Here is a 115,343-nt window from a genome sequence, read left to right as displayed (position 1 = left end):
GTAGCTGGCTTTTTAAAAGAAGAACGGGAAGTCACTGGTTTTGGACAAAAAATTTTAAAGAAAGATGGTCAATTTGCAGATGATTTAGATGTAGTTACAAAAAATGAATTAATTGAGGTTAAGGCTTCAATCAAAGCAGTTAAAGAAGGACAACTTGAGAAAATGACAATTACGACTGATAAGCTTTATTTTAATCCAGAACAGAAGAAAGTTATACTTTATATCGATAAGCCTTTGGGCAATCTATCTCAAAGTAATATAGTAAAATTAGATAATATCAAGAAGCTAGGAGTAACTGTTGTAAATTCCTTAGAGGAATTAAGAAAGGTGGTTAAGTGATGGGAAGTTCGGCTTTTATTTTAATAGAACGAGAAAAATATACACCTGAGAAATTACTGGGAGATGCAATCGTAGCTGCCTTTCATGCAGATGCTGAATTATATTTTGACAATGATAAAAAATATAAGAACGAACAGTTTTTTTCAACAACTCTAAATATATCTTATAACCCACTGGGTGCTGAAAATAACCAGCAGTTTATATTCTATATTGACGGAATTGATAATTACGAAATTAATTATGAGCATGATGAAGATATTAGTGGATTAGATTCAAGCTTGTCCTTGTATCAAGTAGGATGTATTGAAGATGTTTATGGTGTTGAAGAGCTAATTTTTCGATTTATATATGAATATCTCAAGCTAAATCCTACTGACTATTTTTGGATTCCTGATTATGATTGGGTTTACAGTTGGGAAGATATGCAGAAGTTCAGATCTCTGTCCTATGATCCAAACTGGTGCTATAAAAATCCTAAATCAATATAATTCACAACGATTAATGAATATCTATAAGCTTGCTCCTTTAACAATAAAATGGGAGCAAGCTTTTTTCATAGTAATTTATCTGATAAAGAAGATAATTTGCATGCACCTAAGAATTAAGAGGCGGGTTTAAACAGGAGAGTCTTCAATCAGGCTACTAACTTAGCGATATGGGTAAAGTATACGGAAGGTGCGTGAATGTTATGAACTATGATACATTCTTAAAATTATGGGAAGAACAAAATAGTCTAATGAGACTATTGTTCTGTGAAAATAAAGTGTTAGACTGAAAAACAAAGCATTAGACCGTGAAAAATAAAGTTGTAGACTGGCAGCCGGCATTAGCCAATGGGAAGGATAACGCAACCATTAGATGGACTTATGGTTCTCATATGATACAATTTATCCCAGAAGTATCTTCGCGGGTTAATGAAAAGCAGCGGTGATGAACTAATAGGAGACCAACACAAAAAAGTGGTAGTTTTATGGATATGCAATAGTTTACTATAGGATCTTATTCCTCGGTTCGTCTAGCCGATTGTAACGGAGATTCATGAAGTGCCTGGAGAGATGGAAATAAAAGTGTTGCCTGACAATGGACAGAGCGGGACTGGAAGAGCGAAAGTGGAGTGGCAAAGCCCATAAGCGTAGGTCACAGCTCATAATACGAACGGAGAACTATAGCTTAACCAAGAAATTACTGGAAAGTGCGGAAGATAATTTGGATCGCAATTCGCTGAAATCGAGCGGAGATTCACTTCGTAGACAACTGGTGGCACTACGCGCCGAATGGAACTTGGTACTAAAAGGAGGGGCAGGACACATGCAAGAAGAACAGGAAATATTCGCGGGCGACGGATATAACAGGTCGTACGCAATGGCTACGGGTCTGCCGATTTTGAATCTTAGGGGTAGCATACCGCGTGAAAGTAACGGCCAACTACCGTTTCCGTGGGTGACAACGGGCATCAGGATTGATAAAGAACAGATGTTGGAAACCGTTATGAAGCAAAAGACACTCGAGTATTTGTTTAATATGCAATTCAGTAAGGAGGAAATGACCGACCGCAATTTGGTTGTAGGCTGTTATGAATACAGGAATCCAAATGACAAGGAACAAATAATGCTATATGCGCTGGTTTCGTTGAAGGAATTTCTCGCGAGATACGGCGATGAACGGGCATTGGAGATTCTGATGCGAGTTGGCTGCACATACGAGAAGATTATGGAGGAATGTGATGAAGCCATTAAAGAACACTTTGCAGTGTTGCGCCGGTCACTTCATTTAAAGAATTTGAGGGACAAATATGATGTCGTTTACGAGTGGAGTGAAGAGGAAGGGGTAAAGACGTACATAATCAGATACACCAAATCGAGTTATACGAAGATTAAAGCTAAATCATTCGAAGAGTTGACCAAACTCTATGATGAGCAACGGAAGAAGGATGCGAAGAAGACGTTCGCGACTCTGGAACCGTTAGAAGCATTTATGCAAGCCTAAGAAAACCGCCCCTTTAAAGGGCGATTATTCAACATTTCATCGAACGAAGATTCGAGGAATATCCAGCGATAGAGAGGATTCTCGACAGTCGCATCGGAAATTGCTGACCCGTACGCCAGATATGGTCGAATGGGGACTGATGGAAGACGTTGATCCAGCCGATTATTTCGGCAAAACCATAGAGGTAGAACGATTTAAGGCGATTGGAAGCCTAGCGATTCAGGGAGAAATTATCGCCTGGGCGTTTCTTACTGACGGCAGCCGATCGGCAGGACCGAAAGGGTTGTGGTTATCAACGGGGATGGCATGTTCTCGCTCCCCAGTGGCAAGCCGCTGCAGAGTATAAGTGGCAAGTCCTTCGAGGCGTGGCAGCGCGACTGCTGGATCGGTACGGCGGATGACAAGAACCTCATCTTATATCAAATAAACTTTATCAAAACAGCCAGTCTTATCGCATGAAATAATTTTGCACCACTTGTTACGCTAACAGAGAACGTTAGTTCAATAAACCAGCGGCAGTCTAGGACTTTATTTTCAGGTCCTTGACTGCCGCTAGTTTTATATTTGGGTCAGTCTAAAACTTATTATTCCAAGTCTGACGATTTAGCAATTCAGAATCAGCTTAGGACCAACAAATCCAGTCTAAATCTTTATTTTCATCGGACAACTATTAGAGAGGAGGGATTTAAGAATCAGAAATTTTTTATCATGGATTTGATAAGAGGTATTTTCGGTTATTTTCATTGTGGGCTGGGACTTGCAAAAATATTGGAGGCTTATAACAGATACAGTCTAAGAGGTTTTTTTAATTGGAGCTACATCTTTCCTTATCGGAGGTTTGGGGCTTTACTTCACAAGGCGCTATGAATCATCGGATAGGTTATTATAGATAGACAAATATTTTATTAAAGGAGTATACAATATTAACACCAAAACAAGAAGAGAGCCTCAGTAAGTTTATGAGTAAGATTCTGAGATATACACCAGAACAGTTTGGTTTGAGCTAGACCATGAGGGTTATTGTTACATTCAAGACCTGATTCAAGGGATAAGATCAGAGAATAGATGGGCCGATGTTAGTGAGTTGGGTATCAAGCAAGTAGTAAACTATTGTTCAAAGCAAAGATATGAGATTGTTAATGGGTACATAAGAGCTAATTATGGTCACAGTACAGACAGGTTAGATTATAAGGAGGCTACTCCACCAACCATTCTCTATCATGGTACAAACACAAAGGTAATCCATAATATTTTCAATGAAGGAATTAAGCCAATGGGTAGAAAGTATGTACATCTGTCGGAATCCCTTGAGTTTGCAATTTTAGCAGGCAAAAGACGTGGGGAACTAGTGATCCTCGAAGTAGACACAGAAAAGGCATTAGCCAATCAAGTAAAGTTTTATAAAGCCAATCATGGTGTTTGGCTTGCCGACCTTATATCCCCACAGTACTTAAAGAAGCTTGAATAAAGTGTAAACCTAGAACATTAACGATGATAAAGGGACTAGATGGAATGATTCGTCTAGTCTTTTTGATATAGCATGTTTTGCTATACATAAATAATCCTCCTATATTTTGAACGTATCCACGAGCGTCCACACTTACCCGCAAATGCCGCATAAAATATCCCGGGTAAACAAAGAGGAGGTGCATGTAATAACCATGATACACATGGAACCCGTACAAGTGGGTGAGCATACATTTATCGGAGTCGAGGTCAAACTGCCTAAAACAACGCTGCTGACTATCTCCAACTCCCGTGGTTACATCATGTGTGGTGCACTGGATGTTGGACTGCTCAATGAGCGGCTGGCGGATCGGAAAATTCTTGCCGCACGAGCTGTGGGGGTAAAAACGCTGAAAGAATTGTTGGAAGCGCCGATGGAATCGGTGACGACAGAAGCGGAGCAGCTGGGGATTAAGCCGGGGATGCCAGGCTACGAAGCATTATTGAAACTGGTGTAATGAAGCCTATGTGCACATGTTGTATAAAAGTAGAGGAACAAGAAACGAAAAAAACCGGACTTTTTGGCTCCGGTTTTTTTCTATAAAAAGTTTTATTCTATCGAGTAGAATCATTTGACTTATATACGAACTATATAACCTGCAAGAACAATTATTCGGCAAACAAATTGGTCAGACTCTCGCTAAAGGGTGCTTGTACAATTCCTTTTTCGGTAATGATGGCGGTAATGTACTCATGAGGTGTAACATCGAAAGCTGGGTTGTAGACTTTGATGCCCTGCGGGGCGGTCCTTTTACCAAAGCTTTCAGTAACTTCCTCCGCAGAACGCTCCTCGATCGGAATATCTGCGCCTGTTGCGGTCTGCAAATCAATGGTAGATAGTGGGGAAGCGACATAAAAAGGAATGCCATGCGCCTTCGCTAGCACAGCTAGACTGTAGGTGCCGATTTTGTTGGCCACATCGCCATTAGCAGCGACTCTATCTGTGCCGACAATAACGGCCTGTACCCATCCTTTGGACATCACCATGCCCGCCATATTGTCACAGAGCAGGGTGACATCAATGCCTGCCTGCTGAAGCTCGAAAGCGGTCAGGCGCGCACCTTGCAGCACGGGGCGGGTTTCGTCGGCAAATACTTTGAGGTGGATGCCATTCTCTTGCGCTAGGTACATCGGCGCGAGCGCTGTTCCGTATTTGGCTGTCGCCAATCCGCCTGCATTGCAGTGAGTGAGTACGCCCATCCCGTCCTCGAACAGAGGTAAAGCATGGATGCCGATCTGGCGACATACTTCTTCATCCTCTGCCTGAATGGCTATGGCTTCACGCTCCAGCCCGGCATTCCAGTCTTCGACCTGGCCTCCGGCAGCTTCAACGATGAGTTCCCCGGCCCGCTTCTTCATGCGGTCCAGAGCCCAGAAGAGGTTCACGGCTGTCGGCCGTGAAGTAGCCAAATGTTCGCACACGGCATGTACATGCTCCAGCCACCCAGCAACGTCGGTGCCGTCGTAGGCGGTAGCTCCTAGCACAACGCCGTAGGCCGCAGCCATCCCGATGGCAGGCGCACCGCGTACCTTCATGGCATGGATGCCGTCCCATACTTCCTCGGCCGTGAATAAATCCAGCATGACAATCGTTTCGGGCAGCAAACGTTGATCCAACATGGACAAGCAGTTGCCTTTCCACACCAGCGAAGATAGAGCCTGCCTGTACACTGCAGCTTTCCCGGAGGTTACGGGTGCCGGATCTTTTTTTTCACTCATATTCATTAAGCTCCTTTAGTTTGGGCAGCTGTTGCTGTCCGAACAATGTCTCCCAGTTCCCGAATCGAATGAAGCTCGCGATTGCGAAGAACCAAGGATTTACCGATAGATAACGCCAGACGTTCCGCAGCTTCCTTGATAGCAGGATCGGCAATGGTGTCGATATCTGCCACATGCGACAGGCTGATGATACGGCGAATCACTTTGCACCCTGCAAAACCAATCGTATCTTGCAGTACTTTCTGGAGATACAAGTCCTGATATCCCGCTGTACGTGCCATATGATCGGTGACATGCTCGTCCCACAGTTTACGGAACCTACCCTCAAACTGCTCCCATACCTGAATGGCAGTCTCCAGAAGCCAGTCACGTCTTTCCTTTAGAGCTTTCTCGCCAGAGGTCCATCCGGGCTGAGCTGCGTAGTTCAACAGCAGATTGGCGATCACCGCTCCGATGTCAAAGCCCATGGGGCCGTAGTAGGCAAATTCAGGATCAATGACTTTAGTCGATTCGGTCGTTACGAAAATGCTGCCAGTATGAAGGTCACCGTGCAGAAGCGCTTCGGTTCGTGTCAAAAACTTTTCTCGCAGCAAAGCCACTTCCAAGTGAAGCACTTGATCTGTACGTAGCGCCTCTGCTTCGTCTTCGATGTAGGCACCATAGTTGTTATTATCTGAGAACCGATACGGTTCATCCAGAATCAGATCTTCAGTTATTTTGCAGAGATCTGGGTTGATAAAGCGTTTAACCAGATCTTTTTTGTCCTGCTGATTCATGCCCAAATCTGAGGTGAAGAAGAGCGTGCGTGCCAGAAACTCCCCAATATGATTAGCGAAATATGGATAGGTGTTTCCTTCTATTAGTCCCTTGCGCATGATGGTGTGTGAGCTAAGATCCTCCATCACGGTCAACGCAAGCTCATCGTCATACGCCAGTACCGCAGGAACCAATTCGGGGCAAATATGGTGTTCCTGCTGAAGTGCCTCGCGTTCAATACGGGCACGATCCAGTGAAAGCGGCCAGGATTCACCCACAATTTTTACATAGGGAAGTGCCTGCTTGGCAATGATACTCTTGTTAGATTTAGAATCCGTAATGTGAAAAACCAGATTTAGGTTACCATCACCGATTTCTCGGCATTCCAGACGGGCATCCTGACTAAAAAATCCGGGGATGTTCTTCACGAATTCGATTGCTTCTTCGGTCGTTAAAGGATGATATTGGGACAACGAAGTCACCTCCATAAATTGTGCGCATGTAAATAGTTAAAAAATATCACAAGATTAAACCAAGTATTTTGATAGGATAGAGAAAGTATAACGAAAAACATTGAAGTTTTGTACATTTTTTTTATGGGGATTGAAAGAGGAAGAAAGGAGTACTCTTCTTTTTGTTTCGACTCCGTATAGTAAGGGTAAATATGAAACAGACGTCCGGCAGGTGATATTAGGATGCCCGCTGGCGTCTTACCGTCAGTAATGACGGTGATGGATACGTAAACGTTCCTGAAAATCAATTTGATGAAAAAGGAAGGGATTTATGATGGCTAAAACAACAAGTAACTCGAAAAATACGCAAACAAAGTCGGTGGAGGAACTTTTAAACCGTCAAGTCGCTAACCTCAATGTGTTATATGTAAAAATTCATAACTATCACTGGTATGTGAAAGGCTCCAGTTTTTACACACTCCATGTTAAATTTGAAGAGTTATATAATGAAGTGACATTGAAAATGGACGAGATCGCCGAGCGCCTGCTTGCGTTGAAAGGTTCTCCTTCCGCAACGTTGAAGGAATATCTGGAGCTGTCCTCGATTCACGAGGCAAATGGCAATGAAGATGCTCCGAAAATGGTGCAAACCCTGATCGAGGATTTTGCGACTATATGCGAGGAGTTTCAGGAAGGTATTGAACTGGCAGAAAGCAATTCCGACCAGCCTACTGCAGATTTGCTGATCGGTTATAAAGCGGATCTGGAGAAACATATGTGGATGCTTCGCTCTTATCTGGGCTAACTCAGCAGGATTTCGCTAATCGCCCAATGCTTAGTTCTGGGAATTTGATTCCACATCCATAGAGATCGATTTGCGTTCTGAAAATAAACCCTTTACATGTAAAACGCTACTGACGTCATGCTGTCAGTAGCGTTTTTATGGCTAAAAAGAGATCATTCACCTCATGTTTTTAGTACAAATTTATAGTAATATGGCCATTCGTAGGATATATTTTGCCATTTGTGTGCTTGGTAGGGTGAACATTTTATGAAGAAAGTTGGATAACGTGTGTCTGTTGGTTGCACCCTCCAAGATATTTATTATAAAATAACTTGAGAATCATTGAGAATCAGTTTAGAATGATTATAAATAAATTTTTAAATATTATGTTTGCTTGAAATCAGGGGGCTCCCCTGTTTAAATATACTTTCTGATTTCGACACCACACTACAATTTTTGGAGGGTATTGCGAATATGGCTACAAACTTTAAGATTGAAGGTCTCAAAGCGACCATTGAAGGCAAGGAAATTTTGAAAGGTATTAACCTCGAAATGAAGGGCGGAGAAATCCATGCCATCATGGGTCCTAACGGAACGGGTAAAAGTACATTGGCGTCTGCTTTGATGGGTCATCCTAAATATGAAGTCACAGATGGCAAAGTAACTTTGGATGGAGAAGACGTGCTGGACATGGAAGTGGATGAGCGTGCACGTGCGGGATTGTTCCTGGCCATGCAGTATCCGAGTGAAATTGCAGGGGTAACGAACTCCGACTTTTTGCGTAGTGCAATCAACGCACGTCGTGAAGAAGGACAAGAGATTTCCCTGATCAAGTTTATCCGTCAAATGGAAAGCAAAATGAAGGAGCTTGAAATGAACCCAGAGTTTGCTCACCGTTACCTGAACGAAGGCTTCTCTGGTGGTGAGAAAAAACGGAATGAAATTTTGCAAATGATGATGATTGATCCGAAAATTGTCATTCTTGATGAAATCGACTCCGGTCTGGATATCGATGCTTTGAGAATCGTGGCTAGCGGTGTCAACGCTATGCGTTCCGAGGAGCGTGGCTTCCTTATCATTACTCACTATCAACGTCTGTTAAACTACGTTAAACCAGATTATGTACATGTGATGATGCAAGGACGTATCGTTAAATCCGGTGGTCCTGAGCTTGCTGAGCGTCTGGAAGCAGACGGTTACGACTGGATCAAGGAAGAGCTTGGTATCGTTGATGAAACTGTAGGACAAGAGGCGTAAGCCGGAAGCGAGGAGGAAAACTAATGACTACACAAACAATCCTTCCGGTAGATTCCGAGCAACTGCGTGTTCTGTCCGAACGTAACGGCGAACCATCTTGGCTGGCCGAAGACAGACAAAAAGCACTTGAGCTTGCAGGCAAACTGGAGCTTCCGGTATTTGAAAAAACAAAAATCGAACGTTGGAAATTAAACGATTACGGTCAACATAAACAGAGCGAGGTCATTGCATCGATAGGGCAGGTTCCTGCAGCCATTGCTGATCTGGTCAAAGAGCAACAGGAGGGCGGTCTGATTATTCAGCGCAACTCCGGCGCGGTATATGTGAAGCTGAGCGAGGAATTGGCGGCGCAAGGCGTCATTTTCACGGATTTACAAACAGCGGTTAAAGAGCATGCTGATTTGGTTAAAGCTCATCTGAACACAGTTATTAAGGCTGAAGAAAATTCATTGTCTGCATTGCATGCAGCACTCTGGAACGGTGGAGTATTTGCTTATGTGCCTAAAAATGTAGAGTTGAACGTTCCGCTTCAAGCTGTATTCCTGACGGACGATGCGACTGCAACATTTGCACCGCATGTGCTGCTCATTGTTGAAAGCCACAGTTCCGTGACGTACGTAGACAACTATGTATCTGCGGATTTGGCGGCACCTGTTCTTCATAACGGTGCGGTAGAAGTTGTTGCAAATGCAGGAGCTAAAGTACGTTATGCGACAGTCCATCAGTTTGGAGAGCAAGTAACGGATATTTCGATTCGTCGTGCCACGTTGGGAAATGACGCAGCTATCGAATGGATTGTGGGCGAAATGAACAATGGTAATACAGCAAGCAATACCATGTCTGTGCTCAAAGGTAATGGCTCCAATTCGGATGCCAAGATCATTGCTGTAGGTTCTGGCTCACAAAAGCTGAACTATACGACACAAGCACAGCATTTTGGTAAAAATTCCGCCAGTCAGATGATTACGCGCGCAGTAATGCGTGAAGAAGCGTCTTCCATCATTAACGGAATTACAAAAATTGAAAAAGGTGCTACCAAAGCAGACGGTCAGCAAACGGAACGTGTTCTGATGCTCAGCCCGAAAGCGCGTGGTGACGCTAACCCGATCCTGCTGATTGATGAAGATGATGTAACGGCAGGTCACGCAGCATCGGTTGGTCAGGTAAACCGTGAACAAGTGTATTACTTGATGTCCCGCGGGATTAGCCGTGCAGAAGCTGAACGTCTGATTATTTATGGCTTCTTGGCACCTGTCGTATCTGAAATTCCGCTTGAAGGACTTCAACATCAGCTGCAGAGCCTTGTTGAAAGGAAGTTAGGCCAATGAATACTGCATTGATCCGTGAACAATTCCCGATTTTACATCAGGAGATTAACGGTCATCCGCTGGTTTATTTGGATAATGCGGCCACTTCGCAAAAACCGCTAGCGGTCATCGAGGCGATCAAGCACTACTACGAATATGATAATTCAAATGTTCACCGTGGTGTGCATACCTTGGGTAGCCGCGCAACGGATGCTTATGAAGGTGCGCGGGAGAAGGTAGCCCGCTTTCTGAATGCAAAGCGCAGTCAGGAAATTATTTTTACAAGAGGAACAACAACGGCGCTGAATCTGGTCGCTTCTTCCTATGGCAGGGCTAATTGCCAGGCAGGTGATGAAATTGTCATCACACAAATGGAGCATCACAGTAATCTGATTCCGTGGCAACAGGTAGCCAAAGCCACAGGCGCGACTTTGAAATATATTCCACTTCAAGAGGATGGTAGCGTTGATCTTGCTGATGTGGAGAATACCATTACAGAAAACACGAAAATTGTAGCGATTGCGCATGTCTCCAATGTGCTTGGTGTTGTGAACCCTGTCAAAGAGATTGCAGCTATTGCCCATCGCAAAGGCGCAGTCATCGTTATAGACGGTGCACAAAGCACACCACATATGAAAGTAGACGTGCAAGACATCGATGCTGACTTTTATGCCTTTTCGGGTCACAAAATGTGTGCTCCTACTGGGATCGGAGCACTGTACGGCAAGAAGGCGCTGCTGGAGGATATGGAGCCCATTGAGTTCGGCGGGGAAATGATCGACGATGTGGGATTGTATGAATCCACATGGAAGGAGCTGCCTTGGAAATTCGAAGGTGGAACTCCGATTATCGCCGGAGCTGTTGGCTTGGGAGCTGCCATTGATTTTCTGGAAAGCATCGGACTGGACGCCATTGCGCAGCATGAAAGCCGTCTGTCCAACTATGCCCTCAAACGTCTCCGTGAAGTGGAGGGGTTGACGATTTACGGACCTGCAGAACGTCATGTCGGGCTCGTAACCTTTAACCTGGATGATGTGCATCCGCATGATGTAGCTACTGTACTGGATAGCAAAGGGGTAGCTATACGTGCGGGGCATCATTGCTGCCAGCCGTTAATGCGCTGGCTGAAAGCCAGTGCAACTGCACGTGCTAGCTTTTATCTCTATAACACGGAAGAAGAAGTCGACGCTCTGGTCAGCGCCTTAATCCAAACAAAGGAGTATTTTGGCGATGCAACTTGATGACTTGTACCGACGCGTGATTATGGATCATTATAAAAATCCGCGCAATCGCGGACGTTTTGAGGACGATGCCGTTACGGTGGATTTGAATAATCCTACATGTGGTGACCGGATTTCTCTTCAACTCAAAACGAAAGACGGCGTGGTCGAAGATGCCCGTTTTACTGGCGAAGGCTGCTCGATTAGTATGTCCTCAGCTTCGATGATGACAGAAGCGGTCAAAGGAAAAACGATTGATCAGGCACTGGATATGGCGAGCCGCTTCTCTTCTTTAATGAAGGGAGAAGCCGTCGAATTCGATGATTATGAAGAATTGGAAGCTTTGTCAGGCGTAAATAAGTTCCCGGCCCGCATCAAATGTGCAACACTGGCTTGGAACGCGCTGCGCAAAGGGATTGATGAAGATAAATAATTTAAATAGAACAGAGGAGGTTTGAGAAACATGGCCAAGAAAGCACCGGAAATGGAAGAGTATAAATATGGCTTTCGTGACGAGCACAAGTCCATTTTCCAAACAGGTAAGGGTCTCACTCCGGAAATTGTAAAGGAAATCTCCAAAATTAAGGATGAGCCAGAATGGATGCTGGAGTTCCGTCTGAAAGCACTGAAACAGTTTGAAAAAATGCCAATGCCAAACTGGGGCGGAGATATGGATGAACTGGATTTCAACGATATCCAGTACTATGTAAGACCTTCCGAGAAACAAGGGAAGACATGGGAAGAAGTTCCGACGGAAATTAAAGAAACCTTTGATAAATTGGGTATTCCTGAGGCGGAGCAAAAGTTTTTGGCTGGTGTATCCGCACAGTATGAATCGGAAGTTGTCTACCACAGTATGCAAAAGGAACTGGAAGATCAGGGCGTTATTTTCATGGATACCGATACGGCGTTGCGTGAGCATCCTGAGATTCTGAAAGAGTATTTTGCAACAGTTGTACCTCCTGCGGACAATAAGTTTGCAGCACTGAATAGTGCGGTATGGTCAGGCGGAAGCTTCATCTATGTACCAAAAGGTGTGAAATGTGAAGTTCCATTGCAGGCTTACTTCCGTATCAACTCGGAAAACATGGGTCAATTCGAGCGTACGCTCATTATTGCTGACGAAGACAGCTTTGTTCATTATGTAGAAGGCTGTACGGCTCCAATTTACAGCACGAACTCGCTGCATAGTGCGGTGGTGGAAATTATTTGTAAGAAGAACGCACGTGTTCGTTATACAACGATCCAGAACTGGGCACCAAACATCTATAACCTGGTAACCAAACGTGCGGTTGCTGAAGAGAATGCAACGATGGAATGGGTCGATGGTAACATCGGTTCCAAGTTGACGATGAAGTATCCAGCCGTTGTATTGAAAGGCCGTGGAGCGAAAGGTATGGTCTTGTCCATCGCTGTTGCAGGCAAAGGCCAGCATCAGGATGCAGGTGCGAAAATGATTCACTTGGCACCAGACACCACCTCCACAATTGTATCCAAGTCGATCAGTAAGCACGGCGGTAAAGTAACGTATCGCGGATTAGCTTCATTCGGTCGTCAGGCTCAAGGTGCAAAATCAAATATCAAGTGTGATACGTTGATTTTGGATAATCAATCAACTTCAGATACTATTCCTTATAATGAAATTATGAATGACGACATCACGCTTGAGCACGAAGCAACAGTTTCCAAGGTATCGGAAGATCAGCTGTTCTATCTGATGAGCCGTGGTTTGACTGAAGCAGAGGCAACGCAAATGATCGTTATGGGCTTTATTGAGCCGTTCACCAAAGAACTGCCGATGGAATATGCGGTAGAGATGAATCGTTTGATCAAGTTTGAAATGGAAGGTTCCATCGGTTAAAACGCAGTAATCCTTGGCGTGACAAGGTACTTGAGGTAATTAAAGCTGTTAGATCGGAGTCGTGCCGATTTATGCTGACTCGGATTTTCTCTAGTATAGAAGGCGAACTTTTTAAGTTCGTCTTCTTTTATTTTTTCTGTGATGCCTAAGTCCATAAGCCTTCTTTCTACTACATAAAAAAATTATGCTCAGGACTGCGGATAGTTGCCTAGCACTTATGTATGTTTGCTTAATAGGATGTTATGAGTGACATAAACATAAGGAGGCATACCATCGATGCAGAAGAATAAAACTGGAGTGGAGAAGAAAACCCTCTCTTCTAAACAGGCACAGAGGCATGTACATGAATTTGAAGGTAGTACCAAACTGGCTGAAGAAGGCGCAGACCGACATAACCACCGCTTTGCAGGTGTTACTGGGCAAGCGATTCGAGTTGGAAGAAGTCATGTCCATGAAATCGATCTTACAAAAACTGATTTCGTGAACCACTTTCATAATCTGAAAAAAATTAGAACAGGACCAGCTATTCCAGTCGGAAATGGAAAACACGTACATTTTGTTACGGGCCAAACTACATTAAATGATGGCCATGTACACCAGTTTAATTTTGCAACATTGATTCAGGCACCTCTTATTTAATGAACGGTGGTTTGACCGAAGCTGAGGTAACACAAATGATTGTTATACACATCTGCTCATAAAGAATGAGAGCATCGTCTTCGATTTTTCGGTGATGTGTAAATTACTCGAAATAAATCAAAAAGCTCTGCTAACCATAAATGGTCGGCAGGGCTTTTTAGTCTTACATTGATTCTGTACTTCTTGATTAATGACCGGCTATGATTTTATGCCTTATGATAAGCCGCCTTATTCGAATTTTAAGTATATATTTTTTGTTTCATTTTTATGGTCAGTGTCACCAATTAGCAATCTTTAATGTTGGGCAGCTCGTCTGCTACTTGTTTATTTATCTGAAGTTTTATGGTCTAAGTCATGATGTAATTCGGTTGCTGGTATTTTGGCACTATAGATTTGACCTTTGGCAACAGGGTTAGAGATGTATACATAGCTCCCGCTTCCATCCGGTGCGCTTCCTGTTGCCCATAAACCTTCACTAGATTCTTCGCCTTCAGACAAATTCCAAAACTCATAAGCTTCAGGCTGAGACTCTTGCTCTGCTTCAGGAGGAAAAGAAGCCGGGACCACAACACCGTTTTTTTCTTCTAATTCTTGGATTGCCGCCATCCATTGATACTGGTGATAGCGGTCACGTGCTAGCATTTTCCGTAGTGTAGCTCTGACGCTTTCATCTTGTGTCATATGATATAGCCTTGCTACCTGCAATCGACCCTGACTCTCTGCGTGCAAATTGGACCGCATATCCGCCAATAGGTTGCCACTTGCGACAATATAAGAGCCGTTCCATGGAACTCCATTTGAATTACTAGGTAATCCGCCAAGACCGCTGACCAGCAAGTGCTGCGGGTTAATTCCCCCCATAATGGCAGCTGTAACAGGGTCTTTTGCAGCTTGTTCTTGATCTTCTGGTTTAGCTCCATCAAGTAGTTGACTAATTAGAGCACACAGCATCTCCACATGCCCTACTTCTTCAGTTCCAATGTCCATTAGCATATCTTTATATTTTTCCTCACCGCGACAGTTAAACCCTTGAAATAAATATTGCATCATCACGGTCATTTCTCCAAATTGCCCCCCCAAAACTTCTTGTACCTGCCGGGCAAAAAGAGGATCAGGACGCTCTACTTTCACTTCAAACTGCAACTCTTTTTGATGTCTAAACATAATTACTCCTCCTATAGTAAAGCAGCTTAGTGAATTCTAACTGTATTTAACCTTTTCAAGATGTAATAAAACGAGGATCAGCATAACAACATTCTGATAGGAGTTTTTATATTTAACTATCTGTTTGTTTGGTTTGTATAAAAATTATTAAAGAGGGAAGCATATGTTTCACTTTAAAATAAAGAGTTCAAGGAGGATTTTTGCATTGTATTTTTATAAAGAAGATTTAATTAACTTAATAGTACCTGATAAGCCCGACCCGGCTGCTGCTAAAGTGATTCAAGAAGTATTAGGTGGTCGCTTCGGAGAAATGCGTACCATGATGCAGTTTTTCTTTCAAAGTAATAATTTTCGTGGTAATGCTGTGCAGTATAGGGACTTGATACGGGGAGTTTTTCTAGAGGAGCTTAGTCATGTTGAACTGGTCCAACATACTATAAATCAACTTCTGACTGGCTCAGGCGCAGACCAAGCCGGCGATGCCGGAATTGATCATGCTCCTTTAGATGAGGCGATAAAACACGCAAATCCTCATCATTTTATTATGGGAGCTCAAAGTTCCTTACCTGTTGATGCAAGTGGAAATCCTTGGCTAGGTAGTTATGTTTATTCCCACGGCAATCTGATTAGTGATTTGCTTGATAATCTCGTACTCGAATCTACAGGGGTTCTGCAAAAATCCCGAATTTACGAAATGAGCTCGAACAAAACATTCCGGGAAACGTTGGCTTTTTTGATTGTGCGGGATAATGCTCATCAAAATGCGTTTGCTAAAGCTTTAGAGACACTTGGAGTTGATTGGGGAAAATTGTTCCCGGTTCCAAACTACGATATTAACAAGTATCCAGAATGCCGGAAGTATGTTGAAATGGGCTTTCACAATGCACAGTTTAATTTTCGATTGGATTCTACCCGTATTGGAGAAATATTCAATGGGCAAACTCCAAGCAGAAACGGTGGGGATTTGAGTGTAGTGGATCCTCCAGAAGGTTTTCCTCTTCCGTATATGCCTGAATTGCCTAATGAACATAGCCCAGGTCTGCATGATCTTAACACTTAGGTTTAAACAAATAAGTAAGGATAGTAGCTAGGTTAATGTCCGTAACATAAAAAGAGGCTGTCCTTCGTAAAGAACCTACGAATCAAGGACAGTCTCTTTTTATTCGCGTAGCCTGTGCTTCGGCAAAACATTTCGTTCTACCGAAGTAACGCCGGGAGGCAGTAGTAGTGGATCAGGATTCCAAATAAATCTCATCAATGGATACATGGCGTTCTCTAGACAAATCTACATATTCATCATCATTAATTCTCACTAAGGGTCTGAAGTAATCAGCAGGATTATTTAGAATAATCGTTCCTGTCTGACCTGTAGTCAGCAGAACCTGCTTATTAATGAAATTAGGAAGCATGTGTCTGATGAACACTTGGGTAGCTTCTGGGTTTAGATGTCCAAAACTCATGCTGTGCAGCTCACGTAATACGGTGAGCAGCTCCTGCTTCGTCTGGTACACACGATTGGAAATCATCGCGCTATACACGTCGGCAATAGCTGTTATGCTGGCAAAAGGATGAATATCTTCCTTGAACAGTCCATGGGGATATCCACTTCCATCTTCACGCTCGTGATGCTGCAGGGCGACAATTGCAGAAATCTCATCGCTGGTTGAATTGCGAATAATATCATAGCCATATAGCGAATGTTTTTTCATCTCATGGAATTCTTCGGGTGTCAGTTTATCCGGTTTGTTCAAAATTTCATCCGGTATCATGGACTTGCCTATATCATGTAAGTATCCAGCTTTACCGGCGGCATATGCTACTTCTTCCGTATATCCAAGCCATGTGGCAATGTAATATGACAGTACGCCTACTTGGAGAGAATGATTATAGGTATAGTGATCTCCCCGTTCCATAATTAATAGCAGAGATACGACATCTTTTTGACGAGCCAGCTCTGAAACGAGAGGGCCGAACAGCTCATCCACTCGATATTCATCAAATTTTCCAGTTGAGGAGGCTTCGAGAAACATGCTTTCAAAGCCACTGATCGTCTGCTCCATGAGAGGAACCGCACGTTTGAGGGACTCGGGGGAAGCTGGGACATCGGGGGCAAAGTCAACCGGAATGCTCGCTGAACCGGCATCAATATCGATATAATCGACACCGTGCATAATGAGTTTGGAAATATCGTCATGCTGTAGCTCGGTGCCCTGAATCATGACAGGTACACCGTGCCCATTGTATGTATCGGATTTGAGGCGATCTCCCGGCTTGGCATCGGTAACGTGTACTCTCATGCGCTAACCTCCTTATTGTCGTAAATTTGTCGAAAATACGAAACAAACTTAATATATCAAGAATTAAATGGGATGACAACGACTAATTTACTATTATTCCAAGCTGTAAAATAGGTCCCAGGAACCCGTTTCCTATCAGATACCTACAGTAGATAACGTCAATACTTTTCACTATGTTTAGGATATGAGATTGCCCAGAGACTACAGCGAAGCTTAAGGACTATGTCCACTCATATGTACCATATTGCTAAATAACATGGTATGCTTAAACATTAGAAGCTCCAAAGTCGATATATATAAAGTATAGAGGAGGGCGGTTATGGAGATGACGATTCGGCAAACGTTGACCATTTTGCATACCAATGATATCCATAGTCATTTTGGCAGTATGCCTTCGATAGCCGCGATGATCGATGAACGAAGAGCCGCATCACGGGATGCGCTGCTTGTGCTCGACATAGGAGACCACATGGACCGGATGGCCCCCGAAACGGAAGGAACGCTCGGTGGGGCAAATGTGGATGTGATTAATCTAACAGGATACGATGCAATTACGATCGGTAACAATGAGGGACTGACTTTTACCCCGGATATGATTGAACAGGCATATGCGGGCATTCATTGTCCGGTCGTATGCGGCAATATGACAGAGCGTGCCACGGGGATGAGCCCTTCGTGGATGAAGGAATCCCTTATCGTAGATAAAGCAGGAATCAAGGTCGGTTTACTTGGTGTGACGGCTCCTTTTGTAGAGTTTTATCAATTGCTGGGTTGGGATGTGCTCAATCCGTTTGAGGTGCTGGGGAAGCAGATCGCGGCACTGAGAGAGCAGGTTGATGTTTTGGTCTTGATGTCGCACCTGGGTCTACCTTCCGATAAAAAATTAGCGTCACAGTTTCCTGAAATTGACGTTATCCTTGGAGGTCACACCCATCATGTGCTGGAGGAACCGCTTTGGATCGGAAAAACAGCTTTATGTGGGGCGGGTAAGTTCGGAACGCTGCTGGGTGAAGTGACACTAAGTCGTAACAATAGCCTCGAACCGTTTCGAGTCACGTCAGGCGGCGTAGTTCCTGTGGATCAGACACTACTGGACGAAAAAGTAGCATCGGCCATTGTGGTGCATCGCAGACAAGCAGAGCGCGCCATGGAGAGCACAGTTGCGGTGGCGGATCGGAAACTGGAGATCGCATATGATCAGGAATCCCCTTTCGGGAATATGCTGGCACAAGCGGTGTCCCATTTTACAGGAACAGAAATTGCCCTCGTCAATGCGGGACAACTGCTCGGCCCATTACCTCAAGGGGATATCAGCAAAGGAATACTACATTCCTTATGCCCTTCGCCGATTAATGCCTGTGTTATGAAGTTGCGGGGAAGAGATATTCGGTTGGCGCTGGAGCAGTCCTTGCTGCCTGAATTTACAGACAAGCCCATGACGGGGTTTGGCTTCAGAGGCAAAGTGCTTGGCACGATGTGTGTGGAAGGCTTGGCCATTCAGTATGACCCTGGCCGTGCTCCTTATGAAAAAGTGACGGACATTCGTGTAGCGGGTCAACCTTTGGAAGAGCATGAGGAATACACAGTGGGCACGTTGGATATGTTCACTTTCAAAGCAGGTTATGAGGTGCTTGCGAACGGAACAGATCTCCGATTTATGCTTCCAGAATTTTTACGGGATATGATTGAAATGGAGTTGAAGCGTCCGGGCGCGATGGAAGAATGTTTTGCAGCTAGGTGGCTTCAGGTATCAAAACAATCGGGAGAGGATTAAGCTGCGACTGGTACCTGTTACGTTATTGAGAGCCGGCATGAAGCTTGGCAAAAAAATTTACAATGAAAACGGAATGGTGCTGCTCTCGGAAGGTGTTGAGCTTACTTCGCGATTGATTGAACGTCTAGGCCAAGTCGGTATTGGATATGTATACATTGAGGATGCTGTGACAGAAGATATCGTCATTCCTGAGATGATCCATGAACAGACAAGGGCCGCGGCGCTACAGGAAATCAAAAAGCAGTTTCAAGGTTTATCATCCTACTCCGTAGATCATAAGCACAAATATTTTGGCAAGTCATTTTATAAGGTGATGGAATCCATTCTGGACGATATTGGAGGCCGTCAGGACGCCGTCATTATGTTGATGGATATTGGGGCCGCGGATCAGGATTTGTATCATCATTCTTTGAACGTATGTTTGTATTCACTAGTACTTGGAATTTCCAATGGCTACGATAATAACCAGCTCATGGAGCTGGGGATAGGTTCACTACTGCACGATATCGGTAAAATGAAAATTTCACCTCAAGTACTCTATAAGCCAGGTAAATTGACGGATGAGGAATATGAGCATATGAAAACACACACGGTGATCGGCTACAAGCTGCTCAAAGACGAACCTGGTATTCCCTTATTGTCGGCTCATTGTGCATTACAGCACCATGAGCGTATCGACGGCAGTGGATACCCACACGGTTGGAAAAAGGACCAGATCCACGAATATGCGAAATGGATCGGTCTGGCCGACTCGTACGACGCAATGACAGCAAGTCGGATATACAAACAGGCTTTGTTGCCCTATGAAGCGATGGAAGTGCTGTACGCGGGGGCAGGAACGTTATATGAGCAGCGAATGCTGGAAGCCTTTCGTGACTGTGTAGCTATTTACCCCCTGGGACTCTCTGTGATGCTCAACACGGGGGAAGAGGGGGTCGTAGTGCGTATACATCCCAAAATCCCGCAAAGACCCGTCATTCGCATTGTAAGGGACCGGGATGGGCAGGAAGTGAAGGCACCTTATGATGTGGATTTGTCCGTATCCCTCTCGGTTATGATTACAAACACATTGGGTGCTACTGTCGCCCCTTTCGGAGGAGTACACGTAGATTAGCAGATGATGTGGAAGAAAGTATGCAGACACTTTACACATCATGATATGATAATTATACGTCTTTTGAGGTTAATAACAGAAATAAGGTGAAAACATAATGACAGTTCTACAAAATAACACGCTACCCCAAATATCGCCAACCTATGATCCGTGGGACCCGATTGTCTCACTGCGTACACATGGTCGTCATTTGCTTACGAGTGTGGAGATGACCGTAACGCATCTATGTAATATGCGCTGTGAGCATTGCGCTGTTGGCGATATGCTGGTTATGAAGGAGGCCCCTTTCCTTCCGCTAGACCTAATGCTGAAGCGTTTGGATGAAGTCGAGCATCTGGAGACGATCAGTATTACAGGCGGGGAACCTGCCTTACTCGATAAAACAGTGGATGAAGTGATCGTTCCACTGTTGAAATATGCCAAGGAGCGCGGTATTCGCTCGCAAATCAACTCCAATCTGACGTTAGATATTCGCAGATATGAGAAGATGCTTCCTTATCTGGATGTGATGCATATTTCATTTAACTATTTGAATGCGGACGATTTTTATGAAGTGGGTTTTGCAAATACCGGCCGACCGACTCCACGTGCGGGTGCTGTTCGCCTGTATGAAAAAATGATGGAAAATGCCCGCAGATTGAGTGAAATGGGGATGTTCATTTCAGCTGAATCCATGATTAACTATCGGACACACACGAAGCTGGAGGGCATTCATCAATTAATCAACGAAATGGGATGCCGACGGCATGAGGTTCATCCAATGTACGCGTCGAATTTTGCCTCTGCTTTGCCTGTGCTTTCACTCGACGACATGCGGAACTCTATCCATAAGCTGCTGGATGTACGTAATCAGGACATGTGGATGTTGTTTGGCACATTACCGTTCTTTGCTTGTTCGGATCGGGAAGAAGACCGCAAACTGCTTCGACGCTTGCGTCAGGAACCGAATATTACGGTGCGTAATGATCCGGACGGAAGAAACCGTGTGAATGTGAATATGTTCACGGGTAGCGTGTATGTGACAGATTTTGCAGACATACCGGCTTTCGGAAATATTCAGGAAGATAGTCTGGACGATATTTTTGGTGAATGGCTGAATGAGCATCCGCTGAATCAGACTGTAAACTGTCATTGTGATGCCGCTGCCTGTTGTGGACCAAATCTGCTCGTGGCGGATATGTATTACAAAGGAATAGACTTTAAATCAAGAAAAGCATTACAACTATAGAAATGGGGAGTTCGTATTGGATGGTCATACCGAGTTTCATTGGGGATTGCTAGCTGTGAATCTCCTCTTGGTACTGCTGCTTGTCTTTCTAAATGGTGTATTTGTGGCCGCAGAATTTTCGCTGGTCAAAATGCGCCAATCCCGATTGACGCAGCTCCAAAGCGAGGGTCATCGCCTGGCAGGCTATGCGCTGAAGGTGAACCAAAAGTTGGATGCTTATCTGTCCGCCACCCAATTGGGCATTACGCTGGCTTCATTGGGCTTGGGTTGGATTGGAGAGCCAGCAATATCCGGCTACCTGATAGAGCCACTCATGCACAAACTCGGTGTAACTGACGGTACACTGATTACAACGGTATCTGTTATCGTCGGATTTTGTGTAATTACCTTTTTGCATATCGTATTAGGGGAACTGGCGCCAAAGTCCTTAGCGATTCAGAAGACCGAAGGTGTGGCGTTGTTTTTATCGGCGCCATTGCTGCTTTTTTATAAGGTCTTTCTGCCTGTGATCTGGGTATTGAATGCTGCGGCAAACTTACTGTTGCGTGCATTCGGCATTCAGCCGGCGAGTGAAGCCGAGGCGGCTCATTCGGAGGAAGAGATTCGTATATTGATGAATCAGAGCGCCAAAAGCGGTGTGATTGATAAGGACGAAATTAAGCTGATGGATAATATTTTTGATTTTTCCGACTTGCTTGCCCGAGAAATCATGCTGCCGCGTACAGATATGGATTGTTTGTATACGAATTTGTCGTTTAAGGAAAATCTCAAGATCATCAGCGAGACCAAGCATTCCCGTTACCCGGTAGCGGTTGAGGATAAAGACCAGATTATCGGTTTTGTCCATATTACGGATCTTCTGCTAGCTGAGCAGGGAGAGCAACTGGATCTGGCTTCGGTGGTACGTCCTATTTTGAATGTGCCGGAGTCCATGGAAGTGAGTCACGTGCTACGCCTTATGCAGAAAAAACATTCCCAAATGACTCTCGTGGTAGATGAGTACGGCGGAACGGCCGGGCTGCTGACAGCGGAGGAAATTTTGGAGGAAATCGTCGGGGATCTCTATGATGAATTTGAGGATGAACGCCCGAGTGTTGAAATGAAGGAGAACTTCATCTCTGTGGACGGTCGTATGCTCATTGAGGATGTCAATGATTTGACTGGAGTGAACATTGAAGACGACGAGGTGGATTCCATCGGGGGATGGCTGTTCAAGGAATTGGAGGGCATTCCGGTGAAAGGGAAGAAAATTGAGTTTTATAACCTTACCTTTGAGGTGGAGGAAGCAACAAGGCTTCGCATAATGAGAGTGAAGATTCACCGCAAGCCTGAGCCTGTGAGTTGAAGATGAGCTTTCTACCGATTGATTCCTAATCCACAGATATAGGTAAGATCAGTTCAGGTATGTAAGTTATTATAGAGTGCTGAAGAAAGAGCTTTTAGATCCACATACCGTGGTTTTAAAGGCTCTTTTTTGATTAGAAATAGTTCTATGGTTATTTTCTTGAACAATTATTTTTATCTGTGATTTTTTGTTCGAGACTTGGGCGATGCGGCATATGTTGAATAGTAAAACAGATGGATCAATCAAAGGAGGTCCCGGCCCGTGAAATTTCCACAGCAAGGTGAGTATGTCCCGTTTGTCGGCCCGTTCGATCCGTGTCCGCCCGTTCTGTGTAAGACTTATGTGCTTCCGCCAAACTTGTTTATACAATTTCAGCCCCCTGGTCTACCACAATTCAGTCCAGATGAGGCGCTGACGAAGGGAACGCTATGGCCTTTGCTTTACAGCCCTTATGAGCCTAGGAGAAACCAGGGGGGAGGCGAATAGAATGGAGAATCCAAATCAGGGTCAGTCCCCATTCCAATTCCAGCAGCAAAATCAGCATGAGAGCGGGCAGCAACAGCCGAATCCATATCAAAGCCCTTATTCAAATCCGTATCCATACCAGAACCAGTATCAGAACCAAACTCAGGGCTATAGTCAAGCCGGAAACCCGGCCCAAGGCTGCACGCCCCAAACCAAGCCAGTTGATGCCCAGTTTTATGCATTGCTGGAGAAGCTCCAAGCGGTGGATTTTGTGTTGGTGGAGCTGAATTTGTATCTGGATACGCACCCAGATGATTTACAGGCTATCGAACAGTTCAATAAGCTGACGCAGGAAAGAACGGCGATTGCTAATGAGTATCAGATGCTATATGGGCCTTTACAAAATTTTGGCCGTGCCTATTCCAAGTATCCTTGGGAGTGGAGTCAATCCCCTTGGCCGTGGCAGGTCTAGGTAGGTATAACCTTTTATAAAGGAGGAACATGAATGTGGGTATATGAGAAAAAACTGCAATATCCCGTACGTGTCAGCAAATGTGATCCTCATATGGCCAAACTGCTTATGGAGCAGTATGGTGGAGCGGATGGCGAACTGGCAGCGGCATTGCGCTATCTGAATCAGCGCTATACGATTCCCGATAAGGTAATTGGCGTACTGAACGACATAGGCACGGAGGAATTTGCGCACCTTGAAATGATTGCGACTATGATTTATAAGCTGACCAAGGATGCGAGCGTGGAGCAAATGAAGGCAGCTGGGCTAGGGGAATATTACGCGGCGCACGATCATGCGCTATATTATCAAAACGCCGGCGGTGTTCCTTTTACAGCGGCCTATATTCAAGCCAAAGGCGACCCGATTGCCGATCTATATGAGGACATAGCGGCAGAGGAAAAGGCTCGAGCTACATATCAGTGGCTGATTGATCTGACAGACGATGTGGATTTGCAGGATAGTCTGAAGTTTTTGCGTGAACGTGAAGTGATTCATTCGCTGCGTTTCCGTGAGTCAGTGGAAATTTTGAAGGGGGAAAGAGACCGGAAGAAAGTCTTCTAAGAAAGTTTTATACCATCAACGGTTTAAATTGTTAGCTTGTTCTATATATTATTACAAATAGGAAAGGCCATCTGCAAGCCTCAAGTGCAGGTGGCCCTTCTTTATTTTTTTACATTCACCTATCCCCTAATATGAATTGCTTGGAACGATGGATTTTTTGGCCGTCTGGACTAGAAACTGTGTTTTAATACAAAGCAGAGGATAGCCTTCCTCAATATTTAAATAGGCAGCCACATCAAAGGAGAAAATTCCATAACCACCGACAGAAAACTTATTTTTGTTCTAGCTGTGCAAAATATTGCTCGTTATATAAAACACTTGGATGAGTAGGATGGTGCAACTGAGCTATGCGATGATGCGATTTTGCCTTTTCAATGTCGCCGATTCGGTCGTAACACAGGCATAATTGCAAGTGTGGAAACCAGGTATAGTACGACGAATTGGTTAAGGCCATCACATCTTGTGGGGGCTCGATCAGCGTCGCCTGACGAAACCAGTAAATGGCTTGAGTATACTGCTCATCTTCAATGAACAAATTGCCAAAGGCACAGCAGAACTGGGCGCGTGGTACATCAAGGTTGAGTGTGCGAAGCAGTGCCATACGCTGCTCCTGTTTTTGACCCTGGTGAGCGTAGCAATCTGCTAGCTTAAAGCAAGCAGCAATCCGATCCTCAATCCATCCTTGATCGAGCCCCAGATAGTGTTCGTACTGCTGGATGGCTTCTAGTATGCGTCCGTTATCATATAGTTCATTAGCGAAGTAGTAGTGATCTCGCTCAGAAAATGCAGTGCCTTTCTCCCGGTGCTGGAGATAAATATGTAAATTACGGTCAGTGTAGGTACGTGTCTTTTTATGAGTCACTGCCATATTGCTGTGAAAGGTGCTGCCAGTCACATTCAGGAATTCGTGCACAAAGCCGATCCATCTGAATCTACGATCACGCCGCACAATTCGGTTTCTTTTGAGCTTATGCAGCGGCTGCCCCTGTTCATCTACAGATAGTACATAATCCATCGTAATGCTGTCATACGAGACGGTGGCTTGTTTTTTCCAGTCGAGAAATGCCAGTCGATCTTGCTCCTCTAGGATGTCATCAGCATCCAGCCAAAATTGATATTCCTGTGTTGCCTGATCAAACGCATAATTGCGGGCTGCGGAGAAATCATCGCACCATTCAAAATTGTATACCCGAGCATTGAATGATGCAGCGACCTCTTGGGTTCTGTCGGTAGAACCAGTATCAACGATAATGATTTCATCTACTAGGTCATGGACTGATTTCAGACAGGTATGAAGGGCTTCTTCTTCGTTTTTGACAATCATACATAAGCTGACAGTTACCATGCTCTTTGTCCCCCCCAAAAAACTTGGTATAATCTCCATTTTATTAGGATAGCTTGCTCATTATGTAGTAATTCCTATGGATCGTTTAGAGGATGTGTGATGATCATAAATTCAATCTTGCTCTAATAAATTAGAAAATCAAAGTCTGATATGAAGAGGAGGAGATTGTGCAAAATTCGATATTATCAAGTGCGACCGGGAAATAAATTTGATGGCTAAATGTAGTTAGAAAACCGGTAACAGAAAAAAAGGCAGTTAACTGGAGGGTAAGATTGTATTTTTGTATTGATGTCGTTTTCATTGATATTTCCAGGTGTAAGTCCATTCATACTACGTTCACTCCCATATCGCTTGGTCGCAATTATGGTATGTCTTAGGACATGGAGGGAGAACGGTTTATGAGGCTTCTACCTGATGGAGGCGTTGAATCATGCGTATACTAATCGGTAGCCCGGTGCACCAGAAGCCGGAAATATTGTCTTTATTTCTTCAAGCTTTGGAGCGACTGGAGGCACCTGACGTGCTGCCGGATTATTTATTTGTCGATGATAATGACAATCCGACTTCAAGCCAATGGCTTGCCGATTTTTCCAATCGGCTGCCGGGCAGGGTTTTACCCTTGTTGACAGGCTCACAGCAAGTAGAGAATCGAAGTGATGAGCACACTCATTATTGGCCGCCTGCCCTCGTCTGGAAAGTGGCTGGCTTTAAAAATCGTCTTATTGATTATGCACTTCAACATAATTATGACGCGCTGTTTTTGGTCGATTCTGACCTAATTCTTCATTCCCGTACCTTATGTAAGCTGGTGGAGGCGGAGAAGGATATTGTATCTGAGATTTTCTGGACACGCTGGCAGCCGGAGGGGCCTCTATTGCCTCAGGTGTGGGTTAGTGATGAATATAATTTGTTCCATCGTGAAGAAGGCGAAGTGTTGTCGGCAGAGGAGAGAGCACAACGCGAGTTGCATTTCATACACCAATTGCATGTTCCTGGTTTGTACGAGGTGGGTGGTCTAGGCGCTTGCACCCTAATCCGTAGACGTGCACTGGAAGCAGGGATTCACTTTGGTAAAATCAAAAACGTTTCCTATTGGGGAGAAGATCGACATTTTTGTATTCGAGCAGCTGCATATGGATTTCAACTTTTTGTGGATACACACTACCCGGCGATGCATCTGTACCGGGAAGCGGACCGAATGAAAGCAGAGCAGCTACTATTCGCCCTAAAGTATTTTACAACGAGTGCTGTTCATACGGACCATTCAGAACATTTAGCATATCTGGATCACTCCGATACTCCTACTAACTCTCCTGCCTTCAATCGTTCTGCATCATCAAGTCCCTCTAAGTTCCCTGAACCTCCTGTTATACCGTATGATCTCCGTGAGTCAGCTGTCTTTGCCAAGTACACTGCAGATTCTTTTGCTGTACCACAAACATTCTCTGGTCCACGACAAAGTGAACTTCATACGCCGCCTGTCTCCAAACCCAAATTGACGCTGACTATGACGGTATACAATGAGGCAGATCGCAAGCTCATTGACGTGCTGCGGAGTCATCGGGAATATATTGATGAAGCAGTCATTATTGATGATGGCAGTCAGGATGATAGCGGAGAGTTGTGCCGTGAGATCCTAAAGGGAATCCCACTGCGTTTAATACGCAATGAAACAGCTTCTTTTACCAATGAATTAGAGCTGCGTAAGCAGCAGTGGAGAGAGACGTTGGCTTCCTCTCCCGAATGGATATTAAACATGGACGCTGACGAAATGTTCGAATCCCGTTTTGCTCAAGGGGTACATTCGTTGTTAGCGGGAACGAAAGCGGATACGATTTGTTTCAGGTTGTTTGATATGTGGTCTTCCACGCATTACCGCGATGATGATTATTGGCAGGCTCATCAGTATTACCGTCCTTTTTTAATTCGATATAAGGAAGGGTTCCCTTATAAATGGAAGGAGCAGTCCTTGCACTGTGGGAGATTTCCCGAAAATGTGCTTGACCTACCAAGTGAAATCAGCAACTACCGCATCCAGCATTGGGGATGGTATACACATGCTATTCGCATGGCCAAATTTCAGCGGTACCAGTTGCTTGATCCAAGTGCTCGTTATGGCTGGAAAGAGCAATATGAATCTATTTTGGACCCGAACCCCCGACTCACGCTCTGGGTAGATCAGGACAACATAAATGTAGAAAAAGAAACTGCACCAGAATATGAAGCTGCTCACCAGGTGAACGACATGGATGTTGCCGAGATTTCGAGTGTCCAGGTTATTAATAATTCCGATCTGCAAATAAAAAGTGAAGCCAAGGACTTACTTTATAGTAAATGCAAACTGTGTGGCTCATCTGACACGGCAGTATTTCATAGCTATGAACGCTTTACCTTGATGGGATGCGGCTCCTGCGGATTGGTTTTTCGTAATGATGTGGATCATATACAGCCAGAAGATATGATTACAGAGATTTATAATGCCGAATGGGTTGCTATGCGGGATAGTGCAGCAGCGTCAACTTATGGAGATCATGCCCTTTTTGGACTCATGCTGCTGGATATGTTCAGTACCGGTAAAGGAAAATTGCTTGAGATTGGATCAGGTACCGGAGAATTTATCCATGCTGCCCTTCAAGCCGGATGGGATGCAGTGGGCATTGAACCTTCCATAGACTCGCGTGCTTACGCCAAATACAAATATGACGTGGATTTATTGCCGGGTTACTGGGGCGATGAAGCCGAAGAAGATACTCAAACCGAAGAAGCACATGAAATACAGGAATTGAATGAAGCACAAGAAGCAGAAGAAGATACTGATTTACCACTGGATCACAAATACGAGGCCGTAGCATGCTGGCATGTGCTGGAGCATATTGCGGACCCAGTTGCATTTTTGACAGATTTACGCGAACAGCTTCAACCTGACGGGACGATCTATATTACGGTGCCCAACAAAAATTCGTTCACCAATGAGGCTTATGGCGTTTACTCGCCTTTATTTACGGAGGAAGATCATTTGTATCATTATTCTGAGCATACGCTTGCGCTCTTACTGGCAAAGTCCGGCTTGCGCTCGGTGGCTTTGTTCACCCGCCAGCTTCCCTCTGGTTTAGATGCCTTGCTGCAAGCCCATCCTTTGTACGGTGAGCTTACCCTTACGGAGCAAATGGGATTGTTGGCCAAACTTCAAGGCGAGAAACGGGGTCATGAACTGTGCTGTGTCGCAAGGGTAATTTAGTCATCCCCAAAAGGAGGCAGTATCCATGAACATGTCTGATCCGTATCTGTCTCGCTTTTTTGTATATTCTGACCCCAACTCCTCCAACATGATTTACAGACTCCCCCAAAGCTGGTGGAGTCGCCCCTATGAGTATGAGTGGTGTCTCCAATTTATGTCTGGGCAAGATACAGTACTGGACGCAGCATGTGGAATCCCTCATCCATTCAAATTTGAGTTGGCCCGCCGTTGCGCTGAGGTCTATGCCTGCGATCTGGATATACGGATCGTTTCCGTGGATGCCATTTTGGCCGAGGTGCGGCGGGATATCGGAGAGGAGGCTGCCGAGCGCATTCAGGAGATTTTACCAGTTCGTCTCCACTCCGCACATGCCAATCTGACGGCTCTACCCTATGAAGATGCCAGTTTTGACAAAATTGTATGTATCTCGGTACTGGAGCATTTAACGCCTGATGAATCTTTGGCAGCCTTACGTGAATTTCACCGGACTTTACGGGATGACGGAATGCTTCTGCTGACGTTTGATTATCCTACAGTGGACTTATCAGCGATGGAGCAATGGATAGAGCAGGCGGGATTTTCGTATTGGAATGGTGTGGATCTCAAGCTTCCACGGGGTGCTTTACACACGGATATGTGGGGCGGTCTGCATTGTTTTAGGACTGTTTTAAAAAAATATAAGAGTTAGCGGTATGCGCAATGAGGTTTACACGGACCTCTCTTATTGCTTATCATGAGAGGGGTTAGAGTTGTAAACCTACATAGGAAAGGAATGACTGATAACTACATGAACAATGCACCTGTGTTGAAGAAACCTGAGGCTATGGTATTTGATATGGACGGTACACTTTTTCAGACGGAGACGCTATTGCTTCCTGCGTACCACAAGCTGTTTGATACGCTGCGCGCCGAAGGGCTTTATGAAGGAGAGACTCCTCCCGAGGAGCTTATTTTGAATAGTTTGGGTATGTTGCTGGATGAAATCTGGAGAAGAGTGATGCCGGAAGCCAGCGAAGCGGCCCACAGAAGAGCGGACGAGCTGCTGCTTCAGCTGGAGCTGGAGGGATTGAAGAGCGGAAGTCATGCCCTGTATCCACATGTAAAAGAAACACTCCAGTCCCTTCATGAGCAAGGTGTCCGATTGTTCGTAGCCAGCAACGGGCTGGAGGATTATGTAAAGGGGATCGCTGCTGCGTATGAAATGGTTCCCATTTTTGAAGGACTGTACAGCGCTGGGGAGTACAGCACGCTTTCCAAAGTGAATTTGCTGGAAATTCTGTTGAGCAAGCACGATATTTCGAATGTATGGATGGTAGGAGATCGCTCCTCAGATGTGGAAGCAGGCAAAAAGAACGGACAGACGGTGATCGGTTGTGCTTATGCTGGATTTGGCGTAAACGATGAGTTGAAGGGGTCTGATGCGATTATTACGGACTTTACGCAACTGCTTAAACTTTATAAAAACGCCGAGTAACTGTGAAACATAGGTTATTGGTTATAAATAGGCTTGACGTACCATATAATTAAAACATGCTAGCACTGTCGGGCAGACGAAAAAGAAAGGAAGGCAGCCACTTTACGCGGAGCCTTCCTTTGTCTTATTCTCAGTCTTACTCTCTGCTTTATCTTCTGTTTTATCTTCTGTTTTGTAGTCCGTCTGAGGCTTTGGATTAATTTGTGTGTGGTAGACCCATAAGGCATATTCCATGGGCTTGGCGATGGAACGGCGATAGGTATCTTTTTCTCCAATACGTGAAAATACCTCGCGGGCTGGTTTCGGGTTGACTTCCAGCACGTATATATGACCGTCCTTATTAATTGCCAAATCGAGCGCAAGCTCGCACAATGCCCCGTAGCTTTCTTCCAGATACGCAGCGATGTCCAGTCCGAGTTTTTCCCCCTGCTTGATGATTTTCTCTCTACGGCCCTCATCACGAATCCATTGCGTCAGCAATTGGTTCATCGGTACCGCCTTGCCTCCACCATGCAGGTTGGAAGTGACACTCCGATGTGCCCCGATTCGCCCGGCGCATCCGGTTAGCTCCCATACTCCTTGGCTATTTTTCTGCACCAGCATACGGTAATCATGGACCCTGCCATTCGGCAACTGCACAGGAATGCCTTCCTGAACAATGTAGTTATCCATGTTCCAGCTGCTCAGACGCGGCTCCAGACGGTCTAGACGTACCCGCTGCTGGGGAATAATATGGCGTTTGCGATTGCGGCCTTCAATCAGATACAGGCCCCCTTGCTTGTTAACAGGTTCAATACGTAAAATGCCGCGTCCTCCCGTACCGTTAATCGGCTTGAGGTACACTAATGAATTCTGTTTGAGCATCCGTTTTACACTATGAAATCCATTGAACAGCTCTGTTGCAGGCAAATGGGGGCGAAAGGCAGACCTTCTCGCAAGCTGCTGATGAATGACCCACTTGTTACTCAGCGGTCGGTTTAAATATACAAGGTCTGTATACTGCAATCGAAACTGCTTTAACTGACGATATCGTTCACTGCGCTGTACTCGGCAACGGTCGAAAATCATATCTGGGAACTCTCGCCACTTTCGGCTCCATTTTCCGCTATGTGGATCATAGATTTGGGCAAGGAGCAGCCTGCGATCCTTATGGACATCTGCTGGAGTAAATACATACATATCCAGTCCCAGTCTTTTCCCTTCTGCAATCATGCGCTCATATATATCACGTTCCTCCAATTGCTTCTTGTTGTTTAAATACAAGGTCATGATGCCTAGGACAGGTTTTGGCACAGCATTCCACCTTCCTCTGCCGTCTGCTTATCTTGGGATAACTCCCCGTGAAATATCAGCGTGGGTTTCCCGGTCGGTCCAGTCGTCATTTCATGCGCAACCAGTCCAGCGCGGAAACAGGTTTTGAGACTGGCCATATTGTCGGCGGCTACGCTGCACGTCAGACGGCGCAGCTGTTTGAGCTGGGCGGACAGCAGTCTAGCGCCCAGTCTGCGGCCCCGGTAAAGCGGACGAACAATTACGATGCAAGCATCCTTCCCGTAATTCAGAGCGAGGGAAAATCCCGCAATCCGCAGCCCCTTCTCCGTGCGCACATATGCGCACAGGAGGGAGGAACCAGGGGTGTTCAATTGCTCCGGCGTCAAAACAGCCAACTGCCGCAGAGCATTACGAGTAATGCGCATGCCCCCTGAGCTGCGGGCCAGAAACAGTAACTGTCGTCGTCTCAGCAGCCAGCTCCGGGCAGGCAAATGTTGAACATCGCTAATTTGCGGCATGATTCCACTTCCTTGATCATGATTTCATTCGTCCGGCCAAAAAGGAGCTGTACTGGAATATGCGTCTAAGCGACTTTTGGCGGATTTCCGGCTCGTCAAATTTCATCGGTTTGGCATTGGCTTCAAAAAACCAGAGGGTTCCGAGCGTATCCACGCCCAAATCCATGGACATTTCGCCATGGGAAAGACCGGATGCGCGTTCAATTTGACGTGCAATCTGTATGGCCGTACTTTTAACTTTGTTCAGTAGATCCGTGCTGTCCTCAGGCCCAAACAGTGAGGACAGTAGCTTGAACGGGTCCTCTACACTCCCGCCACGCGGGACATGTGTGGTAATGCTCCCTTTACCTGCCAGTCTGGCACCGACCCCGGTTATACTCCAGGAGCCGCGGATATTTTTTTGTACCAGGATACGCAGGTCGAAGGGTTTTTTCTGATAGGTTGCCAGATCGATACCCTGTTGAATGATATAAGGCGAGTTGCCCGCTTCCCGGCGGATACGTCCCCACAGCCGGGATAGCGATACAGATCTGTAGGTTACACTTTTTTTGTCATGCTGAATGGTCAGTCTGTAAGCCATTAGATGTTCTGGGCGGAATTTAAGAATCATAATCCCTTTTCCGGCCTTACCGTTTTCCGGTTTGAGATACAGGTATGGATACGCAGACAGCATTTTTCCTAAGGAAGACAGGTTGCTTAACCGTTTGGTTGCCGGAACAAGCTGACGAGTGGTTTCCGAGGTACGCAACCACTTGAACAGTTCCCATTTGTTAAAAAAGCCTGGATTGTACAGCTCAATGCCTGAAGCATGTGAAATTTCATCCAACTTTGTGCGCACAGAGGTTTTAAGTTCATAATTACGATTGGGGATGCGATTATAAATGACCTGTGGAGGTGGAAAATTCTGTTCCTCCCACGTCTGTAAGCTCTTGTTGAAAACGTAGCCCTTAACCGTTTCGTCTGCCAGTTTCAGGTCCCTGACGGTAACAATGTACACCTGATAGCCCATCCGTGTTCCCGTTTCAAGAATATCCCTGAAATTGCGCTGATTGCCCTTGAAGAATTGTTCTTCGTCGTGCACTGTCAATACAGCAACGACTGGCTTATGCTCCGCCCGGGTATTCATAGTTCCTCTTTTCTGCGGAATTTACTGAGGTAAAGACAGTGGTCCAAAATATGCTCCACGGATGCTTTACCCTCCGCACGCAACGATGGATGCTGAAAAATGGATCGGCCTGGCTTGGAGTTGGCTTCAAACATCCATACCTTTTCATCCTGATCAATACCCAGATCAAAACCGATTTCACCCAGTAGATGCTGGTGATGGTGTTCAATGGCTTCTGCGAGCGTAACTGCTACGTTTTTGGCACGTTGAAGCACTTCACCCGCCCGGTCTCCGAATACCCGGTTCAACGCCTGTTCAGGTGTCATAAGGGAGCCGCCGTTTTTGATGTGGGTCGTGACACTGCCGCGTCCGGCTTTTTTGGCTCCAATGCCGACGACGACCCACTGATTATTTCCATTTTTATGCATGTGAAACCGGAAATCAATTGGGCAATTGTCAATCTCGATCAGCTGGATACCCTGTTGAATGACGTAACCCTTTAACATCTGTCCCTGATTGGAGTGAAGCATCCTGAGCATGGAGTTAAAAGAGGTGAATTTTAGCAATACATTGCTATTTTTCTTACGGTACCTCACAAAATAGCCTTGCTTGGGAACATGGGACAGACGGTAGATTCCTTTACCGAGGCTGCCTCCACTTGGCTTGTAATAAGCAAATTGATGTCGCTCCAACATACCTCGGATACGTTCAGAGCTGGGATTCATATATGATTCAGGGACATAGCGGTTAACATCTGGATTATTTTCCAGCAGATTATAGATATCGGACTTATTGAAAAAGCTCCAGTTAAAGAAGGGAATTCGTTTGCGGGAAAAGCGTTCGCGTAGTTGATTGATCGCCGGGGAAAAATCAGATCGACGGCTCGGCAAACGGTTATAGATCACGTCCGGCAAAGGTACAAGTTTACGTGTGAATTCCCCGCTGGAAGACAGAAAATAGCCGTTAATCGTATCATTTTGCCAGTTAATATCCCGAGGGGTGAAGGCAAAAATATAAGATTTTTTGCTGCCTTCCTTTAGCAGTTGCTTAATAAAGCCTGTGCGTGATCCGAAAGGGCGAGTGGTGGAGTTGGTACCGTCAGACAGCACGCCAATCAACGGCCCTAGCTGTATATCCCCATCCAGATTTCGCAAATAGATGGCCCCGCTTTTGGGAACACGGATTGCATTACGTAAGCCCGAGGTCAAGTATAGATGGCGTCCCGCCTTCTGAATTGGTTTTACTGTAGCGGGAATCTGATCCTTACCGAGCCGCAGACGTACGGACTTGGCTCCGGATAATTTAAGGCTTTTCAACAAGGAAGTGGATATATACGCCACCTTGTCGGGCTGCTGTGAGAAATGCACATTGCAATGCGTTAAACTCATCTGTTTATCCTCCTATACCGTATGTTCAAGGGAGGCGCCCGCGCCCTTTGGCCCTGTCGCTTTGGAATGGGTCATTAAATATCGAGCATATTCGAGCGGGCGGTTGACCGACTGGAAAGCGCACTCTGGCTGACGGGTCTGAAAAAAGGAGGCCCGGCCAGGTCGGGAATTAACCTCCAATAGCCAGATGTTCCCGCTCCGGTCAATACCGTAATCAATTCCCAACTCGCCAAGGCGGCCATAACGTTCCTCCAGCGCCCTGGTAATGGTCAAGGACAGCGCCATCATCTGCCTGATGATGAGACGCGTGGTGTCCGCGCCAAATTGTTCACGAAGGTAAGGCTCAGCTGGATGGGCTTCGCCCCCACCGTGAAGATTAGAAGTCAGAGTTCCTTGTCTGCCTTCTCTTACGGCAAAGCCCGTCAGGCGCCAATAGCCGTTGCCATCCTTTTGCATGAGTGCGCGAACATCAAAGGGATGATTGCTTTGGCTTGTTAATTTCAAATAAGGCTGCACGATATAAGCGCGTTTGTGTGCAATTCCGTGGACCCATGACAATCCTGCATCCAATTCAAAAAACAAGCGCCGGAACGGGCGGTTACGGGAGTCTCTACCCTGTACAAGTAGTCCTTGGCCTCCTTCTGCCAGCCGGAGATACAGTGTGCTCTTGCCATGTGTTCCGGTCTGTGGCTTCATAAACAGCTCCGAATGGCGTCGTAGCCATTCCACAAGCTGGATCGTGTCCCGGTATGGCGCCGTAGGCGGCACAAAGGGACGCACTTTATCTACCGCATGTAAAGCGCGATACACCTGCCACTTGCCAGGTAAGTTACGCGACCAGTAGATGAGCTTGCGCGATTTTTGCTCCGCCATATCTTCCAGTGTGCGCCTGACATTCTGGCTCTCGTGAACATGGAGACAGCGGTTATACACAATGTCCGGCAACGGAAAGCGGCCGGATGTCCATAATCCGTTACGGTAAACATAACCTCGTATGGAGTGATCTTCAGGTGAAACTCCTTCGGCGGTAAACGCCATTACGCTAAGACCAGAGCGCCTGCCCAACAGACTTAGCCTGCGGCAAAAATCGGCTTCGGTAATAGGGGGAGTGGCGGCCTGATTCCGGCTAACAAGCACGCCCAGCGTGCCTGGCACAACAAGAGACACCGACAACAGCTCCTTTAGCAGCCAGACTCTGGAAGAGATGAATTCATTTGAAGCCGGCTGAATAACAGCAGTATTCAATCATTTTTTTTACGGACGGGCGAGTCTTCTGATCATTTAACGGCGTGTTGTCATTCTTCGATGGCTTCGAATTGACCTCCAGCAACCAGATGCGCCCCGTGCTGTCTATTGCCAGATCTATACCAAATTCTGCGAAATGGGCGGGAATCGCTTTTTCCACTCCGCTTGCGATATCCAGTGCTGCTGTTTTGAGAGAGGTATGCCCATTCGATTTAACGGTTGCGGGCAGCGTGGTTTTGGCAAGTGCTTCCTTGACTGTACTCAGCGTGCCGCCTCTTGCCAGATTGGACACAAAGTGGCTGCCTCCGGCGATCCGGGCGACAATGGATGTTACGGTCCAGGTTCCAGACGAATTTTTCTGTACAAGCGCACGAAAGTCGACCGGACGCTTACCGTGATCAATCAAGGTAAGTCCCTGTTGGAGTTGAAAGCGTGTTGTTTTCATTTTTCCCGCTAAGCTTTTGTACAGTTTATCGACGTTGGCATACATTTGCTTACGGGGTGTGCCCGCTGTTGTGGATAGCACCGAAAAGGTACCATCCGTTTGTTTGTTAATGCGCATTATGCCTTTACCTAGGCTTCCGCGCACTGGCTTGAGAAAAACAGCGGGATACTGGTTGCACATTTTTTTGAAAACAGCAAAGGTTTGCAGCAAGTGGGACTCGGGTAAATACTTGCGCAGGGAAGAATTTGATTTAAGCGCATCAAATACTTCATTCTTATCCAGAAACTTTTCGTTAAAAATGGTCGTGCCGTACTGCGATTTTACTTCTTTCATGAAATGCTGTACGCTAGTTCTGTTCTCGAGTTTACGGGAGGTAAGACGATTATTGACGACATCGCCGGCAGGCATGACCGTCTTTTTCCAGCCTCCGTCATACACCCATCCCTGAACTCGCCCGGGCTGACTTCCGATATGCTCCGGGGTGAAAAAATACACATATGCTCCTTGTCTGCGGCATTCCCCGACTAGTTCACGGCAGAACAGGGTGATCGACCCGAAAGGCTTGTCGGGCTGTTCGGGATAGTCCCGACTGACCAGCACGCTAATAAGTGGGCCCACTCGAAGTGTCCGGCGACCTCGGCTGTAGGTTACTCGCAGATTACAATTGGCATGAAGCCCCATTTTTCGGGCTAGCACGCTTCCCACACGTAGGCCGCTGTAGCGGGGCACCGATATGACGGTAACCTCTTGGCGGAACGAACCGAAGGCGAGCTGAACGGGGTGGCCAGCGGATATTTTCCATTTGCGAAGCAGGGACTCGCCGACCATGAGTACGTCATCCTGCAAGATGCCCGATCCGATGATTTGAATCGTTGTTTTTTTGATGGACATCGTGGATCTCCTTCCGGGCAGCAACTTGATGTCTTGAAAGTAACGGGAAACGTGAATGGGCTGTAATAGCACTGATTCATCATATGAGGACATATATCCCTTGGTGATTGACGGACAATGTGAAATGTTGACACTAAACTTGTATTGGAGGAATAAACAATCATGAACATCTATGACAAAGCCCATGATTTAGCGAAAGCATTAAAGGAAAGCAAAGAGGTAGAGGAAATTACGTCAGCGATGAAGCTGATCGAAACCGATCCAGAAGCTAAGAAAATGCTCGACGATTTCCGTGAACGCCAAATGGAAGTACAGCAACGCATGATGAGCGGCGATATGCCAGCACAGGAAGAGATGGAAAAGATGGAGAAGCTGTTTGAGGTACTTAGCTTGAACCTCAACATCCGTCGCCTGTTCGACGCTGAACGTCGCCTGAGCGTGATTATTGAGGACGTTAACAAAATTATTGCAGACAGCCTTCAACATTTGTACGGTTCATCTCTGTAAGTTTGTCTCATATTCCTTCCTGTCCTCTCATAGACTAGATACATAGAGTCACAGGGAGAGGAAGGGATACGATTGGGTTCTTTCAAAAAATGGAAACACGGTTTGTACACACTCATTGCATTGGCTATGGTTTTGGTCGCGTTACCACGCATCTCGCTAGCAGGCGGTTTGAACTGGGTCAACGGCTTTGGAATGGTATGGGTACTTTTTGCGCTGCTAGTCATCGGAGCAAACATGCATTTTTTGCTGGGTGTGGATGAGGAAAAGCGCAAAACGCTGGAGCGTGTGCGGCGGGCCAAAATGCAGCAGTGGCAGATGAAATGGGATAAAAAAGCTGACAAAGGCAGCATGTAGTGAGTTTTTTCAGCTTGTCCTGGGCTTGCCTCCCAGATGGCAAATCAATCATAGTAAGAAGCGGTCCCTTGTAAAAGAGGGGATCGCTTTTTTGCTATTTGCGAAGCGGAGAACTCAAAATGAACAAGGGTCTAAAATATAGGGATATTGTGCTATAATAGATACAGAATGATACAGATTGGACGTTGGGGGTGTAACAGAGTTGGACGGGCTAGATGAAACAGTTACGAAGCATGAGCAGCTATTGCGACATATCGAGCAGTTGAAAATAGGCTCCAAAATTTCTGTGCGCAGGTTGGCTAAAGAAATGAGTGTCAGCGAAGGAACGGCCTATCGGGCCGTGAAGGAAGCCGAGAACCTGGGAATTGTCATTACCAAGGAACGGATCGGAACAGTACGAGTGGAGAAGCGACCGCGTGGCTTGTCCGAGCAGCTGACCTTTGCAGATGTCGTAAATATTGTAGAGGGACATGTGCTGGGCGGAAGTGAGGGGTTGGAGAAGCCCTTGCACAAGTATGTGATCGGAGCGATGCGCGAGGAAGCTATGGCCCGTTATATTGACGCAGGTAGTTTGCTAATCGTAGGTAACCGTGAGGATGCGCATTCACTTGCATTGGAGCAGGGGGCAGGTGTGCTGATTACAGGGGGCTTCGGTACGAGCCGAGAGGTTAAGCAGCTCGCAGATCAGATTAGTCTGCCGATCATTTCCTCACGCCATGATACTTTTACAGTGGCATCTATGATTAATAGAGCCATATTTGACCGCTTGATCAAAAAGAAAATTATGCTGATTGAAGACATTGCGGCAGGCAAACCGAAAACGTTGACCTTGAAAATCAACAGCACGCTTACCGAGTTTGAAGAACTTTCGGTGACGACCGGACATCATCATTTTGCAATAGTGGATGAATGGAATCGTTTAATTGGTATCGTCAGCCGCAAAGATGTGGAGGGGCTTCTACCTGAGCATACGATGGATAAATGTCTGATCCGCAATCCGATAACGGTCACCTACCAGACCTCGCTGGCTTCCGCTGCGCAAATGATGGCGTGGGAAGGTGTAGATTATTTGCCGGTCGTGGACCGTAACCGCAAGCTGCTTGGGTCCGTTACACGGCGTGAGGTGCTGGAGGCGCTGCGTAACGCCCAAAAGCAGCCACAACTTGGCGAGACGTTCGACCAGTTGATCTGGAACGGGTTTGCTGAAGAGCGTAATGAGGACGGATCGTTATTTTTTCGCGGTTTTATTATTCCGCAGATGGCGACCAATTTAGGTACGATCTCGGAAGGCGTACTGGTCAACGTGATGACACAAGCGGGCTACCGGGCAGCTAGAGACATGACCGGCAAGGATTATGTGCTGGACAATTTGACGACTTATTTTATTAGACCCGTACAGATAGAGGATGCTGTCGTTCTTCGTCCGTTGCTGCTCGAGCTGAGTCGCCGCACCTGCAAGCTAGAAATTGCAATTTCACGGGAAAACCATTTGGTATGCAAAGCAGTGATGACACTTCAATCCATTGAACATGGTTAGTCTACCTATGGATCAGAGCAGGGTGTGAAGTCGAATAGACCGACTTAGTGGCTTTCAGGCAGTCTTTCTTTTGCTTCCAGCCAAATTTGCAGCACCCCTTCCATTACAAGCATCGTTTTGACCTGGATCGTATACTCCTTGTCACGAACGGTGTATTTTTTTTGGTGCAGCAACATACGTACCAGCTTGCTGTCAGAGTCAATCTCGAACATATCTCTGCCGCGCAGCACCTCCAGATCACGACTGACACGGCGAAGAAGTTCCTTCAGGTTGATAGAATCAATTTTTTCGGCCGAAGCTTCCTCCGCGATCAGCTTGATTTCTTTGACAACGGTTTGGCGCTTGCTGTATTTGCGCAATGTTTTGTTGTCTTCCTCGGCTTGCTGGAGCTGGAATTGAAGATCCTGGTTGTTCGTCCACAGCTGATTGAAGCTGGCATGCCAGATGGCATTGTAGATCATTCCTCCCGTAATCATACCGAGTACAAAGACAGAGGATAATTGCATAAAAGGGCGCAGGCGCTCAAAAGGGGGGACTCTCATAGTCGTTTCACCTCACGGTCGTCCGTTGCCGCATACCCACTTGACCAGCTCTGCACCCATATGAGCGCCTAAAAAGGCGAAAATCAAATACAATATCTGCTTAATGGCAGGTGACAAATTACCATCCAACATATTGCTTTCAATGACCCGGATCGGGTCCATCGTTCCCCCCACAGCGGCGGCAAGCGCCCATATTTTAATTCTTCCGGCAACCTCCAGCATCGTCTGGGTTGGCGGCTGAAGCGATACCACAGCTCCCATTCCGCCGAGCATGGCTCCCCCGAGCACGATGCCGAAGGCAATGAAGAAGTCGAGAATCGCTTTGGATATAAAAGTGCTCATGCTCTTTTCCTCCTTAGGTATACGAATCAGGACCGCGCTTGTCCGCCGAGGTCTGTACTTTTATTCTATGGGCGCTACTAACGCGGATATGATAAAATAGTTTGAAGAAAATCAAGCGGTGAAAGGAAGAGAAGCGCATGAGTTCATTTGTGCATTTGCATGTTCATAGCGAGTACAGCCTGCTGGACGGCGCGGCTCGTACCGCGGAGTTGGTCAAACAGGCATCAGCTTACGGAATGAAGGCGCTGGCCCTTACAGACCACGGGGTTATGTACGGTGCCATTCCTTTTTATAGAGCGTGTGTAGAGAACGGCATTAAGCCGATTATCGGGTGTGAGGCCTATATGACGGCAGGATCGCGTAAGGAGCGTGGCAGCCGGAAGGATCAGCCCATATATCATTTGATTTTGCTCGCCAAAAATAAAACAGGCTATCAAAATCTGATGAAGTTGTGCTCCATCGGCCATTTGGAGGGCTTTCACTACAAGCCGCGCATCGACATGGAGGCTTTGGCTGCCCATCATGAAGGCATCATATGCCTGAGCGCTTGTTTGGGCGGTGAAGTGCCGCAGCATTTACTGCATGGTCGGGAAGCCGAAGCACGACGAGCAGCGGAACGGTATCGTAACATTTTTGGCGATGATTTTTATCTGGAACTCCAGGACCATGGTCTTTCGGAGCAAAAACGTGTAAATCCTCTCTTGATCGCACTGGCGAAGGAACTGAATATTCCACTGGTGGCGACGAATGACGTGCATTACTTGACTGAGCCAGATGCGGACGTGCAAGACGTTCTGATCTGTATCGGGACAGGGAAGACAGTTGACGATGAGGAACGCTTGCGTATACCAACACGTCAGTTGTATCTGAAAAGTCAGGAGGATATGGCTCGTTTATTCCCGCATGTGGCAGAAGCCATCGCCAACACGGTGCGTATTGCTGAAAAATGCGAACTAGAGCTGGAATTCGGTCAATCCATTTTGCCTGAATATCGCCCGCTGCCGGAAGGAATGACCTCTTCGTCCTATTTACGCAATCTGTGCGTGCAAGGGCTGGAGCGTCGCTATGGAAGCGATCCCGGATGGGAGCAACCGGAGGAACGGGAAAGGTTGAACCAACGGCTAAACTATGAGTTGAATACCATTGACAGTATGGGTTTCAGCGATTATTTCCTGATTGTATGGGATTTTATTGCCTTTGCACATAAGCATAAGATTGCAACGGGACCGGGGCGGGGTTCCTCAGCAGGCAGTTTGGTTGCCTATGTGCTTAACATCACGAATGTCGATCCGATGAAATACAACCTGCTCTTTGAACGGTTTCTGAATCCCGAACGAATTAGTATGCCGGATATAGATATTGATTTTAGTGATGAACGGCGTGACGAGGTTATCGACTATGTAGTACAGAAGTACGGAAATGAGCATGTAGCGCAAATTATTACCTTTGGAACGCTGGCGGCAAGAGCCGCTGTCCGTGATGTCGGTCGTGCATTGAACGTGCCGTATGGCGAGGTGGACAAGGCAGCCAAGCTGATTCCGGCGCAGTTAGGCATTAATATCCGTCATGCGCTGGAAATCACCCCGGAGCTAAAAACGCTATATGAAACGAAGCCCAAGACACGTGAACTGCTGGATATGGCGATCAAGGTTGAAGGAATGCCTCGTCATGCTTCGACACATGCAGCAGGTGTTGTCATTTCGCGGACTCCATTGACCGATGCAGTTCCGCTTCAAGAGGGGAGCGAAGGGGTTCCTTTGACGCAGTACTCGATGGAAAATCTAGAGCGCATTGGTTTGCTTAAAATGGATTTCCTTGGGCTGCGTACGCTCTCCATTATTGAACGGTGCATACACTGGATTGCGGAAGAGCATGGAGAAACGCCTGATTTTAATCGTATTCCCGATAACGATCCGCATACCTATGACTTGCTGGGCAAAGGAGATACAGGAGGCGTATTCCAGCTGGAGTCGGCCGGTGTACGCCGGGTACTCAAGGATTTGAAGCCGAGTGTATTCGAGGATATCATTTCTGTCCTGGCTTTGTATCGTCCGGGCCCGATGGGCTTTATTCCTAACTTTATACAGGCCAAGCATGGTCAGATTGAGATTTCTTATCCGCATCCTGACCTGGAACCGATCTTAAAGGATACGTACGGTATTATTGTGTATCAGGAGCAAATCATGCAGATTGCTTCACGCATGGCGGGCTTTTCCCTGGGAGAAGCCGATCTGTTGCGCCGGGCTGTGTCCAAGAAAAAGCGCGAAGTGTTGGATCTGGAGCGCGGGCATTTTGTCGAAGGCAGTATCAAGCAGGGATACACGGAGGAGGAGGCCGGAAGGGTTTACGATATGATTGTCCGTTTTGCTGACTACGGCTTCCCGCGTGCCCATGCAGCTGCTTATGGTGTGCTAGCATTTCAAACGGCTTATCTAAAGGCCCATTATCCGGTACAATTCATGGCTTCAATGCTGACAGCGGTGATGGGAAGTCATCGGAAAGTGGCTGAATATGTCGTCGAATGCCGTCGTATGGATATCGCAGTGTTGCCGCCTGATGTGAATGAGAGCGGGGTGTTGTTTACTCCTTTACAGCAGGGAGGCATCCGCTTCGGCCTAGCAGCGATTAAAAATGTCGGCACACAGGCGATGGAGAGCATTCTCGCTGTTCGCAAGGAACGGCCTTTCGACAGCCTGCTCGATTTTTGTCGACGTGTCGATTTGCGGGTATGTAATAAGAGAGTGATTGAATCGCTTATTCAGGCAGGAGCCTTTGATTCTTTGACGGGTCATCGGGCACAATTGCTTGCCATGCTGGATGAAACGGTCGATGCAGCCGTCAAGTGGCGCAAGGAACGGGATGACTTGCAAATTGATATGTTTGGTTTTGTGGAAATGCCCAATTGGGATATCGAATATCCCAATGTACCCAAATTCAGTGCCAGCCAGCAGTTAGAGCTGGAACGCGAACTGCTGGGACTGTATTTATCCGGGCACCCGTTGGATGATTTTGAGTCGCTGTTGGAAAGCAGCGAGGCGGATCGTTTGATGGAGCTGGGCGATGTGCCAGATGAAACGGTTGTTGTGACCGCAGGCATGGTAGTGTCACTCAAAACGATTACGACCAAGCAGGGAAAGGCCATGGCCTTCATCGAGCTGGAGGACCAGATTGAGCGCTGTGAGGTTGTGCTGTTTCCTGAGGTGTGGAAGCGAAGCCAGCAGTGGATTGAAAAGGGAGCTTTGCTTACGCTTCGAGCCAAGATGCAGCAGCAGGACGAGCACTTCAAGCTCCTTGCGGATGAGACCGCCCCGCTGGCGGAAGACTCGCTGGCACGGCTCCTCCAGCGCCGACGTGCCAGTACGCGCTCGTCCGCCGCTGGAACATCCGTGCCAGCTGCTGGCTCTGCTGCTGGCGGCCCGGGCGGGAGAGCGTCGCGCGTGTCGCCCCCGCCTTCGGCAGCCAATGCATCTGCTTCGCCTCAACCGAAGGCGGCTCGTCCCGTGGCGGCTGCTTCACCGCGTGGAGCCGAAACGGCTCGCGGTGAGCAGGTACCGCTCCCGCGCAGCTCGGAGTCGACCGCCCGTCAGCGGGTGTTTGTCAAAATCACCCGCCAGGCCGAGGAGGACGCCAGCTTGCTGGTCAGTCTCAAGGCACTGCTACAGGAGCATCCCGGTGCTATGCCTACCGTACTTTTTTATGAGAGCAACCAGCGTCTGCTGGCCTTGAGCGATGCTTACAGCATTAAGCCCTCTCCTCAGCTTTTTGATCAAATGGAGTCGATGTTGGGTGAAGGCACGGTGAAAGTCAAATGATAGGCACACAGCAAACCGCCCTTATTGTAACGGTTTAATGAACATTTTCCTTCCTTCCCGCATACACTTGGAAAACTGGCGGAACAGGAGATTCAACACGTACCCTGCACCATAAGGTCCCGTACGGTGAAAGAATAGACTGCACGGTGAAAGCGGGAGGGAAATTATGTCCTATGAATATGCAGAAACTTTGTTAAATCGCAGAGGCATTCGTCTCGAGTCCATTGCGGACATTGTTTTTCAGCTTCAGCTAAAATATTATCCTCATTTGACGATGGAAGAATGTATAGACAGTGTCAAAGCGGTTTTGCAAAAGCGTGAGGTTCAATATACGTTGCTCACAGGTATTGCGCTCGATGAGCTGGCCGAAAAAAAACTTCTCCCCCAGCCATTGCAAGCCATTATGGAGGCTGACGAACCGCTGTACGGAGTGGACGAGACACTGGCTCTTGGAATTACGAGTGTGTACGGCATGATCGGCTTAACCAGTTTTGGTTATCTGGATAAGGAAAAGACGGGGATTATTGAACAACTGAACCAAAAAGGCAGTGGTATTCATGTGTTTTTAGACGATCTTGTCGCCGGACTAGCTGCCGCTGCTTCTTCGCGCATTGCACATCGGAGCCTCCATGCCAAGCATTATCCTGCATCATTGGACGCTTAATTGACCTGTGTAGACAGAGTTGATGATTTTCTAGGCCCTCCGACGAACTTGAATGATCAGGAGGGCTTTTGTTGCGGGAAAAAAGTAAGGTATGTTATCATGAGTCTATTATATGGGCTCAAAACTTGAGGCTTAGGGGGTAGAAACAAGGCATGTGGACGGTGATTTATATTGCACCGACGGCCAGACTGGCTGACATGATTAAGCTCAAACTGTCTGAAGAAGGTTTTATGGTGCAGGCCCGGGCCATCAGCGCGTCCAAGCAACAGTTTGAGATACTTGTGCCTTCGGGTGAAGTCGAAGAAATACAGGAAGTGCTTAATTCGATTTTGCGCCCTTGAGTCCGGAACGGCGGAAGTGATACAGCAGCATGAGTGGAACAAAGGATGCACGATCGGCGGTAAAGTTTTAGTAACAGGCGTTGACGTGTGTATGAACATAATGCTTAGAGGTGCCGCATAGACGGCAGAGGACCTTGTATCGGTTACGGCTGACAAATAAACGGCTGGAGAGGTGTAGTTGTGTTTAAAGATTTATTCCAAAAGAAGCGTAAATACGCGACCATCCCTTCGGAACGGGCGCTGAGCGGCGATCAAGCGGACATGCCGGATCGTCCCAAACGGGAAATTCCCGAAGGTCTTATGACCAAATGTGGCAAGTGTGGAAGTATTCAATACAGCAAAGAACTAGAGAAAAATTTGAAAGTGTGTCCGGTGTGCGGATACCATATGCGTTTGAATGCAATGGATCGCATTCGCATGGTGCTCGACGAAGACACGTTTACGGAATATGATGCCGATATGATTTCGGTTGACCCGCTGGACTTTCCGGGATATGCGAGCAAGCTGGAGCAACAGACCCTGAAATCTGGCTTGCGAGAGGCTGTCGTTACGGGCGACGGCCTTATTTATGGACATCCTGTTGTCGTTGCTGTGATGAGCTTTGACTTTTTTACTGGCAGTATGGGTTCGGTCGTAGGAGAGAAAATTACCCGCGCCATTGAGCAAGCAAAAGACAAGCGTTTGCCGCTAATTATTTTCTCAACTTCCGGCGGGGCACGTATGCAGGAAAGTATTTTAAGCTTGATGCAGATGGCAAAAACAAGTGCTGCTCTTGCTCGTCTGGATGAGCAGGGCTTGCTGTATATTTCTGTTATCACCGACCCGACTACAGGTGGAGTGTCCGCCAGCTTTGCTACGCTTGGAGATATTAATATCGCGGAGCCAGGAGCTGTATTCGGCTTTGCAGGGCGTATTGTAATTGAACAGACAATCAGACAGAAGTTGCCGGATGATTTTCAAACATCCGAATTTAATTTGCAGCATGGACAATTGGATATGGTTGTACACCGCAAGGAACTGCGTGATACCCTCGGGCAACTGCTTGATCTGCACAGTGTGAAAGGGGTGGAATAGATGGCTGGTGAATTGCCTTATGAAAAGCCCCTGGTCGAGATGCGACAGAAGATCGAAGAACTCAAGCAATTCGGACAGGATAAGCAAATTGATTTTACAGATGAAATCAACCGTCTCGAGGAACGTTATCTCGAGATGGAAGAAGAAATATATTCGAACATTACAGCACCACAAAAAATGCATTTGGCCCGTCATCATCAAAGACCAACGTCTCTTGATCTGATTGAGCAGGTGTTTACGGATTTTATTGAATTACACGGCGACCGCTTGTTTGGAGACGATCTGGCGGTTGTGGGCGGAATTGCCAAGCTAAATGGTATTCCGGTGACCGTCATTGGTCAACAGCGTGGTAAGGATACGAAAGATAACATTGCACGTTTCTTTGGTAGTGCTCATCCGGAAGGATTTCGTAAAGGCTTGCGTCTTATGCAGCAGGCTGATAAATTCAAACGCCCTGTTATTACATTTATTGATACGAAGGGCGCTTATCCGGGTAATACAGCAGAGGAGAGAGGTCAATCGGAAGCGATTGCCCGCAACTTGCGGGAGATGGCAAAGCTTTCGGTGCCTGTTATTTGTGTGGTCATCGGCGAGGGTGGAAGCGGCGGTGCGCTTGCGTTTGCAGTCGGTAACCGTGTGCTGATGCTGGAACATGCCATTTATTCGGCCATTTCTCCAAACGGTGCAGCTTCGATTCTATGGAAAGATGCTTCCAAGGCCGATCAGGCAGCTGAAGCCATGAAGATTACGGCTAATGACCTCCTGCGCATGGAAATTATCGAGGATATTGTGCCGGAGCCGAAAGGGGGCGCGCATCGTAACTATGAAGTGACTGCTGCCGCAATCAAGGAGCTATTGGAACGTCATTTGGCAGACCTTACGAATATGAGCTGCGATGAATTGAGGGAAGATCGGTATCAAAAATTCCGAAAAATAGGTCAATACACCTTCTTGAAGCCTTCGGAATCTGAGCCTATGTTGTAATACGTTGTAAACGGGTAACAATAAATATGACGAACTTCCTATACAAATAGGAAAAAGTGTAGTAGATTTAATTGTTGGAAAAAGATATAAAGAGTAGCACCTTTGAAAACGGAGGAAAAACCCAAATGCGCAAAACTAAGATTGTATGTACCATCGGTCCTTCCAGTGAGTCATTGGAAAATGTGAAGAAACTGATTTTGGCTGGTATGAACGTAGCCCGCCTGAATTTCTCTCACGGTGATTTCGAGGAGCATGGCAACCGGATTAAAAACATCCGTCAAGCTTGTAAGGAGCTTAACAAAAACGTTGCTATTTTGCTCGATACGAAGGGGCCGGAAATCCGGACAGGAAAGCTCGAAGTTGAACCTATTGAGCTTGTTCAGGACGAGTTCATTACGCTGACAACGGAAGAAATTCTCGGTACGCAAGATCGTATTTCCATTACGTACAAAGATCTTCCCTCGGACGTGGAGCCCGGCTCCACCATTCTGATCGACGATGGTCTGATCGGACTCACCGTTATTGAAGTATCAGGCACTGAAATCAAATGCCGCATTGTTAATGGCGGAACGATCAAAAGCAAGAAGGGCGTTAACGTTCCAGGCGTTGCTATTTCTTTGCCTGGTATTACCGAAAAAGATGCTAATGATATCATTTTCGGTATTGAGCAGGACATTGATTTCATCGCGGCTTCTTTTGTTCGTAAAGCAAGTGACGTTCTGGAAATCCGTGAATTGCTGGCGAAACACAACGCAAGTCATATCCAAATCATTTCCAAAATAGAAAATCAGCAAGGTGTTGACAACCTCGATGAAATTTTGGAAGCTTCGGATGGCCTGATGGTTGCTCGTGGTGACCTCGGTGTGGAAATTCCTGCTGAAGAAGTGCCTCTGGCGCAAAAATTGATGATTAACAAATGTAATGTAGCTGGCAAGCCTGTTATTACGGCAACACAAATGCTGGATTCCATGCAACGTAACCCGCGTCCGACTCGTGCGGAAGCAAGTGACGTGGCGAATGCTATTTTTGACGGAACAGACGCAATTATGTTGTCCGGCGAAACAGCAGCGGGTAAATATCCGGTAGAATCCGTATTGACGATGTCACGTATTGCAGAAAAAGCTGAGTCCTCTCTGAACTACCGTGATTTGTTCAAGAAACAAAGAACGGCTCAAGAAATTAGTATTACAGAAGCAATCAGTCAATCTGTTTCTATTTCTGCACTTGACCTGCATGCCAAAGCGATCCTGACGTCCACACAAAGCGGAACAACGGCGCGTATGATTTCTAAATACCGTCCTGAAGCTCCGATTGTTGCTGTGACAACACAGGAAAGAACAGTTCGCCGTTTGGCTCTGATCTGGGGCGTACATGCAGTACAAGGCAGACCAATCGTTGACACAACAGATAGTCTGTTTGACAACGCACTGGAAGGCGGTCGCAAATCTGGCCTCGTTAAAGAGGGCGATTTGGTTGTAATTACTGCGGGCGTACCTCTTGGTGATTCCGGTTCTACGAACCTGATCAAAATTAGCTGCGTTCCAGCACAAGCGTAATTAAAGTCTCCATGACATAATACCGAAGCTGTATCGTTACAACAAGCAAAAGAGCATTCAAGTCAATAAGACTTGGATGCTCTTTTTTTATGTTCTCTAGCTTTTCATTTCCAGTCCTTCTCGTCGTATGAAATCAAGAAATGCCTGTTGCATCAAGTTCATGTGTGTATCTTGTTGATACACGATGTTTATTTGATAATGGCTCCTTTGGTTATCAGCCTCGGGATAAGGAAGCCATTCCACCGAGGGAGCAGCATTTTCATTATTATCCACTCCGCTTGCAGGAAAGAAGGCAAGCGCTTCTCCGCCGCTTACGACTTGCTTTACCGCTTCCCAAGAGTTGATTTCCAGATGAGGCTTAACTAGAGAGGAATACTGATCTACAACTGATGAACCGCTATATTTTACCCATGTGTGCTTGTCCAGCACATCGGGTCCATCGACCTCCTCTAATTTGAATGCAGGTGCAAGTGCAGATGCAGAACGGATAACTCCTACTTGATCTGAAGCCACTGGCTCTGCCACCGTATACTCTGGAAGAGAATCTCTATCGTCGAGAAAAGCAAAATCAATTTCCCCCTGTTTCAGTAGCTGCTTAATTGCATCCGGGGATTGAATCTCCAACTGAATACGACAATCTGGATACCGCTCAGCAAACTTAGCCATCAAAGTGGGGAGGAGATACGTACCTGATATCGACTCTGCACTCAGATGTAATTGACCCTGTGATTCTTCTGTCAGTTCATCTACAGCTTGTCTAGCTTCTTGTTCCAGAGAGATGATCTGCTTTGCGTAAGGTAATAATTTTTTTCCAGCTTCCGTTAGTATAATCCTGCCTTGTTGAAGAGAGAATAGGGAAACACCCATTTCCTTTTCCAAGCTCTTCATATGAAAGCTGACGGTAGGTTGTTTGACTTGCAAAGCTTCGGCCACATCCGTCGCCTTATGGAATTTGTCGATCAGCATCAAAATACGCAATTTTAGAATATTCATGGAATCCAACAGCTCTCCTTATATGTCATTCATATGTGAATTTCGAACTATAGATTAATTATATACCGAAAAATAATTTATCTATCAATATTTTATATTTGTTTTACAAAACCACGTCGTTCGTCTAACATTCCAGGCCTACAATGTAAAAGTGTTGATGGTCATAAATAAAAAACCGTCACTTAACTAAGGGGAGGACAATAAAAAATGTTGAAAAAATGGCCGTTCATTCTGATGACTCTCACCATGGTATTTGCACTTGCAGCTTGCGGATCAGGTAACAATGCTGCACCACAAGGAGACGCTGCTACAGGAACAGACAATAAGGCAGCTGCTGAACTGACAGGAAACATTCTGGCTGTTGGCTCCACTGCACTTCAACCATTGGTAGAGCAAGCGGGACAAAAATTTATGGCTGTCGATAAATATAAAGGCATTGCAGTTCAAGTACAGGGCGGCGGTAGCGGTACTGGCTTGACTCAGGTTTCCGGCGGACAAGCGGATATCGGTAACTCCGACGTGTTTGCAAAAGAAAAACTGGAGAGCGGCGCAGAGGAGCTGGTCGATCACCAAGTAGCTGTTGTAGCCATGTCAGCGGTAGCGAATCCTAAAGTAGGCGTTACAGACCTGAAAAAAGATCAATTGGTACAAATCTTTACAGGTAAAATCACGAACTGGAAAGAAGTTGGCGGTGCAGATCAAAAAATCGTTATTGTAAACCGTCCAAGCAGCTCTGGTACTCGTGCAACATTTGAAAAATACGCATTGGGACAAAAAACAGAAGATCTGCCGGGCTCCATTCAAGAAGATTCCTCCGGTACTGTGAAAAAGCTGATTGCTGAAACACCGGGTGCGATTGGTTATCTGGCTCTGTCCTACATCGACAACACAGTAACTGCTCTGAAATACGATGGTGTTGAAGCTAACGTTGAAAATGTAGAACAAGGTAAATATCCAGTGTGGGCTTACGAGCATATGTACACTAAAGGTGAGCCAAAAGAGCATGTGAAAGCATTCCTGGACTACATTCTGTCAGATGAAATCCAAAAAACGGATGTCGTAGACTTGGGATACATTCCAGTAGCAGGTATGCAAGTGAAACGTGATGCTGACGGTAATATCACGAAATAAGGAGAGTCACACCTCCTGTTCGATGAACGCAGCTAACGCGAGTATATTCACGAAGAAGAGGCGGACTAGCGTCCGGCCTCTATTCTTCGGTTAAAGGAGTTACAGTATGGAACCAATTGAAGGGAAGGCATACATGGAACAGAATAAACGATCCCGAGTTATGAAAGAAAGACATTACTGGGAAGAATGGACCGGCCGCATATATACGTCGGTTTGTGTCGTTTTTTTAGTTGCAGTCATTGTCTCCATCGTATATTTTGTTGCCTCCAAAGGTGTAGCTACATTTGCGGTGAATGGAGTCAGTCTGCGAGAGTTTTTCTTTGGAACCAAATGGAGCCCGGATGGCGAACCTAAGTCCTTCGGCGCGCTTCCGTTTATTACGGGTTCTTTTGCAGTAACCATACTGGCGGCTTTAATTGCCAGTCCGCTCAGCTTATGTGCGGCTTTATTTATGACGGAAATCGTGCCGAAATCGGGTAAACGTATCCTTCAACCTGCGATTGAATTATTATCCGGTATTCCGTCTGTTGTATATGGCTTTGTCGGCTTGACCGTGATCGTCCCGCTGCTGCGGAACGTGTTTGGAGGACAAGGCATCGGCATTATGGCAGGCTGTCTAGTGTTGTCAGTCATGATTTTGCCGACGATTACGAGTATTATGGCGGATGCGTTGTCTTCCTTGCCGGGGGGGCTGCGTGAATCTTCTTATGCTTTGGGTGCTACCCGCTGGCAGACAATTGCCCGTGTTATTATTCCGACGCTGTTGCCTGCTCTTTTAACAGGAATTATTCTCGGTATGGCTCGTGCCTTCGGAGAAGCGTTGGCTGTACAGATGGTAATCGGGAATGCTCCGCATATACCGCATTCCTTGCTGGAATCCGCTTCGACCTTGACCAGCGTCATTACACTAAGCATGGGCAATACAGCGATGGGCTCCGTTCATAACAATGCTCTCTGGAGCATGGCGCTTGTTCTTCTGCTCATGACATTCATTTTCGTGCTGCTGGTAAGGCTGCTTGAAAGGAGAAACCGGGTTTGATGAAAGCTAAGACGACCGACAAGATCGCTACATTTGTAATCTGTTTCTTCGCCTTGTTCATTGTTGCACTTTTGGTTGGATTACTGGGCTTCATTTTGGCCCGCGGAGTCAGTCATATTTCTTTTGACTTTCTAACCAGTGCTCCCCAAACATTACGTGCAGGCGGTGGTATTGGCCCACAACTATTTAATTCCGTATTTTTGTTAATCTTAACTTTGATTATCACCATTCCGATTGGCTGGGGCGCAGGTATTTACATGGCGCAATATGCAAAGCCGGGGAAAATTACGGACTTTATACGACTTGTCGTCGAAGTATTGTCCTCCTTCCCGTCTATCGTCATCGGATTGTTTGGACTACTACTTATCGTAAATACGTTTGATTTTGGCTTTTCCCTCTTATCAGGAGCCTTGGCTTTGGCCGTATTTAACCTGCCGCTGATGGTTCGCACAACTGAGCAGGCTTTCCGAGCTGTGCCGAAGGAGCAAAAGGAAGCTGGACTTGCGCTTGGATTGTCCAAGTGGAAAATCATCACCTCTATTTTGTTGCCAGCTGCGCTGCCAAGCTTGATTACGGGTACCATTTTGGCCGCAGGCCGTATTTTCGGGGAAGCCGCCGCATTGCTGTTTACGGCAGGGATGAGTACGCCGCCGCTTGATTTTACTGATTGGAATCCATTGCATGCTAGATCGCCTATTAACCCGATGCGACCTGCTGAGACATTGGCTGTTCATATTTGGAAGGTCAACAGTGAGGGGATTGCTCCTGACTCTAAAGATATTGCTGCAGGCGCTTCTGCCGTACTGGTGCTGCTTGTGCTTGCATTCAACTTGAGTGCAAGATGGTTCGGAAGAGTTGTATACCGCCGTCTGACAGCTGCCAAACGTATGGATTAGAAAGGGGATGGAGAACAATGGAACATGTGATTACGCGAACGGCAAAAACCGCCGCACCAGCAACATCCGTTCAGTCTACGTGTTCGGAACAGCTTGCGGGGCAACCGCCGCATCCGTTCAGTACTGAGGATTTGAGTATTTATTATGGCAGCTTTGAGGCTGTGAAAAAAGTGAATCTGGCCTTTCCCGAACAGACAGTGACTGCCCTGATCGGACCTTCCGGCTGCGGTAAATCGACCTTTTTGCGCTCCCTTAATCGGATGAATGATGAGATTGCGTCTTCCTCTACAACGGGGCACATCTGGATGGATGGACAGGATTTGACGGCACCGGAAACGGACGTGATCAAGCTGCGTCAGCAAATTGGCATGGTGTGGCAACGTCCCAATCCTTTTTACAAATCCATTTACAATAATATCGCCTTCGGTCCCAAATACCGTGGGGTGCGCAAGAAGAAACAGCTTGATGAAATCGTTGAAAGCAGCCTGCGTAAAGCAGCATTATGGGATGAGGTCAAGGATCGCCTTCACGACTCCGCTCTGGCGCTGTCTGGCGGGCAACAGCAGCGGCTTTGCATTGCACGTGCACTATCCGTTCAACCGAAAATTCTATTGCTTGACGAGCCAGCCTCCGCGCTGGACCCTGTGTCTACAGGCAAGGTAGAAGAGCTCATTAGCGAATTAAAAAAAGAACTGCGCATCGTTATTGTGACGCACAATATGCAGCAGGCTGCACGAATTTCCGATTATACTGCTTATTTTTATATTGGAAGTCTGGTTGAACATGGGAAAACGAACGATATTTTCACGAATCCTGAAAATGAGCTGACTCAGGAGTACATCATGGGTCGATTTGGTTAAGCGATGTTGCTCATCGACCTACTATATATGAGCTGCACGTAAAATCCTCTTACTAATCCAGCATTAGTAAGAGGATTTTTATTGTTTTCAACGTTTTGTAACTTTTTTAATCTATTAGTAAATTAAAATATATTGATCGTTTGGGTATATTTTCATATAATACAACTAACTATTTATCATGCATAAATAGTGGTTTAGTTCCCCTCGCTATCAAAAAGAATCTTCAGCAAGAATAAATAGGGTTAAACTGAACACAATTACCCAAATCAAAATAAGGGAGAGGTTCAAATGAAGAAGAAGATGTGTCCAACCGTAAAGATGATAGCGCTTTCAAGTTTGGCGATTACAGTAACGTCAGGACTCCTAAGTCCCTCATGGGCTGCGGCACAGGAGATGGTGCCTGCTACATATGATTCAGGACGTGAATCGACGACTGCTTCTTATGAACTTACCACAGATTCAGCTGTGGGACGGGACGTTTATGGTGGCGATGTAAATTCAGGTGTTTTGGATCGTGAGCAATTATTTGGGCTGTCGGCTGTGGCGAAGCCAACCGCTGTTGTGAATACAGACAGCCTCCTGAACAAAATGCGCGACTTTAGCAAGTTTTCTACGGGGAATATATCCAAGGATACGACACTTGCCTTAAATATTGTATCCTGGCAATTGCCACATGGCGGATTCTTCAAAGCTATGGAAAAGAATTATAAATCCAAATGGGATGGCAAAACTGCACGCTCCACATGGAAAAGCAAGGATGGTGTTGAGCTCGGAACGTTTGATAACGAGGCCACGACAACCGAGATTCGCTTTTTAGCGGATGTATACAAAAAAACCAAAAATAAAGACATTAAGAACAGTGTACAAAAAGCAGTCGACTTCGTACTAACCTCTCAATATTCCTCAGGTGGCTGGCCTCAGGTATACCCTAAACGTGGTAATTATTCCGATGCTGTAACTTATAATGATGATGCGATGGTCAGAGTTATGGTTTTGGCTGACGATATTGTGAACAAGAAGCAGCCGTTTGATAGCGATATTCTGGATAACTCTTACCGCTCCAGACTTCAGCAAGCGCTAAACAAAGGTATCCAGTACACAATTAAGTCTCAAATTGTAAATAATGGTACACCGACAATCTGGGGTGCACAGCACGATCCAGCTACTTATGCATCTGTTGAAGCCCGGGCATTTGAGTTACCTTCCAAAACAACTACGGAATCAGTAGGCATTACTGCTTTTCTCATGTCCCAGCCGCAAACCGCTGAAGTGAAAAAAGCGGCTCAGAGCGCTTTGAAATGGTTTGATGCCAACCGAATCGACGGTATCAAATACAATCGTCAAGGTCCGGAGTTTTTCCAAAAGGATGCATCGAGCGTAATGTGGTATCGTTTCTATAATGTGGAAGACAATAAGTATTTCTTTTCAGACCGGGATGGCAAAAAGTATACCGACATCATGAAAATTAGTGAGGAAAGACGACTTGGTTACGCCTGGGCGGGAAGCCAGGCTAAGAGCTTGCTTAAGCTGGCTTCGGATAGCGGATATTATAAACTGTCCAAGCCGTTGCCACAATAATAAAGGGATTATTATATATGATTTGCGAGGGTGGACCGTTCGGTCTGCCCTCTTTTTGTTCCCGGGCTGTAAATATGGTTTAATGGAGAGAGGGCAAAATAGAGATAAAGATGCACAAAGATAGGAGAGCTTGTATGACTCAAGAGGAGAAACAAACGGAATTACGCTGGTATGGCGCACCGCTACGCGTCCGTTATCAGGAAAGCGACCAGATGGGGGTCGTATATCATGCAAATTATTTGAACTGGTTTGAGATCGGGCGCACCGAAATGATCCGACAGGCGGGTTTTAACTATCGGAGTATGGAGGAACGAGGAGTCTTGCTGCCAGTTATTGAAATCAATGCGAAATATGCGAGTCCTGCTCGATATGATGATTTAATTACCATTTATACCGCAATTACGGACTTCTCCAGATTACGTCTAAACTATATCTATGAGGTTCGACGGGTAACGGACGATGAGCATCAAAGGTATCTGGGAAAGGTATGGACCCAGGCAGACACGCTGCCGGGAGAGCTGCTTGTCACAGGGATGACACGGCACGTATGGTTGAACACCGAATGGAAGCCCGTTCGACTGGATCAGGCGCTACCTGAGCTGTACACTGCATTAAGGTTTGCTTTTACAGGCGGGGAGGGACAGAAGTCATGATGATGCGTAAACGTCTGTGGCTGTTGCTGCTGCTCATTCCTTTGGCGGAGCTGTACGGGTTTATATGGGTAAGTCACTGGATTGGAGCGGGCAAAACGATTTTACTCATCATTCTGACGACCCTAATCGGGGCTGCCATGATGCAATTTGAAGGTCGTAAGGTGATTGCCGATGCGAAAAATGAAATGAACCGAGGCCAAATGCCCGGCCGTAAAATGCTGGATGGATTATGTGTCTTTTTCGGTGGGAGCTTACTGCTTATCCCCGGATTTTTAACAGATATTATTGGTTTTACGTTGGTGTTCCCTTTAACACGAGCGTTATACCGACGTTTTTTATTGAAGTGGCTGGAGAAAAAAATGAAAAACGGCAGTATTACGTTTCGGCGGTTTTGACGTAAACTGCCGTTTTTCCTATCCATGATCTAGCGGACTCTTCCGGCGAGAATATAGTTGCGCAAGTCCTGAATGACATTCGCGCGATTCAGTGCATCAACGACAATGAGTGATACAGGTCCGATAATTAGTCCTAAAACGCCAAACAGCTTGAGCCCGATGAACATACCGATGAGGGTGGGAAGCGGGTTCAAGCCCACGCTGCTGGCCAGCACCTTAGGCTCCACGATCTGTCGTCCAATCAACAGGATGATATAAAGGATCGACAATCCTACCCCTAGTGCCAAATTACCAGACATATACGCATACAGTATCCACGGAATCATCACAATGCCAACCCCCAAATAAGGTAGCAAGTCCACTAGCCCGATCATCAAACCGATGGTAAAGGCGGATTCCACACGCAATATGAACAGCCCAACAATGACTGTTAATGCCGTAATGGAGATGATAATAAACTGTGCACGCAAATAGCCGTACAGTGCTTTACGCAGATCGTGCCATATATCCGACAATGGTTTGCGAATCGTATCAGGAACCGTATTTGAGAGCATCCGACTATGTCGGTCCCAGTCCTTACTAATAAAAAAGGCTGCTAATACAATAACCATTAGAACTGCTCCCATATTAGGCAGAGAGGTTAGCAAGTTCAAAACTCCATTAAAAAATTGAGCGACTAGCGTAGTGACAGCCGAACTGACAGTTTGAGTTGTCTTATCAATATTACTGTTAATGGTATGTTGGTAATCCGGATTATCCCGGATAAAATGGTTAATTTCAATTATTACATTTTGAATCAAATCGCTTTGTGTCCAATCGATAAACAGACTTTTAAAACGCTCAATATGCCCGTCAAAAGTCATGGCCAACTTTATAACTTCTCGGACCATGCGGGTGATTGCTGCAGACAGGATAATTGCAATTCCACCTAAATATACAAATAATGAGACCGTGACAGCCGTCCAACGTGGCATACGGGCTTTGTTACGCAGAAAACCAACCAGTGGATTCATGGCATAAGCCACAAGCCAGGCGAATAGGAAAGGATAGACGAGAGGGAAAAGCACATATATGCCCAATAACAGAGCTACAATCACGATTGCCACCCATAGAGCACGAAATATGCGATTCAGGATTAACCGGCTCAAGCTCTCACGGCTCCTTTCTTTTGCGATAGTTTTTCATAAAATAAATGCTCTACTATACATATGCGGGAAAGGGGGGAGACAAGACCTGTGTAAAAAAGTGCAAATGAATCAATAATTTTTGTAAGGGGTTTCAAAAAATTCTTTATGGAAGCGATAAAACATTTGAATGTGTTGGAATAGCCCTCAATGTTCACATAAACGACAAAATCCAGTATAGTGAAAGAAGGTTTAAATATTGACATATGGCGTTAACATTACTCAGCTATTTAAAAGACATATCTTACTTTTGAAAATGTTTACATTGCAAGTCCGTTCACAATGTTTTTACAAAGGAGAGATGTAACGATGACAGCGACTAAAGGTCTGGAAGGGATCGTAGCGACCACTTCCTCCATAAGCTCTATCGTAGATGGCGTTCTCACGTACCGGGGTTATAACATTGATGATTTGGCTGTTAACGCCGATTTTGAAGAGGTAGCTTATTTGTTGTGGTTTGGAAAATTACCTGATAAAGAGCAATTGCAGGAGCTTCGTAACCAGTTAAGCGAATACGCTGCTATTCCGGATGAAATTGTTACTCAATTAAAGTTATATCCGAAAAATTTGAGTACAATGGCTGCCTTGAGGTCAGCCGTATCGTCTCTCGCTTTGTATGACCCAGAGGCGGATGATATGTCGAGAGAGTCTAATGTGACCAAAACCGTCAAGCTTCAGGCGCAATTGCCTACCATTGTGGCAGCTATAGCACGTATACGCGAGGGCTTGGAGCCGATTGCGCCTAAAAAAGGTATTTCCATCGCTGAAAACTTTTTGTATCAGCTGACTGGCAAGGACCCGGAGGAGACGGCTATTAAAGCGTTCAATCAGGCTCTCGTATTGCACGCCGATCATGAATTAAATGCGTCTACCTTTGCTGCGCGTGTAACGGTAGCCACATTGTCGGATATTTATTCTGGAATCACGTCTGCAATTGGAGCTTTAAAAGGACCACTGCATGGTGGGGCCAATGAGGCTGTGGCCAAAACGCTGGAGGAGATTGGTGGCTTGGATCAGGTGGACTCCTATATTCAGGCGAAACTGGATAACCGCGAAAAAATTATGGGCTTTGGACACCGAGTCTATAAAAACGGTGATCCGCGTGCCAAGCATTTGCACAAAATGTCCCGCGAGCTGGGGGAAATGAACGGCGACACAACGTTGTTTGATATGTCAGTTCGAATTGAGGGAATTGTAACAGGGCAAAAAGGCTTGAAGCCCAATGTGGATTTTTATTCTGCCTCTGTGTATACCCAGTTGGGTATCAAGAGAGACCTGTTTACACCTATTTTTGCTGTGAGTCGTGTATCCGGATGGACCGCACACATTTTAGAGCAGTATGAAAATAACCGCCTGATTCGTCCTCGCGCCGAATATACAGGTCCAATGGATCAAAAATATGTATCACCAGAGTTGCGCTAACCCTTTGTTGAAGGAAGATTGAGGTTGTATACCCTGAATTTAAAAAATAAGGTACAATAGAGGGGACGACGAGAGATGTACGTTTTTGTCTGTGATAAAGATCATGTCTTTCGTCCTGTACCCATTCATATCTGAGGAGGAAAAGGAACTTATGGCGAAATTTGAAAAGTTTGAGCTCCCAACTGAAGGCGAAAAAATTACGATTGATAACGGTCAACTACGGGTTCCGAACCATCCGGTAATTCCGTTTATCGAAGGTGACGGTACGGGCCGCGATATCTGGAAAGCTTCCAAGCGCGTACTGGACGCAGCTGTAGAAAAAGCATATAACGGCAGCAAAAAGATTGCCTGGTATGAAGTATTCGCTGGTGAGAAAGCTTTCAATACATACGGCGAATGGCTCCCTAACGATACTTTGGAAGCCATCCGTGAGTATATTGTAGCCATCAAAGGTCCACTTACGACACCTATTGGCGGTGGTATCCGTTCGTTGAATGTGGCATTGCGGCAAGAACTGGATTTATACGTATGTCTGCGTCCTGTTCGTTATTTTAACGGTGTTCCTTCTCCAGTGAAACGTCCTGAATTGGTAGACATGGTTATTTTCCGTGAGAACACAGAAGATATTTACGCGGGGATCGAGTATGCTGAAGGGTCCGAAGACGTGAAAAAGGTTATTCAGTTCCTCCAACAAGAGCTGGGTGTGAACAAAATCCGTTTCCCTGAAACCTCTGGTATTGGCATTAAGCCAGTTTCTTCCGAGGGTTCAAAGCGTCTGGTACGGGCTGCCATTCAGTATGCTGTTGACCACGGACGCAAGAGTGTAACGCTCGTACACAAAGGTAACATTATGAAATTTACCGAGGGTGCCTTCAAAAACTGGGGTTATGAAGTGGCTGAGGAAGAATTTGCAGATAAAGTATTTACTTGGGCCCAATATGATGTAATCAAGGAAAAAGACGGTGAGGATGCGGCGAATGCAGCTCAAAAAGCAGCTGAAGATGCAGGCAAAATCATTATCAAGGATGCGATTGCTGATATTGCACTTCAGCAAGTACTGACTCGTCCTTCTGAATTTGATGTGATTGCTACGCTCAACCTGAACGGGGACTATCTGTCCGATGCTCTTGCTGCCCAAGTTGGTGGAATTGGTATTGCGCCAGGTGCAAACATTAACTATGTAACAGGGCATGCTATCTTTGAAGCTACACATGGTACAGCTCCAAAATACGCCGACAAAGACGTAGTGAACCCTGGTTCCGTAATTCTGTCGGGCGTAATGTTGCTTGAACACTTGGGTTGGCAAGAAGCGGCTGACCTGATTTACAAAGGGCTGGAGACGTCCATTAATAAGAAGATTGTAACTTATGACTTTGCTCGTCTGATGGATGGTGCTACACAAGTGAAATGCTCCGAGTTCGCAGATACCATTATTAGTAACCTGTAAGGAAGGGGAATACCACTTGTCCATTCAACGTAAAAAAATATCCATTGTTGGCGCCGGTTTTACCGGTGCCACTACCGCATTGCTGCTGGCTCAAAAGGAGCTAGGTGATATCGTACTGATCGATATTCCGCAACTAGAGAATCCGACCAAAGGCAAGGCGCTTGATATTTTGGAGGCCGGTCCGGTACAGGGATTTGACAGCCAGATCACGGGCACTTCCAGTTACGAGGATGCAGCTAACTCGGATATCGTCATTATTACAGCCGGGATTGCACGCAAGCCGGGTATGAGCCGTGATGATTTGGTAAATACGAACGCAGGAATTGTAAAATCCGTTTGTGAGAACGTGAAGAAGTATGCGCCGGATTCTATCGTCATTATTCTGAGTAATCCGGTAGATGCTATGACCTATACTGCCTACCAAACGCTTGGGTTCCCGAAAAATCGGGTTATTGGCCAATCAGGTGTGCTGGATACAGCACGATATTGTACCTTTATTGCACAAGAACTGAACGTTTCCGTCGAAGACGTACGCGGCTTCGTTATGGGTGGTCACGGTGATGATATGGTGCCCCTGGTACGCTATTCCAGCGTTGGAGGTATACCTATCGAAACCCTGATTTCGCAGGAACGTATCGAAGCGATCGTACAACGGACACGCGGTGGTGGCGGTGAGATCGTCAATCTGTTGGGTAATGGTAGCGCATATTATGCACCGGCAGCTTCGCTTGCACAGATGACAGAAGCGATTGTAAAAGATAAAAAACGGATTATCCCGGTCATCGCCTATCTGGAGGGAGAGTACGGCTATCAGGATTTATTCCTTGGTGTACCGACACTTCTTGGCGGTAATGGTATCGAAAAAGTGTTCGAGTTGGAATTGACAGCCGAAGAAAAAGCAGCGCTCGATCAATCCGCCGAATCGGTCCGCAATGTGATTAAAATAGTTACCGTATAGATTCAATTTTCTACTAAATCGGTATACTTTTACTTGAAGAGGTGTTCCCAAGCCATAGTCATGGCCACCGGACACCTCTTTTACTTTTAAACGGAATATAAGGAATCTATTCGCTTTCTTCCTTATTCCTTTGCTTTGATTCATTTCCCCAGTATAATAGAGTTCATATGCATTGATAGTTTCATGAGAAATTTTGCAAAATCCTGACATAGAAAAGCATGTCCCAAAACACTGTAAAGATGGTAGTCATTCGTTGGAATATGATCGTTCTATGGAAAAAGAGTTTGTGAGAAAACAAAGAAATGGAGGTTGTAAAGAATGTTTTTTATTCACATTATTGGATCACTGGCGATGGGTTTTTATTTATTGCTCCCCTTCGTTGTGGCCAAAATCGACAAATTGGCTCCTAGCGTGCAGGAGGGAACGATATCGGCTGTTCAGCTTTTGAACCGTTTAGCTCAATTTGCACTGATCCTAGTGCTTGTTAGCGGTATCTATATGATTTTTGCCTGGAATTCTTATTCGGTAGCATGGATCGTTGTCGTTTTGCTGTTGTTTCTCGCCATTTCTGGTATCGCGGGAGCCATGGGTAAGCCGTTACGGCTGTCGCTGGAAGCGATTCGTAGCCAACAGCCTATTACGCAATACGCTGGCAAAATGCGAATGTTCAGTACGCTGCTTGCCGTCTTCCTGATATTAATTACGTTTTTAATGGTATACAGCCATATTATTTAATTATGTATTTGGTGAGAGTCTATAATCGAATGATGACAAATTCTAAATTGAAAAAACGGTCTGTGCTGAAATAAGCATAGGCCGTTTTTTGTGCACTCAAATCACTACATTTTTCTTTTTTCGTTTAACGAATAACTTTGTGTGGTAAATCAGGAGTAGAGTGGATGCAAATGTTGCATCCTAAAAAATATCTGATTTTGAAGGGAGAATGTACAATGCCTAAAAGTAATCAACCTCAGCAAACTTTGCCCCCGCAGCATCAGGACCAGCAACCGGGGATTGAGTCCAAAATGTCGCCTGCACCCCAATTTGAAAAACCAACTTACAAAGCCGCTGGCAAGCTAACAGGTAAAGTTGCACTTATTACTGGTGGGGACAGTGGAATTGGACGGGCTGTAGCTGTCACGTATGCCAAAGAAGGTGCGGACGTAGCTATCATCTACTTGAATGAGCATAAGGATGCGGAAGAAACAAAACGTCAGGTAGAGCAGGAGGGACGCAAATGCGTATTGATTCCTGGCGATATCGGAGATGACCAATTTGCCAAAAAAGCGGTTCAACAGACGGTTAACGAGTTGGGTAAGCTCGACATTGTCGTGAACAATGCGGCAGAGCAACATCCACAACAAAAGCTGGAGGATATCACCAAAGAACAGTTGGAGCGCACGTTCCGTACGAATATTTTCGGTATGTTCTTCCTGACGCAAGCAGCATTGCCGCATTTGAAGAAAGGGAGCACAATCGTCAATACAACATCGATTACCGCGTACGCTGGGAACAAGACACTCATTGATTATTCATCGACCAAAGGGGCAATCACATCCTTTACTCGTTCCCTTTCACTTAATTTGGCCGATCAAGGTATTCGGGTGAACGCTGTAGCACCAGGGCCGATCTGGACGCCGTTAATCCCATCTACATTTGATGCCAAGACGGTCAGCGAATTTGGTGGAGCACAGCCTATGAAGCGCCCGGGTCAGCCGGAAGAATTGGCGCCAGCTTATGTGTACCTTGCTTCAGACGATTCGTCTTATGTTAGCGGGCAGGTTATTCATATCAATGGCGGAGAAGTTGTAAACGGGTAAGAGGATAAGGAAAAGGTTGGGGCAGTATTACGCTCCAGCCTTTTTTCTTTTCACAGTGGAACATAATGCAGGTAGCCTGTAGAATGAACTTAACTTACATAAAGGATGGGCATATCTTATGAAATCGTTTCGTTTCAGGCTTACCCTGATCATGCTGATTTTGATTGGCGTATCTGTCCTTGCTGCTGGAATCACGATGGGACAAATTTTTAAAAATTCGAATATGAAGGTGCTAGAGGAGAACATGGGACGGGAGATCGACCTGCTTCGCGCTACATTCCCTTTTGTTAATGCAGATGCCCTGTCCAGTACGGATTATGTCTCTTATTATTCTCAAAAGGCGAAGGAAATTGCCCGTCTGACGGAATCGCGGGTGACCTTCATTCGCAAGGACGGGACGGTGGTTGGCGATTCGTTAAGCGATCCGCGTAAGATGGAAAACCACGCATCTCGTGAAGAAATTCAGCAAGCCTCAACAGAGGGAATCGGACGCACGATTCGTTACAGTGAAACCTTGCAGCGGAACATGCTATACGTTGCAGAGCCGGTTGTATCGGACAAGGGCTTTGACGGATATATCCGTTTGTCCATGAGTCTGAAAGCGGTGGAGGAGGGAGTACGGCGCGGCTGGACGGCCATCGGGATTGGACTCGTGTTGCTGTTCCTTGCTGCTGGATTGGTGAGCTATCGTATTGCCCGCAGTCTGACCTCGCCTATTGAGCATATTACAGGGGTAGCCAACCGCATTTCAGGACTGGATTATGACGCAAGGGTTGGTGTGCAGCGCCGGGACGAAGTAGGGCAACTGGGTGAAGCCATTAATCGTATGGCTGACAGTCTCCAAAACCAAATGAAAACGATACGTGACAATGAGGATCTACTCCAGAGCGTCATGAGTAATATGACAGGCGGGATTCTAATGATTGATGCAAGTGAGTGTATTGCGCTTGTAAACCGTGAGTCTGAGCGAATGCTTGGTGTCGTGGGTAAACGGGTGACTGACAAGCCGTATCATGAGCTGAAGAAGCACTATGAGCTCACAAAGCTAATTGAGGGCAGCATACAAAGCCGAGAGAGGCTGCATGGTGAGGTTCATTTGTACAATCCCGAGGAAAGACTCGTGTTGCTGGATGGTGTCCCGATGCATGAGGATGAAGGCGGATACCGGGGGATGCTGTTCCTTTTACAGGATATTACGGCTATTCGACGGTTGGAAAATATGCGGAGCGAATTTGTGGCAAACGTTTCTCATGAGCTAAAAACACCAATTGCCGCAGTCAAGGGTTTTGCCGAGACGTTACTCGGTGGCGGGGTTAAAGATGAGGAGACGGCCCGTTCATTTTTGCAAATTATATATGATGAAAGCGAACGATTGAATCGACTGATCGGTGACATTCTGGAGTTATCTAAAATTGAATCCAAGCGTTCCCCGCTGGATTGTTCGCCAGTGCACGTTTCGTCGTTCATAGAATCATTGCTGGAAAAACTGAACAATGTAGCTGCCAAAAAAAGAATTACGCTGCATATGGATATCCCGGATGAGCTGTTTATGGAGGCAGATGAAGATAAGCTTCAGCAGATTTTCCTGAACCTTTTGTCTAATGGCATCAACTATACACTTGATGGTGGCAAGGTAAAGATTAAGGTTTTAACGGTACAGCGGGAGAATGACACGGAAAAGGTCGTATTTACAGTCAGTGATACAGGTATTGGAATTCCAAAGAAGGACCTGCCACGTATCTTTGAACGCTTTTACCGGGTGGACAAAGGACGCTCGCGCAACTCTGGCGGAACGGGACTGGGATTGTCGATCGTCAAACACTTGGTCGATTTGCATCATGGCACCCTTTCGGTGGAAAGTGAGCTTGGATTGGGTACCACATTTACAGTTGAATTACCGCTATTGCAACAGGAAGAATGAACTAGAACATTTTTTACATTCTGTTAACAATGCCGTGATAAAATAAACGGGTGTCGCATGAGTATGAAAAAGGTTTCAGGATTTTGACCAATGCGCCTTTAACAGGTAAACAGGAGATGAAGTTATTTATGGGACAACGCTTGCTGGTTATTGAGGATGAACCAACGCTTGCCAGATTGCTATCCTACAATTTGATACAAGAAGGCTTCGAAGTGGACACGGAGGATCATGGCAGTGCCGGTTTTGAAAAAGCCTCCAGAGAGTCCTACGATTTGATCCTGCTGGATTTGATGCTGCCGGGAATGAACGGACTGGACATTCTGAGCAGACTTCGCCATCAGGGGCTGACAACGCCGATCATTATTTTAACCGCCAAAAACGGCGAAGCCGAGGTTGTCCAAGGGCTGAAGTCGGGTGCGGATGATTACATCACGAAGCCTTTTGGCGTTTCTGAGCTGTTGGCCCGTGTAACGGCTGTGCTGCGAAGAACTTCCGGCGGGGATGAAGGAGTGCTGTCTGATCAGAAAGATAGCTCCAAAATTCAATTGGGCGAGCTGGAGATTTACCCTGAAAAATATGAAGTCATTCTTGGAGGTCAGTCCATCAGCCTCAGACCAAAGGAATTTGAGGTACTTCTTTATTTGTCCCGCAAGCCGGGTGTAGTCCTGACCCGGGATGATCTGATGAATGCTGTTTGGGGGTTTGACTACATTGGCGGTCAACGGACCGTGGATGTGCACGTCAGTTCCTTACGTAAAAAACTGGAGCTTGATCCCGACTCGGTTCATATCGATTCGATCCGTGGAGTGGGGTACAAGCTGGTTGTAAATAAAAAAAGAAGCGCTTCTCATTTATTATAAATGAGGAGCGTTTTTCTTTGTTCAGGGTGGTGGGGGAAGACTTTTGTGTCCATTTCGTGATTTTACATTTCATTAACAAAAATAGACGCTAGAATCAACAAATGACCGATATGATGTTCCCGTCACTCCAAGTAGTTAAAAAAAGGGGACTTCAGAACGATGATAACGGAACCAAAGACCCAGCCGAGTTCCACTGCCGTGATTGAACGTGAAGCATACAAGCCGATTACTACCTATGTGCCATGCCGGGAGGTTCCGATCATTGGTACGGATATGACTTGTAAAGAACTGTTAGCACTAATGAAAACACAGGAAGGTATACCTTGTGTTATTGTTGTGGATAAAAATGACCTTCCACTGGGCATTATTATGAGAGATGCGTACAATCGCCATTTTACGGGCAGATTTGCTGCGGCGTTGTTCTATGACAAGCCTGCGGCCATATTTGCCGACCCCGATACATTAATTGTGGAACTGAAAAGCCGAGCATCGGATATTGTGGAACTGGCGATGCTGCGCGAAGATCAGCGTTTTTACGATTGTGTGTTGATTAAGGAAGGAACACGGTTACTCGGCGTACTCACGATTCGTGATATCCTGTCCGTCGTGCAGCGAATGCAAAGAGAAGCAGACGAAGAGCGGGGCGATGTGATTCGGCATAGCTATGACGGAGTCCAGCGTATTCAGCTCACTGTGCTGGATGCAGCTAAAGAGGCCGATGACAGTGTGCGGCTAACCCGCTCAATGAGTGAATTATCCCGCCGTGGCAAAGTAGAACTGGAGGATGTTTTGCTCTCCTATCGTGCAGTCACGGAGCAAATGAAGCGCCAGCATGAGCAGATGACGGCGTTGACCCAATCGCTGAATGACATTGCGGGCATGGCCTCTTCCATTCGTGCATTGGCAGATCACAGCGGACTGCTGGCGATCAACGCGTCCATTGAAGCGGCACATGCTGGCGAACACGGACGAGGCTTCCAGATTGTGTCTCAGGAGGTGCGGAATATGTCACTCCAGACGAAAGCCTTTTCCACACAGATTACAGGCTTACTCACCCATATCGAGCAAATGCTGCGTGACACCGCTGAACTGACGGATACGAGTATGCAGCAGATTCATACAGGCTCTCAATATATATCTGCCGGAACACAAACTTTTGCCAAACTACTGCAGGCTGTCGATGAAATTGAAGCTAAAAACAGTGAAATGTCCCGTTCCGCAGAGGAAGCGGCTTTGAATGCAGCCGAAATTGCGCAGGAGCTTGAGCTCATGCTAAGTTCTTGATCATTTTACATACCGTTAACAAATCCACCACACTAAGTTTACACACAGCTTATATAATCTTCATATTGTGCAAATCAGGTGCAATGCTTGAGGATCATAACTGCAACACGAAGGAGATCATAAATCCATGAATGATTCCGTAATTCGGATCGATAAGCTGAATTTATATTACGAGAAATTTCACGCGCTGAAACATATAAACCTCGATATTCCTGAAAAAACGGTAACTGCCTTTATCGGCCCGTCCGGCTGCGGCAAATCAACCCTGCTGCGTACGCTGAACCGGATGAATGACATGATACCGGGAACGCGTATTGAAGGCACTGTGAGTATCGCAGGTCAGGATATATACGGCGATACTATGGAAGTAGAAACTCTGCGTAAGCAGGTGGGAATGGTTTTTCAACAGCCTAACCCATTTCCCAAATCGATTTATGATAACGTGGCCTACGGCCCGCGTCTGCATGGAATTCGGCAAAAGGACAAGTTGGACGAATTGGTCGAGCAAAGCCTGCGGCAAGCGGCACTCTGGGAAGAGGTCAAGGACTTTCTGAAGCGTTCTGCTCTGAGCTTGTCCGGTGGACAACAGCAACGGTTGTGCATTGCCCGGGCGCTTGCTGTACAGCCAGATATTTTGCTTATGGACGAGGCGACATCTGCGCTGGATCCAATCTCCACGATGAAAATTGAAGAACTGGTTCAGGAATTGCGAGACACGTATACCATTGTCATGGTGACGCATAACATGCATCAGGCAGCGCGTGTGTCCGGTCGAACTGCGTTCTTTTTGAATGGTGTTGTGGTGGAAGCGGCGGACACACAGACGATGTTTTCCACGCCGCAAGATTCACGTACGGAAGATTATATTTCAGGGCGATTTGGCTAAAGCCTACCAGATAAATATGCCAGAAGGGGTGACTTCGAAATGATACGTAGAAAAGGTTTTGATGAAGGGTTAGATGAACTGAGAGCCGTACTGCGCGAAATGGGTGCACACGTTTCGAAGGCGCTCGATCAGGCCATTGAATGTTTGCAGACCAAAAATACAGAATTGGCTCAGCAGGTGGTCAAAAATGATGCATCCCTCAATACGCTGGAAGAGAGTATTCTCGATATGGGTTCCAAGCTCATTATTACCCAACAGCCGGTAGCGAAGGATTTGCGCCGGATCATTGTTGCATTTAAAATTTCCAGTGATCTGGAACGAATGGGCGATTTGGCGCTTGATATTGCCAAGGTGACACTTCGCTTGGAAGGGCAACAGATCATTAAGCCGCTGGTGGATATTCCGCACATGGCTTCCATTGTTAAAGAAATGATAGATGATGCGATCAAATCCTATTTGGATGAAAATACAGATCTGGCCTACAAAATGGCCAAAGAGGATGATCGTGTGGATTCCATGTATAGCCACATGATCAGCGATCTGTACGCCTTTATGGTAGAAAAGCCGGCAGAGGCTTCACAAGCCATGCTGCAACTACTTGTAGGACGATACATTGAACGAATTGGTGACCATGCTACGAATATCGGTGAAAGCACTGTATATCTCGTGACAGGGGAGAGACCAGATTTGAACCAGTAGAGCTTTCAGGTATATAGCGGTTGTTTCTGACCCAGACTTGTCTTTGAGCAAAAGGCAAATTTGGTTAAGAAGCAGCCGTTTTTTTCTGAAAAAGGAGTCTTGTATGTTAAGATAGGAAGAGGAATGCGTAAAACGTAAGAACGTTACGAATGCATTGATGAACTTGCGAGGTGCTAAATGGATAAACTCATGCTTATAGATGGCAACAGTATCATTTACCGGGCGTTTTTTGCTATGCCACCGTTAACAAATTCGAGCGGGCAGCAGACGAACGCGGTGTATGGATTTACGACGATGTTATTGCGGCTCTTGGAGGAGCACAAACCAACACATATTCTGGTTGCCTTCGATGCCGGTAAAATAACGTTTCGCCATAAAGGATACGAGGATTACAAAGGTGGACGGGAGAAAACCCCGCCAGAGCTGTCTCAGCAATTTCCGTTGCTGAAAGAGCTATTGACCGCTTTCGGCATTGCCCAGTTTGAATTGGATGGCTATGAGGCGGACGATATTATAGGCACCCTTTCCAAGACAGCGGACGAAGCCGGCTTCAATGTGCTAGTCGTGACCGGGGACAAGGATATGCTTCAATTGGCTTCAGACCATGTCACAGTCGGCTTGACTCGCAAAGGGGTTACTGAGGTGGAGACGTATGGACCTGAGCAAATTCAGGAACGATATGGCCTGAAGCCGCTGCAAATTATTGATCTTAAGGGCCTGATGGGCGATACGTCGGACAATATTCCTGGTATTCCTGGCGTAGGTGAAAAAACAGCGCTCAAGCTGCTGCATCAGTATGGTTCAGTCGAAGAAGTACTGGCGCACACAAATGAGCTGAAGGGCAAAATGAAAGAACGCGTGGAGACACATGCTGATGATGCGCGAATGAGCAAAGATTTGGCGACCATTTACCGGGATGTAACGTTGGACAAGCAGCTGGAAGATGTGGTCTTCGGCGGGCTGCAAGCAGAAACGGCTGGGCCAGCTCTGGCGAAGCTGGAGTTCAAGTCCTTGCTGGAGCGTTTATCTTTTTCAGGTGAGGTTGGCAGTACTGGGGTAGACGTAGAGGAAGCCGCGGCTGACGTAACAGTGCTGGATGAGCAGCGGATTAGCGAATTGGTAGAAGTGTTGGATCATGTGGATGTGCTGCATGTTGAAACGCATGGTGATAATCCGCATCATGCTGACATCGTAGGTCTGATATTTGCCGCAACGGGACAGCAGTTTTTTATGATACTGGATGTACTGCAAAGCGATGCAGCTACACCTATTCGCGATTGGCTTGCTGACCCTGAACGCAAAAAACGCGGTCATGATCTGCATCGTACGGATTTGGCTTTACACTGGCATGGAATTGAGTTTGCAGGTGCCGAGTTTGATGTGCAATTGGCAGGGTACTTGCTGGACCCGACCGATGCCAACCAGACATTGAGCGGATTGGCAGCCAAGTATAGCTTGTCTTCGATCCGTCCTGACGAAGAAGTGTTCGGTAAAGGGGCTAAATATAAAGTTCCTGACGTGGATGTACTGTCCGATCATGTGGCGCGTAAGGCAGCGGTGATTGAAGCTTTGGTGCCTGTGCAGCAGGCTGAGCTGGAGAAAACGGAAATGCACAAGCTGTTTCATGAGCTGGAGATGCCGTTGTCCCGCATTTTGGCGGATATGGAGAAGCAGGGCATTTTGGTGAACGTAGAGGAACTGCGCGCTTTGGGTAAAGAATTTGAAGCCCAGATCGCAACGTTGGTGAACGAGATCTACAGCATTGCTGGAGTAGAGTTCAATCTGAATTCGCCCAAGCAGTTGGGTGAGATTTTGTTTGATAAACTGGGTTTGCCTGTCATTAAAAAGACGAAAACGGGGTACTCGACCGATGCGGAGGTACTGGAAAAGCTGGCCCCCTATCATGATATTGTACAAAACATTTTACAGTACCGTACTATTGCCAAACTCCAATCGACGTATGTTGAAGGATTGCTTAAAGAAATTTCGGAGAAAACGGGTAAGGTGCATACGTATTTCCGGCAGACGGTTGCAGCAACTGGACGCTTGAGTAGTCAATTTCCAAATTTGCAAAACATTCCGATTCGTCTCGAAGAAGGTCGCAAAATCCGCAAAGTATTTGTTCCGTCCGAACCGGGCTGGTCTATTTTGGCGGCAGACTACTCACAAATCGAGCTGCGGGTGCTGGCTGATATTTCGGATGATGAACGTTTGAAGGAAGCCTTTGTCCACGATATGGACATTCACACCAAGACCGCATCCGATGTGTTCGGTGTAGCAGCGGAAGATGTGGACTCCAATATGCGGCGTTCTGCGAAGGCAGTCAACTTTGGGATTGTCTACGGGATCAGTGATTATGGTCTGTCACAAAATTTGAATATTACGCGGAAGGAAGCGGCTCGCTTTATCGACCAGTATTTTGATGTGTTCCAAGGCGTTCGCCGTTACATGGATGATATTGTGAAGGATGCGAAGCGGGACGGCTACGTAAAAACGCTGTTGGAACGCAGACGCTATTTGCCGGAGATTAACGCCAGCAATTTCAACCTGCGTTCATTCGCTGAGCGTACAGCGATGAATACGCCGATTCAAGGTACCGCAGCCGATATTATCAAGTTGGCGATGGTACAGATGGATGAGGCCTTACGTGAACGTAAACTTCGCAGCAGAATGCTGCTCCAAGTACATGATGAGCTTGTGTTCGAGGTTCCGCCTGAGGAAATGGAAACGATGAAAGAGCTTGTCCCGGCTACCATGGAAGCTGCATTAAAGCTGGCTGTGCCGCTCAAAGCCGAAGTAAGCTATGGCAGCAATTGGTATGAGTCCAAGTAAGATATTTCAATGAGTAGATAGTCCCAATTTGACGCTGCTTCCGTTATAATATAGGGTGAGGTGAAGACATCATGCCGGAATTACCGGAAGTAGAAACAATTAAACGAACGCTAAACGAGCTTATCGTTGATAAACATATAGATCATGTCACCGTTAATTTGCCGCGGATCATTCAACGGCCCGATGATATCCACGCTTTTGCGATGGAATTGGCCGATCACCGGATTACAGGGGTGGAGAGACGCGGAAAGTTTCTGCGGATTTTGCTGGATGGGCTGGTGCTGGTTTCCCATCTTCGAATGGAAGGGCGATATGGATTATATTCGCAACATGATCCTGTGGAAAAGCATACCCATGTCATCTTTCATTTTAAAGATGGTACGGAGCTGCGTTATCAGGATGTGCGCCAGTTTGGCACGATGCACTTATTTCCGGCAGGACAGGATTTGCTGGAAAAACCGCTGAACAAGCTTGGTTTGGAGCCGATGGACGAGGCCTTTACACCGGAAATGCTGCGTGCTGCTGTTGGAACTCGTTCGACTTCGACCAAGGCAGCGCTGCTAAACCAGTCATATGTGGTGGGCATCGGGAATATTTATGTAGATGAATCGTTGTTTAAGGCGGGGATTCATCCAGCACAGCCAGCCAAAAGCCTAACGGATAGCCAATTTCATGTCTTGCATGAAGCTATTGTCTCCACGCTGGGTGCGTCGATTCAGGTTGGAGGCTCGTCCATTAAATCGTTCGTTAATGGACAGGGTAAAACGGGCGACTTCCAGCATCAATTGCAAATCTATGGACGTAACGCGAAGCCTTGCGTTAACTGTGGCACATTGATCGAAAAATCTGTCGTAGCCGGACGTGGCACACATCATTGTCCGGTCTGCCAGCCTTTGCGCTAAACAGGCACAGTCACCCCAAGCCCATCCCTCTCATATATTGTTCCAAGTACCAATACTGCGGAGGGTTCGGTTGTTATAAGGCCTTGCCTTCGCAATGGGAGGGAATTGGAGTGGCTAATCATTGGGGAGCCCTGCTGTTACTGGCATTTGCGCTAAGTTTGGATAGTTTCGGAGTCGGTGTTACATATGGACTGCGCAAAATGAAAATTCCACTGTTGTCGATTGCTATCATCTCCATATGTTCAGGTTTGGTGATCGGCATATCCATGCAATTGGGCGCATTACTATCTCATGTTCTGTCTCCTGTATATACGACCGTTTTCGGCGCTGTCATCCTGATCTGTATCGGCTGTTACTCTTTGATTCAAGCTCTGCACCGCAAAGAGGATTCGCCAGAGGATTCAGCGGAAGCCTCTCGGCGGCTGCTTCTTACAGAACAAACTGATCCAGTGAGCAGATCTGTTCTTGGAGAGAAGAAGTGTATAGAGGGTGATGATACAGAGTCTTTCCTTAGCTCAAGAAAAGATCTGTCGGCAGAAGCTTCTGTGGAGCAGCAGGAGCGAACGCTATTTTCTCTGGAGTTCCGCAAATGGGGACTTGTTATTCGGATTCTTCGAAGTCCGTCTGCTGCGGATATGGACCGTTCCGGCAGTATATCTGCTACCGAAGCGGTTTGGCTGGGCATTGCATTATCGGTCGATGCGTTCGGAGCGGGACTCGGGGCAGCTATGCTTGGTTTTCAGCCACTGTCTACTGCGCTGGCTATTACGTTATTCAGTGGAACATTTTTGATTGCAGGGATGAAGGCAGGCTTCTTTCTATCAGCATTTCGATTTATGAAGGCGCTGGGTGTATTGCCGGCATTAATACTGATTATGATGGGCATATTGAAGCTGTTATGAGGTGAAAGAGCATGAATATCGGATTAACCGGAGGTATTGCTACCGGAAAAAGCACCGTGTCGGCTCTTTTGGTCGCCAAAGGTGCGCTGCTGATCGACGCAGATGCCATTGCCCGGGAAGTCATGCTTCCGGGGCATCCGGTGCTGGCGGCGGTCATACAGCATTTTGGACAAGCTATAGTGAACAATGACGGAACCCTGCACCGCAAAAAACTGGGTGAGATTGTATTCGGAGACCCTGCCCAGCGGCAGGTACTTAACGATATTACACATCCTGCTATTCGTGAGGAAATGCGTATGCGCATGGAAGCATATGAACGGGAACAGCCGGACAAGCTTGTTTTGGCAGATATCCCGTTACTGTACGAGTCCGGGCTGGAGAGCTTGTACGAGGAAATTATGGTTGTGTACGTACCACGTGATATTCAGCTCCAGCGTCTGATGCTCAGAGACGGTCTGACGGAGGAGCAAGCTGGACTTAGGCTGTCCGCACAAATGGATATTGAACAAAAGAAAAGCTTGGCCGATATCGTTATCGATAATAGCGGAACACAGACTGAGACGAAGCGACAAATTGATCAATTTTGGCAGCGGAAGGGACTTGCATGAATATTTTGCGAAAGAAAAGAGTCCTGCTCACTTTGTTTGTCGGGTTTGTCCTGATCCTGTTCCTTAATTCAAATTGGATGTCCTGGTTCTATCCAATTCAATATAAGGATGAGATTCGGCAGTATTCACAAACGTATGAAGTGGACCCATTTTTGGTGGCGTCTATTATCCGTGTAGAAACCAATTTTAAAACCAGCAAGCAGTCGCATAAGGGGGCACTGGGCCTGATGCAGATTATGCCGAATACGGCAAATTGGATTATGGACAGCGCCCAGATTCAAAAGGTTCCGCTGGACAGTGTCAAGCACGAGCCTGGCACCAATATTGAGCTGGGAACCTGGTATTTGCATAACCTATCCATGAAGTTTCAGGATAATCCTGTAGCAATCGTAGCTGCTTACAATGCAGGGCCAGGGAAAGTTCAGGAGTGGCTGGATAAGGGAGTGTGGGATGGAAAAGAAGAGTCCATTAAGCAAATCCCTTTTGGTGAGACACGACATTATGTACAGCGGGTCATTTATTACTACAGGCAATACACGAAAATTTATAATGATTTTTAAATGGCAAGTTAATGACATGATTGACTTTTCGCTTTAAAATGAAAAAAGCGCAGGACAGGCTGTTTTTAGCAGCCCATCCATACACTTTATCTTGTTATTTCTGCATTATTACCGCGATTATTGGTATTGACCTGCCAATTGTTGTTCGGCGATCGTTACGAGGCGTTTTGTGATGTAGCCCCCGATCGAACCGTTCTCATAGGAAGTCATGTTACCTTGGTATCCATCTTGAGGAATGCTGATACCCAGCTCTTGAGCGATTTCATATTTCATTTGCTCCAGAGCGCCGGAGGATCTGCTGACTACCAGATTGTTGGAGTTGCCATTGTTTCCTTGTGCCATTGTTGTTCACCTCCTCGCGATGTGGTAAACATATTATGATCCGTTTCGACAAAATTATTACTAAAAATCTTCGGGAATTTATTGGAAAAAGAAAGTGGTGAGATTATGAAGTGTCCGTATTGTGCCTACAATGGCACGAAAGTGTTGGATTCGCGACCTGCGAATGATAATAAGTCCATCCGTCGCCGCCGTGAATGTGAACAGTGTGCCAGGCGTTTTACCACCTTTGAAATGGTGGAGGAAACCCCGCTCATGGTCATCAAAAAAGACGGCAGCCGTGAAGAATTTAGTCGTGATAAAATGCTGCGCGGTCTCATTCGGGCCTGCGAGAAGCGCCCAGTATCCGTCGAGCAACTGGATATGATCGTATCCCAGGTAGAGAATGCTATCCGCAACACAGCAGCCACAGAAGTGGATAGCCAGCAGATCGGTGAGCTGGTCATGGAACAGCTTTACCCAGTGGATGAAGTCGCCTACGTACGTTTTGCGTCCGTCTATCGTCAGTTTAAAGACATCAATATGTTTATGAAGGAACTGAAAACACTATTATCTAAAGATACAGCCAGCGACTGATCGCTGACTGTATCTTTCTTGGGACAAAGTGGGAAGATGATTATATTTTTTTATAAAAGTATTGACACAGGAATAAAAATTTTATATGATATAGAAGTCGCTTGAAACGTTGATTAACTTACTTGCGATGGGGCCTTAGCTCAGCTGGGAGAGCGCATCGCTGGCAGCGATGAGGTCAGGGGTTCGATCCCCCTAGGCTCCACCAAACTTTTATTATGGACTCTTAGCTCAGTTGGTAGAGCAGTTGACTCTTAATCAATTGGTCCAGGGTTCGAGTCCCTGAGAGTCCATTCTTTAGAAAAAAAACGGCAGAGATGCCGTTTTTTTGTTGTTTATAGATCTATTCCCAGTCTAACCGAGAACAGTTATGGGATTTTCATTAGCATATTCAAAAGAAGTATGGCAAAAAAGAACATCCTTGTTTAACGCTGATTGACATAATCGGCAAGGATTTTGAGATACTCGTCATTCACCAATTTTCTTGGGGCGAATACGGCTGTTAAAAAAGTTAGAGATTTTGAACGCGCAATTTTTTCATCCATCATGGAATGGTCGGCTTCAGGTAAATGAATCACGGACAGCAGCTCTGCGGGTATTTTCTGGCGGTAGACTCGCTCGGTATCCTGTACATCAACATTAATATCTTTGCCAGCCAGAACCAAGAGTACAGGAGAATGGAAGTGACTTAATTCTTTGGTGGAATCAGACCGAAAGTTTTTGCCTATAAAGCTCCATCTTTCTTTGGACATCATATCGTCAGGATCCGCTATGCTTAGGTATTCTTCATAAGAAGCATGTTTTTTCAGTAACTGTAGAATCTCTTGATCGTAGTTCAATGTCTTTTGAATTTCTTGCGGAGTAGCTCCTTCTTGCTCCATTTCTTTTCTGGTATTAAATTGTCCTTGGGAAATCCAGTTCACGGCAGGCGATACAAGGATGCTGAATGCAATATCATGTTCCTCTTTAACGATCTTCGGAATGACCCATCCTGCTTGACTGGCTCCCCATAGGCCGATTTTTTGCGTATCAATCATCGGCAAGGTTCTCGCCCAGTCTATTGCATATCGGATCTCCTGTGCGCGGTCCTCCATGCTTTGATCCAGCCAATTGCCAGGGGCACTATTAATACCGGGCTTATTCAATGACAGGGAGGCATAACCCTTGGAGGCGAACTTTTCCCACAGTGGTTTGTATCCATCATCATATGTGTCATTAATAGGACCATCCCCATGCACAAAAACAACTAATCCAACCTTTCCCGAGTAACCCTTAGGCAAAGCTAATGTACCCGTTAACAGCCCTTTAGGTGTCGTGATTTGTATTTTTTCTTCTGTCATCTTGTAGGAATTTTGATATAGAACAATGAGTATCAAGGCAACAGCTAGAGCTGCCGCAATACCAAAAGTAAGCTTAAATGTTTTTTTCAATGGTGTTCTCTCCTCGAATGCAGGTTCTCTTTCCAACTCATCAGATGCCATACAGGCTCCTTGAACCAAAAATGCCGTAACCCATTATATTTGGATTGTTCTACTTCAAACGCCAGTTTGTGATACAAATGGATAGCCCCTTGGTTCTTATGCGCTACATGAAGCGTCAATGCATGAAACCCAGATTCAACCATAAATTGCTGTGCGAAAGCTAGAAGACGGCGTCCTATTCCCTGGTTACGATGACTTGAACGAATCGCCAAATGATCAATGTAACATTCATTTGCAACGGGGGTATACTCCAGCGCATGCATACCTGTCAAAAATTTAAATACATTGAAGCAACCAAACTGTTTTAGGAGCGGAGCTAAAGAAATGGGGTTTGTTTCAGGAAGTGAAGAGGAGGGGGCCTTCCATTTGAGGGAAAGAACACCGACAACATCTTCGTTCTCTTTGGCTACAAATTGTTTCATAGATGAAGAATAAGGATTTTGAACCCAAACCTGCATTAACAACTGCTGTATAGCTTGATCCTCCAGTGTAACAAGAGATTGGAATTTTGTTTTAAACGATTCGACTAAAAGACTGCAAACGGCTTCATGGTCTTGTTTCTGGTATGCAACAATGTCAAAGGATTTTGCACTCATGTAACGCCCTCCAAGATTTATTCTACTTTAACCTGAATTTCGTATTGCAGCTTGTTGTTGTCGAACATCGAAAGATAAGATTTTTCTACTAGAACAATCTTGCTTTGGCAGTTATATTGGTGATGAGCTACATATCGTTCCATTTGTTTAATTTCATAATCAATCTCAGGCTCTTCAATGACGGAAAGATGCTTATAAAGATAGTTTCCTTCTTCCAGAATATAGTCAGCCACATCCACCGTTTCATAACACAGCTTCACCTGTCCGGCATCAGACAAGTAATGCAGGTCATTTTCAAATAATCGAGGTGGGGCAGGGTGGTGTTCAAATAAGTTTCCGGCAGTGAGCTCTTGACCATTCTCCAATGCAAACCATAGCTTTAAATGACGGGGACCTAATCGTTTGACCTGATATTCATCATTTCGCTGAGTCAGGCTATCATGTTCTTCTAGCACTTTGTGAATAAACTGTTCATGCATCTTCAAGTTAGCTATTTCAGCTTGTACCTTCTGCAACGAATGCTCTAAAAGCTGGTTATAGTCATCGGCAGCATAGGAAGTCATACATTCTTGAATCTGACCGACAGGGACATTTAATTTGCGTAACAATAAAATATGCGAAAGCTGATAAATCTCATGAATCCCGTACATCCGATATTGATTTTCTTCTGTATGTGATGGATACAGGATTCCCTTTTCTTCAAAATATCGCAGTTGATGTACAGATACATTCATGAGCTGAGCAAGCTGACTGATCGTAATGTGTTCTTTCAATGACAGGACTCCTTACTGATAGTTGAATAACTCCACTATAAACCTTAGGTCAGACCTAGGGTCAATAGAAAATATCAAATCAAATTTTGGATAGGCGTAGGTGTCGAGCATTTGATGCCCATACCAAGGGGAGGCTGGAGAGTTTACCTGACGGTGATAACCCGTTATAATCATAAGATTAGTGAGCATAAACAAGATGCTCAGGATGAAGGTTAGAATGGGGAAATCATGTTGAAAACTTTTAAAAAGGTATACATTGAGATAACGAGCATTTGCAATCTCGCATGCAGTTTTTGTCCTCAAACACAGCGTGTCAAAAAATTTATTGATCCGGAAATCTTTCGAAATGTGCTTGATCAGGTCAAACCACATACGGATTACATCTATTTGCATGTAAAAGGAGAGCCGTTGCTCCATCCGAAAATTGATCTTTTGCTGGAAAGTGCTCATGAGAAAGGATTGAAGGTCAATATTACCACCAATGGTACCTTGCTGCCGAAGACCGGACATAAGCTGCTTGGGCAACCAGCGCTGCGTCAGATGAACTTCTCTCTTCACAGCTTTGACGGGCACGAAGGCTCCGTGGATCGAGAAGGATATTTGGGTAATATTTTCACGTTTGTAAGAGAAGCAGTAAAACACAATGTCATTATTTCGTTCCGTCTCTGGAACCTGACTCAGGATAATCTGACTAATGTGCAGCGTCAGCGCAACCGGGAAACGCTTGAACGACTGGAGCAAGAGTTTGGACTGGACTATCGGATTGAGGAAAAGGTGATACCAGGCAGTGGGGTCAAAATCGCACCAAACGTTTATTTGAATCAAGACCATGAATTTGAATGGCCGAGCCTCAGTGCCCCGGAAGATGACGGAAAAGGCTTTTGCCATGCACTCCGTAGCCAGGCGGCGGTATTGGTGGATGGAACGGTGGTCCCTTGCTGTCTGGATGGAGAAGGCGTCATAAATTTAGGTAACGTGCATGAACAATCTTTTTCCGACATTGTGGAAGGGGAGCGTGCAAACCGTCTGTACTTCGGGTTCTCTAAGAGAGAAGCGGTAGAAGAGTTATGCCGAAAATGCGGGTACCGCAAACGATTTGGAACATAACGGAGATTTGGCAGGTGGAGACTTCGAATCTCTGACAAATCGTTACCTCCGTTTTGAGTTTAGATTCTTAGGAAAAATCCGCTAAACATCAAGGATTTCTTGGTGTTTAGCGGATTTTTTGCATACGTAAAACATACTTACATTCAACTATTAACCAGCGCTTTGGCATACTGTTTGCCTGCCGAGAGAAGGCTGTCACTCAGTTTAGGATCATTAACAGAACGTGCAAGCACAAGAGAACCAACCATACTACTGAACAATGCACTGCCCTTGGACTGATCCATTCCCCCCAAATTGGAGATAAACGTAATCATTCTTTCCAACTCCTGCGTGAATATCTGCCGGATTTCTTCGGAAGAACGGGCTATTTCTACGGAAAGGGCAGGAATAATACAGCCTATTTCTGTTCGATCACGGTGATGGGTGCTTAAATAGTAATCGATGACAACATTAATTTTAGGATCTTGCTTTTCTTGGTCAACGGCCTCCTGAAGCAGTGCGAGGGTATCACTGACGGCATAGCGACAGGCTTCGGCGACTAGCTGTTCTTTGTTATCAAAGTGTGAATAAAACCCGCCGTGAGTTAATCCTGCCCCTTTCATAATAAAGGGCACACTTACATCTTGAATACCGTTGGCACGGAAAGCTTGGGCAGCACTTTCAACGATCTTACTCCGCACTTTCATCTTATGGCCTTTTGGATAAGGCATTGTAATCACTCCACGGGTTTATAATGCTAACTTCAAAATATTATAATCATCATAATAAAACGTGTCAATTTGTCTTCCTATAACGACAACTTCAGAAAGGCTGATCAAGACTATTGACGCTTTTAAAATATGATGACTATAATATATTATAGTCATCATATTTTAAATCATGCCATTTTAACAGGAGGTATTAGTTATGAGCAAGCATGAATCTGTAGAAACACTGGTCATTGGATCAGGGCCAGGAGGTTATGTGGCAGCATTGCGTTCTTCTCAGCTTGGAATGAAAACGGCGATTGTTGAACGCAGTCAGCTAGGTGGAGTGTGCACGAATGTGGGCTGCATTCCATCCAAAGCTTTGATTGCCGAAGCACATCGCTATGAGATACTCAGGCAGGTAAATCAGGCAGATGCAGCGATGTCATTCGTGAATGCTCAGGCTTTCAAACAGGGGATTGTGAATAAGCAGGCAGGCGGAGTTGGCTTTTTAATGAAAACGGCAGGTGTGAGCATTCTGGAAGGGGAGGCGAGTTTGGTTGATGGGCATACAGCCATCATCAATCAAAATGGAGCGGAACAAACGATATCCTTTAAGTATGCCATATTGGCAACCGGCTCCCGTCCAATCGAGCTGAAAGCATTTCCGTTTGGCGGACGTATTTTGTCCTCTACAGAGGCGCTTTCGCTTCCAGCGGTTCCGTCCAGCCTGATCGTGATAGGTGGTGGATATATTGGCGTTGAGCTTGGACAAATGTATGCCAAATTTGGAACAAAGGTAATGATTCTGGAGGGAGGGGAACGGGTGCTGCCGGGATTTGAGACGGACCTTGTGGCCCCTGTTGTTAAGCAATTGAAAACAGATGGTGCAAGCATCGTAACTGGGGCGATAGCCGAAAAAGTCGTGCAGAATACGGATACTATTACGCTGCATTATTCAAAAGATCAAGAGCAGCATCATGTCACCGCTGAGTTTGTATTAGTTACTGTAGGCAGAAAACCGAATACGGATGGCAGATTAGGATTGGAGCACATTGGCTTGCCACTGACGAGCAGGGGGTTGATCGAGACAGACGAGCAGTGTAGAACGGCTATTCCGCATATTTTTGCCATTGGAGATATTACGGAGGGTCCAGCCCTTGCCCATAAGGCTTCCTATGAAGCGAAGATTGCGGCAGAAGCGATTGCAGGTCAAGCTGCTAAAGTGGATTATAAAGCCATGCCGCTGGTTGTCTTTTCTGAACCAGAGCTGGCTAGTGTTGGCCTAAGTGAAACAGAAGCAAAGGAAAAAGCCTTACCGATTGTCATTGGCAGAGCTTCCTTTGCAATTAACGGCAGAGCATTGGCGCTAAGGGCAGCAGAGGGGTACATCAAAATCGTAGCAAAGCAGGGGTCGGGGATCGTACTGGGGGCGCAAATCGTCGGCGTCGAAGCTTCAACACTCATTTCCGAGCTTGCTCTGGCTATAGAGATGGGAGCAACCGTAGAAGACTTAGCTCTAACCATTCATCCCCATCCTACATTGGGAGAAGTAATCATGGAGGCTGCGGAGAATGCGGTTAGAAAAATGGACCGTCCAAAGTAGAGGCTCCGTATGAAATCACTTCATTGCCTGTGAGAATAATTATCAACTATAATATATTATAGTTTGAATATGAGCGTGAGCAGGCACGTGGATGGTTTAGATCGGGGGCTGAACAAAAGCAATGAAGTTGAATGATCACATTTTGCTGTGGAATCATGTTTTTATACAGGTGATGGATGTTCGTCATAAGAAGATCGAAGAAGGGGAGGAGCTACGAACCTACTTACTTCCTGCCAGTGCGTTCTTGTATACCGTTCGTGGAAACGCACGGGTACGGTTGGATAACAGTATTCACAGGGTAGAGCGTTTCCATGTACTGCATGGCGGAAAAGGAATGTGCCTGAGTATCCTGGCGGAAGAGGTGCTTGAATATTACATCATTTTGTACAAGGCAACGTTGGCCCTGCCTAGCCGCAAAGAGATTGCACAATTGCTGGAAAAGGAAAATCCTTTTCAGAACCAGTATGCTTTCGCACCTCATTACCCACTGCCCCTGTACGAGCCTATATTCGTGAGCATTTTAGCCGGCCTATGGCACTTGAGTCCATTGCAGAGGAGCTAGAATGCAGTATTGGACATTTATCCAGGTTGTTCAAAAATAAAATGCATACCAGTCCGATTCATTACTTGGGCCAAGTAAGAGCAGATCGAGCGGCAGAACTGCTAATGCAGACGGACGCCACTTTGCAGGAGATCGCAGAGCGTGTGGGATATCCAGATGCCCATTCTTTAAGTTGCAGCTTCAAGAAATATAAGGGACTATCTCCCGTACGATTCAAAAAGGAGCGGGAGCATCCTGCCCAGAAGCAAGATCAGGATATGCCCCAAACGATGCTTAAATCTGCCCTTCAGCGGACATCTTTCACACGTTATACTGATATTGATTATCAATATCGGTATCTGCGGAAGGGGATTTATTCATGCACGGAAGAGTCAAAATAACGGCCATGATGATTATGCTGTGTTTATCTTTGATGCTGGGAGCTTGCTCGGCACCGACGAATACAATTGGAAGATCGCAAACGAAGACTAATCATACAGCGACATCATCCAACAGCGATGGACAAGCGGCAGTGCAAGCACAGACAAGAACGGTTAAGACATTAAAAGGCGATGTGGAAGTACCTGCAAACCCGAAACGAGTGGCATCGGATCAGTATATGGGGCATCTTTTGAAGCTGGGGATTATTCCGGTGGGGGTTAGAAGCTATATGCTGAATGAGGCTTGGATTGATCGATCGGGATATCCCAAAGAGAAGTTGGCCGGAATCAAGGATCTCGGTGATTTTCCTATGGATTTAGAGGAACTGACCGTTCTGCAACCGGATTTAATTATCGGTTCAATCGAAAAGAACATCGACAGCTACCAAAAGGTAGGAACGACCGTGTTCCTGCCGTATTGGGAGGGCGAATCTACAGCGGGACCGCTGGATAGATTCCGTAGAATCAGTGAAATCTTTGGCAAGCAGAAAGAAGCCGAGCAGTGGATTACTGAATACGAGAAGAAAGCTGCAGAGGCCAGAACGAAAATTCAAGGTATCGTTAAGGACGGAGAGACGGTTTCAATTGTACAAGTCGCCAATAAATCGATATATGTTTTGGCAGCGAAAGGCGGCAATTACGGAAGTCCGACCATTTATCAGATGCTAAAGCTGCCACCTACCAAGAAGGCATTGAACATGAAAGAAGGTTTTGAAAATATTTCACTTGAGGTTTTACCCGAGTATATGGGAGATCACATCTTTGTAAACGGTTCAGAAGATGAAGGGGCTAATCAGATTCTGCATAGTGAGCTATGGAAAGGACTTCCGGCTGTAAAAAAAGGACAGGTTTATATGTACGGTTCATTCAGCGATAAAGAGGATGAGTTTGTGATGGAAGAGCCTTATTCATTGGAACTTCAATCGGATACGATAGTTAATCTCTTATTAGCCCACAAAAAATAAAGCTGAATACAGCTATAAAAATCAAAATACGTTACCGATGAAACACATGATATAGAAAAATAAACTGCTAAAAACGAGGGTGAACCTCTGTGTTTTAGCAGTTTTTTTGTCGTAATTCAACAGAGGCACTCTCACCTCAGTCGCTTATGGTAGTCGTCACCGCGCCATTAATGGCGGCCGTTCGCTGCAACGTCCCCGTTTACAAAAAACAGTGACTATTCTCACAAAAAACGACATATTCCGACACTGGAATGCCATATTATAGTAAGTGTTGATAGGCTATAATCGTAGCAGTGAAAACGGATGGTCACAAAAATTTATTAGAGTCAGGATTGGTGGTTCAAATAATGAAGCTGGCAACAAAATTAACCTGGATGATGCTCATCATACTGCTTCTCGTAGGCTCCTCCATTGGATACTTCGGATATCGTACCGCTTATCATCAAGTGGATGAAGCTGCTGGGATCGAGCTGGTGGGTTGCGCCAATATTACGACTGGCCTTATAGATCCTGCGGATATATCGGCTCTGGTCAGTGGAGATAACAGCAAACTTGCTGCCATTGAAGACCGGATCGGCTGGATTGTAGCACATAAGCCTATTTTTAAAGAGGCTTTCATTATCTCCTTGGATGGAAAAATTCTGGCCGCCGATGCCAACTTCAAGCAAAGAGGCTATCAAGCTGGCGATTCCTTCTACTTCACAGACGAAGACAAAGAAATGATAACTACCATGAAGCATTCAGCATATTCCAAGGTTTATACATATGAAGGAACCTCGCTCAAAACCGGATACGGCCCCATTTATCAGGACCATGATCCCACCAAGCCCATTGTTGCACTGATGGCCATCAATTTTGACGGTTCGTTAATTCAGGAACGGACGTTGGATATTATTGTTCAACCCTTTATTATTGGCGGCTCCATTTTCATCGTGGCTATCCTTGTTGTTTACCTGTTGATTCGCCATATGGTAAGTCCGCTTACCAAGCTGTCAGCCTCTGTGAATACCATTACCAAAGGCGACCTTACTCATGAACCGCTTCTTTTCAAAAGCAAGGATGAAATCGGGACGCTGGCCCGCGATTTCAACGATATGACAATGAACCTGCGCAACCTGATTACTCAGGTCAATGACACCTCTATGCTGGTCGCTTCTTCCTCTCAAGAGCTGTCTGCCAGCGCACAGGCAACAAACCGTGCTGGAGAGCATAGCGTGAATGTTACGATTGAGTTAGCCGATGGGGCGCATAACCAACTGGAGAATCTGGAAGGAAGCTATAAAGCTGTTCAGGATATGTCACGCTTCATCAGCGATATTGCCGGCAATGCGGACATTGCAATGAACAAGGCCGCGGATAATGTCCAGAAAGCACGTCTTGGCCGGGAATCGATGGATTCCACCACCTCCCAAATGGGAGTTGTCAGCGAAAGCATCGGCGATCTCTCAAGCATTATTCATACGCTTGGCAGCCATTCCAAGGAGATTGAGAACATTGTCGGCACCATCGCCAGCATCGCCGAGGAGACCAACTTGCTGTCTTTGAATGCAGCGATAGAAGCTGCGCGCGCCGGAGAAAAAGGTCAGGGCTTCGCCGTTGTCGCTGGCTCTGTCCGCAAGCTAGCCGAACGTTCTGCCAATTCTGCCACACAAATCAGCGAGCTGATCAGTCTGATTATCGCTCAAATGGACAAGGCAGGAGAAACTATGAAGCGTTCCACGGACGAAATGATGCAGGGCAAAGAGTTGATCATATCGGCCGGACGCTCCTTCTCCGAGATCGAGGTCTCCATCTCCGATATGTCTTCCCAAAGCGAGCAAATATCAGCCACAGTTCGGGATCTGGCGCTGATCTCTGAAGGGCTCGTTGAAGCCATTCAGAATACCGTAATGGTCTCTAACCATACGGCTGAAGGGGCAAAGTCCCTGTCAGCCTCTTCGGAGCAACAGCTTGCTGCCATGCAAGAAGTGGAATCCTCTGCAGCGCTTCTCTCATCACTTGCCGAGAAGCTTCAGGTGCTTGTGGAGAACTTCAAGATTTAAATATTCGAGGTTCAAAGAGAAATAAACCGCTAAAGACGAGGGGAAACCCTGTGTTTGGCGGCTTTTTTATAGTAATTTTACGAAGGCTTTCTCTCAGTCGCTTATGGTAGTCGTTACTGTGACATTGTTGACAGAGGTTGAGGAAGCACTAGAGTTGAAATTAACAACCTCAACGACTACTGTTGCACCAACAATCAGGCCTGTATTTATAATTAGATTTGTAGCAGAAAGCGTTGTTAAGCCGCCTCGCTGCAACGTCCCATTTACAAATACATTATAGTATCCGCTAATGGTCGGAACAACAAGACTGTTTGCCGCGACTGAAGTACCACTATCATTCGTGAAATTTTGTGCCGGGATAGTGGTCACTCCACCTAATATATTACCAAGCACGACAATAGCTGTGTAACGATTAACCACTGGAGTGACATTGATACTTGTTGTAATAGCAATGTTTCCAGATACGATACTGTCTGCTTCCAGATAGATTCGAATAATAGACATAGGAATTCCTCCATTCCTAATATTCCAGATAAATATTATAGTTTATGTGAATATTCTAGATATGGATTGGATGGGGGAGGAGTCTTCCAATTATTTCTCTTTGTTCAAGCTTCTTTGGGCCCGGGTTACTATTCGCTTCGTTTCTTTGGTATCCGAAATCATCAGCCATGCATTACAAACTTTGAGAACCCATTCCGGATTGGTTTTGCTGGCATCATTCAACCAATTGCCCACGGAGTCCTGAAGACATATTTGACCGGATCGGACTGAACACCCTCCAAGAGAGGAAGAGCCAACTCGGGATGTTCTTTTAGTTCAGGGATGTGCTTGGCCCAAACGCCTTGTGGCCGGGTTAATTCAATGGCAAAACGACGTATGTTAGCATCCTCATCTCGCACCCAACTGTCTAACAGGGCAAGCCCTTCAAGCAGTTGCAAGGATATGGATTCTCTCACGGCCATCCAGGCTATTTCACGTACTCCGAAATGGGAATCCGCTGCAAAGGGGCGAATGCCAGCCAATTTTTCCTCTACACTTAAACGGGGATCAACCCCGATGATGTAGGCAGCCCAGCAGCGAATGCTGTCTGAAAGATGGGAGGCCATCGCATCAAAGATGCGAATACGTTCTTCTATCGCTTGTTGCTCAAACACATGAAGCCACGCTCGCGCGATTGCGGGTATTATTTTCATGATCTTCTTTTCCTTCAGCTGATTCAATTCGGTCAGGAAGACATCGGATGATCGCTGCAAGCCAAATTCATCAAGAGTATTTTGCAATAGTACAACATGATCGACAGCCAGCCATTCGGTGAGATTCACCGTCTCAAGCCGCCCCTGCTGTAGCAGCTGAAGCACATCATTAGGAATATCTAACCCTTTGCGAGCACCTTTTCGTTGTAACATTTCATCCACTCCATATCATAAATTGTCTGATAGGTATACGATACTTTTTTGGGTTGGAGTATAGATGTAATGTAGTTTACAACTTCACTAACTTTTCGCGATGGATGTAAATCGTCTTAAAGCCGGTTTTAATGACCTTTTCTTTAACAAGCTCCTGAAGAGCAGTGGTTACAGCCTCACGGGTGGCCCCGACCAGATTCGCAATTTCTTGATGGGAGAGAGGAAAATTGATTTTGCAATACTCATCACGGCTTTGGAGGGCGAACTGATCGGACAATTTCAGAAGAATATACAAAATTTTATCCTGTAAATTTCCCAAAGCTAAATGCTGGGCCAGACTGCTCATTCCTGAGATTCGGTCACTTAACACCTTGATCATGTTCATCATGAACCTGGGATGTTCTATTAAAAAATGCTCGAATCGGACTTTGTCCATCCGGCAGATATCGCATTCTTCTATCGTTTCTATATACATCTCCCTTGTTCCTAGTGAAATCATATCCATTTCACCAAATACATTTCCCTCGCGGAGGATATCCAAAGTAAATTGCTTCCCGTCAGCATTTAGCTTATATAGACGTACTTTGCCCTTTTTCACAAAATAAAGTCCCTCGGAAAAGGTCTCTGGAGTTTGTATAAAGGTTTTTTTCGGTATAGTCGTAATGGAGGTCATTTGATCCATTTCAATTAAATCTTCTAATGAGAGACTATGAAGCAAATTAAATTGGGACAAATATTGAATGCTATTCATATGTTCTCCTTTTCGGTTGCACAGGGTATACAGAATCATAATACAATTATAGCTTCTCTAAGGTATTTTGACCTCTATTACTCACTTGTTTGCGCTAGAGTGAATAATGAATTTTGGGGAATCTGTTGGATTTATACAAAGGAGAGGTTGGTATAAAATGGATATACATAATTAATAGTAGATACATAAAGAGTGAGGGTATAACGATGATTAAATTAAAAGATGTAGGCAATTTCGAGGTTCTTCCTGAGATAGCGATGCATATCGTTCAAGGCAATATATTACACTCATCACTGAGCAAATGGAAGTCTTGAAGCTACTGGTCGATGAGGGGGTCCAACTTAATGTGAAGGATAATCCCGCATTCCTGAAGGCTGTTCGCTATGGTACCGAAGAGATTGTCCGTTATGTGGTCGCCCATGGCGCGAAGCTGGACGGGAAAAATCATGTCAAATCCGGTGCCTATGAGCAAGCCTACTACGGTAACAAAAGCAATATGCTGCTTATCCATGAGCTGGGCCTCGATATGAAGCAGCATGCTGGAGCAACACTCCGCAACGCAGTTAGTAAGCATGACCTGAAAACAGTAGCATTACTATTGGAACATGGCGTAGATATTAATTTCAATGCCCCTAATATGGTATATCCTTATAAAGCCACACCTTTGACAGTGGCGGTACGCAACAATGATTTTGCGATGGTGAAGTATTTGGTTCAGCAAGGCGCTGATGTGACGCTGGCAGAAAAAGATGGAGAACGGGCATATACAATTGCACTAAGTAATAAAAACGTAGAAATGGGTGAGTATTTAAAGTCTGTAGAGCCTCCAGCATTTCATAATCTGGAAAATAAACGACATGCTTTGAAAAGCTACAAGCTTCCAAAGGAGGTTGTTGCCTTTCTGATGGGGGATCAGCTCCGTGTGGACCTGCCAGAAAATGATCTTGATATTCAATTTGTTGATTTCTTCTCATTCATAGATACGGTTGAGATGAAGGTGGGTCGGCAAAAGCTGTTGCGTTTGTCTCTAAACGTAGACAATTACTCAGATATCATATTGGTGTGGAATCCGAGGCAGAAGTGCCTGGGTTATTATGACGAGGAGCATCAGGAATATGCGGATGTGTGCAGCTTTGCCGAGTTTCTTGCACAGCCGGAAGATTATCTGGAGAAGATTATTGAGGGGGAATATTTATCATAACGAGGTGAGCCATGAATGCGGTATGCACGCAGTCATGGCTCTTGTTATTTTAAAATACAGCGCTAGTGTACACAGATGCCTAATGCTCATCAGGAATGGTTACGTATGAGCTGAATGAGATTTAGGGTAGCGGTAGATAGGGGTTCGTTCTTGCGGGTACAGATGGCGATTGAATTGAGAAGCTGGATGTCTTCTACATATACCCGGCACAGCTCGCCGCGTTCTACATATTCACGCACGACCAGTGAGGACACAAAGTTGGCACCATATCCGGCAATAACCGCGGTAATCGCCTCATGCAGCCCTGTGAAGTTTAGGGTGACTTGGGGGGGGGCGGGGGCACTTCGCTTCTCGCATCCTGGCACCGTTATTATCGGTGATAATGTTATCCGTGAAGGAGAAGTGGTTCAAGCTTATAGCACAGACCCTCGTGTGCAGGGAGTAAGAAAGTTTTATGAGATGCTAGCTGAGGAATCAAGAATTACAGCTACAGCTGTCCAAACCGTGGGGAGCAAGGGGTATGACGGTTTCGTCATTGGAATCGTTAAGGGCTGAACGCTGAGCATCTCGATTGGCTAAACACAAAGGGGAGCAATCTTCGTGTTTAGCCTTTTTCTGAGTAGTAGAGAAGGTGGGGACGAATTGTGCGCATAATGGTAAAATAGTACTGATGGAAGCTTTAGAACGTTTTTGAACGTTTACTGCTGAATTCCTATGTAAGAAGAATGAATTTACATAAAAGTAGATGAAATTTCTTTAAAATGTAAACGCAATCATGCTGATTAGAGCAGGAATTCACCATTTTGTAAAAAAATGAATTAGAAATGAATTTTTTTGAACCTTTTTGAAGAAAAGTGATTGTTTTTTGTCAAGTTTGTGGTACGATATGAACAGTTGGGGGAATGATGATGCTGACGGAAGAAAGATACAAGTTAATAATACAGCGCTTACAAGAATGTGGTGTTGTAAAGTTGCAAGAATTGGCTGATCTGTTGGGAGCTTCTGAGTCAACGATTCGGCGTGATTTGATAGATCTTGAGGGCCGTCAGTTGCTCAAGCGGATTCATGGCGGGGCAACCTTGCTGAATCAGAAAAGTCAGGAACCTGGCATGGAAGAAAAAACATTCAAAAACGTTCAAGAAAAAAATGCGGTGGCCCGTATAGCAGCCAAAGAAATTTTGGATGGCGAATGTATTTATCTGGATGCGGGAACAACAACGATGGCGATGATTCCTTACATTGAAGCTAAAGACGTGACGGTCGTGACGAATGGACTATCCCACGTAGAAGCACTGGTAAGCAAAAGAATCAGAAGCTATCTACTGGGAGGGATGATGAAAATTCATACCAAAGCCGTAATCGGGAGTATTGCCCTACAAAATTTGGACAATTTTCGATTCGACAAGTGCTTTCTAGGAACGAACGGGGTGGATATGGAAATGGGGTATACAACTCCTGATCCCGAAGAGGCGCTGATCAAGCGACGTGCTCACCAGCTGTCTGGCAAAACGTATGTGTTAGCCGATTCCAGCAAAATTGGAGAAGTAACCTTCGCCAAACTGTTCGAGCTCAAGGAAGCTATACTTATTACTGAATCGATGCCAGAACGGTCACGCCGATCCATCGCTCAGAAAACTAAGATAATCGAGGGATAACAATGATATATACAGTAACGCTGAACCCTTCCATTGATTATATCGTGGAAGTTGATGATTTGAAGCTTGGTGATTTGAACCGGATGAAACGTGATTTAAAACTGCCTGGTGGTAAGGGAATTAATGTATCACGTGTACTGAACCAGTTGGAAGCAGATAGCACGGCGATTGGTTTTCTCGGAGGGTTCACAGGCAGGTTTATCGACGATACATTGCGGGAAGAATCCATTAAAACTGATTTTGTAATGATCGAAGATGACACACGGATTAACATTAAGCTCAAGCATGGCGATGAAACGGAAATTAATGGTTTGGGACCTGCGATTCGTGAGCAAGAGGCCGATGCGTTGGTGCAAAAGCTGGCGGGACTCCAGAAAAATGACATTGTCGTCTTGTCGGGAAGTATTCCACCGTCACTTGGAGGAGACTTCTATGATCGGCTGATTAGCGTATGCCAGCAAACTGGAGCTGAATTCGTCATCGACACCACAGGTGAGGCGCTGATGAAGGCACTGGTTCATAAACCGCTGCTCATCAAGCCGAATCACCACGAGCTGGCTGAGTTGTTTGGCGTAACGATTCATTCAAAGGAGGAGATCGTCACTTACGGTCGTAAGCTGCTGGAAGCAGGCGCAAAAAATGTACTGATTTCCATGGCAGGAGAAGGGGCTTTGTTCATTACGGCAGATGAAGTGTATCACGCAAATGTACCAGCAGGTACGGTGAAAAATTCTGTAGGCGCAGGTGATTCAATGATTGCTGGATTCGTGGGTACGCTGGCTCTTCATGGCGATCCGATCGAAGCATTCCGTGCAGGAGTGGCATCCGGAAGCGCAACTGCGTTTTCCGATGATCTGGCTACTAAAGAGAAAATTGAACAATTACGGCCGCAAGTCACGATTTCAAAACGGTAATCCATCTGCATCATGAGCTTATTATGCGTGTGTCAACACGCTGATCGAACTTAGGAGAGTGTGAAAAATGAGAATAACAGACCTGATGATTAAAGAAACGATGATCATGGACCTCCAGGCGACGACAAAAGACGAGGCGATTGAGGAGCTTATCGCTAGTCTCGAAGCAAGTGGACGTATTAATGACCGTGCCTTGTTTAAAGAAATGATTTACAAACGTGAAGCAGAGTCTAGCACTGGAATCGGCGGCGGCATTGCGATGCCGCATGCCAAGACTAAAGCTGTGAATGAAGCGACTGTCGTTTTCGCCAAAAGCAGTAAAGGTGTAGAATTCGAATCGTTGGACGGTGAGCCGGCAAAAGTGTTCTTTATGATTGCGGCTCCAGAGGGAGCAGCAAATACGCATCTTCGCACACTAGCGGCTCTTTCCCGGCTTCTAATTGATACCGATTTCATTGACAAACTGATGAATACGCAAACACCGGATGAAGTATCCGAGCTGTTTGATACCAAGCAGGCGGAAGAAGAAGCAGCCAAGAAAGCAAAAGAAGCAAAGAAAGAGGCTGCCAAAGCACAGAAAACGCCGGATGTTATCGTTGGTAACCCGAATTCAGACGAGTTTGTGGTTGCGGTGACTGCCTGCCCTACAGGCATTGCGCATACGTTTATGGCTGAAGACGCTCTCATTAAGAAAGCGACAGAAATGGGTGTTAACATCCGGGTAGAAACGAATGGCTCGGAAGGTGCGCAAAACGTACTGACAGCGGATGAAATTCGCCGTGCCAAAGGTGTAATCGTTGCTGCTGACAAAAAGGTTGAAATGGCCAGATTTGACGGTAAACCTGTATTGCAAAGACCGGTAAGCGACGGTATCCGTAAATCTGAGGAACTGATCCGCAAAGCGCTGAACGGCGATGCCCCAATTTATCGTAGTGAAGGTAAAAGCAGCGCTGAAGAGTCGAAAGCGGAGAAGAGCAGCGTGGGCAGTAAAATCTATAAGGATTTAATGAACGGTATTTCTCATATGCTGCCATTCGTTGTAGGCGGGGGGATTTTGTTAGCAATTTCCTTCTTGATTGAACAAGTGGCAGGAGAAGACAATGCATTGTTCCAACTGTTGCAGACAATTGGCGGTGGAACAGGTGCGTTCCACTTCCTAATTCCGATACTGGCCGGATTTATCGCGATGAGCATTGGAGACCGCCCGGCACTGATGCCAGGTATGGTTGGGGGTCTTATGGCTGTAAACTCTAATGCAGGCTTCCTTGGCGGTCTGGCAGCTGGTTTCATGGCTGGTTATGTGGTAATCTTCCTGCGTAAAGCTTTTGCAGGTCTGCCGAAAGCACTGGATGGTTTAAAACCAATCTTGTTATACCCTGTATTTGGACTTCTAATTTCAGGCGCGATTATGTTCTACCTGTTCGATCCAATTTTCGGTGGTATTAATACGTGGCTTGTTAATGTTTTGAACAATTTGGGAACAGGTAATGCAGTTATTTTGGGTCTGATCCTGGGCGGAATGATGTCGATCGACATGGGTGGTCCTTTTAACAAAGCAGCTTACGCATTTTCGATCGGTGTCTTTACTTCCAGCGGTAACACGAACGGTGCTATGATGGCGGCTGTTATGGCGGGTGGTATGGTACCTCCGCTGGCGATCGCATTAGCTTCGACGTTCTTCAAAAATAAGTTTACTGAGCAAGAGCGCAAGTCTGGCTTGACGAACTATGTACTTGGATTGTCCTTCATTACGGAAGGAGCCATTCCATTCGCAGCTGCCGATCCTCTGCGTGTCCTGACCTCTTGTATTGTAGGTTCAGCGATTGCTGGTGGTCTGACGCAGTTCTGGCAAATCAATCTTCCAGCTCCACATGGCGGAATTTTTGTAGCAGCTCTTGCCAATCATGCTTTGCTGTTCTTGCTTGCAGTCGTGATCGGCTCCGTGATTTCCGCGCTCATTCTGGGACTGTGGAAAAAACCGCTCGAAGCGAAATAACGGGTATGTCAAGAGTATAAAAATAAAAAGAGGGCCACATTTCCTTAGGCCATCAAAATAGTAAAGCCGCTAAATACCAGGTTTCTGAGTGTTTGGCGGCTTTTTCTTTATGCAAAGGTGTCGGCTTTGCCTATATAGCTTATTAGTAGTTATTGCATTGGAGCTATAGCCTATAAAGCTCCTTAACCAGCTGTATAAATAGCTTTCGGGCCGAAGACATATACTGCTGGTGATGGTTGTTTTGTAGCAGTCCAATAGGAATATTCGGGTCTGTTAACTGGAGGGGGACGGTGACCAGTTCCTCCGGCAAAGGCATTGACGATACAACCACTCCAACTGATGGAATCGTTTTTACAAATGTGGGGATCGACGAAATTTGACTGACAGTATAAAAAAACGGCATCGACGGAAAGCGTGAAAGCTCTTTCTCCAGTCGTATATGGTACAAGCAGTTCTTACCTCCGACGATAAGCGGATACTCGTACAGATCTTCGAGATGAAGCTCACTTTTTACCGCAAAAGGGTGATTACGGGACACAATAAAGGCGATGTGTTCGTGATATACGGGTTCAAAGTGTAAGGAAGGAATCAAGTGAGGTTCCCCGGAGATTGCAAAATCCAGCTTACCGTCCACCAAAGCATTTGCGAGTGCATCCGTGTTTCCAACTGTAAAATGGCACGTAATATTCGGTTTATGCTCTCGAAACTGCTGCAGAACCAAGGGCAGTACGGTAGCCGCCACCGTTTCAATCACACCGATATGGAGCGTGCCAATCTCCTCCTTTTTCAGAGACTTCGCCTGGTCCATTACAAAATTCCAATGCTGAATAAGCCCGTTTATCTCCTCGGCATATAGTTTGCCTGGGGACGTTAACTCTGCATCCCAACCCCTTTTAAAAAGCTGAAATCCCAGCTCTTTCTCTAGCCTCTGGATTTGGTTCGTGACTGTAGACTGAGCGTAGTTTAATTTGGCAGCAGCTTTTGAAAACGTTCCTTCTTCGATTATGGTACGAAATGTAGTTAATTCTTTCAGATCCACGCATGTTCATCTCCATCGGTAAAATTGAATATATTTATGATTATTTTCAATTATACAGATGAAAATAAGAGGAGTACAATCATCTTATCCCAGCGAATAGGAGAGATGAACATGCCATTTGTACGAATTGGCTACATGGAGCAGCAATACACAGAGCAAAAGTTGCCTTGGATTAGTCGCTGTATCATGAATGCTTTGATCGAACATTTTCAGGTTCCAGAAAAAGATTACTTTCAGGTTTTTCATGCTCATAAGCAAAGCGAGTTTTATTATAGTCCCGATTATTTGAATGTATCCAGAACAGACAAGCTGCTGTACATCCAAATTACAATGGGATCGGGTAGAACTACGGAACAAAAAAAGAGTTTCTACCAAAAGTTAGCGGAACTCTTATCTATTGAATGTAAGGTTAGACCGGAGGATGTATTTGTGACACTGGTAGAGACTGAATTAGAGGATTGGTCCTTTGGCAACGGACTTGCCCAGATGATTGTATGAAGCATAAATTGATCAGATCGAGTATTCGGGAAACCATCGGTGATTTTGCTCCCGCTTTTGTAGGTTATACGGAGGATGTTCTTTTTGGAGATGTATGGAGAAGAAGTGAGCTATCTCTCAGAGAACGGAGTCTCATTACAGTTGCCGCTCTGGTAGCGTGTGAGCATGTAAATCAACTTCCTTATCATCTGAAACTGGCCAAGGAGAACGGAATTTCGGAGGAAGAACTGGTTGAGGTCATTACACAGCTTGCCTTTTATGTAGGATGGCCCCGGGCAGCCTCAGCTATTCAGGTTGCCAAAGAGGTGTTTTGCAAAGAGAAAGAGAGTTAAGCGTGAACCCAAAACCGCTAAGCACAAGGGATTCCGAGTGTTTGGCGGTTTTTTGGCATGATTGTGTTGTTATTCTGCATTGAAAGCGGTATAGTAAGAGTAATTGAATGAGGGGTGAAGTGCCCTTCGGGATTGTTACTGATAAGCAGGCGATACCCAAATAATGACTAATTGATTTAGTCGTTATTTGGTTTTTTTTGTTATTACAAACTTTGTCATTACATCAATGAGGTGAGCAGATAAATGATCATCCGGCAAATTTTTAACAACAATGTCATCCGAGCCGAAAATCAGGTGGGTCATGAATTTGTTGTCATCGGGAATGGTCTGGGCTTTAAAAAGAAAAATGGCCAGAGGGTCGATGAGGAAAAAATAGAAAAAACCTTTGTATTAAAGTCCGATAAAATTCCACAAAAATTAATAGATCTTATTGGGGAAACATCCGTAGAGTATTTAAAGGTGACGGATGAAATTGTAGGCAGCGCAAAAAAGGAAATGGGAGATATTTTTAGTGACAATATTTATATTTCTCTGATTGACCATATTCAATTTGCCATCTCTCGATACAGAAAATCCGTGGGACTTAAAAATTCACTCTTATGGCAAATTAAAAAATTTTACAAGAAAGAATTTATGATTGGAATGAATGCATTGGATATCATCCATGCTCAATTTGGCATCCAAATGGATGAGCATGAGGCCAGCTTTATTGCTATGCATTTTGTAAATGCAAGACAAGACGGCCAGGGTATGAAACAAACGGTTGAGATTACCGAGGTGATTGATGACATTTTCAACATTGTAACCGATTACTATCAGATTACACTGGATGAAACTTCGTTCAATTATTCCCGGTTTATTACTCATTTGCAGTACTTTGCCCAAAGATTGCTGAGCAATGAACAAGAGCAATTAGCTTCAGGGGATAACTTCTTGTATGACCAAGTCAAAGATAAATACGAGAGGGCTTTTCAATGCACCCAATTGATCAATCAATATTTGGAATTAAAGCATGAAAGTGCTATGTCGATTGACGAAAAAGTGTATTTGACGATTCATATACAGCGTGTAACCTCCAGAAACGATATGGCTACTTCTTAGAAAAAAAGCTTGCAAACGATTTCTAAGTGATTTATAGTAGGCTCACAACTTAAATATAAGGATTGTTACTGGTTAAGCAGGCGATACCTAAATGAATGGCAGTGATCATTTTCTTTGATCATATAGGCCTTTCGTTTAGGTATTTTTTTGTTTTCAGGCAATCTGCCCAAGAGGAGAATGAACATGGACCATAAGAAAATGGGCGAGGACATCGTACGTCTCGTTGGAGGAGAAGAAAATATCAATGGGCTTGTCCACTGTGCTACACGACTCCGATTTGACCTGAAGGATTCACGAAAAGCCGAAAGAGAAGCGCTTGAGAAGCACGAGGGGATCATTACCGTTGTTGAAAGCGGAGGACAATTTCAAGTTGTTATTGGCAGCCATGTTGCCTATGTATATGCGGAGATTATGAAAAACAGGGATTTTGGATCGAATTCCCCTGCAGCCAGTGAATCCAGTGGTAAAAAAATATCGGTTATATCCACAATCTTTGAAGTCATTTCGGGCAGTTTCTCCCCGTTGATTCCGGCGATGGCGGGCTCGGGGATGATAAAAGCACTCCTGACGGTTCTGACTCTGCTGGGATGGATGTCTGCAACAAGTGATACTTATATGATCCTGTCTGCTGCAGGGAATGCTGTGTTTTACTTTTTGCCGATTTTGCTTGGGATCACGCTTGGTATAAAGCTGAAGGCGAATCCTTATGTAGCTGGTGTGATCGGTGCAGCTCTCATGGAACCCAACTTTACGGGACTGATGGACAAGGGCTCTGATGTATCGTTTTTAGGAATACCGGTAGTCATGATGAACTACTCCGCCAGTGTTTTCCCGATTTTCATATCCATTAGCATCTATGCGTTGGTGGATAAGTTTTTGAAGAAGATCATTCTTAAGGATTTACAACTATTTTTAGTTCCGATGCTGGCTTTAATGATTATGGTTCCACTATCTGCGATGGTTTTCGGACCTTTCGGTACAGGGGTAGGAGATTGGATTTCTTCAGGTGTGACATGGTTAATCGGTGTAAGTGGCATTTTGTCAGGGATTGTTCTTGGCGGTTTTATGACCTTTATGGTCGTCTTCGGACTTCACTGGGGTTTTACACCTATTACGATTCAAAATATCGGTGTTGGCGGTGATCCGATTGAGGCGATGGCTGCAGCAGCTGTATTTGCTCAAATTGGTGTCGCATTTGGTATCTTCCTGAAGGCGAGAAAAGATAAAACACTTAGAACTCTTGCCGGTTCCACGAGTATTACAGGATTGCTGGCTGGTGTGACAGAGCCGATTGTGTATGGTCTGGTGCTTCGTTATAAACGTGTCATTCCGATTGTCATTATCGCAGGCGCTCTTGGCGGAGCTATCAATGGACATTTTGGGGTGAAAATGACGGCTTATGTGTTTCACAACATTTTTGCGATTCCAGTATATACGCCAACCTTGGTTTACGTGATTGCCATTGCCTGCTCATTCGCGGCAGCAACCGTACTAACCCTTATTTTTGGGTATGAAAGCAAGGTGAAGGGGGAGGCCCCAGAAACAGTTGAATCCGTGAAAACAGCAGAACCAGAGCCTGTTGTTACAGCAACCAAGGTCGTTGATATCAAGAAAGAAACGATATACAGCCCGATCACAGGCAGGATCACACCATTGAGTCAAGTGAATGATTCTGCATTTTCTACAGGGGCTATGGGAAAAGGGTTAGCTATTGAACCGTCTGTGGGTGAGGTTGTAGCGCCAATAGATGGAGTCGTAACCTCGCTGTTCCCCACAGGACATGCCATAGGATTGACTTCCAATGCGGGTACAGAGATATTAATTCATATCGGAATTAACACCGTTGCGCTGAAAGGGAAGCATTTTAATCCAGTGGTTAAAGAAGGCGACAGCGTGAAACAGGGCGATTTGCTAATCCAGTTTGACAGGGAACAGATCATAGAAGCAGGATACGAAATCGTAACGCCTGTCATCGTCACACTCACGAAACATAAAGTGGATGTATTTGAGACAAATCAGGAGCAGATTCAAAAAAATGAAGTATTGTTAACCTTGGTTGTGTGATACTGGCAAGCATCATCATTACACACATAAATTGCGAACATCAGAAGGATATAACTATACTGGAGGGACTAGATCATGAAACATAATCAATTGAAGGCATTTCCTGAAAATTTTTTCTGGGGAGGTTCCACTTCTGCTTATCAAGTAGAGGGTGCATGGGACGAAGATGGAAAAGGACCCTCTGTCATTGACATGGCTAATCACGTCGAAGGGGTCACTGATTTTAAGGTAACCAGTGATCATTACCATATGTTCAAAGAAGACGTAGCTCTGATGGCTGAAATGGGCTTTAAAGCATATCGTTTCTCTATTGCTTGGACACGTATTTATCCCCAGGGCGCAGGTGAAGTTAATCAGAAGGGAATCGCGTTTTACAGCTCATTAATTGACGAACTAATCAAATACGGGATTGAACCGATTGTTACTATGTATCATTTTGATCTGCCTTATGCTCTTGAACAACAAGGCGGTTGGTCGAAGAGGGAGACGATTGATGCCTTCGAACAGTATGCCAAAACATTGTTTGAGAACTTTGGAGACAGGGTGAAATATTGGTTAACCATTAATGAGCAGAACATGCTGATTCTCCATCCCGGTTCTATTGGCACATTAGATACAAGTCTGGAAAATCCGCAAAAGGTACTGTACCAACAAAATCATCATATGTTAGTCGCGCAGGCGAAAGCGATGGTATTGTGCCATGAAATGCTACCTGACGCGAAAATTGGACCAGCGCCGAATATCGGGGTTATCTATCCAGCCAGTTCCAAGCCGGAAGATACACTGGCGGCTGATAACTATGCAGCGATTCGTAACTGGCTCTATCTGGATATGGCTGTATTTGGCCGTTACAATCACATTGCGTGGAGCTATTTGGTCGAGAAAGGCTATGAGCCTGTCATTGAAGAAGGGGATATGGACATTTTAGCGAAGGGAAACCCGGACTTTATCGCATTTAATTATTATACCTCTCAAACCGTAGGAGAAAGTTTAGATGACGGAAATGATTTTTCACATACAGGTGATCAGCATGAAATTGTGGGTGAACCTGGAGCATATCGAGGTTCCGTCAACCCCAATCTGCAAACGACGGAGTTTGGTTGGGAGATTGATCCGGTCGGTTTTAGAACCACATTACGACAAATTTATTCTCGCTACCACTTGCCTTTAATCGTAACAGAGAACGGCCTGGGCGCTTTTGACAAGCTTGAAGAAGGGGATGTAGTGAATGATCCTTATCGTATTGACTTTTTCAAGAAACATATCGAGCAGATTCAACTGGCTATTACAGACGGTGTAGAAGTATTCGGCTTCTGTCCGTGGTCTGCGATTGACCTTGTTAGTACCCATCAGGGCTCCAGCAAACGTTACGGGTTTATCTATGTGGATCGTGAGGAGTTTGATCTCAAGGATCTGCGTCGTATTCGTAAACAAAGCTTCTATTGGTATCAAAAGCTGATCTCCACAAACGGTGAAATTCGTTAATTAAAGTATCATAACTAGAGCACCTCCCTGAATGGAAGATTTTCATTTAGGGAGGTGTTTATATTTTTTAAACCTTAGGGGGAGAGGTTGATTTCATTTAAGCAACAACTATCCCTTTTCCAGAAGTGTGATTATATAATAGAAGAAACACAAACGGAAAGGACATCATGCATTGACCTTACAACAATTAAAATATGTCATTGAGGTTGCCAATCGTGGCTCCATGAATGAGGCTGCGAAGCGGTTGTTCATTTCCCAGCCCAGTCTGTCGAACGCGATTCGCGATTTGGAGGAAGAAATTCATATCACCATTTTTGAGCGTACCAATAAGGGAATTTCTTTGTCCAAGGAAGGCGTGGAATTCCTCGGTTATGCACGTCAGGTCGTTGAGCAGGCGGAGCTGCTGGAAAGTCGCTATCTGGATGCCAAGCCTTCACCACAGCATTTTGCTGTGTCCACGCAGCATTACGCTTTTGCTGTAAATGCATTTGTGAATCTGGTGAATCAATATGGTCAAGAAGAGTATGAACTGGCTTTACGAGAGACCAAAACCCATGAAATCATACAGGATGTCAAAAGCCTGCGCAGTGAGATTGGAATCCTGTATCTGAACGAATTTAACGCCAAGGTCATTAACAAGCTGCTAAAAGATGCGAATCTGCAATTCAATAGCCTGTTTACGGCCAAGCCACACATTTTTATCAGTGCCAATAATCCGCTATCCCGACAGTCCATCGTGACCATTGATCAGCTTCATCCCTACCCGTATCTGTCCTTTGAGCAAGGGGAGTACAATTCCTTTCACTTTTCCGAGGAGATTCTCAGTACGTTGTCACATCCCAAAAGCATTCGTGTCCATGACCGGGCGACCCTTTTTAATTTGCTCATTGGCTTGAACGGCTATACGATTTCTACCGGGGTGATCAGTGCGGATCTGAACGGTAACGACATTATTTCCGTCCCTCTGGAATGTGATGAGTCTATTAATGTGGGATGGATTTGCCATAAAAACGCTGCGCTCTCCAAGCTGGCTACCATCTATGTAGAAGCGTTGCATGAGGCGATAGGGGAATAAAAGGTTGGGTATAGCCTTAGGCTATAACTAGCTATAGTTTATTGGAGTTACCTTATAACTGAAAATGTATGTTATCTTTCTTACAAGAACTTCACTATAGAAGCGAAAAAGGAGATAACCCTAATGAGCAGCATCCTTGACAATGCATCCCAACGTAAAGTCACCCCTTTTAGACATGATATGGTCGGCAGCTTTTTGCGCCCGCAAGCGATTAAAGACGCCAGAATTCAATTTCAAAATAATGAAATCTCTGCGGACGAGCTGAGAAAGATTGAAGATAACGAAATTATCAAGCTAGTGGAAAAGCAAAAATCCGTAGGACTTCAAGCCGTGACAGACGGTGAATTCAGACGCTCCTGGTGGCATCTTGATTTTATGTGGGGTCTGGACGGCGTGGAAAAGGTACAGCTTTCGAACGGCTACCAATTCCAAGGTGTGGAAACAAGAGCGGAAACCGCACGCTTGTCCGGTAAAATCGGACATTCCCGTCATCCTTTCATTGAAGATTTCAAATTCCTGAAGCAAGTAGCAGGTGAGGATGCCATCGCGCGCCAAACGATCCCGGCACCTGCACAGTTCCTAGCCGAGCTGTTGCGCGGAGAGAATAAAGAAACAACCGATACGTATTACAGCAATCTGGATGAACTGGTGACGGATATCGCCAAAGCCTACAAATCCGTGATTCAAGCGTTGTACAATGAGGGCTGCCGCAGCTTGCAACTGGATGATTGCACATGGGGGATGCTCTGTGATAAAAACTATTGGGAAGCTAGACAGCATGCAGGTGAAAATGTGGAAGATACCAAAAAGCTGTTTGCCCGTGTGAATCAGGAAACGGTGAAGGATCTTCCAGCCGATTTGGTCGTTACGACTCACGTATGCCGTGGTAACTACCATTCCACCTGGGCATCTTCTGGCGGCTATGAGCCTGTAGCCGAAACCCTGTTCGGCATCGACAACATCGACGGCTACTATCTCGAATTCGATACCGACCGTGCAGGTGATTTCACACCGCTTAAGCATCTGAAAGATCAAAAGCAGGTCGTACTGGGCCTCGTTTCCTCCAAAACAGGTGAACTTGAAGACAAGCAGACGGTCATTAACCGCATTAAGGAAGCGACTCAATTCGTGGACATCAACCATATCTGCCTCAGCCCACAATGCGGCTTCGCTTCGACAGAAGAGGGCAATATTCTGACAGAAGAGCAGCAGTGGAAAAAGCTTGCTTTCATTAAAGAAATTGCGGACGAGATTTGGAAGTAAGGTTTGGTTTAGGATATTTAAAAGGTTCTATTAGTTAAGGATATTTTATTGAAAAACACGTCATATATGGACGTGTTTTTTGATCTTTACAAGATTAGGTGGGGGTTTTCTTTTGATTGAATTCTATAACATAAACAACATGGTCATATGGTTTCGCTAAACTGATGGCGGGAAACTCTAAAAAAGCATAATCTCTGAGTATCCTAAAAAAGGCTAAGACTCTTTTATGTTTGTCCACTTCCTATTTACAACTCTTGCATACAATGGATTGTAGAATGGTATTAAGAGGGAGTGACAAAAAAATGAGTCTTTATTTTCGAAACAGCACCAATTCTACCGTACAGGTAGCCATTTTCTATCACGCGAGTAGGTGTGGGTTTGTCTTTGTGGGACAAACGGGTATATTGTCTACCTGGTACCGTCTGGCGCCTGGTCAAACGAGGGAAGTTGTTACTGGCAACGTAGGGGATAGAACAATATATTATTACGCTGAGAGCGTATCAAGAAATCTTGTGTGGTCAGGTAGTTTTCCCATACATGTTCCTAATTATAACTTCAGTGGATGTTGGATCTGGAATATTAATGGTAATCTATGCAATAATTGCAGAAGAGTTGGTTTTAAAACACTTAACATCCAACGCGGTTTCGTGAACTTTACAGTCAACCTTATTACAAATAGTGCTCAAAGAAAAACGAAGCTAAAAAATGTTCGTATGGTATTGCCCACAAAAAGGGTAAAAAGAAAATCTAAATTGAATGACCGCAAGAAACTACCTAGAAGCCAATAATTTCATAATGGCGGGAAATCCTTTGCAATTTCGTATTCGATTCGCGCTTTTATATAAGAAACTTGAAATTAAGTTAATACTGGATATATATATGTTAATTTAATTTTCGATAGGGTATTGAACTTACGTAAAACAATAGTGCAATAGGAACTGCCTTGTTAACTAAAGGTGGCTCCTTTATTTTTGCTAAAAAATCCTTTTAATTTGTAATCTCCCGTATCACATTCCTCGCCAAGCGTACTTTCTCTGGACTCGATTTTTGGAGTATTTTTACGATTTCTTGTATATCAGTTTCATGCTTTGTAACCTTAATATCCTCATTTACATAAGCAAAAAGCTGAATCAAATTAACATCCAGTGCATTAGCAATTTTAGCTATATTTATTAAAGATACGTTTTTTTCTCCACGCTCAATCTGCCCTATGTATGAAAAATGGAATCCACCTTTTTCCCCAAGCGACTCCTGAGACAATCCTTTTTCTTTTCGCAAAGCACGTATTCTGGCACCCACTAATTTAAGAACTTCTTTATCTTCCATCGTCTACACCTCACTATTCTAAAAGTGTAGACAAGATATCCAAATGAAAACATTGAATAATGAATATAATAAATAATAATAATATCTATAAGTATTATTTTAGAGTATAATAAGACTATTCTTTAAATTCTCTGGAGGAATAGATATGAAAGAAGCTCCTTCTACCTTTATTCCAAGTCCCACTCAACCGTCCAGACCCTCACAACACCTACATCATTCAATAACGGATTTTCACACTCTATCCCAATACCACATGAAACTAGCCCAAATCCTGTACAAGCACAATCAAGTCCAATGCTGCATTATCCTATGTGACTGGGCTTTGACCTCCATGTTAAAAGCACTATATATGAAAGAAAACAACAGCCGTTTCCCTCCCGGATTACTGTCTATGACTGATCTGCTGCACTTATTACATACCGAAACCAACCCGGGATTGGATGTTGTTGTATTTATAGGCACCACTCAATTTCTTTCATCTCAGCTAGAAAGCTCTCTCCTTCAAAAGATGAAGCACAAGGATGTGAGCAGGCTGCTGCGAAGAACGGACGACATTCTCTGCCAGTTGTCATCCAGAGTCATTAGCGATCTATCTCAAACGTATCAGTCCATTTTCTGAGTAGTCCTTCCATGGCAAATAAACTTGCCGATTCGCCCTGTCGTTATCCGCTTTTCTTCATACGATAAGAGTAAGCTTTAACGCAAGGAGGGATTCAGACATGGGTGAAGTAGGTTACGGTGGAGCATGGACATCCACAGGAGCGATTTTGGTATTGTTCATTTTGTTGGTAATTATTACTAAGTCTTTTCTGATCTAACAGCAGGTTAGCATCGCTTAAATCCACAAATCGGCCTTCTTTCACGACATCGTGAGGGAGGGCTTTTTATGCAGAATAGGTGTTAGCCCAACATGTTGTCTGGCCCTGCAAGCATTGTTATACTTTACATACAGGGAGATTTTCCCTCAAATATATGGCAATACGGATAGCGTAAGACGTGGAAAAACAGAAATTCGTTGACCAAAATCAGGAGGATCGCATGATGAATATGGCAAGCAGTCCATTTCAATTTACGACAGACACGGCGACTCTTTGCTTATTTGATACGCAAGCTCTTAAGCATCGTTTGGACGATGATCCGGATTGGTGGTCCATCGAAGAGGACGAGCTGGGCGAGTTGAATGCGGGAAATGTAGCTTTTTTGAATCTGGGAGCCGACGGGACCTATGAGGTTTTGATGACAGATCATATTGACAAGCCTGCTGTACGACTGTTTTTGAAGGTTCCCTCAGGCAACCTATTTATTGGAGCAGGGGAGGAAGCCACAAGTGGTGGACTGGAGCCTGAATGCGTATGGGGAGGGACGTTCCTTTCTGTGCAACCGGGATTTTATGAATGCTTGGCGAGCAGAGAAGACAATCGTATTTATCTTTCTTTAAAAAAAGGAAGCGAAGGCAGCAATAGCTTTACAGGTCTGATTCGATTGTAGGTTGCAGGCAACCCGTAGCGGCCCATACAAGCCGCCTGAACAGGTGGAAGCAGGAACATCCGAAACCAGGAAAATGGATAAAAGGCTATCCCCACGGCTTACACATCCGTGAAGACAGCCCTTTATCTGTCTATTGATACTTTACAATAATGGCATTGCTGATTTGGCGGCCGGGTGTGGTGAGGTAGGAGCCGTTGTAATACAGCCCGCTGGAAGCACCGCCGTCCAGATTCATGGCTTGATAAGCGCCGGCCTGCTTCATCATTTGGGCGAGCTGCGGTATAGTCGCTCCACTTGTGGTTAGGAGGATTAGCTTATGATCCCGACTTATCCCGAGTGCGCTGCGGGCGCCGCCGCCTGTTAATATTTTAGGGTCCTTGAAGCCTTCGGCTTTGACATTTAGGGAAACCTGACCGTTCGTGACCAGACGAGGCCCGGCTTGAAGGGCACCTTCGACACTGCCTTGGCTTAAGCGTTGTTCAAAGGCAGAACCCGACATTAGCTCGGATAAATGGTTGGCATCGTAGGTGAAGACCGTCCGTTGGTCGCCGGAGCTTTTTTTCAACATCTTTCCATGGCTGACCAGATAGCCGTAAGGCGTTTTGTAGGAACTTTTGGTATAGGCGTCAAAGAATGTACCATTGATGGCTACAACCGCTTGGTTACGTTTGGCGAGACTACTTAAGTCTTCCACTTTACCAATGGAATCGCCTGCCAGTGCCACGTCCAGGCTTACCTTGGGATGGAGCATAGAGATGGTGACCACCTTAGCGGAAAATGTACGAGACCCGACCTTGAAGCTTTTATGAGCTGTCGTAATGGGTGTAGTGTTTCCGGGTAACTTGCCAGTATGTACCGGAAGCGTGACGGACTTTGCACCTTGCTTAATGCGTACAGCTGAGGTTTCCTTTTGCCATGAGACTTGCAGGTTTAGATATTGACTGATGAACTGCAAGGGTACATAGGTCGAACCGTTATCGGTAAAAGGAGCATTTTGCAAATGGACCGTTTGATCATTCACTTTGGCAGTAGATTTCCCGGCAAATAGGGTGATCCGAGTATTGCCTTGCGCAATTTCTATTTTTTTGTCCGCTGCCGTTAAATTGAATGTGATCCCTTCATAGCTGTTCAGAAGACGAAGCGGGATGAAGGAGTGGTTACTCTGGTCCACATAGACCAGCATAGGTGCTGGGGCAGCAGCGTAGATCGGGGATACCAGTAATAGCAAGGACAGGATAACAAGTGCGGTGATTCTTTTCATGAATAGATCAATCTCCTTATGTAGTCTTGACACTTTACGAGGTGCTTGTAATTATATCGGGTTTTATAAGTTGTAAATGTATGTTATGCGAATTTTGAGTGTTTAGCTGGTATAGGAAGCGGGAGGTTGGAGATGAGCAGGTATGAGACAAGACTTGAGGATTACCGTCGCAGAGAGCGCCCGTCTTATCGTGTATTTGAAGGATTGCAGGAATTGGTGCGTAGCGTGGGGCAACTGCATAATAACTGGTTATATGTGAATGTGGATCAATGGGATCAAGACCCTGTTCACACACCGATTTATTATTGGGATGAGCATTGGCTAGAGGAATGTGCAGAGGAGGGTACAGTCGTAACCAACGAACAGGACGAGTATATTCCCAAGTGGGTGCCGGATCGTCAGGTTCAAACCTGGTTTGAGTTGGCGACCTTCGAAAGTATTGTGGAAGTCCTTAAGGCTGCTGGACAGCCAGTGACGCTTCAGATGGTGATTATAGCGGTAAAATACTATGACAAACGAGATGCCTTTCTGGACTATGAAGAGGTGAAGGCAGTGACAGACCTGTGGTCTGTGCTGACAAAGGTGAGAAACCACCTAACAGAATGAACAAAGCCTGTAGAACAAACAGGGCATACATACACTGGATGGGGGAAGCAAATGAGTTGGTTGAATCATGAAATGGCAGCAAAGTGGCGACAGGAAGGAAAAAGGTATGCCGCAGATGTGAATGAATTTGTCAGAGTCGGCATGGAAAGTGAATGGCAGCAGGAGCAATCAGAGCCAAACCAGGACGAACGCCCCAAGATGGCCAAAGATATTTTTCGTATGATTCAGGAGGCGAATCAGGCTGGTGAAATAGAGCAGTTACGTCGAGAGATTCCAGCCGCGTCTTGGCCGCTTACACCAGCGTTCGAGGAGGCTTTGCAAGCCGTTAGGCCAATAGCTTTTGTGAATGGAGGCAATGAAGTCATTCTACATGCGGGCAATCCTCGGGAACGTGGGACGGTCTATGTGACGGGAAAAGATAGAATCTTGCAAATCCCCGGACTGCATCGAGTAGGCTGTTCGCCGGACGGGACTTATTTTGCGTTGGTGGATGAACAGGGGATTCGTATTGTTCGTCAACCGGACCGAAATCTGCAAGGAGAAGAGACAGCACATTTTCAGTGGAAGGATATACAAGGACGCTTAAAAGCATCCATTCCTGATCTGGAGTGCTTGGGAGATGAGGAGCATCCTGAGGATATATTAGATGAAGTGATTCCGTTTGGCGATGGACAGCGACTTCTGTTGGTTTGCGGTTACGGCGTTTATTTGCTGGCTGGTGATCAGGTGGATTTGATCCATCCCAAGGCGTCTGAACGAAAAGAACTAGAGCTGGAAGACACGATTGTGGATATGGCCCATGGAGCTGTGTCGAGGGATGGACGTTGGATTGCTTACGGTAGCCAGATGAGTGAGCATATGCTTATGGATCTGTCCGATAAGACGGTGCATACATTGGAGCCAAGTTCTAGTTATCCGCATTATGCTCTATTTTCCAAAGATGATCTGGACGTCTGGTACAATGCCTGTCATTTCTACAACGGCGCCACCATTCAAGTGTCGATTGCTGAGGTGGAGCAGGGTCTGGCTCAGAATAAGGAAGAATGGCCGATGATGAATGAAGAAATGCGAGTATACGCTGCAACAGCACTGACACAAGGAGCTATTTTGGGTGATGCCTACGGTTATCTCCGTCTGATTGACAGGGAGGGTCGTGAACTTTGGCGCTATTTTGTCGGCAGTACGATATCCGGGCTGGCAGTTACACCTGATGAAGGTATGTTGGCGGTTGGAACGTATGGCGGTATGCTTCATTTGATTGATTTGCAGAGCGGCACGAAGGACGAATATAGTATTGGCACCGCTCCAATTCACGAGACAGCGCGTTGGGTGATCTGGCGGAACTATGAGCCCTTGCGCTGGTAATACTAATATTCCGCAAATGGTGATAAAAGCAAGTTCTGATAAGCTGAACTTAAAAAGTGTAGCAGCACATGATTAAAATGCTATTTTCAGATAGAGGGCATTTGGCATTAACCCATGATGCAAAATGTGAATAGAGAGGAAAGAGGTGTGAAGACATGGACAAGAAAGCGGATATTCGTACATCCATGAAGGAACTATTTGCTCAGATGGATGAAGCCTTTTTTATGGATGTGGAAGAAAATGTACCGATTGAAATGCGTGATGGGAATGTCGATGAGGAGGGATGGATCAAGTGGAAGCCTCTCCCTTCACAGATTACTGAACAGGAAGTTAGGGAGATGGAGGAAAAATACCATTTTGAGCTGCCGCCCCTGCTAAGGAGTTTTATCATGTCCTACCATTATGTATCTTTACAATTCGATAATGAGTCCATCCCGGGAGTATACTGGAGCGATTGTACGTTTGTTGAGTTCCCACGTCTGCCTGTAGGTCAGGGCTTAAAAGCATTTTATGATTTAATCGATCAGTGGTCACCCTTGTTGTCAGCAGGCTACATTCCTTTTGCAGTAGCAGAGGACGACCAGGGTCCCGTTTGTTTAAATGCAGGCAGCAGACATAAGGACGGTGATTATCCTATTGTTTGGTTCTTTCATGAGGACCTACAGCATTTGGATGAGGATGAGCTGCGGATCAGGAGTAATCTGCTTCCCCATGTACAGGGGCTGTTTCCCTCCTCTGTCGAAATGTTTAACGTGATGTTTAAGCACATTAGACACTAGCGATTTCCTAAAATGTAATTTTACTGCTCAGCCAACCGAGATATTGACATAAAAAATGAGGAATGTTATAAAAAAGGTAGGCTAGCACTCGAAAGATGGGAGTGCTAACAAAGTAGAATCGTTTGCATAGCTCATATCTGCTGGCCTTACATAGGTTCATATTTGAAAGGAGATATCCGAATGGAGAAAAAACAGTTTCAGGCTGAGTCCAAGCGTCTGCTCGAAATGATGATTAACTCGATTTACACGCAAAAGGAAATTTTCCTAAGAGAGCTGATCTCCAATGCAAGTGATGCGATTGACAAAATTTATTACAAAGCATTGACGGATGATCAACTGGTCTTTGACAAAGAAAATTATTATATCAAAGTAACTGCCGATAAGGATAACAGAACGCTAACCCTGCGTGATACCGGGATTGGTATGACCAAGGAAGAACTAGAAAATAACCTGGGTGTTATTGCTAAAAGTGGTTCACTGGCATTCAAAAATGAAAATGAATCCAAGGATGGTCATGACATCATCGGTCAATTCGGCGTCGGCTTCTATTCAGCTTTCATGGTAGCCGATGTGGTTACAGTGACTACCAAGGCTTTGGGAAGCGATACTGCATATAAATGGGAATCCACAGGTGCAGACGGGTATACCATTGAGGCAGCTGAGAAGGACGAGGTTGGAACCGAGATAGTTCTGAAAATCAAGGCAAACACCGAAGATGAGTCCTACGATGAATATTTGGACGAGTATCGTTTAAAAGCACTGATTAAAAAATACTCCGACTTTATCCGCTATCCGATTAAAATGGATATTACAGGCAAGCGTCTGAAAGAGGGAAGCGACAACGAGTTCGAGGATTACGAAGAAGAACAGCGTATTAACAGCATGGTTCCTATCTGGAGAAAAAACAAAAGCGAGCTGACCGACGAGGATTATCAAAATTTCTACGCGGAAAAACGTTATGGCTACGACAAGCCGCTCCAGCATATCCACGTCAGTGCGGATGGCGCGGTAGTGTACCAAGCTATTCTGTTTATTCCTGAAAATATTCCGTTTGATTTCTACTCCAAGGAATATGAAAAAGGGCTGGAGTTGTATGCCAACGGTGTGCTGATTATGGAAAAATCTCCTGACCTGCTGCCGGATTATTTTAGCTTTGTCAAAGGTATGGTCGACTCCGAAAGCCTGTCGCTCAACATTTCCAGAGAAATGCTGCAGCATGACCGTCAGCTGAAACTGATTGCCAAAAATATCGAAAGCAAAATCAAAGGCCAATTGCTAACCTTGCTCAAAAATGACCGGGAGAAATATGATCAGTTCTACAAATCATTTGGCAGACAATTGAAATTTGGTGTCTACAACGATTACGGCAGACATAAAGAAACTCTGCAAGATCTGCTCATGTTTTACTCTTCAACAGAGAAAAAGCAGGTTACTTTGGACGAATACGTATCGCGTATGCCAGAAGATCAGAAGTATATCTATTATGCTTCCGGGGAGTCCAATGAGCGTATTGAAAAACTGCCGCAAACCGAAATGGTGGCTGACAAAGGCTACGAAATTCTGTACTTCACCGATGATATTGATGAGTTCGCTATTAAAATGCTCTTAAGCTACAAAGAGAAAGAATTCAAATCTGTTTCGAGCGGCGATCTGGGCATTGAGCCTGACGAGAATGAGAAGGAAACAGAAGCAGAACAAAACGACAACAAAGAGCTGTTCGAGTACATGAAGGGCTTGCTGGAAGGCAAGGTATCCAGTGTTAAAGCCTCCAAGCGCTTGAAGACACATCCGGTATGTCTGTCCGCAGACGGCGAAGTGACGATTGAGATGGAAAAAATCTTGAACGCCATGCCTAATAACGCCGATGTCAAAGCGAATAAAGTGCTGGAAATCAACGTAAACCATGCGGTGTTCAACTCTTTGAAAGAAGCTTTTGACAAGGATAAGGAGAAGGTAAACCTCTATACGGCATTACTGTATAATCAGGCTTTGCTGATCGAAGGCTTGCCACTGCAAGATCCGGTTGAATTCACGAACGATATTTGCAAAATCATGGTTTAACAAGCTTTATTATTGTATAGAGCCGTTCCCATACTGGGGGCGGCTTTATTTATCATAAACACTTCTTAAATCTCCATAATAGGTCATATAGCGCTTACAGAAGAAGGGATGGGCCCACACAATGCCGATCATACTCAATTAAAGGAGGGCAATTATATGAGTCTGGATAGAGATAGAAAGGAACTCCAAAATTTAGAGCGAAGTGAGCTTATAGAGTTAGTGGAAAAAATCATCAGAGGTGAGGGAACAGAAGAGGAAATCGACAGTATGCTGACCATAGTGATGCAAAATACGCTCCATCCGGGGATCAGTAATTTGATCTACTGGGATGACCGTGACTTGAGTGCAGCTGAGATCGTAGATGAGGCATTACGCTATCAGCCCATTATTTTACCACCCCATGAATCTTCTTCATAGGATGCGGAGGGGTGGTCTTTTGTTTAGAAATAAGATAGTATTAACTCTTTAGGACTATGAGCATTAGATTCAAAAAAACTTCCGTTAAATACGTGCTGACTTCCCTGGAGTGTATGAGGTAATGTTTGTTTTCTGCACACTTTACGGAGTTTTTATGCCTAATTTTGAGATTTGTAAAGTTTTTGTGACATGTTCCTGTGAATTTTGATACAGCAAATTGTCGTTTTTCTTGATTATTTGGTGGGATGTCTTTATAATCATTTTGTTTGCAAGAATGATTAGCGATTAGCGTATGGAATAAGGAGGTTATTTATTTTGGGAAAAGCATTGATTATTGGCGCCGGTGGCGTGGCCAGCGTTGTGGTGCATAAATGTTGCCAAAACCCAGATGTATTTGAAGAAATTTGTATCGCAAGCAGAACTGTTGAGAAATGCGATGCGCTTAAAGAGAAGCTGGGTGGAGGTCGTACGAAGATCCAAACGGCTCAGCTTGATGCTGACAACACCGACATGGTCATTGACTTGATTCGAAGCTTTCAACCGGATGTAGTTATCAATGTGGCTCTCCCTTATCAGGATTTGACGATAATGGATGCTTGCCTTGAGACAGGTGTTCATTACGTTGATACGGCGAACTATGAACCGCCGGATACGCCGAAGTTTGAATACAGCTGGCAATGGGCCTACAAAGAAAGATTCGAAAAAGCAGGAATTACAGCTCTGCTGGGCAGCGGTTTTGATCCAGGCGTAACTGGAGTATTTACGGCTTATGCTCAAAAGCACTACTTTGATGAAATTCATACGATTGATATTGTGGATGCGAATGCAGGGGACCACGGATATCCTTTTGCAACTAATTTTAATCCGGAAATCAATATTCGTGAAATTACGGCGAAGGGCCGTTACTTTGAAAACGGAGAATGGATTGAAACTGAGCCACTTTCTGAGAAAAAGGTATACGACCTTCCTGAAATTGGACCGAAAAATATATATCTTTTGTACCATGAAGAACTGGAATCTCTTGCAGTGAATATTAAAGGCGTGAAAAAAATCCGCTTCTGGATGACGTTCTCGGACAATTATCTGAATCATTTGAATGTACTTCAAAACGTAGGCATGACTTCGATCGAGCCTATTGATTACGAAGGACAACAAATCATTCCACTGCAATTCCTGAAAGCTATTTTGCCAGACCCGGCTTCTCTGGGACCAAGAACAAAAGGCAAAACGAACATTGGTTGCATCATCCAAGGTGTGAAAGATGGAAAACCAAAAACGTATTATGTTTACAATGTTTGTGATCATGAGGAATGTTATGCTGAAGTTGGCTCCCAAGCCATTTCTTACACAACTGGTGTTCCTGCTATGATCGGCGCAATGCTTATTATCAAAGGTATCTGGAAAAAACCAGGCGTTTACAACGTTGAGGAATTTGATCCAGATCCATTCATGGAAGCACTAAATAAACACGGATTGCCATGGCAAGAGAACTTTACGCCAACGTTGCTTGATTGAGGCCTGCGATGAATATTGATATTACAGGACTTCCATCACCTTGTTATCTTGTTGACGAAAGACTTCTTGTCAAAAATCTTGAGGTTTTAAATTCCGTTCAAGAGCGGACAGGCTGCAGTATTTTGCTTGCTCTTAAGGGATTTTCGATGTTTTCGACCTTTCCTCTGGTTGGCAAATATTTAAAAGGCGTAACCTCCAGTTCGTTGTTCGAGGCCAGACTCGGTCGCGAAAAAATGGACAAGGAAGTTCACGTATACGCACCTGCTTATGTAGACAGTGAATTTGATGAGCTATTGGAATATGTTGACCATATTGTTTTCAACTCCTTTGATCAACTGAAACGCTACAAAAGCAGAGTGCAAGGCGTAACTTCCAAAAAAATCGACATCGGCATTCGAGTTAATCCGGAATATTCGGAAATCGAAACGCCGTTGTATGATCCTTGCTACAACAACTCCAGAATGGGTGTGACCCTGGCTAACTTTAGACCTGAGGATCTGGATGGCGTGGATGGTATTCATTTTCATACGATGTGTGAACAGAATTCAGATACGCTGGAGCGCACCATTAAAGTCGTGGATGAGAAATTCGGGCCATACATTAAGAACATGAAATGGCTCAATTTCGGCGGCGGTCACCATATTACCAGAGAAGACTATGATCTGGACACGCTGGTACGCTGTATTCAATATTTTCAGGATAAATATGGTGTGCAGGTTTATCTGGAGCCAGGCGAAGCTATTGCTTTGAATACTGGATATCTGGTGGCTACCGTATTGGATACGATGAAAAACGGAATGGATATTGCCATTCTGGATACTTCGGCTGAATGTCATATGCCTGACGTGCTGGCTATGCCATATCGCCCGAATATCATCGATGCAGGCCAGCCTGGCGAGTATGCACATACTTACAGACTTGGTGGGCTTACGTGCTTGGCTGGAGATGTGATTGGAGACTATTCCTTTAAAGAGCCATTGAAGCCGGGAGACAAGCTTGTATTCTGCGACATGGCCCATTACACGATGGTCAAAAACCACATGTTCAACGGAGTCAACCTGCCAGCCATCGCCAGCTACAACGACGAAGAAGGCATCAAGGTAATCCGTCAGTTCTCCTACGAGGACTTTAGCTCGCGTTTGTCGTAAGAAAAGGTTACTAATATACAGCAAACCAAAAAGCCTCGCCCCTAAAATTAGGAGTGAGGCTTTATTGTATAGGAAACTGAATTAGTATCTTTATTCCTCAATTTTGGCGGAAATCTTGTACCAGAACAATTGACCGATTTCGTAGCCTGGCACTCCCACTTCTAAGTAGTACTCTTTGCCAGCCTCAAGTTTTTTACCTAAAGTATTCTGTCCTTCTTCTGTTGTTTTAATCATATGACCATCGCTATCTGTTAGAGTCAATTTTAACCATGCATTAGGATACTTATCCCCTTCAATTTTAAAATCAACCCACTTGGTCTGAAAAGCCTTAAATTTATAAATATCGTAAGTATCGTAGTCTCTTCCTTCAATGAGTTCCCCTATGGTTCCGTATATATCACTACCTAGCCAAACTTCGCTGGCCTTATCATACCAATTGTTAGGCTCCCTGTCAGTTCCATTACCGAAGAGTTGGTTGGATTCCTTTGCAACTGGTACAGAATCTGCCTCTGCAGCTAAAGCGACACTGGCAGTAGTACTCAACATAAGTGTAAGACCTAATGAAGCTAATAATGTTTTCTTCATGAATAAGAGCCCTCACTTTTTTGGTTTATATTCATTTAAGTATACATATTAATTTCAGGTTGTTATTCTATATCATTCACTAAATAATCATATACACAAAAGAAATAA

At 45.4% G+C, this 115,343-nt stretch carries 107 protein-coding genes, 2 tRNA genes and 6 pseudogenes (1 of these 115 running past the window's edge); 87 read left to right on the top strand and 28 right to left on the bottom strand.

Going from position 1 to position 115,343, the window contains the following annotated elements:
- From G9G54_RS03245 to G9G54_RS03220, 6 genes and pseudogenes are all read left to right on the top strand, one after another.
- Positions 1-339, top strand: a pseudogene (locus tag G9G54_RS03245) (WXG100 family type VII secretion target); it begins 1,004 nt to the left of the window's first position.
- On the top strand, positions 339-827 hold the full coding sequence (locus tag G9G54_RS03240; protein ID WP_165176031.1) for a hypothetical protein: 489 nt from the start codon (positions 339-341) through the stop codon (positions 825-827). The pseudogene G9G54_RS03245 and the gene G9G54_RS03240 overlap by 1 nt, the downstream one beginning before the upstream one ends.
- A 592-nt stretch (positions 828-1,419) precedes the next feature.
- The gene (locus tag G9G54_RS03235; protein ID WP_238807683.1) at positions 1,420-2,325 is read left to right on the top strand and encodes a hypothetical protein; all 906 of its coding nucleotides are present in this window, start codon (positions 1,420-1,422) and stop codon (positions 2,323-2,325) included.
- Between the two features lie 100 nt (positions 2,326-2,425).
- Positions 2,426-2,671, top strand: coding sequence for a hypothetical protein (locus tag G9G54_RS03230; RefSeq protein WP_165175373.1), 246 nt, complete (start codon positions 2,426-2,428; stop codon positions 2,669-2,671).
- A gap of 574 nt (positions 2,672-3,245) precedes the next feature.
- Positions 3,246-3,793: pseudogene (locus G9G54_RS03225) on the top strand (RNA 2'-phosphotransferase).
- A gap of 193 nt (positions 3,794-3,986) precedes the next feature.
- A complete protein-coding gene (locus G9G54_RS03220; protein ID WP_061831876.1) occupies positions 3,987-4,289 on the top strand; it encodes a YunC family protein in 303 nt (100 codons plus the stop codon).
- Between the two features lie 151 nt (positions 4,290-4,440).
- Here G9G54_RS03220 and mtnA read toward each other — a convergent pair whose 3' ends face one another.
- Entirely contained in the window at positions 4,441-5,550 is a 1,110-nt protein-coding gene (gene mtnA / locus G9G54_RS03215) for an S-methyl-5-thioribose-1-phosphate isomerase (RefSeq protein WP_165176029.1), read from the bottom strand.
- 5 nt (positions 5,551-5,555) lie between these two features.
- On the bottom strand, positions 5,556-6,779 hold the full coding sequence (gene mtnK / locus G9G54_RS03210; protein ID WP_165176027.1) for an S-methyl-5-thioribose kinase: 1,224 nt from the start codon (positions 6,777-6,779) through the stop codon (positions 5,556-5,558).
- 313 nt (positions 6,780-7,092) lie between these two features.
- Between mtnK and G9G54_RS03205 the strand changes: the two genes are divergently transcribed.
- The 7 genes from G9G54_RS03205 (at position 7,093) to G9G54_RS03175 (ending at position 13,826) form a co-directional block, all read left to right on the top strand.
- Entirely contained in the window at positions 7,093-7,563 is a 471-nt protein-coding gene (locus G9G54_RS03205) for a Dps family protein (RefSeq protein ID WP_165176721.1), read from the top strand.
- A gap of 453 nt (positions 7,564-8,016) precedes the next feature.
- Positions 8,017-8,799 (top strand): Fe-S cluster assembly ATPase SufC, encoded by a 783-nt coding sequence (sufC, locus tag G9G54_RS03200; protein WP_013309552.1) that lies wholly within the window; start codon positions 8,017-8,019, stop codon positions 8,797-8,799.
- Between the two features lie 23 nt (positions 8,800-8,822).
- Positions 8,823-10,127, top strand: a complete 1,305-nt coding sequence (gene sufD / locus G9G54_RS03195; protein ID WP_165176025.1) for a Fe-S cluster assembly protein SufD — start codon at positions 8,823-8,825, stop codon at positions 10,125-10,127.
- Positions 10,124-11,347 carry a cysteine desulfurase gene (locus tag G9G54_RS03190; RefSeq protein ID WP_165176023.1) on the top strand — a complete coding sequence of 408 codons (1,224 nt, stop codon included), beginning with the start codon at positions 10,124-10,126 and terminating at the stop codon, positions 11,345-11,347. Before sufD ends, G9G54_RS03190 begins: the two co-directional genes overlap by 4 nt.
- The gene (sufU, locus tag G9G54_RS03185) at positions 11,337-11,759 is read left to right on the top strand and encodes a Fe-S cluster assembly sulfur transfer protein SufU (protein ID WP_013309555.1); all 423 of its coding nucleotides are present in this window, start codon (positions 11,337-11,339) and stop codon (positions 11,757-11,759) included. Before G9G54_RS03190 ends, sufU begins: the two co-directional genes overlap by 11 nt.
- A gap of 30 nt (positions 11,760-11,789) precedes the next feature.
- Complete coding sequence (gene sufB / locus G9G54_RS03180; RefSeq protein WP_013309556.1) at positions 11,790-13,187, top strand: Fe-S cluster assembly protein SufB; 1,398 nt, start codon at positions 11,790-11,792, stop codon at positions 13,185-13,187.
- A 276-nt stretch (positions 13,188-13,463) separates the two neighbouring features.
- Complete coding sequence (locus G9G54_RS03175) at positions 13,464-13,826, top strand: YmaF family protein (RefSeq protein ID WP_103048127.1); 363 nt, start codon at positions 13,464-13,466, stop codon at positions 13,824-13,826.
- Between the two features lie 324 nt (positions 13,827-14,150).
- Here G9G54_RS03175 and G9G54_RS03170 read toward each other — a convergent pair whose 3' ends face one another.
- Entirely contained in the window at positions 14,151-14,990 is an 840-nt protein-coding gene (locus G9G54_RS03170) for a manganese catalase family protein (RefSeq protein WP_165176021.1), read from the bottom strand.
- Between the two features lie 205 nt (positions 14,991-15,195).
- On the opposite strand from G9G54_RS03170, the gene G9G54_RS03165 reads away from it, so the two are divergent.
- Positions 15,196-16,050: a manganese catalase family protein gene (locus tag G9G54_RS03165; protein ID WP_165176019.1), complete on the top strand. Its 855-nt coding sequence runs from the start codon at positions 15,196-15,198 to the stop codon at positions 16,048-16,050.
- A 172-nt stretch (positions 16,051-16,222) separates the two neighbouring features.
- Here G9G54_RS03165 and G9G54_RS03160 read toward each other — a convergent pair whose 3' ends face one another.
- Positions 16,223-17,287, bottom strand: coding sequence for an HD-GYP domain-containing protein (locus G9G54_RS03160; RefSeq protein WP_165176017.1), 1,065 nt, complete (start codon positions 17,285-17,287; stop codon positions 16,223-16,225).
- 319 nt (positions 17,288-17,606) lie between these two features.
- On the opposite strand from G9G54_RS03160, the gene G9G54_RS03155 reads away from it, so the two are divergent.
- From G9G54_RS03155 to G9G54_RS03125, 7 genes are all read left to right on the top strand, one after another.
- Positions 17,607-19,061: a bifunctional metallophosphatase/5'-nucleotidase gene (locus G9G54_RS03155; RefSeq protein WP_165176015.1), complete on the top strand. Its 1,455-nt coding sequence runs from the start codon at positions 17,607-17,609 to the stop codon at positions 19,059-19,061.
- The gene (locus tag G9G54_RS03150; RefSeq protein WP_165176013.1) at positions 19,015-20,175 is read left to right on the top strand and encodes an HD-GYP domain-containing protein; all 1,161 of its coding nucleotides are present in this window, start codon (positions 19,015-19,017) and stop codon (positions 20,173-20,175) included. The genes G9G54_RS03155 and G9G54_RS03150 overlap by 47 nt, the downstream gene beginning before the upstream one ends.
- 97 nt (positions 20,176-20,272) lie before the next feature.
- Positions 20,273-21,403 (top strand): radical SAM/CxCxxxxC motif protein YfkAB, encoded by a 1,131-nt coding sequence (gene yfkAB, locus G9G54_RS03145; protein WP_023987890.1) that lies wholly within the window; start codon positions 20,273-20,275, stop codon positions 21,401-21,403.
- 16 nt (positions 21,404-21,419) lie between these two features.
- Positions 21,420-22,748, top strand: a complete 1,329-nt coding sequence (locus G9G54_RS03140; RefSeq protein ID WP_165176011.1) for a hemolysin family protein — start codon at positions 21,420-21,422, stop codon at positions 22,746-22,748.
- 261 nt (positions 22,749-23,009) lie between these two features.
- Positions 23,010-23,234: a spore coat associated protein CotJA gene (locus G9G54_RS03135; protein ID WP_165176009.1), complete on the top strand. Its 225-nt coding sequence runs from the start codon at positions 23,010-23,012 to the stop codon at positions 23,232-23,234.
- 1 nt (position 23,235) lies between these two features.
- On the top strand, positions 23,236-23,685 hold the full coding sequence (locus G9G54_RS25955) for a spore coat protein CotJB (RefSeq protein WP_269465968.1): 450 nt from the start codon (positions 23,236-23,238) through the stop codon (positions 23,683-23,685).
- A 33-nt stretch (positions 23,686-23,718) separates the two neighbouring features.
- Positions 23,719-24,288, top strand: coding sequence for a manganese catalase family protein (locus G9G54_RS03125; RefSeq protein WP_061831696.1), 570 nt, complete (start codon positions 23,719-23,721; stop codon positions 24,286-24,288).
- Between the two features lie 271 nt (positions 24,289-24,559).
- Here the strand turns inward: G9G54_RS03125 and G9G54_RS03120 are convergent, their stop codons facing one another.
- On the bottom strand, positions 24,560-25,633 hold the full coding sequence (locus G9G54_RS03120; RefSeq protein ID WP_165176007.1) for a glycosyltransferase: 1,074 nt from the start codon (positions 25,631-25,633) through the stop codon (positions 24,560-24,562).
- A gap of 430 nt (positions 25,634-26,063) precedes the next feature.
- On the opposite strand from G9G54_RS03120, the gene G9G54_RS03115 reads away from it, so the two are divergent.
- From G9G54_RS03115 to G9G54_RS03105, 3 genes are all read left to right on the top strand, one after another.
- Positions 26,064-28,871: a bifunctional glycosyltransferase/class I SAM-dependent methyltransferase gene (locus G9G54_RS03115; protein WP_165176005.1), complete on the top strand. Its 2,808-nt coding sequence runs from the start codon at positions 26,064-26,066 to the stop codon at positions 28,869-28,871.
- A 25-nt stretch (positions 28,872-28,896) separates the two neighbouring features.
- A complete protein-coding gene (locus G9G54_RS03110; protein ID WP_165176003.1) occupies positions 28,897-29,559 on the top strand; it encodes a class I SAM-dependent methyltransferase in 663 nt (220 codons plus the stop codon).
- A gap of 84 nt (positions 29,560-29,643) precedes the next feature.
- On the top strand, positions 29,644-30,345 hold the full coding sequence (locus G9G54_RS03105) for an HAD hydrolase-like protein (protein ID WP_165176001.1): 702 nt from the start codon (positions 29,644-29,646) through the stop codon (positions 30,343-30,345).
- 102 nt (positions 30,346-30,447) lie between these two features.
- Here G9G54_RS03105 and G9G54_RS03100 read toward each other — a convergent pair whose 3' ends face one another.
- Genes G9G54_RS03100 through G9G54_RS03075 form a run of 6 tightly spaced genes read right to left on the bottom strand, consistent with a single transcriptional unit; the run spans position 30,448 to position 37,209 of the window.
- Positions 30,448-31,638 carry a YheC/YheD family endospore coat-associated protein gene (locus G9G54_RS03100; protein ID WP_165175999.1) on the bottom strand — a complete coding sequence of 397 codons (1,191 nt, stop codon included), beginning with the start codon at positions 31,636-31,638 and terminating at the stop codon, positions 30,448-30,450.
- Positions 31,620-32,135, bottom strand: a complete 516-nt coding sequence (locus tag G9G54_RS03095) for a GNAT family N-acetyltransferase (protein WP_061831701.1) — start codon at positions 32,133-32,135, stop codon at positions 31,620-31,622. Before G9G54_RS03095 ends, G9G54_RS03100 begins: the two co-directional genes overlap by 19 nt.
- A gap of 16 nt (positions 32,136-32,151) precedes the next feature.
- Positions 32,152-33,261, bottom strand: a complete 1,110-nt coding sequence (locus tag G9G54_RS03090; protein WP_165175997.1) for a YheC/YheD family endospore coat-associated protein — start codon at positions 33,259-33,261, stop codon at positions 32,152-32,154.
- Positions 33,258-34,628, bottom strand: coding sequence for a YheC/YheD family endospore coat-associated protein (locus G9G54_RS03085; RefSeq protein ID WP_061831703.1), 1,371 nt, complete (start codon positions 34,626-34,628; stop codon positions 33,258-33,260). The genes G9G54_RS03090 and G9G54_RS03085 overlap by 4 nt, the downstream gene beginning before the upstream one ends.
- 12 nt (positions 34,629-34,640) lie before the next feature.
- On the bottom strand, positions 34,641-35,795 hold the full coding sequence (locus G9G54_RS03080) for a YheC/YheD family endospore coat-associated protein (protein WP_165175995.1): 1,155 nt from the start codon (positions 35,793-35,795) through the stop codon (positions 34,641-34,643).
- 43 nt (positions 35,796-35,838) lie between these two features.
- A complete protein-coding gene (locus G9G54_RS03075) occupies positions 35,839-37,209 on the bottom strand; it encodes a YheC/YheD family endospore coat-associated protein (protein ID WP_165175993.1) in 1,371 nt (456 codons plus the stop codon).
- Positions 37,210-37,371: 162 nt separating this feature from the next.
- On the opposite strand from G9G54_RS03075, the gene G9G54_RS03070 reads away from it, so the two are divergent.
- From G9G54_RS03070 to G9G54_RS03060, 3 genes are all read left to right on the top strand, one after another.
- Positions 37,372-37,716 carry a YlbF family regulator gene (locus G9G54_RS03070; RefSeq protein ID WP_025685398.1) on the top strand — a complete coding sequence of 115 codons (345 nt, stop codon included), beginning with the start codon at positions 37,372-37,374 and terminating at the stop codon, positions 37,714-37,716.
- Positions 37,717-37,788: 72 nt separating this feature from the next.
- Complete coding sequence (locus G9G54_RS03065; protein ID WP_069291592.1) at positions 37,789-38,070, top strand: hypothetical protein; 282 nt, start codon at positions 37,789-37,791, stop codon at positions 38,068-38,070.
- 202 nt (positions 38,071-38,272) lie between these two features.
- Complete coding sequence (locus G9G54_RS03060) at positions 38,273-39,607, top strand: DRTGG domain-containing protein (RefSeq protein ID WP_061831707.1); 1,335 nt, start codon at positions 38,273-38,275, stop codon at positions 39,605-39,607.
- Positions 39,608-39,651: 44 nt separating this feature from the next.
- Here the strand turns inward: G9G54_RS03060 and G9G54_RS03055 are convergent, their stop codons facing one another.
- Entirely contained in the window at positions 39,652-40,149 is a 498-nt protein-coding gene (locus tag G9G54_RS03055) for a hypothetical protein (protein WP_061831708.1), read from the bottom strand.
- A 12-nt stretch (positions 40,150-40,161) separates the two neighbouring features.
- Complete coding sequence (locus G9G54_RS03050; RefSeq protein WP_013309582.1) at positions 40,162-40,491, bottom strand: YtrH family sporulation protein; 330 nt, start codon at positions 40,489-40,491, stop codon at positions 40,162-40,164.
- Positions 40,492-40,628: 137 nt separating this feature from the next.
- Between G9G54_RS03050 and G9G54_RS03045 the strand changes: the two genes are divergently transcribed.
- From G9G54_RS03045 to pyk, 6 genes are all read left to right on the top strand, one after another.
- A complete protein-coding gene (locus tag G9G54_RS03045) occupies positions 40,629-44,303 on the top strand; it encodes a DNA polymerase III subunit alpha (RefSeq protein ID WP_165175991.1) in 3,675 nt (1,224 codons plus the stop codon).
- 166 nt (positions 44,304-44,469) lie between these two features.
- The gene (locus G9G54_RS03040) at positions 44,470-44,967 is read left to right on the top strand and encodes a phosphatidylglycerophosphatase A family protein (RefSeq protein WP_165175989.1); all 498 of its coding nucleotides are present in this window, start codon (positions 44,470-44,472) and stop codon (positions 44,965-44,967) included.
- 152 nt (positions 44,968-45,119) lie between these two features.
- Positions 45,120-45,308 carry a hypothetical protein gene (locus tag G9G54_RS03035; protein WP_013309585.1) on the top strand — a complete coding sequence of 63 codons (189 nt, stop codon included), beginning with the start codon at positions 45,120-45,122 and terminating at the stop codon, positions 45,306-45,308.
- Positions 45,309-45,488: 180 nt separating this feature from the next.
- The gene (accD, locus tag G9G54_RS03030; protein ID WP_165175987.1) at positions 45,489-46,382 is read left to right on the top strand and encodes an acetyl-CoA carboxylase, carboxyltransferase subunit beta; all 894 of its coding nucleotides are present in this window, start codon (positions 45,489-45,491) and stop codon (positions 46,380-46,382) included.
- Entirely contained in the window at positions 46,383-47,366 is a 984-nt protein-coding gene (locus tag G9G54_RS03025; RefSeq protein WP_061828687.1) for an acetyl-CoA carboxylase carboxyltransferase subunit alpha, read from the top strand.
- Between the two features lie 125 nt (positions 47,367-47,491).
- Complete coding sequence (pyk, locus tag G9G54_RS03020) at positions 47,492-48,922, top strand: pyruvate kinase (protein WP_029516614.1); 1,431 nt, start codon at positions 47,492-47,494, stop codon at positions 48,920-48,922.
- A gap of 96 nt (positions 48,923-49,018) precedes the next feature.
- On the opposite strand, the gene G9G54_RS03015 is transcribed toward pyk, so the two are convergent.
- On the bottom strand, positions 49,019-49,915 hold the full coding sequence (locus tag G9G54_RS03015; RefSeq protein ID WP_165175985.1) for a LysR family transcriptional regulator: 897 nt from the start codon (positions 49,913-49,915) through the stop codon (positions 49,019-49,021).
- 207 nt (positions 49,916-50,122) lie between these two features.
- Here G9G54_RS03015 and G9G54_RS03010 point away from each other — a divergent pair, with 207 nt between their 5' ends.
- The 7 genes from G9G54_RS03010 (at position 50,123) to G9G54_RS02980 (ending at position 56,467) form a co-directional block, all read left to right on the top strand.
- Positions 50,123-51,046 (top strand): phosphate ABC transporter substrate-binding protein, encoded by a 924-nt coding sequence (locus G9G54_RS03010; RefSeq protein ID WP_165175984.1) that lies wholly within the window; start codon positions 50,123-50,125, stop codon positions 51,044-51,046.
- 106 nt (positions 51,047-51,152) lie between these two features.
- Complete coding sequence (gene pstC, locus G9G54_RS03005; RefSeq protein WP_053325097.1) at positions 51,153-52,085, top strand: phosphate ABC transporter permease subunit PstC; 933 nt, start codon at positions 51,153-51,155, stop codon at positions 52,083-52,085.
- Positions 52,085-52,981: a phosphate ABC transporter permease PstA gene (gene pstA, locus G9G54_RS03000; RefSeq protein ID WP_023987910.1), complete on the top strand. Its 897-nt coding sequence runs from the start codon at positions 52,085-52,087 to the stop codon at positions 52,979-52,981. The genes pstC and pstA overlap by 1 nt, the downstream gene beginning before the upstream one ends.
- A gap of 17 nt (positions 52,982-52,998) precedes the next feature.
- Positions 52,999-53,841, top strand: a complete 843-nt coding sequence (gene pstB / locus G9G54_RS02995; RefSeq protein ID WP_165175982.1) for a phosphate ABC transporter ATP-binding protein PstB — start codon at positions 52,999-53,001, stop codon at positions 53,839-53,841.
- Between the two features lie 288 nt (positions 53,842-54,129).
- Positions 54,130-55,419, top strand: coding sequence for a pectate lyase (gene pelA, locus G9G54_RS02990; protein WP_165175981.1), 1,290 nt, complete (start codon positions 54,130-54,132; stop codon positions 55,417-55,419).
- Positions 55,420-55,553: 134 nt separating this feature from the next.
- On the top strand, positions 55,554-56,072 hold the full coding sequence (locus G9G54_RS02985) for an acyl-CoA thioesterase (protein ID WP_025722002.1): 519 nt from the start codon (positions 55,554-55,556) through the stop codon (positions 56,070-56,072).
- Positions 56,069-56,467: an FxsA family protein gene (locus G9G54_RS02980; RefSeq protein ID WP_013309596.1), complete on the top strand. Its 399-nt coding sequence runs from the start codon at positions 56,069-56,071 to the stop codon at positions 56,465-56,467. Before G9G54_RS02985 ends, G9G54_RS02980 begins: the two co-directional genes overlap by 4 nt.
- Before the next feature lie 29 nt (positions 56,468-56,496).
- On the opposite strand, the gene ytvI is transcribed toward G9G54_RS02980, so the two are convergent.
- Positions 56,497-57,615 carry a sporulation integral membrane protein YtvI gene (ytvI, locus tag G9G54_RS02975; RefSeq protein WP_165175979.1) on the bottom strand — a complete coding sequence of 373 codons (1,119 nt, stop codon included), beginning with the start codon at positions 57,613-57,615 and terminating at the stop codon, positions 56,497-56,499.
- 345 nt (positions 57,616-57,960) lie between these two features.
- On the opposite strand from ytvI, the gene citZ reads away from it, so the two are divergent.
- The 15 genes from citZ to G9G54_RS02900 all read left to right on the top strand — a co-directional run bounded on the left by citZ (position 57,961) and on the right by G9G54_RS02900 (position 74,752).
- Positions 57,961-59,073, top strand: a complete 1,113-nt coding sequence (gene citZ / locus G9G54_RS02970; protein WP_028542893.1) for a citrate synthase — start codon at positions 57,961-57,963, stop codon at positions 59,071-59,073.
- A 151-nt stretch (positions 59,074-59,224) separates the two neighbouring features.
- On the top strand, positions 59,225-60,520 hold the full coding sequence (icd, locus tag G9G54_RS02965) for an NADP-dependent isocitrate dehydrogenase (protein ID WP_165175977.1): 1,296 nt from the start codon (positions 59,225-59,227) through the stop codon (positions 60,518-60,520).
- Between the two features lie 16 nt (positions 60,521-60,536).
- Complete coding sequence (gene mdh, locus G9G54_RS02960) at positions 60,537-61,478, top strand: malate dehydrogenase (RefSeq protein WP_165175976.1); 942 nt, start codon at positions 60,537-60,539, stop codon at positions 61,476-61,478.
- Positions 61,479-61,796: 318 nt separating this feature from the next.
- Positions 61,797-62,213 (top strand): hypothetical protein, encoded by a 417-nt coding sequence (locus G9G54_RS02955; protein WP_165175974.1) that lies wholly within the window; start codon positions 61,797-61,799, stop codon positions 62,211-62,213.
- Positions 62,214-62,428: 215 nt separating this feature from the next.
- Positions 62,429-63,298, top strand: coding sequence for an SDR family oxidoreductase (locus G9G54_RS02950; RefSeq protein ID WP_165175973.1), 870 nt, complete (start codon positions 62,429-62,431; stop codon positions 63,296-63,298).
- A 118-nt stretch (positions 63,299-63,416) separates the two neighbouring features.
- The gene (pnpS, locus tag G9G54_RS02945; RefSeq protein WP_165175971.1) at positions 63,417-65,219 is read left to right on the top strand and encodes a two-component system histidine kinase PnpS; all 1,803 of its coding nucleotides are present in this window, start codon (positions 63,417-63,419) and stop codon (positions 65,217-65,219) included.
- Positions 65,220-65,347: 128 nt separating this feature from the next.
- Positions 65,348-66,079, top strand: a complete 732-nt coding sequence (locus tag G9G54_RS02940; protein WP_013309604.1) for a response regulator transcription factor — start codon at positions 65,348-65,350, stop codon at positions 66,077-66,079.
- Positions 66,080-66,238: 159 nt separating this feature from the next.
- Positions 66,239-67,363 (top strand): methyl-accepting chemotaxis protein, encoded by a 1,125-nt coding sequence (locus G9G54_RS02935; RefSeq protein WP_165175970.1) that lies wholly within the window; start codon positions 66,239-66,241, stop codon positions 67,361-67,363.
- A 127-nt stretch (positions 67,364-67,490) separates the two neighbouring features.
- The gene (gene pstB, locus G9G54_RS02930) at positions 67,491-68,249 is read left to right on the top strand and encodes a phosphate ABC transporter ATP-binding protein PstB (RefSeq protein ID WP_061828674.1); all 759 of its coding nucleotides are present in this window, start codon (positions 67,491-67,493) and stop codon (positions 68,247-68,249) included.
- Positions 68,250-68,288: 39 nt separating this feature from the next.
- A complete protein-coding gene (phoU, locus tag G9G54_RS02925; protein WP_165175968.1) occupies positions 68,289-68,948 on the top strand; it encodes a phosphate signaling complex protein PhoU in 660 nt (219 codons plus the stop codon).
- 177 nt (positions 68,949-69,125) lie between these two features.
- Positions 69,126-71,780 carry a DNA polymerase I gene (polA, locus tag G9G54_RS02920; RefSeq protein WP_165175967.1) on the top strand — a complete coding sequence of 885 codons (2,655 nt, stop codon included), beginning with the start codon at positions 69,126-69,128 and terminating at the stop codon, positions 71,778-71,780.
- A 71-nt stretch (positions 71,781-71,851) separates the two neighbouring features.
- A complete protein-coding gene (gene mutM, locus G9G54_RS02915; RefSeq protein ID WP_165175965.1) occupies positions 71,852-72,682 on the top strand; it encodes a DNA-formamidopyrimidine glycosylase in 831 nt (276 codons plus the stop codon).
- A gap of 110 nt (positions 72,683-72,792) precedes the next feature.
- Positions 72,793-73,584 (top strand): MntP/YtaF family protein, encoded by a 792-nt coding sequence (locus tag G9G54_RS02910; RefSeq protein ID WP_165175963.1) that lies wholly within the window; start codon positions 72,793-72,795, stop codon positions 73,582-73,584.
- Positions 73,585-73,595: 11 nt separating this feature from the next.
- Positions 73,596-74,192, top strand: coding sequence for a dephospho-CoA kinase (coaE, locus tag G9G54_RS02905; RefSeq protein WP_165175962.1), 597 nt, complete (start codon positions 73,596-73,598; stop codon positions 74,190-74,192).
- Positions 74,189-74,752, top strand: a complete 564-nt coding sequence (locus G9G54_RS02900; RefSeq protein WP_023987928.1) for a lytic transglycosylase domain-containing protein — start codon at positions 74,189-74,191, stop codon at positions 74,750-74,752. The genes coaE and G9G54_RS02900 overlap by 4 nt, the downstream gene beginning before the upstream one ends.
- Before the next feature lie 117 nt (positions 74,753-74,869).
- Here the strand turns inward: G9G54_RS02900 and G9G54_RS02895 are convergent, their stop codons facing one another.
- Positions 74,870-75,094 carry an alpha/beta-type small acid-soluble spore protein gene (locus tag G9G54_RS02895; protein WP_013309613.1) on the bottom strand — a complete coding sequence of 75 codons (225 nt, stop codon included), beginning with the start codon at positions 75,092-75,094 and terminating at the stop codon, positions 74,870-74,872.
- Between the two features lie 105 nt (positions 75,095-75,199).
- Between G9G54_RS02895 and nrdR the strand changes: the two genes are divergently transcribed.
- The 3 genes from nrdR (at position 75,200) to G9G54_RS02880 (ending at position 75,957) form a co-directional block, all read left to right on the top strand.
- A complete protein-coding gene (gene nrdR, locus G9G54_RS02890; protein ID WP_013309614.1) occupies positions 75,200-75,667 on the top strand; it encodes a transcriptional regulator NrdR in 468 nt (155 codons plus the stop codon).
- Positions 75,668-75,796: 129 nt separating this feature from the next.
- Positions 75,797-75,872: transfer RNA gene (locus tag G9G54_RS02885), tRNA-Ala, on the top strand.
- Positions 75,873-75,884: 12 nt separating this feature from the next.
- A tRNA-Lys gene (locus G9G54_RS02880) sits at positions 75,885-75,957 on the top strand.
- 132 nt (positions 75,958-76,089) lie between these two features.
- On the opposite strand, the gene G9G54_RS02875 is transcribed toward G9G54_RS02880, so the two are convergent.
- From G9G54_RS02875 to G9G54_RS02865, 3 genes are read right to left on the bottom strand one after another with little or no spacing between them, the layout of a single operon-like run.
- A complete protein-coding gene (locus tag G9G54_RS02875; RefSeq protein ID WP_165175960.1) occupies positions 76,090-77,094 on the bottom strand; it encodes an alpha/beta hydrolase family protein in 1,005 nt (334 codons plus the stop codon).
- Positions 77,091-77,741: a GNAT family N-acetyltransferase gene (locus G9G54_RS02870; RefSeq protein ID WP_165175959.1), complete on the bottom strand. Its 651-nt coding sequence runs from the start codon at positions 77,739-77,741 to the stop codon at positions 77,091-77,093. Before G9G54_RS02870 ends, G9G54_RS02875 begins: the two co-directional genes overlap by 4 nt.
- A gap of 17 nt (positions 77,742-77,758) precedes the next feature.
- Positions 77,759-78,514 (bottom strand): helix-turn-helix domain-containing protein, encoded by a 756-nt coding sequence (locus G9G54_RS02865; protein WP_165175957.1) that lies wholly within the window; start codon positions 78,512-78,514, stop codon positions 77,759-77,761.
- Positions 78,515-78,742: 228 nt separating this feature from the next.
- Between G9G54_RS02865 and G9G54_RS02860 the strand changes: the two genes are divergently transcribed.
- Positions 78,743-79,621, top strand: a complete 879-nt coding sequence (locus tag G9G54_RS02860; protein WP_165175956.1) for a radical SAM/SPASM domain-containing protein — start codon at positions 78,743-78,745, stop codon at positions 79,619-79,621.
- Positions 79,622-79,764: 143 nt separating this feature from the next.
- Here G9G54_RS02860 and G9G54_RS02855 read toward each other — a convergent pair whose 3' ends face one another.
- Positions 79,765-80,331, bottom strand: coding sequence for a TetR/AcrR family transcriptional regulator (locus tag G9G54_RS02855; RefSeq protein WP_023987933.1), 567 nt, complete (start codon positions 80,329-80,331; stop codon positions 79,765-79,767).
- 196 nt (positions 80,332-80,527) lie between these two features.
- Here G9G54_RS02855 and lpdA point away from each other — a divergent pair, with 196 nt between their 5' ends.
- The 5 genes from lpdA to G9G54_RS02840 all read left to right on the top strand — a co-directional run bounded on the left by lpdA (position 80,528) and on the right by G9G54_RS02840 (position 85,901).
- Entirely contained in the window at positions 80,528-81,913 is a 1,386-nt protein-coding gene (lpdA, locus tag G9G54_RS02850; RefSeq protein WP_165175954.1) for a dihydrolipoyl dehydrogenase, read from the top strand.
- 121 nt (positions 81,914-82,034) lie between these two features.
- Positions 82,035-82,475, top strand: coding sequence for a hypothetical protein (locus tag G9G54_RS25355; RefSeq protein ID WP_238807680.1), 441 nt, complete (start codon positions 82,035-82,037; stop codon positions 82,473-82,475).
- On the top strand, positions 82,445-82,855 hold the full coding sequence (locus G9G54_RS25350; protein ID WP_238807671.1) for a helix-turn-helix transcriptional regulator: 411 nt from the start codon (positions 82,445-82,447) through the stop codon (positions 82,853-82,855). The genes G9G54_RS25355 and G9G54_RS25350 overlap by 31 nt, the downstream gene beginning before the upstream one ends.
- Positions 82,834-83,859, top strand: coding sequence for an ABC transporter substrate-binding protein (locus G9G54_RS25345; RefSeq protein ID WP_238807669.1), 1,026 nt, complete (start codon positions 82,834-82,836; stop codon positions 83,857-83,859). The genes G9G54_RS25350 and G9G54_RS25345 overlap by 22 nt, the downstream gene beginning before the upstream one ends.
- Before the next feature lie 347 nt (positions 83,860-84,206).
- Entirely contained in the window at positions 84,207-85,901 is a 1,695-nt protein-coding gene (locus tag G9G54_RS02840) for a methyl-accepting chemotaxis protein (RefSeq protein WP_165175952.1), read from the top strand.
- Between the two features lie 93 nt (positions 85,902-85,994).
- Here the strand turns inward: G9G54_RS02840 and G9G54_RS02835 are convergent, their stop codons facing one another.
- The 3 genes and pseudogenes from G9G54_RS02835 to G9G54_RS02825 all read right to left on the bottom strand — a co-directional run bounded on the left by G9G54_RS02835 (position 85,995) and on the right by G9G54_RS02825 (position 88,061).
- Positions 85,995-86,405 carry a DUF4183 domain-containing protein gene (locus G9G54_RS02835; protein WP_076157079.1) on the bottom strand — a complete coding sequence of 137 codons (411 nt, stop codon included), beginning with the start codon at positions 86,403-86,405 and terminating at the stop codon, positions 85,995-85,997.
- A 90-nt stretch (positions 86,406-86,495) separates the two neighbouring features.
- A pseudogene (locus G9G54_RS02830) lies at positions 86,496-87,310 on the bottom strand (DNA alkylation repair protein).
- A 76-nt stretch (positions 87,311-87,386) separates the two neighbouring features.
- Positions 87,387-88,061, bottom strand: coding sequence for a Crp/Fnr family transcriptional regulator (locus G9G54_RS02825; protein ID WP_165175950.1), 675 nt, complete (start codon positions 88,059-88,061; stop codon positions 87,387-87,389).
- Between the two features lie 206 nt (positions 88,062-88,267).
- Between G9G54_RS02825 and G9G54_RS02820 the strand changes: the two are divergent.
- A pseudogene (locus G9G54_RS02820) lies at positions 88,268-89,262 on the top strand (ankyrin repeat domain-containing protein).
- Positions 89,263-89,351: 89 nt separating this feature from the next.
- Here the strand turns inward: G9G54_RS02820 and G9G54_RS02815 are convergent.
- Positions 89,352-89,618 (bottom strand): annotated as a pseudogene (locus G9G54_RS02815) (LysR substrate-binding domain-containing protein); the annotation flags it as partial.
- Between G9G54_RS02815 and G9G54_RS02810 the strand changes: the two are divergent.
- The 4 genes and pseudogenes from G9G54_RS02810 to G9G54_RS02795 form a co-directional block, all read left to right on the top strand.
- Positions 89,602-89,817: pseudogene (locus G9G54_RS02810) on the top strand (methyltransferase); the annotation flags it as partial. The pseudogenes G9G54_RS02815 and G9G54_RS02810 sit on opposite strands and share 17 nt — an antisense overlap.
- Before the next feature lie 353 nt (positions 89,818-90,170).
- Positions 90,171-90,917, top strand: a complete 747-nt coding sequence (locus tag G9G54_RS02805; RefSeq protein ID WP_023987941.1) for a DeoR/GlpR family DNA-binding transcription regulator — start codon at positions 90,171-90,173, stop codon at positions 90,915-90,917.
- 2 nt (positions 90,918-90,919) lie between these two features.
- Positions 90,920-91,831, top strand: coding sequence for a 1-phosphofructokinase (pfkB, locus tag G9G54_RS02800; protein WP_165175948.1), 912 nt, complete (start codon positions 90,920-90,922; stop codon positions 91,829-91,831).
- A 67-nt stretch (positions 91,832-91,898) separates the two neighbouring features.
- The gene (locus G9G54_RS02795) at positions 91,899-93,827 is read left to right on the top strand and encodes a PTS fructose transporter subunit IIABC (RefSeq protein WP_165175946.1); all 1,929 of its coding nucleotides are present in this window, start codon (positions 91,899-91,901) and stop codon (positions 93,825-93,827) included.
- A 163-nt stretch (positions 93,828-93,990) separates the two neighbouring features.
- On the opposite strand, the gene G9G54_RS02790 is transcribed toward G9G54_RS02795, so the two are convergent.
- On the bottom strand, positions 93,991-94,866 hold the full coding sequence (locus tag G9G54_RS02790; protein ID WP_165175944.1) for a LysR family transcriptional regulator: 876 nt from the start codon (positions 94,864-94,866) through the stop codon (positions 93,991-93,993).
- A gap of 111 nt (positions 94,867-94,977) precedes the next feature.
- Between G9G54_RS02790 and G9G54_RS02785 the strand changes: the two genes are divergently transcribed.
- The 8 genes from G9G54_RS02785 (at position 94,978) to G9G54_RS26190 (ending at position 103,472) form a co-directional block, all read left to right on the top strand.
- Positions 94,978-95,364, top strand: coding sequence for a tautomerase family protein (locus G9G54_RS02785; protein WP_165175942.1), 387 nt, complete (start codon positions 94,978-94,980; stop codon positions 95,362-95,364).
- The gene (locus tag G9G54_RS02780; RefSeq protein ID WP_165175940.1) at positions 95,361-95,696 is read left to right on the top strand and encodes a carboxymuconolactone decarboxylase family protein; all 336 of its coding nucleotides are present in this window, start codon (positions 95,361-95,363) and stop codon (positions 95,694-95,696) included. The genes G9G54_RS02785 and G9G54_RS02780 overlap by 4 nt, the downstream gene beginning before the upstream one ends.
- Before the next feature lie 243 nt (positions 95,697-95,939).
- Complete coding sequence (gene licT, locus G9G54_RS02775) at positions 95,940-96,797, top strand: BglG family transcription antiterminator LicT (RefSeq protein ID WP_165175938.1); 858 nt, start codon at positions 95,940-95,942, stop codon at positions 96,795-96,797.
- A gap of 183 nt (positions 96,798-96,980) precedes the next feature.
- A complete protein-coding gene (locus tag G9G54_RS02770) occupies positions 96,981-98,861 on the top strand; it encodes a beta-glucoside-specific PTS transporter subunit IIABC (RefSeq protein WP_165175936.1) in 1,881 nt (626 codons plus the stop codon).
- A 75-nt stretch (positions 98,862-98,936) separates the two neighbouring features.
- Entirely contained in the window at positions 98,937-100,346 is a 1,410-nt protein-coding gene (locus tag G9G54_RS02765; protein WP_165175934.1) for a glycoside hydrolase family 1 protein, read from the top strand.
- A 172-nt stretch (positions 100,347-100,518) separates the two neighbouring features.
- Complete coding sequence (locus tag G9G54_RS02760) at positions 100,519-101,421, top strand: LysR family transcriptional regulator (RefSeq protein WP_165175932.1); 903 nt, start codon at positions 100,519-100,521, stop codon at positions 101,419-101,421.
- A 123-nt stretch (positions 101,422-101,544) separates the two neighbouring features.
- Positions 101,545-102,684, top strand: coding sequence for a 5-methyltetrahydropteroyltriglutamate--homocysteine S-methyltransferase (locus G9G54_RS02755; protein WP_025719664.1), 1,140 nt, complete (start codon positions 101,545-101,547; stop codon positions 102,682-102,684).
- Positions 102,685-102,947: 263 nt separating this feature from the next.
- Positions 102,948-103,472, top strand: a complete 525-nt coding sequence (locus tag G9G54_RS26190) for a DUF1036 domain-containing protein (RefSeq protein ID WP_445667607.1) — start codon at positions 102,948-102,950, stop codon at positions 103,470-103,472.
- A 199-nt stretch (positions 103,473-103,671) separates the two neighbouring features.
- On the opposite strand, the gene G9G54_RS02745 is transcribed toward G9G54_RS26190, so the two are convergent.
- A complete protein-coding gene (locus G9G54_RS02745; protein WP_165175930.1) occupies positions 103,672-104,010 on the bottom strand; it encodes a helix-turn-helix domain-containing protein in 339 nt (112 codons plus the stop codon).
- Positions 104,011-104,401: 391 nt separating this feature from the next.
- On the opposite strand from G9G54_RS02745, the gene G9G54_RS25340 reads away from it, so the two are divergent.
- From G9G54_RS25340 to G9G54_RS02735, 3 genes are all read left to right on the top strand, one after another.
- Positions 104,402-104,629 (top strand): hypothetical protein, encoded by a 228-nt coding sequence (locus tag G9G54_RS25340; RefSeq protein ID WP_238807658.1) that lies wholly within the window; start codon positions 104,402-104,404, stop codon positions 104,627-104,629.
- A gap of 100 nt (positions 104,630-104,729) precedes the next feature.
- Complete coding sequence (locus G9G54_RS25335) at positions 104,730-104,828, top strand: hypothetical protein (protein WP_014599622.1); 99 nt, start codon at positions 104,730-104,732, stop codon at positions 104,826-104,828.
- A gap of 223 nt (positions 104,829-105,051) precedes the next feature.
- Positions 105,052-105,498 (top strand): DUF6386 family protein, encoded by a 447-nt coding sequence (locus tag G9G54_RS02735; RefSeq protein WP_238807656.1) that lies wholly within the window; start codon positions 105,052-105,054, stop codon positions 105,496-105,498.
- 130 nt (positions 105,499-105,628) lie between these two features.
- Here the strand turns inward: G9G54_RS02735 and G9G54_RS02730 are convergent, their stop codons facing one another.
- Complete coding sequence (locus G9G54_RS02730; protein ID WP_165175924.1) at positions 105,629-106,759, bottom strand: phosphodiester glycosidase family protein; 1,131 nt, start codon at positions 106,757-106,759, stop codon at positions 105,629-105,631.
- 132 nt (positions 106,760-106,891) lie between these two features.
- On the opposite strand from G9G54_RS02730, the gene G9G54_RS02725 reads away from it, so the two are divergent.
- From G9G54_RS02725 to nspC, 7 genes are all read left to right on the top strand, one after another.
- Positions 106,892-107,365, top strand: coding sequence for a DUF7716 domain-containing protein (locus tag G9G54_RS02725; protein ID WP_165175922.1), 474 nt, complete (start codon positions 106,892-106,894; stop codon positions 107,363-107,365).
- Between the two features lie 51 nt (positions 107,366-107,416).
- Entirely contained in the window at positions 107,417-108,730 is a 1,314-nt protein-coding gene (locus G9G54_RS02720; protein ID WP_165175920.1) for a PQQ-binding-like beta-propeller repeat protein, read from the top strand.
- Positions 108,731-108,885: 155 nt separating this feature from the next.
- Positions 108,886-109,509, top strand: a complete 624-nt coding sequence (locus tag G9G54_RS02715; protein WP_165175918.1) for an SMI1/KNR4 family protein — start codon at positions 108,886-108,888, stop codon at positions 109,507-109,509.
- Positions 109,510-109,689: 180 nt separating this feature from the next.
- Positions 109,690-111,570 carry a molecular chaperone HtpG gene (gene htpG / locus G9G54_RS02710; RefSeq protein WP_165175916.1) on the top strand — a complete coding sequence of 627 codons (1,881 nt, stop codon included), beginning with the start codon at positions 109,690-109,692 and terminating at the stop codon, positions 111,568-111,570.
- Between the two features lie 156 nt (positions 111,571-111,726).
- Complete coding sequence (locus tag G9G54_RS02705; protein ID WP_165175914.1) at positions 111,727-111,987, top strand: bacteriocin immunity protein; 261 nt, start codon at positions 111,727-111,729, stop codon at positions 111,985-111,987.
- A 315-nt stretch (positions 111,988-112,302) separates the two neighbouring features.
- On the top strand, positions 112,303-113,502 hold the full coding sequence (locus G9G54_RS02700; protein WP_013309649.1) for a saccharopine dehydrogenase family protein: 1,200 nt from the start codon (positions 112,303-112,305) through the stop codon (positions 113,500-113,502).
- A gap of 8 nt (positions 113,503-113,510) precedes the next feature.
- Positions 113,511-114,650 carry a carboxynorspermidine decarboxylase gene (gene nspC / locus G9G54_RS02695; protein WP_069079886.1) on the top strand — a complete coding sequence of 380 codons (1,140 nt, stop codon included), beginning with the start codon at positions 113,511-113,513 and terminating at the stop codon, positions 114,648-114,650.
- A gap of 90 nt (positions 114,651-114,740) precedes the next feature.
- On the opposite strand, the gene G9G54_RS02690 is transcribed toward nspC, so the two are convergent.
- Complete coding sequence (locus G9G54_RS02690) at positions 114,741-115,235, bottom strand: hypothetical protein (RefSeq protein ID WP_165175912.1); 495 nt, start codon at positions 115,233-115,235, stop codon at positions 114,741-114,743.
- Between the last annotated feature and the right edge of the window lie 108 nt (positions 115,236-115,343).

Source organism: Paenibacillus sp. EKM212P, from assembly GCF_011066115.1.
Lineage (GTDB): Bacteria > Bacillota > Bacilli > Paenibacillales > Paenibacillaceae > Paenibacillus > Paenibacillus polymyxa_B.
The sequence above is the reverse complement of the archived record's forward strand: the minus strand, read 5'-3'. Positions and strand labels throughout refer to the sequence as shown.

Coding starts and splice junctions, on each gene's coding strand:
- G9G54_RS03050 (WP_013309582.1), bottom strand. CDS start 40,491: ATGAGCACTTTTATATCCAAAGCGATTCTCGACTTCTTCATTGCCTTC.
- sufU (WP_013309555.1), top strand. CDS start 11,337: ATGCAACTTGATGACTTGTACCGACGCGTGATTATGGATCATTATAAA.
- G9G54_RS02895 (WP_013309613.1), bottom strand. CDS start 75,094: ATGGCACAAGGAAACAATGGCAACTCCAACAATCTGGTAGTCAGCAGA.
- G9G54_RS03115 (WP_165176005.1), top strand. CDS start 26,064: ATGCGTATACTAATCGGTAGCCCGGTGCACCAGAAGCCGGAAATATTG.
- G9G54_RS02705 (WP_165175914.1), top strand. CDS start 111,727: ATGAGTCTGGATAGAGATAGAAAGGAACTCCAAAATTTAGAGCGAAGT.
- G9G54_RS02870 (WP_165175959.1), bottom strand. CDS start 77,741: ATGAGTGCAAAATCCTTTGACATTGTTGCATACCAGAAACAAGACCAT.
- G9G54_RS25350 (WP_238807671.1), top strand. CDS start 82,445: ATGGCACTTGAGTCCATTGCAGAGGAGCTAGAATGCAGTATTGGACAT.
- pfkB (WP_165175948.1), top strand. CDS start 90,920: ATGATATATACAGTAACGCTGAACCCTTCCATTGATTATATCGTGGAA.
- coaE (WP_165175962.1), top strand. CDS start 73,596: ATGAATATCGGATTAACCGGAGGTATTGCTACCGGAAAAAGCACCGTG.
- yfkAB (WP_023987890.1), top strand. CDS start 20,273: ATGACAGTTCTACAAAATAACACGCTACCCCAAATATCGCCAACCTAT.
- G9G54_RS03175 (WP_103048127.1), top strand. CDS start 13,464: ATGCAGAAGAATAAAACTGGAGTGGAGAAGAAAACCCTCTCTTCTAAA.
- G9G54_RS03205 (WP_165176721.1), top strand. CDS start 7,093: ATGGCTAAAACAACAAGTAACTCGAAAAATACGCAAACAAAGTCGGTG.
- G9G54_RS02770 (WP_165175936.1), top strand. CDS start 96,981: ATGGACCATAAGAAAATGGGCGAGGACATCGTACGTCTCGTTGGAGGA.
- citZ (WP_028542893.1), top strand. CDS start 57,961: ATGACAGCGACTAAAGGTCTGGAAGGGATCGTAGCGACCACTTCCTCC.
- mtnA (WP_165176029.1), bottom strand. CDS start 5,550: ATGAGTGAAAAAAAAGATCCGGCACCCGTAACCTCCGGGAAAGCTGCA.
- htpG (WP_165175916.1), top strand. CDS start 109,690: ATGGAGAAAAAACAGTTTCAGGCTGAGTCCAAGCGTCTGCTCGAAATG.
- G9G54_RS26190 (WP_445667607.1), top strand. CDS start 102,948: ATGGATTGTAGAATGGTATTAAGAGGGAGTGACAAAAAAATGAGTCTT.
- G9G54_RS02900 (WP_023987928.1), top strand. CDS start 74,189: ATGAATATTTTGCGAAAGAAAAGAGTCCTGCTCACTTTGTTTGTCGGG.
- G9G54_RS25340 (WP_238807658.1), top strand. CDS start 104,402: ATGACTGATCTGCTGCACTTATTACATACCGAAACCAACCCGGGATTG.
- G9G54_RS25355 (WP_238807680.1), top strand. CDS start 82,035: ATGAAGTTGAATGATCACATTTTGCTGTGGAATCATGTTTTTATACAG.
- G9G54_RS02825 (WP_165175950.1), bottom strand. CDS start 88,061: ATGAATAGCATTCAATATTTGTCCCAATTTAATTTGCTTCATAGTCTC.
- pstB (WP_061828674.1), top strand. CDS start 67,491: ATGAATGATTCCGTAATTCGGATCGATAAGCTGAATTTATATTACGAG.
- lpdA (WP_165175954.1), top strand. CDS start 80,528: ATGAGCAAGCATGAATCTGTAGAAACACTGGTCATTGGATCAGGGCCA.
- pstC (WP_053325097.1), top strand. CDS start 51,153: ATGGAACCAATTGAAGGGAAGGCATACATGGAACAGAATAAACGATCC.
- G9G54_RS02955 (WP_165175974.1), top strand. CDS start 61,797: ATGTTTTTTATTCACATTATTGGATCACTGGCGATGGGTTTTTATTTA.
- G9G54_RS02860 (WP_165175956.1), top strand. CDS start 78,743: ATGTTGAAAACTTTTAAAAAGGTATACATTGAGATAACGAGCATTTGC.
- G9G54_RS03095 (WP_061831701.1), bottom strand. CDS start 32,135: ATGCCGCAAATTAGCGATGTTCAACATTTGCCTGCCCGGAGCTGGCTG.
- G9G54_RS25955 (WP_269465968.1), top strand. CDS start 23,236: ATGGAGAATCCAAATCAGGGTCAGTCCCCATTCCAATTCCAGCAGCAA.
- sufC (WP_013309552.1), top strand. CDS start 8,017: ATGGCTACAAACTTTAAGATTGAAGGTCTCAAAGCGACCATTGAAGGC.
- G9G54_RS03085 (WP_061831703.1), bottom strand. CDS start 34,628: ATGAGTTTAACGCATTGCAATGTGCATTTCTCACAGCAGCCCGACAAG.
- G9G54_RS02745 (WP_165175930.1), bottom strand. CDS start 104,010: ATGGAAGATAAAGAAGTTCTTAAATTAGTGGGTGCCAGAATACGTGCT.
- G9G54_RS02780 (WP_165175940.1), top strand. CDS start 95,361: ATGAAGCATAAATTGATCAGATCGAGTATTCGGGAAACCATCGGTGAT.
- G9G54_RS25335 (WP_014599622.1), top strand. CDS start 104,730: ATGGGTGAAGTAGGTTACGGTGGAGCATGGACATCCACAGGAGCGATT.
- pnpS (WP_165175971.1), top strand. CDS start 63,417: ATGAAATCGTTTCGTTTCAGGCTTACCCTGATCATGCTGATTTTGATT.
- G9G54_RS03025 (WP_061828687.1), top strand. CDS start 46,383: ATGGCTGGTGAATTGCCTTATGAAAAGCCCCTGGTCGAGATGCGACAG.
- sufD (WP_165176025.1), top strand. CDS start 8,823: ATGACTACACAAACAATCCTTCCGGTAGATTCCGAGCAACTGCGTGTT.
- G9G54_RS03160 (WP_165176017.1), bottom strand. CDS start 17,287: ATGAGAGTACACGTTACCGATGCCAAGCCGGGAGATCGCCTCAAATCC.
- G9G54_RS02715 (WP_165175918.1), top strand. CDS start 108,886: ATGGACAAGAAAGCGGATATTCGTACATCCATGAAGGAACTATTTGCT.
- G9G54_RS03075 (WP_165175993.1), bottom strand. CDS start 37,209: ATGTCCATCAAAAAAACAACGATTCAAATCATCGGATCGGGCATCTTG.
- G9G54_RS02835 (WP_076157079.1), bottom strand. CDS start 86,405: ATGTCTATTATTCGAATCTATCTGGAAGCAGACAGTATCGTATCTGGA.
- G9G54_RS03105 (WP_165176001.1), top strand. CDS start 29,644: ATGACTGATAACTACATGAACAATGCACCTGTGTTGAAGAAACCTGAG.
- G9G54_RS02980 (WP_013309596.1), top strand. CDS start 56,069: ATGATGATGCGTAAACGTCTGTGGCTGTTGCTGCTGCTCATTCCTTTG.
- G9G54_RS03155 (WP_165176015.1), top strand. CDS start 17,607: ATGGAGATGACGATTCGGCAAACGTTGACCATTTTGCATACCAATGAT.
- G9G54_RS03170 (WP_165176021.1), bottom strand. CDS start 14,990: ATGTTTAGACATCAAAAAGAGTTGCAGTTTGAAGTGAAAGTAGAGCGT.
- icd (WP_165175977.1), top strand. CDS start 59,225: ATGGCGAAATTTGAAAAGTTTGAGCTCCCAACTGAAGGCGAAAAAATT.
- G9G54_RS02725 (WP_165175922.1), top strand. CDS start 106,892: ATGAGCAGGTATGAGACAAGACTTGAGGATTACCGTCGCAGAGAGCGC.
- pelA (WP_165175981.1), top strand. CDS start 54,130: ATGAAGAAGAAGATGTGTCCAACCGTAAAGATGATAGCGCTTTCAAGT.
- G9G54_RS02940 (WP_013309604.1), top strand. CDS start 65,348: ATGGGACAACGCTTGCTGGTTATTGAGGATGAACCAACGCTTGCCAGA.
- G9G54_RS02935 (WP_165175970.1), top strand. CDS start 66,239: ATGATAACGGAACCAAAGACCCAGCCGAGTTCCACTGCCGTGATTGAA.
- nrdR (WP_013309614.1), top strand. CDS start 75,200: ATGAAGTGTCCGTATTGTGCCTACAATGGCACGAAAGTGTTGGATTCG.
- G9G54_RS02855 (WP_023987933.1), bottom strand. CDS start 80,331: ATGCCTTATCCAAAAGGCCATAAGATGAAAGTGCGGAGTAAGATCGTT.
- G9G54_RS02785 (WP_165175942.1), top strand. CDS start 94,978: ATGCCATTTGTACGAATTGGCTACATGGAGCAGCAATACACAGAGCAA.
- G9G54_RS02765 (WP_165175934.1), top strand. CDS start 98,937: ATGAAACATAATCAATTGAAGGCATTTCCTGAAAATTTTTTCTGGGGA.
- G9G54_RS03220 (WP_061831876.1), top strand. CDS start 3,987: ATGATACACATGGAACCCGTACAAGTGGGTGAGCATACATTTATCGGA.
- nspC (WP_069079886.1), top strand. CDS start 113,511: ATGAATATTGATATTACAGGACTTCCATCACCTTGTTATCTTGTTGAC.
- G9G54_RS02950 (WP_165175973.1), top strand. CDS start 62,429: ATGCCTAAAAGTAATCAACCTCAGCAAACTTTGCCCCCGCAGCATCAG.
- G9G54_RS03070 (WP_025685398.1), top strand. CDS start 37,372: ATGAACATCTATGACAAAGCCCATGATTTAGCGAAAGCATTAAAGGAA.
- G9G54_RS03190 (WP_165176023.1), top strand. CDS start 10,124: ATGAATACTGCATTGATCCGTGAACAATTCCCGATTTTACATCAGGAG.
- G9G54_RS03120 (WP_165176007.1), bottom strand. CDS start 25,633: ATGGTAACTGTCAGCTTATGTATGATTGTCAAAAACGAAGAAGAAGCC.
- G9G54_RS03040 (WP_165175989.1), top strand. CDS start 44,470: ATGTCCTATGAATATGCAGAAACTTTGTTAAATCGCAGAGGCATTCGT.
- sufB (WP_013309556.1), top strand. CDS start 11,790: ATGGCCAAGAAAGCACCGGAAATGGAAGAGTATAAATATGGCTTTCGT.
- polA (WP_165175967.1), top strand. CDS start 69,126: ATGGATAAACTCATGCTTATAGATGGCAACAGTATCATTTACCGGGCG.
- phoU (WP_165175968.1), top strand. CDS start 68,289: ATGATACGTAGAAAAGGTTTTGATGAAGGGTTAGATGAACTGAGAGCC.
- pyk (WP_029516614.1), top strand. CDS start 47,492: ATGCGCAAAACTAAGATTGTATGTACCATCGGTCCTTCCAGTGAGTCA.
- G9G54_RS02985 (WP_025722002.1), top strand. CDS start 55,554: ATGACTCAAGAGGAGAAACAAACGGAATTACGCTGGTATGGCGCACCG.
- mutM (WP_165175965.1), top strand. CDS start 71,852: ATGCCGGAATTACCGGAAGTAGAAACAATTAAACGAACGCTAAACGAG.
- licT (WP_165175938.1), top strand. CDS start 95,940: ATGATCATCCGGCAAATTTTTAACAACAATGTCATCCGAGCCGAAAAT.
- G9G54_RS03110 (WP_165176003.1), top strand. CDS start 28,897: ATGAACATGTCTGATCCGTATCTGTCTCGCTTTTTTGTATATTCTGAC.
- G9G54_RS03240 (WP_165176031.1), top strand. CDS start 339: ATGGGAAGTTCGGCTTTTATTTTAATAGAACGAGAAAAATATACACCT.
- G9G54_RS02795 (WP_165175946.1), top strand. CDS start 91,899: ATGAGAATAACAGACCTGATGATTAAAGAAACGATGATCATGGACCTC.
- G9G54_RS02730 (WP_165175924.1), bottom strand. CDS start 106,759: ATGAAAAGAATCACCGCACTTGTTATCCTGTCCTTGCTATTACTGGTA.
- G9G54_RS03055 (WP_061831708.1), bottom strand. CDS start 40,149: ATGAGAGTCCCCCCTTTTGAGCGCCTGCGCCCTTTTATGCAATTATCC.
- G9G54_RS02735 (WP_238807656.1), top strand. CDS start 105,052: ATGAATATGGCAAGCAGTCCATTTCAATTTACGACAGACACGGCGACT.
- pstA (WP_023987910.1), top strand. CDS start 52,085: ATGAAAGCTAAGACGACCGACAAGATCGCTACATTTGTAATCTGTTTC.
- pstB (WP_165175982.1), top strand. CDS start 52,999: ATGGAACATGTGATTACGCGAACGGCAAAAACCGCCGCACCAGCAACA.
- G9G54_RS25345 (WP_238807669.1), top strand. CDS start 82,834: ATGCACGGAAGAGTCAAAATAACGGCCATGATGATTATGCTGTGTTTA.
- G9G54_RS02690 (WP_165175912.1), bottom strand. CDS start 115,235: ATGAAGAAAACATTATTAGCTTCATTAGGTCTTACACTTATGTTGAGT.
- G9G54_RS03010 (WP_165175984.1), top strand. CDS start 50,123: ATGTTGAAAAAATGGCCGTTCATTCTGATGACTCTCACCATGGTATTT.
- G9G54_RS03090 (WP_165175997.1), bottom strand. CDS start 33,261: ATGAATACCCGGGCGGAGCATAAGCCAGTCGTTGCTGTATTGACAGTG.
- G9G54_RS02805 (WP_023987941.1), top strand. CDS start 90,171: ATGCTGACGGAAGAAAGATACAAGTTAATAATACAGCGCTTACAAGAA.
- G9G54_RS03015 (WP_165175985.1), bottom strand. CDS start 49,915: ATGAATATTCTAAAATTGCGTATTTTGATGCTGATCGACAAATTCCAT.
- G9G54_RS03045 (WP_165175991.1), top strand. CDS start 40,629: ATGAGTTCATTTGTGCATTTGCATGTTCATAGCGAGTACAGCCTGCTG.
- G9G54_RS02840 (WP_165175952.1), top strand. CDS start 84,207: ATGAAGCTGGCAACAAAATTAACCTGGATGATGCTCATCATACTGCTT.
- G9G54_RS02720 (WP_165175920.1), top strand. CDS start 107,417: ATGAGTTGGTTGAATCATGAAATGGCAGCAAAGTGGCGACAGGAAGGA.
- G9G54_RS03235 (WP_238807683.1), top strand. CDS start 1,420: ATGGACAGAGCGGGACTGGAAGAGCGAAAGTGGAGTGGCAAAGCCCAT.
- G9G54_RS03035 (WP_013309585.1), top strand. CDS start 45,120: ATGTGGACGGTGATTTATATTGCACCGACGGCCAGACTGGCTGACATG.
- G9G54_RS02755 (WP_025719664.1), top strand. CDS start 101,545: ATGAGCAGCATCCTTGACAATGCATCCCAACGTAAAGTCACCCCTTTT.
- G9G54_RS03125 (WP_061831696.1), top strand. CDS start 23,719: ATGTGGGTATATGAGAAAAAACTGCAATATCCCGTACGTGTCAGCAAA.